Raw genomic sequence first — 115,343 nt, 5'->3', positions numbered from 1 at the left:
CAGGACGGACAATGCCTGGACGCCGGTACAGCGACGGCCTGCACCAGGCTTTGGAAGCCAAGGAGTTCGTCAAGATTCAGGCCGAAAACCAGACCTTGGCTTCCATCACCTTTCAGAACTATTTCCGGATGTACGACAAGCTGGCAGGCATGACCGGCACCGCGGATACGGAAGCCGTGGAGTTCAAGGAAATCTACAACCTGGACGTATCCGCCGTTCCCACCCACAGACCCATGGTCCGGGAAGATCACCCGGACATGATCTACAAGAGCCAGGACGACAAATACAAGGCCATCGCCCAGGATATTCACGACCTGCACGTCAAAGGGCAGCCGGTGCTTGTCGGGACCGTGTCCATCGAGAAATCGGAAATTGTCTCCAAGCTGCTCAAGCGCCACGACGTGCCGCACTCCGTGCTCAACGCCAAAAATCACGAGAAGGAGGCAGAGATCGTGGCCTCAGCCGGCCACCGCGGCCAGGTGACCATTGCCACGAACATGGCCGGCCGCGGCACGGACATCGTGCTCGGCGAGGGCGTGGTTGATCTTGGCGGTCTGCATATTATCGGCACGGAGCGCCACGAAAGCCGGCGCATCGACAACCAATTACGCGGCCGCAGCGGCCGGCAGGGCGATCCGGGCAGTTCACGGTTCTACCTGGCGCTGGACGACGATCTGTTGCGCTTGTTCGGCTCGGACAAGATTGCCGGACTGATGGGCAGGCTGGGACTCGAGGAAGGCGAGGCCATCGAAAACCGCATGGTTTCCAGGGCCATCGAGAACGCGCAGCGCAAGGTGGAAGCGCACAACTTCGAAATCCGCAAACAGCTTCTGGACTTCGACAACGTGATGAACCAGCAGCGCGAAGTCATTTACACCCAGCGCCGGGAGATCATGGCCAACAAGGAACTCGAAGAAATGGTCGAGGCCTTTGTGGAAGATCTGGTCGAAGACATCTACACGCCCCTCAAGAGCAAGGAACCGGACGAAGAGGCCCGACAGGAAGTCCGCGGCCGGCTGGGAGAGGTGTTCGGTTTGGGACGGGTCCATCCCCTGCCGGACGACAAGCTTCCGAACGAGGATGGGGCCGTGGAGCAGGTCAATGCCGTCCTGGAGCGCCTCAAGGCGGATGCCGGGCATCATTATCAGGAAATTCTCCGATACTTCCTGCTGGACAGCCTGGACCGGGACTGGAAGGAGCATCTGCTGAACATGGACGGCCTGCGCGAGGGCATCGGGCTGCGCGGTTACGGGCAGAAGGATCCCAAGCAGGAATACAAGCGCGAAGGGTTTGAGCTGTTTCAGACCATGCTGCACCTGATCAAGGAACACACCCTGCGCAATCTCTGCCATCTCAAGCTGAACATCGTCCGGGAGGAGCAGTTCCAGCACGAGGAAAAACCGCAACGGCTGCAATACTCCGGAGCCGAAAAAGAGGCCGCCCCCGCCAAACAGCCGGTGCGCCGGGATCAACCCAAGGTCGGCCGCAACGATCCCTGCCCCTGCGGCAGCGGTCGGAAGCATAAAAAATGTTGCGGTGCCGCAGGGTAGAAAGGAAACGTATAATCAGCTCATCCGAGAAAAACCGAGTGGTACCCGCCCTTCACGGGTATGACTGATTCGGAGACGGCATCGAAAACAAGTCATTCCCGCGTAGGCGGGAATCCAGGTCGGAATGAAGCGAATCCCCAGAATGTGCTGAAAGATTACAAAGGAAAAGGAGACTGGATGGGTTATGATAGTCCCATCTTGTTCACTTTGCGTAATAAAAAAGGGTGCCTTCACAGGCACCCTTTTTTTATGGGATCAGATGTCCATCATTTGTCACACCACATCAGCTGCGCAGGATTGTTTCGAGCTCCTTGATCAGGTTGTCCTGCCCGGGTTCATCGGTCACCAGTCGAATCTGATCCGGAACGGATGCTCCGAGTCCGATCTCGGCGGCGCGGGCGATCTGTTCTTGCTGAAAAACCGGGATGTTCATGATGCCGGGTGTCGAGCCCAAGTGCTTGAGAATGCTCACGCCCACCGCATCAATGGCCACCGGATCTCGTGAGCAGAGGGTCGTTCCGGCATCGACGCGCTGCCCGGTAGCCGGACCGCCGCTGGTGAACGCTTCCACCCCGTCGATGATGAACAGATCCGGACGGTAGGCCAGGTTGATTTCGGCGATCATCTTGCGCATGTCGGGGGATCCGTGCAGTTCGCGCATATAGGTGGTGCCTTCCCTGGGGATGATGCCTACGGCCAGTTTGAGGGCCATGGTGAAGACGCCGTTGAACTGATGCGTCTTCAAGCATCCGACGGCAATGATGTGATCCACGTCGTAGAGCACCTTGGGGACGAGAAAGCCGTCTTTCCAGTGCAGCCGATCATCCTGAAAATGGACCAGCTCATCCTCTTTCAAAAGGTCGAAATTGACGATCCGGACGCCCTTTTCCTCGGCAAGTTCAAAGATCCCCTTTTCCCGCATCACTTCCTGGGTTACCGGCGGCCCGCTCCGTTCGCCGATAATCACTTCCCGAGCCCCTCGCTCCCAAATTTCGTCAATCAAAGTCGCCAGCGTGTCGTTATGAGTGGACCCCGGCGCAGGATCAGCCGTATTGAAATTCGGCTTGATCAGGACTTTCTTTCCAGTCAGGTCCGGCGGGGGAGTCAGCCGGAGCGCCCGGCGAACCGCTTCCTTGCGGTCCATGGTCCTGATTACTCCTACCTCTGAGCTTTCCTCGGCAAAAAGCCTTTCCCCAGACAGCAGAGGCGACAATTTCCATCCGACCGCCAAAATGGTTGCTTTGGCCAAAAAGCTACGTCTGGTAAATCTTGAAAATCTGTTCCAGGTTTTTCTCAACACCAATCCACCTCCAGATTGAAGATAATTCTTTCCACGGACTGTAAGATGGTTGAAGCCGTCGTCAATCGCAACCGCTGGAAGATGCCTGAATCGGCTTTAAGAGATGATGGACCTGAATGAAAAGGGATACCTTTTGGTCAATCGGTAACTATTCAAAATATTCTAATCGTATACAGTGATTGGTCTCACTTGCCTTGATTTGCGGTCTCGCATGTTTGACTGAGCCAGGATTCGTTCATCGAACTATTGTCCGGCACTTAAAGCACCAAATCCTGTTTATTCATGCAATGATTCGATGCTACGAAGCCGGCGAAGAAGTTAGCGAGGCCACAAAACCAAGGCAAGCCGGGCCTCCGCTGACAACTCTACATTGAGTTGTCCAGGAACACGGGACTTGACGGAGTTTGGTTAACCCAGGCAGTTACAAAAAAAACTTGGTTGTTGACCGATGGTGATCAAATTTCTCTGCAACAGTGAATAAAACAGCACATTCGAAACAAAAGCAGGGATGCGATAAGTTGCAAACGGAGATGCCGTTTAGATTAATAACCGTAAAACTTAGACCATCCTTAGCATGACCTAAAACAGCATATTGCCACAAGACCCTGAATTACAGGCATATCGAAAACATTGGATCATTCTATATAAAAAGCCCAATTACTTTTCATTTATAACATTCATCTCTCTTTGGAGCCGTCCGTGTTCAAGCCAAAAATCCCCAATGTCGATTTCGATTTTGTTCCTGCATTTGATCTCCAGAATATTTTCGATAACGCACCCATAGGCATTTTCACCTCCACCCCCGAAGGGCGGTTACTCTCTATCAACCCGGCCATGGCTGATATGTTTGGCTATGATTCACCAGAAGAGATGATCGTATCAGTCACGAACATCAGTGAGCAGCTTTATGCTGATCCAGATGACCGCAAGGAATTAATCCGGAGGTTGGAAGAGAACGGCGAGGTGACCAACTATGAATGTCGAATGCTCCGGCGTGACGGCAGCGTGGTCTGGTTTTCCAGAAATGTCCGTGTAATCAAAGGAGAAGGTGGACGTATCGTAGCATTTCAAGGCTTCACTACTGATATCTCCGAACGCAAACTTGCGGAACAAAGAGAGCAAAAAAATGAAGATCGATTTCGGTTGATGTTCATGAACGCCCCCATGCCCTACCAGTCGCTGGACGAACAGGGAAACTTTCTGGAGGTGAATCAAACATTTCTTGATGTGCTGGGATATTCGCGAGATGAATTGATTGGCAGAAATTTCGGCGATTTTCTTCATCCGGACTGGAAAGATCATTTCAAGGAAAACTTTCCTCGGTTCAAGGCTGTTGGTGAAGTTCTCGGAGTTGAATTCGAGATGATCAAGAAGGATGGTTCAACCATTCTCGTCTACTTCACCGGCAAGATCCAACGTGATGACCTGGGTAGATTTGAAAGAACGCATTGTATTTTTCAGGACATCACTGGACGCAGACAAATTGAGCAAGCTTTGCGTGAAAGTGAGCAGAGTTTTCGAACCCTCATTGAAGGGTCGCCGGATATTATACTACGTTTTGATCGCATGGGCAGGCATTTATTTGCTTCTCCAAACATCGAATCTGTGACAGGTATGCCTTCGGCGGAGTTTATCGGTAAGACACACAAGGAACTCGGTTTTGACGAACAAATGTGCGCTTACTGGGAGGAAAAGCTTAGACAAGTTTTTGATCATGGGGAGGAAATTGAAACAGATTTCGAATATAATTTCGGGGATCGTAAAATCATCTTCAACTGGCGCCTCATTCCCGAACGGAAAGGTAAAGCTATTCACACCGTTCTCTCCATCAGTCGAGACATTACCAGAACCAAGCTGGCCGAGGAGGCCCTGCAAGAAAGCGAAGAGAAATACCATTCCCTGTTTAATTCCATGACGGAATTAGTGGTGATTCACCAAATGGTTTTTGATGAGCATGGTGAAGCAATGAATTACAAGATAATTAACTGCAATCCTGCCTTTACCGCGATAACCGGCATACAGCGTGAAGATGCCCTGGGCGGACTCGCGACGGACGTATATCGGACGGAAACCGCGCCCTACCTCAGCGAGTACACAAGGGTGGTTTTGGAAGGCGATCCATGCCGCTTCAATACATATTATGAGCCTATGGAGAAACACTTTGAAATAAAAGCGGTCAACCTGGAGAATAATTTCTTTGCCACCATTGCGAGCGATGTCACAAATCAAAAAATGGCCGAACAGGAAATCAGGGAAAAATCTTCACTGCTTGAGGGCGTGTTGGACAATATTCCGGACATCATGAGCGTCAAGCGTCCTGACTTGAGCGTGGTGCGTTACAACAAGGCAGGCTATTCACTATTGAACATGAATCAGAAACAGGTTCGCGGTAAAAAATGTTTCGAACTTATAGGCCGTAAAATGCCGTGTCAGCCATGCACGACTCTGGAGGCAATACATACTAAAAAGATTGCTGCCCTGGAGACATATTCTCCTGAAATGAACATGCATCTGAGCTGTCGAGCCAATCCGATCCTCAACGAAGACGGTGAGGTCGAATATACGGTGGAATTGCTGCAGGACATTACCAACCAAAAGCGTGCTGAAGAGGCCCTGCTTGTAGCCAAGAAGCAGGCCGAGGCGGCCAGCAAGTCCAAGTCCGAGTTTTTGGCCAATATGAGCCATGAAATCCGTACGCCCATCAACGGCATCATGGGCATGATGCAGTTATTGGACACCACCGTCCTGGATGAGGATCAACAACAATATGTCCATTTGGCCAAAATCTCCGCCGAGCGCCTGAACAGCCTGTTGTCCGACATCCTGGATCTATCCAGAGTTGAGGCCGGGATGTTGGAACTCCATGAGTCCGAGTTCAGCATGACTGAACTGCAAGAATCAATCATCGGTCTCTTCAGCGTCACAGCCAAAGAAAAAGGCTTGGCTCTGGAGTGCTTAATGGACCCGGCTCTTCCGCAACGGGTGATCGGAGATGCAGCCCGGTTGCGACAAATACTGTTCAACCTTGTTGGCAATTCCTTGAAGTACAGCGACAGCGGAACGGTTACCGTGGAAATGGAGCCGATTAAGTCTTGGCAAGAGGGGGCCTGCAGGGTTCTTTTCTCCGTAACCGACACGGGCATCGGCATCCCCGAAGACAGAGTGGGCGACCTGTTCAAGCCGTTCGTGCAGGTGGAAGGCTCGTACACTCGAAAATACCAGGGCGCGGGACTCGGGCTGGCCATTGTAAAGCGACTTGTTGACCTTATGGATGGGCGTCTGTGCATCGAAAGCCTGGAGGGCCAAGGAACCAAATTCCATATCGCTTTTTACTTCAAATTACCTTTTGCAAAAGATCCGAGTCGGTCCATTGAGGCGTCGTCTCCGTCTTCGAGATTATGCTTGAGTATCCTTTTAGTCGAAGATGAACCGTCGAATTCCTTTCCAACCCGTAAACTGCTTGAAAAACTCGGCCACAAGGTAACTCTTGCCGAGAACGGCAAACAGGCCCTGGATTTTATCGCGACGCATGACTTCGACTTTATTCTGATGGACATTCAGATGCCGGTGATGAACGGCATCGAAGCCACCATGTTCATTCGCTCATCCACCGATCTCGGTCCCAAAAAAGATATCCCCATTATCGCCCTGACAGCCTATGCCATGACAGGTGACCGGGAAAATTTTCGCAAGGCCGGGATGAACAATTATTTGGCCAAGCCAGTCATGAAGGATGATTTGGAGAGAATGCTGGAGTGGGTTGCTGTTCAATCTTTGGGATTGAAGCCTGTAGGCCCGAAATCTCCTGTTTAATGCGGTTAAGTTCACCAGTCGGGGCGGAGAGATTGTCATTTCTGCCCAACAGGAAGAGCAGGTTGTCGCCATGACGATTCAGGATAACGGCATCGGAATGAATCAAAGCATGTTGTCCGCCATTTTTTCCCTGAAGAAAGAGAATCGACAATTGGGCACGGAAGGCGAAAAAGGAATTGGTTTGGGGCTGGTCCTGTGCAAGCAGTTCATTGAGCAGCATGGTGGGCAAATCTGGGTCGAAAGTACACCGGGGCTAGGCACGGCAGTGTCCTTTACATTGCCTGTCGGCAATGGATAGCAATGACAAAATCTTTCGCATTCCCTATCATAAAAACTATCCTCGCCGCGAAAGTCAGCTTTCACTGAGCGTGTAGTGGCGGATGTGTTCATCCTTGGTGTCCGGCAATGGAGCAGGCTTTCCCGCTTAGCGGCCGACAGGATGGAACGGCGCGGCAAACACAGTTCGCACACCTTTAGGCGTAACGGTCATCATTCGTAACCAACTCATCTTCCATTGCACAGGAGGCCATATGGCCCAAAAGCAAACCTCGGAAGTACCTCCCGCTCAAGCAGACTTTCCTGACGCCAAAGACATCCTGGACCACGCACCTGTCGGCATCTTCAAGACAACACCGGAGGGACGTTTTCTCTATGCCAATCGGGCCTTTGCGGAGATGCTCGGATATGCAGCACCGCAGGACCTGATGAACTCGGTCCAGGACATTGCCGCTGAATTGCTTGCTGATCCCAAGTACGGCCTTTCTCTCTCCAACCTGTTGGCGGCTGAAGGAATAGTCAGAAACTTTGAAAGCGAGCATATTCGGAAGGACGGCACCCGTTTCTGGGCATTGATGAACATTCGAACGGTCTATGCGGAAGACGGGAGCGTTTCGCATTATCAAGGCTTTGTTAACGACGACACCGCTCGCAAAAATGCCGAGCACGCCCAAAAAAAATGTGAAAAGCAATACCGCCTGATGTTCCTGAACGCTCCAATGCCGTATCAGGCGCTGGACGAACAGGGAAACTTTTTGGAGGTGAATCAAACTTTTCTTGATGTGCTGGGATATTCGCGAGATGAATTGGTTGGCAAAAATTTCGGTGATTTTCTTCATCCGGACTGGAAAGATCATTTCAGAGAAAACTTTCCTCGATTCAAGGCTGTTGGTGAAGTCCTCGGCGTTGAATTCGAGATGATCAAGAAGGATGGCTCAACTATCCTCATTTTTCTTAATGGCAAAATCCAACATGACGAACATGGACGGTTCCTGAGAACACATTGCATTTTTCAGGACGTGACCAAGCAGAAGCAGGCCGAAAATGATTTGCGGGTGAGCGAGGAACGGTTCAGATTAAGCATGGATGCCACAAGTGATGGGGTGTGGGATTGGGATATTCAAACCGGTCAAGTCTACTATAGTCCGGGGTATGCCAGAATTCTCGGATATGATTCCACTGATATTCCTACACATGTGAATTCATGGCTCGATCTGATCCACTCCGAAGACAGGGAGGAAGCCTTTAAAAGAAACTTAGATTGCATTGAAAACCGTATTGAGTCCTTTGCCGTCGAATTTCGCATGCGATCCAGGGATGGAGCATGGAAATGGATTTTGGGACGTGGCCGTGCGGCGTCCAGGGATGCATCAGGTCGGGCAACTCGCATGATAGGCACCCATCAGGATATCACCGAACGCAAGCGAGCCGAAAAAGAAATCCGACGTATCAAGACCATGCTGGAGCGGGCCGGGAGCATGGCCTTGTTCGGCGGTTGGAGCGTGGATGTCGCGGAAGGAAGGCTTTATGTCAGCGGCCAAGCCGCTGAGATATACAGAGTGGAGCCGGGTGAAACCCTTACTCTGGAAGAGGCCATCGAACGATATGTGCCGGAGTGGCGGGAAGCCGTAGGGGAGGCTTTTACCAAATGCGTGAAGGAAGGCCTGCCTTTTGATATGGAAGTGGAAATCATCAACAAGAGAGACAACCGCATCTGGATCCGCAAGTCCGGCGAGGCAATCCGCAATGAATCCGGCGAGATCATCCGTCTTGAAGGCGCCATGCAGGACATCACGGACCGGGTCCAGGACAAGGAGGCTCTGGTTCGGAACAATCAGCAGCTGCAAAAGGCTTTGGACGAAAAGGACAAGTTCTTCTCCATCATTGCCCACGACCTGAAAAGCCCCCTGGCCGGCTTCATGGCCTTGACCAAAATGCTGACGGAGGAGTTCACCACTCTGCCTTTGAAGGATCTGCGGCAGATGATCTATGAACTGGCGCAGGCCACGGAGACCATGTTCAATCTGCTGAAAAATCTGCTGGAATGGTCACTGATGCAGCGGGGGCTGCTGACCTACAATCCCGTGATCTGCCTGCTGGCGGATCCGATTGAACACATTGTCGAGCTGTTCCAGACCACCGCGGGAAACAAGAACGTCGTCCTGCAGAGCGAGCTGGACCAGAACCTTCTTGTTTGCGCGGACATGCAGATGCTCAATACCATTATCCGCAACCTGATCTCCAATGCCATCAAGTTCAGCATGAGCGGCGGAACCATCTTCATTTCCGCTGTCAGGGACAAGGACATGGCGGTTGTCACCGTCCAGGACAACGGAGTCGGCATGGACGAGGAACACCTGTCCAATCTGTTCATTTTGACCCGGAAAAAATCCTTACGGGGCACGCAAGGCGAGCTGGGCACTGGCCTGGGACTCCTGCTGTGCAAGGATTTCGTCGCAAAGCACGGCGGTCGAATCTGGGTGGAAAGCCAACCCGGCAAGGGAAGCACGTTCTCCTTCGCGCTGCCGCTTGCGGACGGGTAAGAGCTACGTTCTGCCGGCGAAGGAAACAAACAGGGTCCCGACCCAGAGGCCGAACAGCGCTCCCCCGGCCAGGGTCAGAACCGCCGCTTCGGGCAGGGAAAGACTTGTGGCCAGGATGTAAAACCCCATGTACACGGCGATGAACAATCGGCGCTGACCTGTTTCATCTCCCGGATCGTGCTCCGGGACCGGGTGCAGCGCAGGTTTGGCCATAAAATGGAACAGATCAACAAGGGCATCCAGCGCGAAGGTTCCTTCTACTTGTTTACCTTGCGCATTGTCCCTATCTTTCCGTTTTGGATGATCAACCTGGTTATGGGACAGACCCGGCTGCGGCTGCGCGGAACTTTTTCTGAGTCTCCAGGCGGGCATGCTGCCCGGCAACACTCGTCTATGTGAACGCGGGCCGGGACTGGGCCGGATCGAGTCCATGCGCGACACTCTCTCGCCGAGGCTGATTCTTTCCTTCGTCTTGTTTGGCCTTTTTCCCCTGGTCAGCAATAAGATCATGGCTGGTACCGGGCACGTCAGAACAAGCCCACGGTCGTGGAGTAGAAGGATTGCAGCCCATTGTGCAGGCGGATGCTCATTAATTCCGTAAAAATTATCATCCAGCCACCAAAGCTTGGTCTCAAATTCTGTCCGAGCTTTCCATTTGAATGGCCAAAGACTAATCCAGACATTCCAAATGAAGCATGGAGCCGGTATGAAAAGCATGTTCATCAAAAGCCGACACGCCAAGGTCGGTGCCGCGCCGGGCACACTGGTCCACGTGGGCGAACAAAGGACGGACATGACCACGGTGCGGGTTATGGCCTATGATGCTGCTGAAGTTAAGTCCTCCGCGCTCCTCCACATCACCGAAAACATTCCCTTGCCCCCGGAAAAAGGAGTCTTGTGGATCAATGTCGACGGCCTGCACCAGATAGAGGTGATCAAAAAACTGGGCCACCATTTCGACGTGCCCGCTTTGGTTCTGGAAGATGTTCTGAACACGGACCACCGTCCTAAACTGGAGATCCACGATGATTTCCTGTTCATCGTCGTCAAGATGCTGGTGCGTGAACCAGTCAGCAGCTCTTTCCGTACCGAACAGCTCAGCTTGATCCTCGGGGATACCTTCCTGTTGTCCTTCCAGGAATTGGACGGAGACGTCTTTGACCCGGTGCGCACGCGCATCAACGACAGCAAAGGGCGCATCCGCGCCAGCGGACCTGACTATCTCGCCTACGCTCTGTTGGACGCAGTGGTGGACAATTATTTTATGGTTTTGGAAAACATCAGTACGGAACTGGAAACCCTGGAGGAATCTCTGCTCACCGATCCATCCCCGAGCGATTTGCAACGCTTCTATCGCTTGCGGCGAGAAGCGATTCTGCTGCGTCGGGTCATCTGGCCGGTGCGCGAAGCGCTTGCCGGATTGATGCGCGATGAGTCCGCTCGGATCAATCCGGAAACCCGCGTGTTTTTTCGTGATATTCATGACCACGCCGTCCAGGCCATGGACATTGTGGAGAGCCTTCGAGACCTGGCATCCAGCCTTCTGGAGCTGCATCTGTCCCGGAACAGCCAGCGAATGAACGAAACCATCAAGGTCCTCACGCTGATCGCGACCATCTTCATTCCACTGACCTTCATTGCCGGTGTTTACGGCATGAATTTTGATGTCATGCCTGAATTGCACTGGACCTGGGGCTATCCCCTGATTTTGCTGTTCATGCTCGGGGTGGCCGTATTGATGCTCTTCTATTTCAAGCGCAAAAAATGGCTGTAGCCCTTCCAGGCGTGTCGTCTTGGGAGTTGAAAAAAAATGAAACACTTTTTTCGCATTGACGAGGCTGGAAGAAAAGAACCTTGATTGTGAACCGCCCGCTTCGCTTAAGGCGCCGAGAACGCAAAGAAGAAAGAATTTGTGGCTCCTGCTGGAAAAATGCAGCCGCCACAAGGCTTCACGCCTGACGGCATTATTATCCCGACAGGGATTGAGAAACTTTTGGAAAGCAGCTCTTTCCCTGCTTTCCAAAATCTTTTCTTGGCGTCCTGAGCGAAGCGAGCGGTTCCCCATTTCTAATTTACTTGCCCCCAATGAATCCAGTGATCGAGTAAATGGTATATCGGTTACTACATGATCCCTTAGCCAACTCTTTTCCATATTATCAAGGATGATGCATGACCATGAAGCTGTCCCCGAAAGTCGCGGAAATTCTTCGCAAGTCCCAGGATTTTGAGGAGCTTGATCAGGAGGAAATCGTTTTCCTGCTGCGACTGGACCTGTGTTCCGCGGAAACCTACGCCGTGATGCATGCGGCCAATGCTCTTTCCCGGGCCACGTTCGGAACCAAGGGCGAGCGGCATTTGCATATCGGGCTGAACGTGGAGCCCTGCCGGTTCGACTGTCTGTTCTGCTCCCTGACCCGCACGGCCGGCATCTTCACCGAAGCCGTGGAGTTCAGCATCGAGCAGGTCCTGGAGTGGGCGCGCAACGGGCAGAGCAAGGGCGCGGACGGCATGAACATCATGACCACCGGCTTCTATCCCTTTGAAAAGCTTCTTGACATGGGCCGACTGCTGCGCCGGGAAGTCCGCGTGCCCCTGGTGGCCAACACCAGGGACATCAGCCACAAGGAGGGCGAGGCTCTACTGGAAGCCGGTTTCGTGGGCTGCTATCACGCCATCCGTCTGGGGGAGGGAAGGGACACGCCGTTCTCTCCGGAAAAGCGCAGGCAGACCATCCAGGTATTCAAGGACGTGGGGTTGCTGTGGATGAACTGCATCGAGCCCGTGGGGCCGGAGCACAGCCATGAGGAAATCGCTGGCCTGATGCTTCTGGCCCGCCGGATGGGGGCCACCTATTCCGGGGTGATGCGCCGGATCAATTTTCCAGGCTCGCCCATGGAGCAGCACGGGATGATCACCGAGAGGGAAATGGCCCGCATGGTCGCCGTCAGCCGGCTGGTGATGGGCAACGTGCCCCGCGCTCATTGCACCCATGAACCCCATACAGCCTCGCTGATGGCCGGCGCCAACCTCTTTTTTCCCGAGGTCGGCTCCAGCCCCCGGGACCTGCAAGCCGATTCGGCCAAGGGCCGCGGCTCCGACCTGGACGCCTGCGCCGCAATCCTGCGGGAAATGAACCTGGACCCGCTGCTGCCCTCGAACTGCTTCACCGCCGCGCCGCATGCCTTTTCCGACAAACCCGCCGGGTGCGGCGGACAGGTCGCGGAATAAGCCCCGCGCGGTTGCCCATGTCCAAACATTCGCTTCTCCTGACGATGCTTATCACCTGCACGGCACTGTTCTGCTCCGCCTCACCCGCGTCGGCCCAGCCTTGGCGGGTCGGCACCTGGAAAACCGCCCAGACCTACCAGCCGTACTTCTACGAACAATTCTCGGAAGGACAGGAGGTGCGCGTCTTTCCCTTTACCAATCCGGCGGATCAGAAGGCGGCCCTGCTGGCCGGCAGCCTGGACATGACCGGCACGACCCTGGCCCATGCCATTGCCTCGGCCTCCCGGGGCGAGCCCATAGTGATCGTGGCCGCGCTGTGCAACAAGAGTTCGGCTCTGGTTGTCGGAAAGGATTCGTCGGTTCAGGAAGTGAGGGACCTCAAGGGCTTGCGCATTGGCTATGTGCCTGGAACCATGCATGAGATTCTGCTTCGGGAAGTTCTGGCGCGCAACGGCCTGGATTCGCGCCGGGACGTTTCCCTGGTCCGGGTGGATTTTTTCGACATGGGCCTGGCTCTGGCCCGGAACGACATCGACGCCTTCCTGTCCGGCGAACCCTTTCCATCCCTGGCCGTGCATCAGGGCTATGGACGAATCCTGGCTCATCCCTATTTCGACGATTCCATCGGCCCCATCAACGCCGCAATGATCGTTGCCCGCAGGACCGTGGAGCAGCGTCCCGACCTCGTTCAGCGAATGGTCGACGTCCACGTCAGGGCCACGAAGCATCTCCTGGACAATGAGGAAGAGTGGCTGCAGGCGGCTGCCGACTTCGGGACCCCCCTGGAAGTGCTGCGCCTCGCCGCGGAGAACATCGAGCTGGCTTGGGAAATGAATGAAACCTTCATCCGTCAGGTCGCGGCCCTGGGCCGACGGATGCTGGAACTGGGGCTTATCGAGCGGGAGCCGGACTACGACCGGCTGATTGATCCGCGTTTTGTGGCTCGGTTTGCCGCGGAGTAGGACTCCGGGCCATGTCGCAACCGCCTCTATTCATCCCAGGAAGGACACCCTGTAGAGACAAGGCATGCCTTGTCTCTACTTCATCCAGCAAGGCCGGATTCTTCTGAATTTCATCCAGGACAACCCAATCATCATCACGCAACTCCCCGGTCATTGCTTCAAGGCGATGCGGATCTTTGGACAATTCCAAATGCAAGGATGCGTCCAGCAGGTCAAGGTGAAGCGCATTGTCGAACACCTGCTTGAGCCAGGTAGTCTTCCCGGCGCCTCTCGGGCCGAAAAGAAAAAAAAGAGTGGTCAGGACGTTTGAGCAATCTGGGAGTGACTCAGAATTTTCCATGCCTCATGCATTTCTCCATCAATAATGTAAAATTCCAATGCAAAGTTACATTTCCATGGAAAATGCATGAAGGGCTGGGCAAGGCAACTTGTTGCTTGGCGGAGCCAGAATCAAAAGCTTTATGCCTTCATTATGCTTGCATCTTTTCACTTTGTTGCTATCGTTTATCCATGAACAGCAAGCATCGAAAGACGCTTGAGGCGATTCGCGCCGACCCCGTCAATGGGAACATAGACTGGTCACGCATCGAGGCCTTGTTGGCGGCACTTGGGTGTCGGATCGTCGAAGGCGCGGGCTCTTCGGTTACTTTCGAGCGCGAAGGTCACAGGGCCACTTTTCATCGTCCCCATCCGGGCAGGGAAGCGTTGCGCTATCGCATCAAGGCCGTCCGGGAATACCTTGATCGTTTGGAGGTGGAATCATGATGAACGTCATGACGTATCGCGGCTACACGGCAAGCATGGACTTTGACCCTGAGGACAAAATCATTGTTGGCAGGGTTCTTGATATTTCTGATATTATTACCTTTCATGCGGAATCGGTGGGAGAATTTGAATCCATTTTTCATTCTGCCATCGATGATTACCTGGTCGCTTGCGAGCAGCTTGGCAGCTTACCGGAAAAACCGGCCAGCGGCCGACTCATGCTGCGAATCGCGCCCATGGTTCATGCCGCGGCATTGAAAGCCGCCGCCCGAAGCGGAACCAGCCTGAACAAATGGGCCGAACATGTTCTGCATTCAGCAAGCCGATCGGGGCGGGCATAACAAGTCCGTAGGTAACGAACCTTGGAAGTATAACGCGAGGAATCATTAACTCGCAGCTACTCAATAAATTGAGGCAAGCATGGGCTGGATGCCCTCCTTCGCAGGCATGACGTGATTGGGAAAAGCTTTCTCACTGAAGTCATTCCCGCGAAGGCGGGAATCCAGTTTGCTTGGGAAAATGCAGGCCGTGCCCGACATTTTTTTGAGCAGTTCATCAACTCCAAGGTGTGGCCAGACATGATATTCCCAAAGCCTGAATCCAAACAGGACATTATTCTTGTCTGAGCTTGTCAGCGTATCAGCTCCAACAACTTCGCCTTGTGAGCGACCATGCCCCGTTTTCTGCCTCTCCTCCTGCCCCTGCTGATCCTGCTGAGCTGGGCGCTTCTGAGCTATACCGGGACCGTGCCGGTCTACATGCTGCCCGCGCCGGATACGGTGGCGAAAACCTTGTGGGTCTACGTGACCGGTTACGGGGCGGGCATGTATGCCGGGAGATTTCCGGTCGATCTGGCGGCGAGCATGGTCAGAATCGGTGCGGGATTCGCGCTGGCGGCCTTGCTGGGCTTGTCCCTGGGCGTTCTCTCCGGACGAAACGCGGTCATGCGTCTGCTGCTCAAGGACTTCGTGGACGCCCTGCGTTCCGTGCCCGGAATCTGCTGGCTGCCCCTGGCCCTGGTCTGGTTCGGCATCGGCCTGAAGACGACGGTTTTCCTGATCGCCCTGGCGGCGTTCTTCCCGATCTACCTGAACACCATGTCCGCGGTGAGCGCTGTTCCGACAACCTATCTCCGGGCCGGCAGCATGCTCGGTCTGGGCCGATTCGGCATGATGCGCCATGTGGTCCTGCCCGCGAGCATGGGCCAGATTCTGAGCGGGCTGCGGCTGGGGCTGGGAATCTCCTTCGCGTACCTCGTCCTGGGTGAGCTGACCGGTGTTCCGAACGGTTTGGGAGCATTGATCATGGATGCCAGAATGGTGGGCCGCGTGGACGTGATCATCTCCGGAATCCTCCTGATCGCCCTGATCGGTTGGCTTTGCGACCAGCTTCTGGTCCGCGGGATGCGCCTGCTCTCCAGGTCGGCCCGCCGGTTATGAGCGGCAGCGGGCAGAATATGGCATACCTTCAGGTTCAGGGGCTGGGTAAAGCATACGGTGCTGGGCTGGAGCGGCGGGAGGTGCTGCGGGATGTTTCCTTCGAGGTCCGAAGCGGCGAGATCCTCGCCCTGTTGGGCGCCAGCGGATGCGGCAAGACCACGCTCCTGAACATCGTTGCCGGATTTCTGGAGCCTGATGCGGGAGCCATCAAGGTCCAAGGCGTTCCTTCCCGTAATCCCGGGCCGGACAAGGCGGTCATCTTTCAGGATGACGCTCTGTTTCCCTGGCTGACCGTGGAGGAAAATGTCAGCTTCGGCCTCCGGGTGAACAGCGTCTCGGGAAACCGGCGTCGGGACATCGCTCGTCGCATGCTGGAACTGGTCGGGTTGGCCGGACGAGAGAAACATCTGCCCGGCCAGTTGTCCGGCGGCATGCGTCAGCGGGTGGCTTTGGCTCGAGTCCTGGCCCTGGAACCCAGGCTTCTGCTGATGGACGAGCCCTTTGCCGCCCTGGACGCATTGACCCGGGAGGAAATGCACGACCTGCTGCTGGCCCTGCATGCCGATTTCCAGCCGGCGGTGGTCTTTGTTACGCACGATGTAGTCGAGGCGGTGAAGCTGGCGGATCAGGTCCTGGTCATGGGCGGGAACTCCATTCATGATCGCGAGCGGATAAACTTGGAGCGGCCCCGGGAAACGGAAGCGGAACCGTTTCTGGAATATGTACGCAAACTGCGCGGTGCTCTGCGGCAAGTATTCGAACATGATCAGGATAACGGACATTCCAAGGAGAAGACATGGCCGCATACGACTACGACTTCGCCGTGATCGGCGCGGGCGCTGCGGGATTGACCGTTGCAGCGGAGCTGCCCAGGCCGCCACAATAAATGGAGGCGTTGATCATGCCGCTTTCTTCTGCTTCATTCACAACCTCCGCATTTACGTCAACATGTGTGCACGGATAACGCGTGTAGTAATGTCGTGTTACGAAAATAAGGTAACTGCTCAAAAACTCCGGGCAGTCCTCCTCATGGTAGGGCAGGCATCTTGCCTGCCCCAATGAATTGCCCAGTGAAAAGCTTCCATTTGGCCAATGTGTAGATGCCCATAAACCCTGAACGAACAGGCAAGATGCCTGTTCCACCATCTGTTGTCTTTGTCGTCCGAAAAGACAGAGGGTGCATCAGGCACAACGGCTGACTGAATGCCCTGCCTTTTTGAGTAGTTACGGAAAAAAGTTCGTAACTACTCAGCACTTTTCATGACTGACATGTCGTGTTCCGGCATGTCTCGATTTTTCGGCATCGCCTGTCTGACTGAGCCAGGATTCGTTCATCGAACCATTGCCTTACATTTGGGCACAAAATGATCTTTATTCAGCAATGGTTCAATGTTAGCTCAAGGGATTGCGGAGTAACGCCATCTCTTGCCGGGTTGGAGCTTCATTGCTCATGAGCCTCGATAAAAAGATAATCCCGGTGCTCCACTTGGCGATGACAACTAATGCACATCTCAATCTTCCCGGCGTTCTCGACTTGCTTGTCCGCGGTGTGGACAATCCAGAACCAGTCACCGGCTTCGGGATTGAACCCTTCCTTTTTGTACATGGTGGTGACATTTATAAGCTCTTCTTCAGCGGAATAATTCTCCTTCACTATAATGGAGCCGTCCGGCATGCCTTCTTCCAGCATGCCTTCCTCGATTCCCTTCAGGGCCTTTTCATTGACGTACGTCGTAAGCCGAACACCATGTGGTTCAGAACCTTCATACATTTTCTCAGTACCCGGCCACAGCTCCCAATCATGATATGGATTGACCTCTGTGATGTACGATAGAAAGTCCTTGCCTTCAGCTTGGGGCATTTCTTTTGATTTTTCCGTGGCCCAGACCAGTGCGGGAATCAGGAAAAAAGCCAGCATCAATCCAATTGCCAACCTGTACCCGTTAATCGCTTTCATGGTTCCTCCTACTGTTCGAGGTGATAAAAATCAGTTGTCCTGTTCCTTTCTTCGTCCGGCAAGAGATGGCTTTATTCCTCTCCGTTACATTGACGGCGATAGATTCTACCGCGTGGTATTTTCCCTCAATTCCGCCATTTCCAGCCCCCTGAGAGCGTTGCGACGGTTGGGGGTGCGCTGGAGGGATGCCTCGAAAGCGGCTTTCGCCTGCTCGAAACGCTCCTCCTTGAGCAGCAAATCCGCGTATAGTTCGCGGACGGGCAGCACCTCGCCCGGCGTGGTCGGGTGCTTGTCCATGGAGTCCTCGAGATCGGCCCCTTCTCTCATGAGCGAAAGCGCCTGCTCAGTTTCGCCCTGTTCATAGAGAATCCAGGCTTCCACTGCTTTGCCGAGTGCTTCCGTCATGGACGCCCAATACGCATCATCTTCATCCCGCAAGGTATGAATTCGCTCCTGAAGCCGCTCGCGGTCCATTTTGGCCTGGTTCAGGTCTCCGGATCGCGCTGCGCCGATACCTCGGCCATAATAAAAAATGGCTTCAGCCGCGGGGAATTGTTCCCAGGGAAGTACGTCCGGCATCGCCGGTTCGAGCTCTGCCGCCTGTTGCCATTGTTGCTGTTCCAGGAAATGACGGACCTGAAGCGCCGCCAAATTGTAAGCGGCAAAGGGTACCGGATGCACCTTGTCGAGTGTTCGAGCCCGCTCAAGTGTTTTTCGGGCATTCTCTGTGTCGCCGAGCTGGAGATACGCGTACATCACATAGTCCAGGGAATGGACATAATGAGCACTGGCGTGGGGATCGTCCTCCATACCGTCGCGTGCCGCCTTGGCCGCCCGCTTGTCCCGATCGACCGTCTCCTCCCAGAGGCCGAGCCGCACGAAAATATGGCTGGGCATGTGCAATGCGTGGGGCGTATTCGGAGCCAGTTTATCGTAGCCCCGGGCCGCTTCCAGTGCTTTATGGGCCAATTCGGAGCTGTCGTAGGCGTGGAGGAGGTAGTGAAAAAGGCCGGGATGCTCCGGATGGTCCTCGAAATATTCCTCGATCAAGGCTCCCGCCCTGCGTTCGCGGGTGAAGTCCCGCTCCTCGTGTGGAGAGAATTGGGTCATCGCGTAGCAGACCTCGGCCAGGGCGTAAAACGCCGCTGCATCTACGTCTTCAGGATAGGATTCATGCAGCTCGCGCTGGGCTTCCAACCAGGCCCTGACCCGTGCCTCGTGATCCCGCGCGGGGCTTTCTCTCCGAGATTCAGGGTCGGTAAAAAAAGCCTCGACTGCCGCGATGTAACCTTTCTCGCGCTCAGTGGGCGCGCCGAGTTCCCGAGCCCTTGCCAACGCCGCTTGACCACGTTCAAGTCCCTCCGGGGACGTGGGATGCCAGAGCGGCTGAAAGCTCGTCATGGCAATGCCCCAATGAGACATTGCACACGAGGGATCGACTTTCGCCGCCTCTTCAAAATGCGGGCGTGCCTGTTCGTACATCATGTGATGCAGGTGAGCCAAGCCCGTATGAAATTCCTCTTGCGCTTTTTCGTTGCAAGAGATGGGAAAGTTGACGACCCCAAGTTGAACTTCGTGTTCTGCCTTTTGCTGAGCCAAAGCGAATGTGCTCAAACCGGCACTCAGTGCGAGAAGTGCGGCACAGATTCGAAGTATGTATTTGCTGGTCATGATTACTCCTTGCCGTTGGCCATAATTAATATTCGAGTCTGAGCGCCACGAGCAAAGTAGGGCTCCTCATCACTTCCACTCAACCCTGAAGACGTTATTTTGCGGTTTTCTTGATGTGCTCGACTATTGAATCTATTTCTTTCTTGAACTTCTCCACATCGTAACCAATACCGTAGAGGTATGCGCTGGCACCGGCTACGCTTTGCACGGTCCAACCCGCTTCCTTGATCTGTTGATCGGTAAACCCGTTCAGCGCCAACTGCGCCGTGTGAAACGGAGTTCAATAGCCGCAGTGAATAGCCGAGGCAGCTCCAAAGGCGACCAGCGCCTTATCGCGCGCGGCCATTTTCGTATCAGCCAGCACCCAGCTTAAAGTAGCCCAGTATTGTTCAAGGACGGAGTCCGGCATGTCGCTCATCCAATCCGGTTCAATGCCGAAGTTCTCTTTGGCCTGACTTAGAATCTCCTGTCTGTTCATACGATACCTCCTGAGTTTGCACCTGATGTGGGCTAGGTGTATGTGGAAATATATTATATTTTCGAAGCTTACAGAACGACAAGTGGGGGTGAACAAGCTTGGTTAATGACCTTGGCGCGCGTGCGAGGCGTTTCTTGTGGGCGAGAGTGTTCGATGATGTCAAAAGCCTTTTGCGTCTCTATAATCAAGAAGCCCTTGTAGACAGCTGACCTTATGGTTAGTTGAAAATAAGAGCGGGTATGAATGAATGCCATACGGGAAATTTGGTATTTACTTCTACAGGTCTGCAGTAGTTTGATTATTCGTGGCAGTGAGAAAGGGGCGTCCACGATCGAATTTGCTCTTGTCTGTTGATTATGTTTTATCGTGCTTTAACTTCGGTTTCATATTCTTTTGACTTGGATCAGGATCCTGTAACATATCCGTTCGTTGAAAAAATCCTCTCGCAAAGTCGCTGCTCCTTGCACTTGATTTTTTGCACGGACTGTCGATGAAGTAACTTTTCAACACGCAGATGAGGAGGACGTCATGGCGAAGATCGGTTTTGGTTTGGATGCGGGAGATTTATTTCCGAAAATGCAGGTTCGGCTGACATCCGGGGAGGTGATCGACGTTCCCGACTGGTTTAAAGGAGCATACGGCCTTTTTCTCGTCTATCGAGGCCACTGGTGAATGTTCTGCCGTCAGCAGTTGGCTGACTTTCAGGCATCCTTCGCGGCATTTCAATCCGAAGGGATTTCAATCCTAGCAGCGTCGGTGGATTCCTTGGACAAGGCCAATGAGATCATGGAGAAAGCAGGAGTTACGTATCCCGTGGCCTACGGTCTGAACACGGAGGAGGTTTCCAATACTATCGGCGCTTACTTCGAACCCGAGAAGAAGTTCCTGCATGCGGCCGGCTTTATCATCGCTCCGGATAGGAAGGTCTCCTTGGGCTGTTACAGCAATGGCGCCATCGGCCGGCTGACCGCGAAGGACTCGCTGGCCCTGATCAGGTATTTCAAGAAATCCGGGTAACCGAAGACAAGAAGGTTTTTTGGAACCACTCGGCACGGCGCTGGCCTTGTCATGGACGGGGGATGATTTTCTCCCCCCGGATTTGCCGCCGGGGCCAAACTTTCCAAGGTAAACGCATCCAATCCCGCGACATTGCTTGCCGGATCGTACTCACAAAAGAGGTATTGCCATGGCCTATCAGCCTATCGACAATTACGCCCTGATCGGGAACATGCGTACCTCGGCTTTGGTCGGGGTCAACGGCTCCATCGACTGGCTCTGTTTCCCCCATTTCGATTCGCCGAGCATTTTTGCCGCCATCCTGGACGACGAGCAAGGCGGTTTTTTCCAGATCTCGCCGAGCGTCGCGGATGGAGTGACCACGAAACAGCTCTACTGGCCGGAAACCAATGTTCTGGTGACACGGTTCTTTACGACAAAAGGCGTTGCCGAACTGGTGGATTTCATGCCCGTTGTTCGTGGTGAGGGTGATGAGCGTCAACATCGTGTCGTTCGTCGGTTAACCATGGTTCGCGGAAATATGGACTTCAGTCTGGAATGTCGGCCTGCCTTTGATTACGCCCGATCACAAGGCGAAGTGGTCATCACGGGTCGAGGGGTGATCTTCCGCGGCCCAGGACTGCATATGGCCCTGAGCGGCCAACCGCCCTTCACGTCGCTTGAAGCCGGTGACGGACATGCCGCACCGGGAGCGGCGAGCGCGTTTCATCTCGAGGAAAACGAAAGTCTGACCTTTGTTCTGCATCAGATTCCGGAGGACGCCGGTTGCAGTCCGGCTGTTCCAGACCAGGAGTCCGAGGAACTTTTCCGGAGCACGGTGAACTTCTGGCGAAAATGGATCGGCAAGTCCACTTACAAGGGAAGGTGGCGGGAAATGGTCCACCGTTCCGCATTGACCCTGAAAATGCTGACCTTCGATCCCACCGGGGCCATCGTGGCCGCGCCGACCGCCGGGCTGCCGGAGGACGTGGGCGGGGAGCGAAACTGGGACTACCGCTACACTTGGATCCGCGACGCGGCCTTCACCCTCTACGCCCTGCAACGCATCGGCTTTACCGAGGAGGCCGGGTGCTTCATGCACTGGATCGAGGCCCGCACCCGCGAGCCCAATCCGGACGGCTCCCTGCAGATTATGTACGGCATCGACGGCCGGCACGACTTGACCGAGACAACCCTGGATCATCTCAAGGGATATCGCGGCTCCCGGCCGGTGCGCGTGGGCAACGGGGCCTGCAATCAGCTGCAGCTGGACATCTACGGCGAGCTGATGGACTCGGTGTACTTGTACAACAAGCATGGCGCGCCGATTTCTCATGACTTCTGGGTCCAGCTACGCAAGCTGATCAACTGGGTCGTGGACAACTGGCAACGCGAAGACAAGGGGATCTGGGAGATGCGCGGCGGCAGCCGCCATTTCACCTATTCCAAACTGATGTGCTGGGTTGCTTTGGACAGGGGCTTGCGCCTGGCGGAGAAACGTTCGTTTCCCGCTGACCGGGAGCGCTGGCTGGCTGCGCGGGATGCCGTTTACGAGGAGATTATGACCCAGGGCTGGAACCAGGATCGTGGGGCCTTTGTGCAATCCTATGGCAGCGATGCCCTGGATGCGTCCAATCTGCTCATGCCGTTGACGTTTTTTGTCGCTCCCATGGACAAGCGGATGCTCTCCACCCTGGACGAAATCCTGAAGCCCCCGCAACAAGGCGGGCTGGTTTCCAACAGTCTGACCCATCGTTACAACGTGAACACATCCGGTGACGGACTGGCCGGCGAGGAAGCAACTTTCAACATCTGCAGCTTCTGGCTTGTGGAGGCGTTGACCCGGGCCGGACGCACGGACCCGAAACGCCTGGAAGACGCGCGGTTGATGTTCGAGCGCATGCTCGGGTACGCCAACCACGTGGGCCTTTATTCCGAGGAAACCGGTCCCTGCGGCGAAGCCCTGGGCAACTTCCCACAAGCCTTCACCCACCTGGCCCTGATCAGCGCGGCCGTGAACCTGGACAAGGAACTTGAATAAGCAGCGGAAATCGATCCCATGAAGTAACTATTCAGCTTGGTCCGGGTTGCCTTGATTTTGCGGCCCCGCAAACTCCTTTCGCCGGCTTCGTAACAGCGAACCATTGCTTGTATAAACATCATTTTGTGCTCCAAGTGTCATGCAATGGTTCGATCAATGAATCCTGGCTCAGTCAAACATGCGAGACCGCAAAATCAAGACAACCCGGACCAGTTCTCGTTTTCAGCGAAAATGGCTGAATAGTTGCCCCATGAATTGCATAAAAAGGAGTTTGCCATGGACGTGATCAAAGGCAGGTTTTAAGAAGTGGCCGAAAAGGAGATTGAAACGTGATCCTTGCCGTGCACTCCAGCCCACGAAAACGAGGCAATCTGGAAAGGATGGTCATTCAGGCCGCCCAGGCTTCAGGCCATGAGTATGAATTGATCCGGCTGGCCGATTTGTCAATTTCCCCCTGTGCCGGTTGCGTAAAGTGCGCTCAGAGCAAACGCTGCGTCCAGGATGACGACATGCGATCCCTCTACCCGCGATTTGAGCAAATTGACGGTCTCATCATGGGTGGGGTCAATTACAACGGACGTATGAACTCCCTGGCGCATGTATTTTTGGAGCGTCTGTTTCCGCTGTACCATCAGGAGCCGGTCTTCAGGAACATGCCGGCGGCGATCGTGGCGGTCGGAGGCGAGGCGCCGCAAAAGGCTGCTCAGGACATGGCCGGTTACTTAAAAAATATCTACTTCTGCAACGTGATCGGGGCGGCTCTTTTCACGTCCGATACGCCTCCTTGTTTTTCCTGCGGACTGGGACCGAAATGTCCGGTCGGCATTCCGGCCTTGACCTGGAGGGAAAAGGATTTTCAATCCTTTACGCGAGTAAGCAAGGATATTTTTTTGCGGTTCGAGGACAATCCGGATGTTGTTCTGGCCGCGCGTCGTCTCGGCGAAACTCTGGCCAAAGCCATTGCCGGGGAATGGAGCAGACCGCGTTCCGGCGGAGGTTTCTATTTGCCCTCTTCCGGCTAGATTAACCGTGGCGGATGTGGGTGTTGGCGTAGTTTAAATCGAAAGTAACTATTCAGCACATATGTGCATGACCGTTCTCCAGCACTGGATTCCGGCTTTCACCGGAATGACGAATCGGAGCAAGCAGTTTCCACCTTAGTCATACCGGCGAAGGCCGGTATCCAGATCTTTTTCTGGCTCTGCTGAGTAGTTACATCGAAACAACAATGGGTCGTCAGGGCTCCTTTTAAGAGCGACAAGGAAGGGTGATGCAGTCGAAAAATTTGCTGAAGAGCGTTTTAATACTGGTCGTGGTTGCCTTGATTGGAGCGTTTTTCCTCTTTGACCTGGGGCAGTACCTTTCCCTGGACTACATCAAGGACTCTCAGCATCGCTTCCAGGCTCTGTACGCGGACAAGACGTTTACGGTCATCGCCGTGTACATGGCCGTGTACATTCTGGCCACCTCTCTGTCGTTGCCCGGAGCCGCTGTTCTGACCCTGGCCGGGGGAGCATTGTTCGGGCTGCTGGTGGGGACGGTGGTGGTATCCTTTGCAAGCACCATCGGGGCCACCCTGGCCTGCCTGGCCTCTCGCTTCGTGCTGCGGGACTGGGTGCAGCGTCGATTCGGACAGCGTCTGGCTACGGTCAACGAGGGCGTCGAGCGGGAAGGTTCCTTCTATCTGTTCACGCTCCGCCTGGTGCCGATTTTTCCGTTCTGGATAATCAACCTGGTCATGGGCCTGACCCGGATGAAACTGCGCACCTTCTTCTGGGTCTCCCAGGTCGGCATGCTGCCCGGCACTCTCGTCTACGTGAACGCCGGCCGGGAACTGGGCCGGATCGAGTCCATGGGCGACATCCTCTCGCCGGGACTGATTCTCTCGTTTGTCCTGCTGGGCATCTTTCCCCTGGCCACCAAAAAGATCATGGCCTGGTACAGGTCCAGAAAGGACATGCCGGAACGCAGCTGAGTAGTTGCGGAATAAATTCAACATGACGGAGACAAGAATATGCCGAAATACGACTATGACATCGCCGTGATCGGCGCGGGCGCGGCGGGATTGACGGTTGCCGCGGGGGCTTCCCAGGCCGGGGCGAAAACATTGCTTGTGGAGCAGGAGCCGAACCTGGGGGGAGACTGCCTGCACTACGGCTGCGTGCCCAGCAAGACCCTGATCAGGACCTCGCATGTCTATCACCAGATGAAGAACGCCGCACGGTACGGGTTGCCGGACATGGACGTTCCGGCGGTGGATTTTCGTCGGGTCCGGGAGCGCATCCAACGCGTCATCGCCACGATCCAGCCCCATGATTCGCCGGAGCGATTCTGCGGACTTGGCGTTCAGGTGAAGTTCGGTCGGGCCGTGTTTCTGGACGACCATCAGGTGCTCATCGAGACAAATGACGGCAAAGCAGAAAGAGTCTCGTCCAAGACTTGGGTTGTCGCTACAGGTTCTTCAGCAGCGGTGCCGCCGTTGGAGGGGCTTGATGCAACGCCCTACCTGACGAACCGGGAGATTTTCTCTCTGGATGCCTTGCCGTCCTCCCTGGCGATCCTCGGCGGGGGACCCATTGCCGTGGAGCTGGCTCAGGCCTTCGCCCGCCTTGGTTCCAGGGTGGAGGTGATCCAGCGCAGCGGCCAGATCCTCTCCAAGGAGGACGAGGACATGGCCGGACTGGTCCAGACCATTCTGGAGCGGGAGGGCGTGCGGTTTCATCTGAATACTGAATTGCTGCGGGTTCGGGATCTGGGTCATGAGCGGGAGATTTTTTTCAGGACCGGGAACGGGGAAGAGTCGTCGGTCAAGGCCGCGGCCCTGTTGGTGGCCCTGGGCCGCAAGGCGACGGTTCACGGGCTTGGCCTGAGCGGCGTGCGTGTGGAGCATGACCACAAGGGCATCAAGGTCGATGCGCGGCTGCGGACCTCGCAAAAGCACATCTTTGCCTGCGGCGACGTCACCGGAGCCTACCAATTCACCCACGCCGCCGGTTACGAAGGCGGGGTGGTGGTGGCCAACGCCGTCTTCCACCTGCCGCGCAAGGCTGATTACACCTGGATGCCGGCCTGCACCTACACTGACCCGGAATTTGCAAGCCTGGGGCTGAACGAGAAACAGGCCCGGCAGCAGGGTTTGGAGTATACGCTCTGGACCGAGGAATTCGCCGAGAACGACCGCAGCCTGGCCGAGGAGGAACGGGAGGGACGGATCAAGCTGCTGTTAGACAGAAAGAACAAACCCCTGGGCGTGCAGATCGTCGGTCCGCGGGCCGGAGAGCTGCTGTCCGAATGGGTGGCCGTGGTCAACGGCAAGGTCAAACTGTCAACCATGGCCGGAGCCGTGCACCCCTATCCCACCCTGGCCGAAATCAACAAACGCGTCGCTGGCAGGCACCTGAGCGAAAAGATTTTCTCGGACGGCGTGAAGAAGACGCTGAAGTTCTTTTTCGGGTTCAAGGGCCGGGCTTGCGGGAATGAGACGGGAAAGACAATGGAAAAGACAAAATGATGAATGCCGAACAGATGCCGACTGCTCATGTTTTGGGAGCGATGACCGGGAATCGGCTTGCAAGTCCCAACAACCTGATGTGGAACATGACCAGAAAGTGCAACTTTCGATGTTCCTACTGTTATTATCCGCATGATGCGTCGCCGGTGACGGACGTCTTGCCGGTTGAACCAGTTCTGAAGCTTCTGGACGAAAATCCAGTCCAATACTCAGAAATCGGCGGGGTCACCGACCAGCGCGACAGGTCGTGGGTGGTCGGCCTAACCGGCGGAGAGCCGCTGCTTTATCCCGGTTTCATCGACATCTGCCAAGCTTTGACTCGCAACCATTACATTGGCCTGGACTCCAACCTCAGCATTTCCTCCAGGGTCCGGGATTTTGTGGAAAAAATCGATCCGTCCCGTGTGTCTTATGTCTACGCCTCTCTGCACATCGAAGAGCGGGAGCGGGTCAAGGGCGTGGATTCCTTTATTTCCAATGTGGTTCTGTTCTTGCAAAAGGGATTTAACATTATCGTCAACTGCGTCCTGCATCCAACCCTGGTTGATCGTTTTCCGGAAATGCTGGACTACTTCGCTCGCCAAGGAGTGAGTATCGTCCCCAGGCCGTTCAAAGGGGAACATGCGGGAAAACGATATCCGGAAGCCTACGGCCCCGAAGTGCGGGCCATTTTCGCCGGACATCCCCAGGCCGGTGCGAAAATGGTCTACAACTTCAAGGAAGTGCCGTGCTACGGTGGCATGGCCTTCACCAGAATGGAGCCGGATGGGACGATCCTGCGTTGCTCCGGGGACAAGACACAGTTGGGCAATGTCCGGGATTCGGTTCACCTGCACAGTAGGCCGTTGCCGTGCCGGGTAAGCAAGTGTCCGTGCAGGGGGCTGGACTGGGTGGTGCTTTCACCGGAGCAGCAGGCTTTCGTGGAAGGACTGCGACTGGCCGTGACCGGTGACCGTCAGGCGGCCCGGGGAGCCTGGGAAAGATGCATTGCCCTGAACCCGGCCATGTCCAACGCCTGGAACAATCTCGGTCTGTTGGACTGGGAGGATGGCAACCCGGACTTGGCCGGGAAACGTTTTCAGAAGGCCCTGGACATTCACCCCGGACATGACCTGTACCTTCGGAACTTGCATTTGCATAAAGAATTTGCGCCCTTTCTGAGCAACGAAGTCGCCCCGCACGGTGCGGGTGTGCGAAATTCGGGAATACCAACAGAATATCCACCGTAATCAGCAAGCCGGTTACGGGAGAGTTGATGAGCGAGACCACATTCAACATCCTGATGTACTCCCACGACACCTACGGTCTGGGTCACATTCGCCGCACCATGGCCATTGCCGCCGCCCTGCAGGAAAACGGCGTCAATGTGCTCATCCTGACCGGTTCCCCCATAGCCGGCCGGTATTCCTTCCCAACGGGCATCGATTTCGTTCGCATGCCCGGAATGATCAAGCAGACCAATACCATTTACCTGCCCCATTCCATTCGCGTCGATCCCCGCCACGCCATTCATATCCGCCGTTCCATCATCGAGGCCACGGCCAAGGCCTTTGATCCGCACATCTTCATTGTGGACAAGGTTCCTCTGGGTCTGAAAGGAGAGATATCGTCCACCTTGGAGTGGTTTAAAAGGAAGCGTCCCCGGTCCAGGGTAATCCTCGGATTGCGGGACATTCTGGACGATGCGCAATCCACGCGGTCCGAATGGGCGGAAAAAGGCTATAACGATATTCTGGACAAATTGTACGACGAGATCTGGATCTACGGTCGGCAGGATCTCTACGATCCCATCGCCGAATATGCCATCCCCCGGAACATCGCGGCCAAGACGACCTTTGTGGGCTACATTCCACGTTTGACGCCGTCCTGCCTGAATGGGTCTGGGAATGGCAGCCGGCCTCCGGGCCGCAAGCAACAGGTGCTTGTCACCATCGGGGGCGGCGGTGACGGGTATGCTGTTCTGGATAACTGGCTGACCATGCTGGAAAAATGGCCGAATCCTCCTTTTTCGACCCAGATGATCACCGGTCCGTTCCTCTCGGGCGAGAGGCGTGACCAGCTCGCGGAACGGGCGAAGCGTCAGGGAGTGCGTTTCGCCGGCTTCTGCAAAAGCCTTGAAAAGAAGATCGCCTGCTCGGATTTGGTCGTGTCCATGGGTGGTTACAATACGGTCTGCGAGATCTTGTCCCTCAACAAGCCGTCGCTGTTGATCCCGAGAAACAACCCGCGCATGGAACAGCAGATCAGGGCCATGGTCATGAGCCAGCGCGGTCTTGTGGAGTATATCCCCTGGGATGCCATGACTCCGGAATTGCTGCGCCAAAAGACCGAAGTGCTGCTGGATCACCCGCAGAGCTATATTGACGCTGTGACGGCCTTTTCCATGACCGGGCTGGAGAAGATGCGCGGCCGAGTGGCGGAATTCCGTGGAGCATAGCAAGGGTTGAAATCCTGATCCGGCAGTTTCGTTTAAGATCTTGTAGTTACTCAGCACTATTGATGACAAAACTTGGAATGTTCCGGCTTGTCTCGATTTTTTGGCATCGCTGGTCTGACTGAGCCAGGATTCGTTCATGAACCATTGCCAAACGCCTGAAGCGCCAATTGAATCTTAAGTGCAAGGAAACAGTGGATTCATCATCCGGGATATACACATTCGACGATTCGGCTTTCGCGGCTAGGCCGGTCCTGGCCATGGTCCTGAAAGGTTATCCCCGCATTTCCGAGACCTTCATCTCCAATGAGATCCGGCTACTGGAGGAACTCGGCTTTCGGATCCATATTTTTTCCATGCGCCGGCCCAGGGAAAGCTTCAGCCACGCTTCGGTCAAGCAGATCCGGGCCCCTGTGACCTACCTGCCGGAAAGCCTGTTTTGGGGACTTGGCCGGCTGGCAAAGGCGAATGTCCGACTTTTTCGGACTGACCCTCAGGCCTTCCGCCGCGGCCTGGATCTGATGCGTTCACGGTACTTCGGAGCACCCAAGAAACACACATGGTTGAAGCATTTTCTGCAGGCGGGATCTCTTGTCCTTAAAATGCGGACTGATTCGGATGCGGGCAGGTTCGCGCATGTGCACGCCCATTTCGCGCATACGCCCAGTTCCGTGGCCCTGTACGCGGCCACCATGGCGGGTCTGCCCTTCAGCTTCACCGCCCATGCCAAGGACATCTACACCCAGGGCCCGGGCCGGCTTCTGGAAAAGATGCGCCGGGCTCGCTTCGTGATTACCTGCACGGATTTCAATCGACGGCATCTGGAAGGCCTGAAAGCGAATTCCGATATACAGCTGCCGGTAAGGACGCCGGTGCATACGGTCTATCACGGAATTGATCTTGCCCTGTTCACGGCCCCGCGCCGTTCTGCCCATGCGAGTGCTCCCTATTCCATACTTACGGTGGCTAGGCTTGTGGAGAAGAAGGGCTTGCCCACAATCCTCAAGGCGTTGGCCCTGCTCAAGGACAAGGGACTGGACTTCGTGCACACGCTGGTGGGCAGCGGCAGCGATCAACGCAAGGTTGAGGTGATGATCCGGGATCTGGGACTCGGCGAGAGGGTCCGTCTGGTCGGGACCATCACCCATGACGACGTGATCACGCTCTACGGTGGGGCCGATCTGTTCGTGCTGGGCTGCCGGCAAGCCCGCAACGGCGACCGGGACGGGATTCCCAACGTGGTGGCCGAAGCCATGGCCACGGGAGTACCCGTGGCTGCCACGGACATATCCGGAGTGCCGGAGCTTGTGGAGCATGAAAAGACCGGTTTGCTCTCGCCGTGCGACAACCCTGTCGCCCTGGCCGCGAACATGGAGCGGTTGCTCGTAGACCAGTCTCTGCGCGCCAGGATCATTCCCGCGGCCAGGTCCAAGGTCGAGGCGGTTTTCGATAACAGGATCCTGGCCCGGAAACTGGCTGAAATCTATCTACATGAATCCGGGTTGAAATCTCGACCTGAGTCATGGCGATCCGCCCCCTGAAGCCGAACCGGACGCGGCTGCATGCGCATTCTCTTCAATACGCCATTCAAGCCGCTGGATCATGAGCGCCTGTCCGGGGATGTGACCATAGCCCGCGACTTGTACGACTACCTTATCCGGCGCGGCCATGAGGTGAAGCCCTGTCCGCATGTTCCGGCATTGTGGATCTACTGGAAACCTTGGCTATGGCCCGCATTGGCCCTGATTCGACGCAAGGCCCTGGTTTTGGCCCGGGATTTTCAGGCCGGGATGGTGCTGACCTATCACACCTACTACAAGGCTCCGGATCTGATCGGGCCCTGCCTGCGCGAACAGGGAACGCCTTACTGCATCTTTTCCGGAGCATACGCGATCAAACGGTCCGCGAAATTAAAAACCTGGCCCGGGTATCATTTGAACCGGCGGGCGCTGCTGGCAGCGGATCACATTTTTTCCAACAAGAGTTCGGATCACCATGCTTTGCGGCGGCTGTTGCCGGATGGTTCCCACACTTATCTGCGCCAGGGGCTGCCTGTTGAACGATTCGTGTTCGATCCCCGGGCTCGGAGAGCTTATCGCCGTGACTGGCTTGGTCAGGAAATCGGTGGAGAGGAGCGGCCGGTTCTGGTGACCGCGGCGGTGCTGCGGCCGGGAGTCAAGGTCGAGGGCGTGGCCTGGGTGATCCGCTGCGTTGCCGAACTGCGTAAGGGCGGGTTGAGTCCCTTTCTGGTAGTAGCGGGCGATGGACCGGGCCGTAAGGAACTGGAAGCTCTGGCGAACGAGATGCTGCCCGGTCAGGTCCGTTTTCTCGGGCTGGTGGAGCGTGACAGACTCAAGGACGTCTTCAGTGCCGGTGATGTCTTTGTTTTTCCTGGGATCAACGAAGGACTGGGCATGGTCTACCTGGAGGCTCAGGCTTGCGGCCTGCCAGTGGTGGCCACGAGCCATGCCGGGGCCGTGGACGTGGTCCGACATGAGCGGACCGGTTTCTTGGTATCGCCCTTTGACATGACCGCATTTGCTTCTGCCTGCGCCAGGTTGTGCACCGACCACGCCCTGCGCCGGGAAATGGGACAAAACGCCGCTCGTTTCGTACGTGAACAGCATGATATTGATGTGAATTACGCAATGATGGATTCAGTCCTGCAACGAATTGTTGAGCGAAGCGGGCGGTTCCCATTCTCTGAATCGCTTCATCAGGAAAGCCGATAATCAAGGTATGTTTCCATGACTCAAAGGACCTATTTCTCTTTAATGCGCCATGCTCCCACGGACTGGAACAAGGAGAAGCGGATTCAGGGGCAGATCCAGACCGGCATCGCTCCGGAATCCCGACAGACGTGTCTTCGCTGGGGCGAGGTCTTGCTGGAGCATCAGGCCCGCTGGGGAGAGCCGGGGCCGATGACCAGGATTGTCAGCAGCGATCTGGACCGGGCGGTGCAAACGGCGAATCTTGTGAACAGAGCCCTGAAGTTGCCATTGGATAAGGATGCCGGTCTCCGGGAACAGGACTGGGGGCAGTGGTCCGGGAGACGCATTCGAGATCTGCGGGCCGAGGAAGGGGAAGAGGTCCGCAAGCAGGAGGCGCTCGGTTGGAAGTTTGCCCCGCCCGGCGGCGAGTCCCGCGTGGATGTGCGCGGAAGGGCATGGCGGTCCCTGCAACGGCTGGCCGGGGAACATCCGGGTGAACATATCCTGATCGTGACCCATCTGGGCGTGCTGAAGTGCGTGATGTACAGTCTGCTGAAGATGCGATTTCTGCCTGAGGAGGGAGATCCGCTGTTGCCTAATGCCGTGCATGGACTTGTGCTGGTTGGCGGTGAGAACTCAAGTCCGTCTGTGGAGAACAGCAGGCAATGCGAATATGCGATGAATGGGAATGAGCGCGACGGCTTCAATGGCCGGTACCGGCTTCAAATATTGGCATTGAACCAAGATGTTTTGGGTGGATAATGCATATTGTTCATTACAGTCAGCATGTCCTGGGGGTCGGGCATTTATTTCGCAGTCTGGAGATTGCCAAGGCTCTTGCTCCGCACCGGGTGGATCTGGTCACCGGGGGCGAGCACGTGCCGGTGGACCTGCCGGATCACGTCCGGCATGTGCCGTTGCCCGCACTGAGCATGGACGGCGACTTTCAAAGACTTCTGTCCACGCGTTCCGGTCACGGAGGCGATGATCCGGATCTGATCGCTTCCATCATGGATGAACGCCGCACGCGACTGCTGGAGCATGTTCGCCGTGTCAGGCCCGACATCTTTCTCGTGGAGTTGTTTCCCTTCGGCCGCAAGCGGTTCGGCTTTGAAATCCTCCCGGTTCTCAAGGTGCTTCGGGCGGGGGAATTCGGAACGTGCAGGGCGGTGTGCAGCGTCCGGGACATTCTGGTGGAGAAGAGCGATCAGGATACTTTTGAGCAGCGCGTCCTGAATCACCTGAACACGTTGTTCGATCTGGTCCTCGTCCATTCCGATCCGTCTCTGGTCCGTCTGGACGAGACGTTTTCCAGAGTCGCGGAGATTGTTCCGGAACTTAGGTATACCGGTTATGTCTCCCTTGCCGTTGATCCGGCTTCGGGCGTCGCCTTGCGCCGGGAACTGGGACTGGCTGCATCGGATCGCCTGATCGTGGCCAGCGCCGGCGGCGGAGCCGTCGGCGGAAACCTGCTGCGAGCCGTGGTGAGGGCTTCGGAACAACTGCATCAGCGACTGCCGCATCGCCTGCAGGTGTTCACCGGTCCGTTCATGGAACAGAGCGTGGCAGAGGAATTGCAATATCTTGCCCAGTCCCAGGGACATATTCGCATCGAGCGATTCACGAACCGTTTTACAGCTTGGCTGTCCGCGGCGGACCTGTCCGTTTCCATGGCTGGGTACAACACGACCATGAACCTGCTGGCCGCCGGCGCTCGAGCAATGGTGCTGCCGTTTGCTCAAAACAGGGAACAGAGCATGCGCGCCCAACGGTTGCAGCGACGAGGCGTAATGACCGTTCTCAAAGAAGATGACCTTGCGCCCTCTGTTTTTTCCGGACTTCTACACGATGCATTGAACAGAGGCCTCAACGGGCGTCGAGGCTTGGGACATCAATGCCTCGATGATGGCGTACTGCCTGTTGTGAATTTAAACGGCGCCGCGACCACGGCGGAAATCCTGGTTCGATTCGGAGTTGAACGACAAGAACATGTTGTTGAAGCAGAAGTCCATGCCGGAAAACACTCGCCTCAGCCCGATGTGGCGTAAGCCTGAATTTACGGCGGGAAGCCGGTTGACCCAGACCCTGGAGCGAGGGGTGTCCGGGAGTGTCGCAAGCTGCCCGACGATCTGGTTCCGTGCGGACGATGTGGCTGTTGCTTCAGGAAGCTTCGCGGCCATGGCGGACTGCTTTCGGCGTCACCGCATCCCGCTGGCGCCGGCAGTCGTTCCGTCCTGGCTGAGCCTTTCCCGCTGGCGGGAGATCGAAGCCGTGATGGGCAAGAACGGCAGATGGAGTTTTCATCAGCATGGGCGGCGTCATCTCAATCACGAACCCGTGGGGCGAAAAAGCGAATTCGGTCCCGCCAGGTCCGCGGAGGCTAAAAGAAGGGACATTCTGCTCGGCAGGCAGCGCCTGGAGCGGATCATGGGCGATGACTTCCTTCCCGTTTTTACAGCGCCCTGGAATCGCTTCGATGCAATCACCGGGCAATGTCTCCGCGAGTTGGGTTTTCTGGCGGCGTCCCGGAACGACAAGGCGTTCAATAGCGAACCCATTGATCTGCCGGAGATTCCGGTCAACTGCGACCTGCACACTAGGCGCGGCACGCCGAGCCAGACATGGAACGATTTCTTCGCGGAAGTGGAGAGCGGACTCCAGCGCGGACTGCTGGGCGTCATGCTCCATCACCAGCGGATGAACTCCCGGGCTTTGGAATTTCTGGACATCTTTTTGTCGGCCGTGGCCGCATCCCCGCGTCTGAGGGTGGCGTCTTTGGAGGAAATGGTGATTGAGGCAAAGTTCCTGAAGATCACCTCGACTCATGTTCGATCCACTCCGAACGGCTTTCCGATAGTGGCGCGATGAACGCATTCTGCAAGAGATGCCAAGGATGAAACGAGACCATGTCTGACGCAACGTATTCCGCTCTGCGCGATGCATCCGGCGAGCCGATGAAGAAGAACCTCGTTCGCCGGGCTGTTGTGCTTACATTTCGCAAGTCCCTGGAAATCAGCGTCAAGAATCTTCAAGTCCGTTTCCTGCGCTCCCTTATAACCATCGGCAGCCTTGTCCTGGCCACGGCGTTCCTGAGCTTCGTCCTGGTCAACCTGAACGTCGCCGCGGGATTGATGGCTCTAGGCGGCGAAGACGCAGCGGTCATGCTGACCCGGGCGGGATTCGACATCGACGAGCAGGCGCGCACCGTATCCATGAGTCCCAAGGAACGCTGGATCATCATTCTTTCCCTGCTTGTCTGCGCGGTCGGCATCGTCAATGCCCAGCTCATGGCCGTGACAGAGCGGTTTCGCGAAATCGGGATCATGAAGTGTCTGGGGGCACTGGATTCCATGATTCTGCGCCTTTTCATGCTCGAGGCGACCATGCAGGGGCTGACCGGGGCGACCCTTGGAGCGGTCTTCGGGTTTCTGTTCTCCATGGCGGTGAACTCGCTTCGCTTCGGGACCCAGGTCTGGACGACCCTGCCCTGGTCCGCGGCGGGCCTCTCCCTGCTCATAGCCGTCGGCGTGGGAGCGGTGCTCAGCCTGGTCGGAGTTCTGTACCCGGCCTATGTGGCGGCACGGATGCGGCCCGTGATGGCGCTCAAGGCGGAGCACTGACGAGCCTCATTTTCCAGCGGCGACTTTCATCTTTCGGAGAGAATCGTGACGCAACGCACAATAGTTCGAGTCATCGGGGTGACCAGAAGCTTCAGGATGGGCAAGCAGGACGTTCAGGCCCTCAAGGGCGTGGATCTGGAGATCTTCGCCGGGGAATACATATCCATCATGGGGCCGTCCGGCTCCGGAAAAAGCACCCTCTTCAACATGATCGGCGGCCTGGACAAGCCGACCGAGGGCAAGGTGTTCATCGACGAGGTGGATATCGCCCAGTTGGACGCCTACGAACTGGCATGGCTGCGCAACAGGAAGATCGGGTACATATTTCAGACCTTCAACATCATTCCCGTAATGACCGCCCTGGAAAACGTGACCCTGCCCATGACCTTCGCCGGGATGCACAGCGATGCGGCCACGGATAAGGGCATCGAACTGCTCAAGCTGGTGGGCCTGGGCGACCGTTTCCAGCACAAACCCCTGGAGCTTTCCGGCGGGCAGCAGCAGCGCGTGGCCATTGCCCGGTCCCTGGCCAACGATCCGGCCATCATTCTGGCCGATGAACCCACGGGCAACCTGGATCTGATCACTGGAGAAGAGATTATCGACCTGCTTAAAATGCTCAGCTCGGAGCGTGGCGTGACCATTATCTCCGCGACTCACGATCACAAGATGCTGGCTGTCTCGGACCGCGTGGTCTGGATTCGCGACGGTCGTGTGGACAAGATCGAGCTGCGCGAGGAGCTGAGGATTTCCGTGGGCGCGATCCATGGAATCTCCGGAAACGAAACTGATAACAACGAGAACAAGGCGACTGCCTGAAGCCTGACGAGACGCGCCATGCAACGCCGCAGATCACACCTTCGCTCCGCCTTTTCGGCCGCTGTGATCGGCTTGTTGTGGTTTGCGGCGGTGGTCTGCGCGATTCCCGCGTCCGTTGCAGCGGATGCGTTCTCTATTAGGGAACAGGGTACCGATTCCTCACTCTTTATCGCGGAATATTCAAGCGAGCCTGCCGGCGAGACGACGGCCGCGGCGGTTTCGGTCACCGACTGGGTGACCGTCTTTTCCGACCTGGGGGACCGTATTGTCGGCAGTGACGGCAATGTTCAGGCCGCGGACATCATCGAACGGGCATTTGCCGACCTGACCAGGGAAGAAGGCCGGATCATCGGACGCCAGTCCTTCGCGGTTCCGGTCCAGCAACACGTGGAAAGCTCACTCACGATGGAGGAGGACGGACGGACCATGCCCCTGCGTCCCCTGCGGCTGAACATGCTTTCCGCTCCGGCGATCACGCCGCCCGGAATCACCGCGCCGGTCATCTACGCCGGAACCGGCAGGTTCAGCGAATTCAACGGACATGTCGTCGAAGGGGCCGTGGTGCTGATGGACATGGATTCGGGCAAGAACTGGATCAATGCGTCGATGCTCGGTGCGAGCGCCCTGATCTATGTCGATCCCGGCCCGGAAGTGACCGCCGCGCCGCGCAATCTTTTCGAAGACAAGCTCGAACAGACGCCCATCGATTTTCCCCGGTTTTGGATGACCGAGACGGAGGCGGCGGATTTTTTCGGCGACCTGGACCGTCTCCGCGAACCCGGAGCGGCCACCATGGTCATCCTGAGTTCGCAAATCGCCTGGGAGAACATGGCCACGGACAACATCTACTGTCTGCTTCCGGGAACCGATCCGGAGCTGGCGGGCGAGCTGACCGTGGTGCAGGCGTTCTACGACTCCACCGGGTATGTGCCGGACAGATCTCCGGGGGCGGATGAATCCGTCTCCATCGCCACGCTGCTGTCCGTGGCCGAGGCTCTGGGCCGCGATCCTCCCCGGCGGCCGACCCTGCTTCTGGCTGCCGGCGGGCAGGCCCAGGGAGCGGCCGGAGTGCGGGAGTTCATCTGGGCCCTGGTCACAAGCGACGACAAGTTGCCGGGGATGGCCGCCGATCTGTCGCGCCGGGCCGAGCAGGCCGAAGCCGCCGTCCGGCTGCTGGACACGGACGATCCCTTCACCTCAGTCGTGCTGGCCGACCCGGACCAGAGCCACCTGCTGCGTCTGGCCTTTCAGGACGTGCTCCGGGACAGGATCGACGAACTGAGCACCAAATTGATGCGCCTGCGACTGATGCGCCACGATCCGGCCATCGACGAGCCGGAGGAGGAACTTGAACGGCGGATCCGGGACGCCGCGGCCTTGCGTCTGACGCTGATGCGGCTGCGATGGGTCGGGGCGCCCAGGGGCATGGATGTGACCATGACTCCGAGCGAACGCGATCTGCTGCTGCAGCATCGCGAACGGACATTGGTCCGACAGCGAGACATGGCCGAGGACGCCCTGGAGCAGCTCCGCCATGTCCGTAGTTCCCAGGAGCTGCGCTCCCATCTGGACGGGCTGAACATGGTGGCCTCGGCATCCCTGCATCTTTCCAGCCACGGCAACGGCGTCGGCGCCTTCGACAGGGGCTGGCTCTATGAGTTGCTGGATGTCGTCGTGCGGACCAGGCAGTTCAGCAACCTTGACGAACTGCTTCGCAACACCGGGCAACGACTCAGGGGAGCCGACGGCGCGGATCTTTCCGGGCTGTTTCACGACACGCTTCGGCCAAGCCGGATTCGTCCCTGGCAAAGCTGGCTGCCGGACCGGCCTTTCATGGGCGGCGAGCCCGTGGCTCTGGCGGCCCTTCCGGGATTCACCCTGGCCACGGTGAACGATGCCCGCGCCTTCTGGGGAACTCCCTACGACGTGCCGGAATACATGAACCTGGAGTACGTGCGCCGTCAGGCGGAGGTCGTCACCGGCCTGGTGCGCGCTCTGGTGGACGAGCCCATACCAGATCCCCGCGCCGATCCGCAGAACGGCTTTGCCGAACTCACGGCCCGGGTCAATCTGCTCCGGCAGGGAGAGCTTTTCCCGGATCAGCCCTCGGTGGGCGGCGTCTTTCTGATTTTTCAGGGGCCGGTGCGCTTCTGGACCATGGTCGACACCACCGGGCATTTTCACGTCAAGGGGCTGGCGATTCGCCGGCAAACCATCCACAAGGCCATTCTGGAAGGATTCAATTTCGATCCCCTGACCGGCCGCGCGGTGCATGCCGTGGACAAGACCAGGACCGGACTGGACAATTACCGGGTCCGAATGCGCGCCCGGGATGAAACCACGGATCTGACCATGTTTCATGTCGGGCAGTCCACGTACTTCTCCATGCTTGAACCCCGGACGTTCCACTACCTCTACGTGCCCAGACTGATCGACTCCAGAACCGAGGCCGAACCCTTGCGCAACTGGTACAGCCGACTGGACACCAGGGCTTCCACCCTGGGCACCTTTTTTCTGGAGAGGGACCTTCCCCTGAAATTGACCTTGTCCGACAATTTCATCGACACCAAGGTCGTCCTGCTGAACGCGGACCAGGAACATCCCCTGGGGCTCGGGTACCGGATCGGGGAATGGCCCATTGTTCCAATGACCGAATACATGGCCGCAAGGGACATGTGGAGCCTGCTGATGCCCCGGGTGGAAAACCTGGAAGGCAGGGGCATCGTCAACGAACGGATCCGCGAACTGCACACCAAGGGCCGCCAGGCCCTGGAGCAGGCGCAACTGGCGCGCGAAGAACTGCGCTGGGACGACTTCCAGCGCGAAGCGGGGACGTCCCTGGCCTTCGCCTCCCTGGTCTACAACGACGTGGACCGGACCCAGCGCGACGTGCTGGTCGGGGTGCTGTTCTACGTGGCCCTGTTCATCCCGTTCTCCTATTGCATGGAGCGACTGATATTCGGATTTACCGACATCCACAGGCGGATCGTCGCCTTTTTCGGATTCATGGTGCTGATCATCGGGGCGGTGTACATGGTTCATCCGGCCTTTCAGCTGACCTACAGCCCCATGGTCGTCATCCTGGCCTTTTTTATTCTCGGCCTCTCCCTGCTGGTGGCGATGATCATTTTTTCGCGGTTCGAACGGGAGGTCGAGGATCTCCAGCGGCGTTCGCGGCACCTGAAGACCATGAACATCAGCCGCGCCGGGGCGTTCACCGCGGCGTTCATTCTCGGCGTGAGCAACCTGCGCCGCCGGCCTCTGCGGACGTTGCTGACATGCATTACCCTGACCATACTGACCTTCACGATCATGAATTTCACGGCAGTGCGCAGCGTGCGCCAGGAAGGATGGTCCCAGTTCAGCGCCACGGCGTCCTATTCCGGCGCCATGATGAAGTATCTGGGATGGCAGGACATGCCCGTGGAGGCCCTGTCCATCGTGGATAATTTTTTCGAAGGTCGAGGGGTGGTCGCGCCCAGAGCCTGGTACATCACCGAAGACATGACCTCGGCGCCCATGGTTCCCATCTTCCGGGGGGAATCCTCGGACATCGCCCGGGGATTGGTGGGACTGAGCCATGCGGAACCGCTGGTCAGCGGATTGGATGCGATGCTGGTTCAGGGCCGCTGGTTCGCGGAAGGCGAGCGCAGTGCGGTGATTCTTCCCGAAGGCATGGCCCGCAGACTCGGAGTGCGGCTGGAATCTCTCGAAGAACGCATGGTCACGCTCTGGGGACAGCGGTTCGAGGTGGTGGGCGTCTTGGCCGATGACGGCCTGGACAGACGTCCGGATCTGGACGGCGAGCCCATTACTCCGGTCTTCTATCCCAGCGAAGCGGCCCAGGTGATCAGCACCGTGGAGGCGGAAGCCATCGAGACCGGCCGGGACGTGCTCATGTACCGGAGCCGCTACCAGCATGTTTCCGGGGACCAGACGGTGATCATCCCGGCCGAGACGCTGCTCTCCCTGGGCGGAGGGGCCGGTCGGCTCAAGGCCCTGGCCGTTTCGGCTCTGGAGGGCGAGGAGGACGCCGTGTTGGCCGCGGAACTCGGGGAGCGCTTCGGGTTGATGCTCTTTCGCGGCGGCAGGGACGGGACCTCGATCTTTTTCGCGGCCAACGCCATGAGCTACCAGGGTTTCGCGAACATCCTGATCCCGTTGCTCATCGCCGCGCTGATCGTTCTGAACACCATGATCGGCAGCGTGCACGAACGCAAACGCGAAATCGCCGTCTATACCTCGGTGGGACTGGCCCCTTCCCATGTCGGCTTCCTCTTTCTGGCCGAATCCCTGGCCCTGGCGGTGATCAGCGTGGTGACCGGATATCTGCTGGCTCAGGGTGCGGCGGCCTTTCTGGCCGGAACCCCGCTTTGGGCCGGGATGACCGCCAACTATTCCTCCACGGCCGGGGTCGGGGCCATGGCTCTGGTCATCGCCGTGGTCCTGGCCTCGACAATCTATCCCGCGAGAATGGCCGCGCAAATCGCCATCCCGGACGTGAACCGCTCCTGGACCATGCCCAAGGCGGACGGCGACCGGTTGGAGGTCGTGCTGCCCTTTCTGATCAAGCTGGAGGAACAGGTCTGCGCCGGAGGCTTCTTGATGGAATATTTTCGGTCTCACCAGGGCATCACTCACGGAGCGTTCTCCACGGACAACCTGTCCTGCGAGGCCGTGCAACGGGGCGATCCCTTCTTTTCCAAGGAGCATGCCGACAAGCCCCAGTACATGATGACGCTGCGCGTCTGGCTGGCGCCCTTCGACTTCGGCATCCGGCAGACGGTGAGGATCGTCTTTCGTCCGTCAAGCGCATACGAAGGCTTTCGTGAGATCCTGGTCCGCATCGACCGCGAGGCGGGCGAACACAAGGCCTGGCAGAATCAGAACAAGGTCTTTCTGAATGATTTGCGCAAGCAGTTGCTGGTGTGGCGATCTTTGGAAGAAGCCATGCAGGGCGCCTATGAGGAAAAATTCCATCAGGAGCTTGCCGATGCAGCGCCATCCCCGGGCAAGGACAGGACGCCATGACTGAGGTCGTTCGTCCCAGAGCATTCATCGTCGGACTCGTCCTGGGTCTGATCCTGTGCGTGATCACCCCGTACAACAGTGCCTATCTGCACAACACCTCCCTCGGGGGAGGGCACTTTCCCCTGGCCCCCTTTTTCATCGCGGCCTGGTTGTTCGTCTTTTCGGCCTTTACCGGCTGGCTGCGCAAGGGGCCCGGCGTCTTTTCCGGCAACGAAGTGCTCACGATGTGGGTCTTCATGGTCGTCTTTTCAGGCGTTTCCTATGCCGGACTGGCCCAGACCTTTTTTATCAACATCACGGCGCCCTTCTATTTCGCTGCGGATGGATTCCGCTGGGCCGAGTCCCTGCAGCCCCTGCTGCCGGGGGCGTGGTACCCCGACGCCGCTGAAGGCGGTGCGGGATTCGACGCCGTGCGGACCATCTATGACGGTCTGGACGGCGGGTGGGACATGTCTTGGACCGAGGTGCTCCGGAGCATCCATTGGGATGTCTGGGTCGGCCCGCTCATCACCTGGAGCGCGTTCGTGCTGCTGTGCTTCTTCGTCATGTTCTGCCTGATGGCCCTGCTGGGCAAGCAGTGGGTCGTCAACGAGCGGATCACCTTTCCCCTGCTGCGCGTTCCGCAGCTCATGGGCGAAGCCTTGGACAACCGCGGCATGGGGGCTTTTTTCCGGGACCGCTTTTTGCTGGTCGGATTGCTCTCGGCTGCTGTCCTGCATTTGCTCAACGGTCTGCACTTCTATTTTCCGCATGTTCCAGAGCTGCCGACCCTGATTCTGGCCGGCGGCTACTTTCCGAAATACGGGCTCTTCTCCGGTTTTTACAACCTGCGGATCTATATTTTTCCGGCCTTTATCGCTTTCGCCTTCCTGGCGCCGCGCCAGATTTCCTTCAGCTTCTGGTTTTTCTATCTCCTGGCCGGACTGGGCACCGGCCTGCTCTATGTCTCCGGACTGCAATTCCCGCAGGCCGCTCTGGGGGCGACATTCGGCGCCGATTTTGCCCGGCCTGAAGAGGCGCAGACCATCGGGGCCTATCTGATCTTCTTCCTGTTCATCCTCTGGCTGGCCCGTACTCATCTGCGGCAGCAGGCCGCGCTGATGTTTCGGTCGCGGAAAAGAACAGCGGAAGGGGAGGGGAGTCATGATCGGGAATCCGACCGGGACAATTGGGAAACTTCCGGATGGCCGATGTGGGGGCTGCTCGTGGGCGGGCTTTGCCTGATCTGGTGGTGCTGGTCCTTTGGGTTGCCCATGGTAGCGGCGGTGCTCGTGCCCCTGGCCTTTTTTCTGGTGCTCATCGTGTCCAGCCGGATCATCGTCCAGGGAGGGCTGCCGATCTTCCCCCTGACCGCCGCTCCCATGGACGGTCTGATCGGGACGTTCGGCAGCGGCTTCCTGGGCAACGCGGGGCTGCTGGCCACGGCCGTGATGCAGAAGGTTCTGTTTCTGAGCCTGCGGGAATCGCTGTTGCCGACGCTCTTTCACTCGGCCAAGGTTTCGGAGAATGTCCGCAATCGTCGGGTCTGGTTCGCGGTGCTTGGAGGAACCCTGGTGGTCGCCGTGGTCCTTTCCTTCGTGACCATGCTGGCTCTGAGCTACAGGTACGGCGTTCGGGACATGGACATGGACTGGGCCACAAGCTCGACCATCGCCGCCTACGAGAACGTCCAGCGGTTGTTGGACGTGCCCACCGGCCCGAACGAATGGATCGTCAGCTTTGCCGGGGTGGGCGCGCTGATCATGCTTTTTCTGGTGTTCATGTACTACAGGGTAACCTGGTGGAGCCTGCATCCCATCGGCTACCTCACCGCCTACAGCACCGGCATGCAGATGCTCTGGTTTTCGTTTTTCGTGGGCTGGCTCTGCAACCGCCTCTGCCTGCGCTACGGCGGCACGAGCCTGTTCAATCAGGTCAGGTTTTTTTTCGTCGGCCTTGTGCTCGGCGACTTTCTGATGGGCGGCATCTGGGCCCTGGTGGGTATGTTCGCCGGGACGAGCTACCAGGTCTTCCCATTGTAATACGATTTCTGAATTCAATGCTCTCGTAACCGTTACTGTAGGTTGTCGAAATCGTAATTGAAATCGGTATCGAAATCGGGTTGGAGATCGAAATAAGGTCACACTCACAAAGAAAGCATTATCAAATGTAACTGCTCAATAAAGCCGGGCGTTGAGGTTTCCTGTGCAATGTTTCCCAACTACGCGGAGTTTGGTGATCCAGCTACTGGGGCCACGCTCCAGCCGGAACTTGGTTCTGAATGCGCTACACCGCTGCCGCACTGGGGTGCGGCGCTCCCAGGATTTATCTCTTTGATTGCCGCAAGTTTTTGAGCAGTTACTATCAAATGAGAATGCAGCCCAACTGCAATGGCGTGCCCGCCTGAAGGCTTCAAATCAAGGCAATGTGACAGCCCATGCGTGAAGACAAGGAACTCAAAGAATATCGGGATCTTCTGGTCCCTCCGAAGCATTTCGAGGAGGGGTTCGACTGGAAAACCATCATCGGGGCGGTCTTCATCGGCTTCCTGATGATGCCCGGTTCCATGTATCTGCAGCTGGTTATCGGTCAGGGCATCGGGCCGGCGGCGCGCTGGGTGACCATCATCCTTTTCGCGGAAATCGCCAAGCGATCCTACACGGAACTCAAGCAGCAGGAGGTGTTCCTGCTCTATTACATGGCCGGGGCGGCCCTGGCCTCGCCGTTCCAGGGATTGATCTGGAGCCAGTACCTGGTCCAGTCCGACGCGGCCAGAATGCTGGGGCTGGTGGAATTCATCCCGGAGTGGATCGCTCCGCAACCCGAATCCGAATCCTACCTGGAACGAACATTTCTGCATCGGGATTGGCTGATTCCCATTCTCCTGCTCTTCGGCGCGCAGCTTATCCAGCGCATCGACCATTTCGGCCTGGGCTACGCCCTGTACCGGATCACTTCGGATGTAGAAAAGCTGCCCTTCCCGATGGCGCCGGTGGGCGCACTGGGCACCATGGCCCTGGCGGAATCCACCGAGGATCGCAAGACGGGGTGGAAGTGGCGGGTGTTTTCCATCGGAGGGGTGATCGGGATGCTTTTCGGTTTTTTCTACGTGCTCCTGCCCGCTCTTTCAGGTCTGCTGCTGGCCGAGCAGATCCGCCTGATCCCCATACCGTGGATCGAGTTGACCCAGCACACCGAAGGCATCCTGCCCGCGGTGGCCATGGGCCTGCAGCTGGATCTGGGGCTGGTCTTCGTGGGCATGGTCCTGCCGTTCTGGGCAGTAATCGGCGGATTCGTGGGCCTGCTGATCACGGTGATGGCCAATCCCGTGCTCTACAGCCAGGGCATCCTGCACCGCTGGCACCCAGGCATGGCCACCGTGGAAACGGTCTTTGCCAATAATTTCGACTTCTATATGAGTTTCGGCATCGGTCTGGGCCTGGCCATCGCGGTGATCGGCATCTGGTCCGTGGTCAGTTCCTTGCGTCGATCCGGGCACGGCAAGCTGGACTTCAGCCTGCTCTTCAATCCTCCCAAGGGCCGGGGGGACATCAATTTCTGGGTCTCCATCGGCATTTACGTCTTTTCCACCTGGGCCTACATCGGACTCTGCCTGCTCCTGGTGCCGACATTCCCCTGGATCTTCTTCGTGGTCTACGGTTTCGTCTACACGCCGATCATTTCCTACATCTCGGCGCGCATGGAGGGCATGGCCGGGCAGTTCGTCAGTCTGCCCCTGGTCCGGGAGGCCAGCTTCATCGCCGGAGCCCGGTTTTTCGGCTACCAGGGCATCGAGATCTGGTACGCGCCCATTCCGATGCACAACTACGGCGAGGCTACGGTGCAGTTTCGTCAGATCGAACTGACCGGGACAAGTTTGCGGGGCATCATCAAGGCCGAGATCCTGGTCTTCCCCATCGTCATCACCGCGTCGCTGATCTTTTCCCAATTCCTGTGGCGACTGGCGCCCATACCCTCGGCCGGCTATCCGTACGCCCAGGAACTCTGGCACCTGCAGGCGCTGAATTCGCTGCTCCTGCAGACGTCGACCCTGGAAGGGGATTCCCTGTTCTTTCAGGCCCTCAACATCGTGATCGTCGGCGCGGGAGCGGTTTTCGGCCTGGTCACCTACGCCATCCTGTCCCTGCTGGGGCTGCCGGTCCTGCTCATCTACGGCGTGGTCCGCGGGTTGGGGCAGAGCACGCCTCACGGCATTATCCTCGAGGTCTTCGGCGCGCTGCTGGGCAGGTATTATTTCTACAAAAAATACGGCGCATCCTGGCGACAGTACGCGCCCGTGCTCCTGGCCGGCTTTTCCTGCGGCATGGGACTGACCGGCATGATGGCCATGGGCTTCACCCTGATACTCAAGTCGCTGGGACGGCTGGCGTATTGACAGCGGTTTGAGCGGCCAACGGGAGCGGGCGGCGGTTCAATCTTTCAATCCTTAAGACTATCTGTTGATGTTCCCGAGGAACGGCAATGCAGCTGAGACCGACAACCACAAGCCGGGAAAACGTGATCCGGAGCCGTCGGCCGCGCCGCCAGAGGCGGGGCAGGATGCGTGGCCGCCGTCCGGGGGGGAGAGTGGCAAGCGCCAGAGGCAGGTTGCGGCATTTTCGGCAGGCCACGTTGCTTGCCGTGGCCATAACCAGTCTTCTCCTGCTGTTGATCGCTCCGTGGGAAGCCGGTCTCGCCATTGATGCCGGAGAACCGTCTCCGGCATCGGAAGCCGTTTCCCCGGCCCCCGCGGATCCGGACCAGGATTTGTCTCCGGAGCGGGAGGGCCAAAGTCCGGAACCCACCGAACCCATCGGCCAGGCCGCGGCCGAGGAGGCGGCCCGGACTCTGGAAACGCTCTGGTATGGATTGTACGGCAATCTGCCCAAATTTCTGGTGGTCCTGGGCGTCGTCGTCGTGGCCTGGGTTCTGGTGCGGCTCGTCCGTCCTCTTCTACGCAGGACACTCAAGCGTTGGGAAAAGGCCGATGCCGTTGTCGCGCTCATCGGCATCGTCATCTGGATCTTCGCCGCCGGCATATCACTGAGCGTTCTGGCCGGAGACATCCGGGCCCTTGTCGGCTCCCTCGGCCTGATCGGTCTGGCATTGTCCTGGGCGCTGCAGACGCCCATTGAAAGCTTCAGCGGCTGGCTGCTCAACTCGTTCAAGGGATATTACCGCGTTGGGGACCGGGTGGCGGTGGGGGACGTGTTCGGCGACGTCTACCAGATCGATTATCTCGCGACCACGGTCTGGGAAATCGGGTCTCCAAGCCGGGGAGGATTCGTCCAGGCCGAACAGCCTACCGGACGGCTGATCACTTTTCCCAACAATGAGGTGTTGGCTGGGACCGTGGTCAACCTGACCCGCGACTTTCCCTACGTATGGGACGAACTGACCGTGCCCCTGGCCAACGAATCGGACCTCGGCCTCGGGATGCGCGTCCTGACCGATGTTGCCCGGGAGCTGTTGGAACCCCACATGTCCGCGCCCGCCCACCGCTACGCCGAGATCCTGGAAAGAGCCGGCCTGGAAGTCGGAGTGGCCGAAGAACCACGGGTCTTCGTCTCCATGAATGAGTCCTGGACGGACCTGACCATCCGCTATCTGGTAAATGCCCGCGAACGTCGCAAATGGAAGAGCGAACTGACCATGCGGGTCATGGCCGAGCTGAAGAAAGAAAAACATGCCGGTCATCTGATCAGCGTCTTCCCGCGCAGACAAGTCCAGTTCATCGGACCGGACGGTCTGGCGGTCAAGCCTTCCTAAAGCCGCCGGGCATGGTCCGGCCCGGCGGGAGGGACTCCCGCACCGGGCTCTTGCCTCGGGTCCAAGCGAAGTCCTCCTGGTCAGTCGCACTTGAAAAGTGCAATCGTATCAAGCCCCAAGGCGGGCCGTGCCCGCAACCTAAACTGAAGATATTTGAACCGCCCGCTTCGCTCGAGGCACGGAGGACGCCAAGAAGAATTTTTGCCTTCCGCTGGAAAGACGCGGCAGGCATAAGGCTTCACGCCTGACGGCGAAGTGACATCACCCCGGCAGGGGTGAGACATTCTTTTGGAAAGCAGCTCTTTCCCTGCTTCCAAAATGTTTCCTTGGCGTCCCCTGCGCCTTGAGCGTAGCGGGCGGTTATCTCAAGACCGTCACCCGGGTTTGGACAATACTCCTCCTTCGGGTTCAAAACTTCTTGTTTTTTCTTGCAGGCTATCAGGAGTAAGTCACTAAAGATAGGAGATTCAAGCATGTTTTCCTCCATTATCCGTGTTCTCTCTATTCTACTCCTTTTTCTGGTACTCGGTAATATGGCGACGGTTGAGGCCGCCAACGACGAAATTGTGGCAAAGCGGCAGTGCGCGACCGAACCGGATTTGGTCAAATACCTGGAAATCGCAGCCCTGAACAATCCCGAACTGGAGGCGGCTTTCAACAGGTGGAAGGCCGCTCTGGAAAAGGCTCCCCAGGTTTCTGCCCTGCCTGATCCCCGCTTTACGTTCGCGTATTTCATCCGGGAGGTGGAAACGCGTGTGGGGCCGCAAAGCTACCGGGTCGGACTGATGCAGGCCTTTCCGTGGCTGGGTAAGCGCGGACTGATGGAAGAACAGGCCCTGAGCGAAGCCCGAGTCGCCGAGGCGCAGTTCAATGCGCTCAGATGGCGGATTCGTGCCCAAGTGAAGGAAGCATACCTGGAATATGCCTATCTTGCCGAGGCAATCCGTATCGCCGGGGATAGCGTGGAGCTTATGGAGTACCTCTCGCAGGTCGCCGTTGATCGATTCGCCGTCGGCGACGCCCAGTACGTGGATGTGGTCGAGGTGAACCTGCGCCTTGGAATTCTTCTGGATCGACACAGGACATTGCAGGATCTGCGTCGGCCGGCCGCGGCCCGCTTGAATGCCGTGATGAACAGGCCGCTGGATGCGACTCTCCCCTTTCCGGACAACGTGCCTTTGGTCCATTTGGAGTCGACTCCGAACGAGCTGCGGGCCTTGCTGCTCCACGCGAGCCCTGAGCTCGATTCCTTGGAGCACATGGCCGATGCCGCGCAAAAAGCCCAGGACGTGGCCAGGAAGGAGTATTATCCCGAAATTACCCTGGGTCTCGAAACCATACAAACAAGGGAAGCCCGGGGTCCGGTTATTCCTCCCGACAGCGGAAAGGACGCGATCGTCGCCAGCATCAGTCTGAACATTCCCATCTGGAGGGAAAGACGGGACGCTGCGGTGCGCGAGGCCGGTCTCACGAGAATCGCAGCCCTGAGAGAACATGTCTCGCAGGCCAATATGCTTGGAGCGGAATTGGAAATGCTCCACTATGAGTACCGGGATGCCGCCAGAAGGAGAGAGCTGTATCAGGACACGCTCATTCCCCAGGCCAGGCAGGCACTGGAGGTGACTCTGGAGGCGTTTGGGACGGGGAATCGTAATGCAGCCGACCTGGTGACCGCGGAAAACACCTTACTTGAATTCGAGTTGGCCCATGTGCGCGCCCAAACCGATCAGGCAGTGCGGGTCGCCAGGATGGAAAACCTGCTGGCCAGTGAAATTTCATGCGTGGACATCGAAACCGACGAAGAGTTGCTCTCATGGTCCACTTTGCCATGAATGTTTCCTGATCCGACAACCAGAAACCGTGCCTCCTGAAGGATGCTTAGCAGGAGCAATTAATGAGAAATTTAAAAAATAAAAGATTTCTTTTCCTTAGTGTATTCATGTTGATGCTGCTGTTTATTCTTGCAGCGGTTATTATCTATCGAGTTTTCCAATCGCCTGCTCCCGTGCCGCATGTTCATGAACCCGATCCCCATGCGGGTCATGTTCACGAGCCCGATCCCCATGCGGGACATGCAAATGAAATTGATGCGGAATTGGTGAGTCTCAGGCAAATCACCCTTTCTCCCCAAGCCCAAAAACTGGCGGAAGTCGTGCTTGCGCCTGTGCGACGACTTGATGCCGAGGTGGAAGTTCGCCTGACAGGCAAAGTGCAGGCTGACGAAACGCGACTTGCCTACATTACGGCCTGGGCGCCTGGCCGCATCGACGAGCTTTCGATTAATTTTACGGGGGTCGCGGTGCAAAGAGGAGAATCGACAGCTACTCTCTACAGTCCGGAGCTGATCACCGCTCAGGCTGAATTGATTCAAGCAGTGAACGCGGCGCGGCTTCAAAGCGAGCGGGGTATGCAGCAAACCAGAGTGTTGGCCGAACGGACGGAGCAAGCGGCACGGGAGAAGCTTCGACGATTGGGGATGAGCTCCCGGCAGATCGAGCAGATCATTGAACATGGCATTCCTCAGGAGCATATGGTCCTCCATGCGCCCGTTTCGGGGATCGTCACTGAAATGAACGCTCGACAGGGCATGTACGTGGACACGGGAACACGGTTGTTCACCATCGCCGATCTTTCCGTCGTCTGGGTTGTGCTGCAAGCCTTTGAATCGGACTTGCCCTGGATTCAGGTCGGGCAGCAGGTTGATTTCATGGTCGAAGCTCTACCGGGCGAGACGTTCCAGGGTGAGGTGGTCTTTATCGACCCGGTGGTGGAGCCGCGGACTCGTACAGTGGGGGTGCGGTTGAACGTGCCCAACCCGGACCAGCGTCTTAAACCGGAGATGTACGTGACAGCCGTACAGCGCTTTCAGCCGGACGAGGTACAGGAAGAAGCTCCCTTGGTGATACCTGTTTCAGCTCCATTGCTGACCGGTCGCCGGGCTGTGGTCTACGTGGCGTTGCCGGAGCGTCCGGGCGTGTACATGGGGCGGGAGGTGGTGCTTGGTTCCCGGGCCGGGAATCATTTCATCGTACTTCGCGGACTCGAGGAAGGAGAACTGGTGGTCGCCCGGGGTGCGTTCAAGATTGATTCGGCCGTGCAGGTCAATGCGCAACCCTCAATGATGACTCCGGAGCCAGGTGCCGGAGCAGCGCACGATCATGACCACGGACCGATCCCTGATCCGCGGGAGATCCCCGACGACGCCCCGACCACGGTCATGGCGGTTCCTTCGGAATTCGCCCGGCAGTTGCCGATACTGGATCAGGCGATTCATGGGATACATGCAGCCTTGGATACAGCGGACCTGGATCGAATCCGGGCAGCATTTCAAAACTTCGGTCGCCGTCTGGAGGATGTCGACGCCGCATCACTGAGAGGAACGCATGCCGCACTGGTCTGGAACGAGCTGGCCATGCTTTTGGGCAACGACGCCTATTTGGGCGGGGAAATTCGCGGATTGCGTGAAGCCGAACGCGTTATGCACACACTGGAGGAGCATCACGCAAGATTAACCGCCGTCTTCGTCTCCGAGGAAGCTCCCGAGGCGCCTCCCGTTTCCCCTCCTTTGCCTGCCCACGAGGAGGATCCTCATGCCGGCCACGAGCATTGATAATCCTAAAGGCGGGTTTCTGGGCAGAATCGTAGATTTTTGCCTGTTCAACAAGCTGGTGGTCGGAATTCTGTTCCTGTTCTTTATCAGCTGGGGGATAGCGGTCGCGCCTTTTGACTGGGAGATAGGGAACCTGCCGCGAAATCCGGTGCCCGTGGACGCGATTCCGGATATCGGCGAGAACCAACAGATCGTTTTCACGGAATGGATGGGGCGCTCGCCGCAGGATATCGAGGATCAGGTCACCTATCCCCTGACTGTTGCCCTGTTGGGCATTCCCGGAGTGGAGACGGTGCGTTCCAACTCCATGTTCGGTTTTTCCATCATTTATGTCCTCTTTTCCGAAGATGTCGAATTCTATTGGTCCCGCACCCGGGTATTGGAGAAACTGGCCAGCCTGCCGGCGGGGACCCTGCCGACAGGGGTGCAGCCCACCCTCGGACCGGACGCCACTCCTCTGGGGCAAGTCTTCTGGTACACCATTGAGGGGCGCGACGAGCAGGGAAACGTCACGGGGGGATGGGATCTCGACGAATTGCGCAGCGTTCAGGATTGGTATGTGCGGTATGCCTTGCTTTCCGCGGGAGGGGTGAGCGACGTTGGTTCCATCGGCGGATTCGTCAGGGAGTATCAGGTTGACGTCCATCCCGACGCCCTTCGCGCCTACGACGTTTCATTGGATGAAGTCGTCAATGCGGTGCGCATGTCCAACCTGGACGTGGGCGCCCGAACCATCGAGATCAACCGGGTCGAATACGTAATACGCGGCATCGGCTTCATCCGGACATTGTCCGACCTTGAAGATACGGTGATCACGGCGCGCGACGATCAGCCGGTCCTGCTCAGCGATGTGGCGCACGTGGCCCAGGGACCAGCCTTGCGCAGAGGGGTGATGGACAAGGGGGGAGCGGAAGTGGTCGGCGGAGTGGTCACGGTGCGCTACGGTGAAAATCCGCTGGAAGTCATCGGGAATATCAAGGCCAAGATCGAGGAGATCTCGCCGGGGCTGCCGAGCAAGATTTTGCCGGACGGCACGACGAGTACCCTGACCATCGTACCCTTTTACGATCGCACCGGACTGATTCTCGAAACTCTTGAAACTCTGCAGACGGCCCTGACCGAGCAGGTGCTGGTCACCGTGGCGGTGGTACTCCTCGCGATCATGCACCTGGCCAGCTCGTTGATTGTTTCCGCACTGCTGCCCATCGCCGTGCTCATGAGCTTCATCGCCATGAAACTGTTCAACGTGGACGCCAATGTGGTGGCTCTTGCAGGGATTGCCATTGCCATCGGGACCATGGTCGACATGGGCATCATCGTCAGCGAAAACATCCTCAGACATATGTCGGCGGCATCGCCGGGCGAGTCCCGAATCGTGATCATACGCCGGGCTACCGTGGAGGTCGGCGGAGCCATCACCACGGCCATGGCAACAACCATTGTCAGCTTCCTGCCCGTATTCACCATGACGGCCGCCGAGGGCAGGCTCTTCAAGCCCCTGGCCTTTACGAAAACCTTTGCGCTGGTGGCTTCCATCATCGTAGCGCTGGCCTTGATCCCTCCTCTTGCTCATCTGTTCTTCCGCCGGCGCGGCGAGGGCGGTTCCTGGTTCCTGCAGGCCTGGCTCCTGCCCCTGGTACTGGCGGTAGCCGGGGTCTTGGCGATAATCTTCGCTCCCTGGTGGCTGGGCGTGATTTTTCTGCTTTTTGCCGTCGGCAATTTTCTGCGGCACCGGCTTTCCGATCGCTGGGCGGCGGTTGTGCGGCGCATTGAGACCACGGTCCTGGCCATAGCGGTGATTCATGTTCTTGCGGCATTCTGGATGCCGCTTGGATCGGTGCCGGGGTCGGTGCGAAATTTCCTGTTCGTCGCCGTACTTATTTTTGGACTGCTCCTTATCTTCCTCTCCTTCCAATACTTCTATCCCAGGATGCTGCGTTGGTGTCTGAACCATAAGCCGCTTTTCCTCAGTTTGCCCTTGATGCTGGTCCTGCTTGGAATGATGGTCTGGCTGGGAGCAGGCACATTTGCATCGAGGCTTCCGCACCAGGTTCAGCAATGGCGGCCGGTTGCAGCTCTTGAGAATGCTTTTCCCGGTTTGGGAAGGGAATTCATGCCTCCCCTGGATGAAGGCTCATTTTTATTTATGCCCATGACCATGTCGCACGCGAGCATCGATGAAGTTCATGACGTGCTGCGAAAGCAGAATATCGCGATAACGGCCATTCCCGAGGTGGAGACGGTCGTGGGCAAGCTTGGTCGGGCTGAAACGCCGCTGGATCCCGCGCCCATATCCATGATCGAAACAATAATTAATTACCATCCGGAGTTCATGGTCGACGCACGGGGCAGGTTGCTCAGTTTTCGTCATGATCCGGACAGGTTGGATTATTTTCGAGATCCTTATGGGGAACCGGTGCCCGCGGGCGACGGCCTGCCCTATCTGGTGCGGGGCAAGTTCCTGCGAGATGATGAGGGCCGATTGGTGCCTGATGCTTCAGGCCGCCCTTTCAGGCTCTGGCGCCCGGGTCTGGACTCAGCATTGAATCCGGAGAGAGCCGCCTGGGCCGGTATTTCCAGGCCGCAGGACATCTGGGATCAGATTACAGCCCGCGCGGAAATGCCCGGGACAACCTCTGCTCCCTACCTGCAACCCATTGCCGCGCGCATCGTCATGCTCCAGTCCGGAATGCGCGCACCCATGGGAGTGAAGGTTTTCGGGCCGGATCAAGCCACCATCGAATCCGTGGGCCTGGAGATCGAGCGGTTGCTCAAGGAAGTGGATTCCATTCAGCCTGCCGCGGTCATCGCCGACCGGATCATCGGCAAACCCTATCTGGAAATCCGGATCGACCGACAGGCCCTGGCCCGCCACGGCATTATGCTCGCACAGGCTCAGAGGGTCATCGAGACGGCGGTGGGCGGCGATACCTTGACCATGACGGTGGAAGGCAGGGAACGTTATCCGGTTCGAGTTCGCTATAAGCGGGAGTTGCGGGATTCCGTGGAGGAATTGGAACGTATTCTGGTCGATGCGCCAGGGGGACGGCGGATACCGTTGAATCAGTTGGCGGACATCGTGTACGTCCGGGGTCCGCAGGTCATTCGCAGCGAGGATACGTTTCTGACGGGGTACGTGCTTTTCGACATGCGACCCGGCTTTGCCGAAGTGGAGGTGGTGGAAGCTGCCAGAGATCACCTTTTGAGCAAGATCGAGACCGGCGAATTCGTCCTTCCGGCAGGAGTGTCCTACACTTTTGCCGGTACCTATGAGAATCAGATCCGGGCCCAGCAGCGTCTGGCCGTGATTTTGCCCTTATCACTGCTGATCATCTTCATTATCCTGTTCCTGCAGTTCCGGTCGACGTTAACCACGTTCATGGTTTTTTCCGGCATCATCGTGGCTTGGGCCGGCGGATTCTTGATGATCTGGCTATACGGACAGCCGTGGTTCATGAACTTTGAGATCTTCGGCCAGAACCTGCGTCTTCTTTTTCAGATGAATCCGATCAACCTCTCCGTTGCCGTATGGGTGGGTTTTTTAGCCTTGTTCGGCATTGCCTCGGACAATGGGGTAGTTATGGCTACTTATCTGAACCAGGTCAGGGATGCACGGGACACAACAGACAAACATAAAATTCGCGAGGCCGTGATCGAAGGTGCGAGCCGTCGCATTCGACCGGCGATGATGACTTCGGCCACGACCATCCTCGCCTTGTTGCCCGTGCTCACCTCCACCGGACGAGGTTCGGACATCATGGTGCCCATGGCGATCCCTTCATTCGGAGGCATGCTCCTGGCCGTGCTCACCGTCTTCGTGGTGCCGACCCTCTACAGCCTGGTGGAGGAATCCAAGCTCAGATTTAGATGAAGGTAAATCTTACTGGGACCTAATGAGAATTCATTCTGAATCACAGATGGCCGGACAGCATTGTCATCCAAGTACCTACTGCCATTCGGGGCACATGAGTACGCGATCAGACACGGCTTGGCCGGTTCAGCTCGCGTGGAAGAATGATGGTGAAGGTCGCTCCTTTGCCCGGACCTCCGGAAACCAGGATATCTCCCCCAAGGTCGCGCAGGGATTTGCGACTGCTGGCCAGGGCGAGTCCCTGACCGCCCGGCTTGGTGGTGAAGAACGGGGTGAAGATTTTTTCCATATGTTTTTCGGCAATCCCCGGACCCTGATCACTGACTTCTATCCGGCAATCATCGGCTCCACGTTTGGTAGTCACAGTGATTTCCTTGTCCGCGGGAGTCGCTTCCAAAGCATTTTTGAGGATTTTGTTCAGAGCCCAGGCTACGGATTCCCTGTCGGTGGTGGCTGGACAACCTGAAACATCAACGTTTAGTCGGAAGCGGATTCCTCGAACCGCGGCATCCTGAGATAGGTTGTTCAGAGCTGTTTTGACAACCGCATTGAGGTCTCCGGCGTGCGTTACGGCATGGCGTTCGGGAATGAAATCCGAAAGCACGGTTGACAATGTTTCGGCGTGTTTCATTTCCGAATTGAATCGGCGTTCCAGTTCGGGGTCCTTGAAGCCGCCGGCTTTGTCGTGGATGTCCTGGATCGAATCCATGAGCCATTTCAGTTCCTGGCTCAACGTCCCGGCGGCCTGTCCCAGGGTTTCAAGTTTACCTGCCTCAATCAGTGCGGCTTGTTTACGGCGCTGGTTGTCTGAAAGCCTGCCGAGCAGGGCGGTCACGATAAGAAAGATTGCTACCTGGACACCCGCGGTCAACGGGTTCTGATGGTGAAATCCCGTGAAGACAAGACCGGCAATATAGATGGTGGAAACAGCCATGGCCACATACAATCCGCGTTTCAATCCGAACCAGAAGGCGGCAAGCAGCAGGGGGATAAAGTACAGTTCGCGGTGGATGGCGTGCAGGCCGAGGCCGCCGGCGATTTCTCCGAAATGCAGTATGGAAACGGCCAGGATTGAAGATGCCACCACCAGCCAATGTCTGAATCCGCCATGTCGCGTGTTCATGAGATGCTCCTGATAAAGTAAATGTTCGGATGAACATACTTTTTCATATATCCCGAGTTTCGCGTGTCAATGGAAACACTGTCCGCCGGGACTACACGTCCAGCCAGCTGGTTCCGGCGGAACCCGTCTGATTGGCGCCATGGGTTGCTAGGGGTCGCAATGGAATAGAGGGGGCCGTGCAGCTGTGAATGAGAGATTCCAGCTCCAACTCGGCTCATTTTTGTCTGGAGAAAGGGGGCCACTTTACCAGCTGCGTGATGCTGAACTTGTTGAAGGGCTGAAAAGGATGAAGGAGTGACGAGGAAGGGCTCCGGAAGGAAATTCATATTCCCATTGGGGTTGATAATGCAAACAGCCAGACAGGATCTCGATTCACCCAAAGACCAAAAAGTAGGTCATGGCCATCATCAGCGGGAGCAGCCTTCCTTGGGGCTGCAGACAAAGTTCTTGATCGGCACTTCCTTGATTCTTTTGTTTTTTTGTCTTGGTGGGGCTTTGGGCCTTTACGTTTACGAACGTCGTCAGCTTATGGACAAGGCCTATGCCGAGTCGGAACTGTTCATGTCCGCGGTGGAAGCCAGCAGGGCGTATGTGCGCGAGGAACTGCGGCCGGTGATGTTCGAATTGCTGGGTGACGACTATTTCCTGCGCGAGGCCATGTCCACCTCATATGTGGCGCGGGCGTTCGCGGATCGTCTTTCTCCGGCTCTGCCCCACATTGAGTATCGTCGGACTTCAATCAATGCCCGCAACCCGAAATATGAATCACGAGAATTTGAAGTGGAGATGATTGCCTACTTCCGGGAGCATCCCGGTGAACGGGAGTGGCAGGGGATAATGGATGTGGTGGAGCAGCCTGAATATCGTCGCTTCAAGCCGGTTTATTTTCGACAGGAGTGTCTGCGCTGTCATGGCGATCCGGCACACGCGCCGCCGGAACTGATTGAGACCTACGGTTCCGTGGGAGGATTTGGTCGCAGTGCCGGGGAATTGGCCGGAGTGATCTCCGTGGGCATACCCGTGGACACTGCCTTGAGCCAGTTGAAGGAGCGGGCTGTATCCGGTTTCCTTATTATTTTTGCGACCTTGTTTTTCATCTTTATTGCCCTGGGCGTTCTTTTCAACAAGCTGGTCGTTTCCTCTCTGCGGGACTTGCTGGTCTCTTTTCAGAAATCGTCGGGCCGTCAACAGGAAGAGCCGCCTCAAGATGAGTTGAGTCTGCTTGGCGTCAGCTTCAATTCGATGGTGGAAGAACTGCATGCTTCCAGAGAAAAATTACAATCATGGAATGCAACCCTTGAACTGGAGGTGGACCGGGTCAGGCAACAACTGGAAACGGCTCAGGAGCAGTTGGTTCACACGGAAAAGATGGCCGCCTTGGGCCGGATGACCACCAATGTGACCCATGCCATCAGAAATCCACTGACTGCCGCGGGAGGTTTTGCCCGGCGTCTGGAAACGGTTGCCCAAAGTGAGCAAGAACGCCGTTATGCCGGTATTATTCTGGCTGAATTGCATCGGCTGGAAAGAATGTTGAAGGAATTGCTCATTTTTGCCCGGGACAGAGCTCCTCTCTCCGCGGGCCAATCCCTGGCCGACGTGCTCCAGGGTGTCCTGGATCGTTATCGTTCCCAAATCGGTGCGCGCGGAATTGATATGCATGTGAGCATCTCGCCGCTCCCCTTGATATCGATGAATGCGGAACAGATCGCGATCGTCCTGAATCAGCTGCTGGACAACGCCCTGGAAGCATTGCCCGACGGAGGCCGGCTGAGCGTTAGTGCGCAGGCGGTTGTAAAGGAAAATCGCCGGTGGATGGAGCTTGTTGTCGCGGATAATGGGCCGGGCGTGTCGGAGGACATGGCCGACGTCCTGTTTGAGCCTTTCACCACGGGAAAAGATCTTGGCTCCGGACTGGGGCTGCCCATTTGCAAAAAAATCATCGAGGAGCATGGCGGGTTCATTCAGTTTTACAGCAAACCCGGACAGGGGGCACGCTTTCACCTCTTTTTTCCCGTGGATTCGTCGTAGTCTGGAATTGTGGGAAATCACAGCGCGAATTTCCAAAATTGTCTACGATACCAAAACTGTTCGTCCGTTTGATCAAGATCAGAATCATTCTGCGATCTGTTTGGGCATATAATCCGGGGGCCATTTGCCGCTCCCCACCTTCATGTTCTCCAAAGGTTTTCCTGTACAAACAGCCCCGTCGCTTTACTTGTACTTTTGAGGTGTCTTGCCGGCGGGTCCTTGCGATGGACCATTTGAACAATGAATAGTTACTCACAAGGAACACTGATGAGGAACGCGTTGCGAATCATTTGGGTGATGGCGTTTTTGTTTATCCTGACGGGATGCGCGAGCGTGCCCGCGGATCGTGGCGCCGGAAGCGTGGCGGCAATGGCCGTCGAGCGTCGCGGTCATCTTCCGGAGTTGTCCCCTGACGTTTTCGAACGCCCCCAACTTCAGGGTGAAACTTTGACCAGGGCCGATACCGTCCGGCTCGCCGTGACGCACAACCCGGAACTGCGCAAACTTTACGCCGACCTGGGCATCGCTTCCGCGGACGTGCTGCAGGCCGGACGGCTCAGCAATCCCAATTTTTCCGCCTCCATCATGACTTCCAGCGAATCCGGGATGGCAAATCAACTGACGTTCGGCTTGGCTCAGAATTTTGCCGATCTGCTCCTGATGCCGTCACGTCGACGGATATCCGAAGGACAGCTGGAGCGGACAAAGACGGAAGTCGCCGCCGCGATTCTGGACTTGATCGCCCGCACGGAAGCGGCCTTCTACAGACTGGCCGCCGCACGGGAGATCGCCCGGTTGCGGGAGTTACAGGAAAGGGCGTCCGGGTTGTCCTCTGAACTTGCCGGACGATTCAGGGAGGCCGGAAATATTTCAGCACTGGCGCTGCATCTGGAGCAGGCAGCGGCGTCCGAGGCCCGCCTGGCCGCGGTGGACGCCAGGATGCTGGTGGAAGAGGCGCGTTTTGAACTGAACCGCCTGATGGGATTGCATGCCTCGGAGGCTGTCTGGTCCGTGGAGCAGGGGCTGGCCCTGCCGGTGGTTGCGGAGGACGATCCCAACGAGATTTTGATACTGGCCCATGAGCAACGGCTGGAACTGGTCTCGGTGCGACGGGAATTGGATCTGCTGGCCGAGGGCGTGACCCTGGCCCGAAGGTATCGGTATATCGGAGAGGCGGAACTCGGAGTCGAATTTGAGCGCGAGACGGATCGCAGTCGCCTGTTCGGTCCGTTCATCTCCTTATCCCTGCCGTTGTTCAACCAGAATCAGGGGGCAATTTTGCGATCCGATGCACGCCTGGAGGCCGGGCTGGCAAGGCTGGACGCCCTGGAAATCGCGACCGGCAACGAGGTCTATCTGGCCCACCAGCGGGTGCTCGGCGCACGAGAAAAGGTGTTCGAATACCGGGATGTCCTGGTTCCAAGCCGGGTCGACATCGTGGAGCGGACGCAGGAGCGGGTCAATTTCATGCTGGACGATGTCTTTGACCTGATCCGCGCCAAGCAGCAGGAGTACGATGCCTATCATGGCTATGTTGAAGCCGTGCGGGACTATTGGATCGCCAGGACCGAGCTGGCGCGGCTGGTCGGAACCGAATTGCCCAGCGGGCTGCGCTTCAAGAAGGAGTTGATCCGGCTTCCGGAGTTGATCGATCCGGATGAAGCGGCGGAACACGATCACTCCGAACACGACCACGACGAGCCGGACCATGAGCACCATGCGCCGGAACCAGAAAATCACGAGCATCACCACCACGGAGGACATTAAGATGGTTTCCCGACGCAATTTTCTCGTGGGCGCGGGAGCGGGCGCTTTGGCCCATGCCCTGATCGGCGCCAAACCGGTTTCCGCTGACATGGGACATCATGAACATGATGGACACGTCATGGGTCAGACAGGGTCGCGCGGGCAGCGCAACAGGCACGCGCGCGTGCACACTCCCAACGGCTGGACCCTGCCCTTCCGGATGAACAACGGCGTCAAGGAGTTTCACCTGGTGGCCGAGAAGATCGACCACGAATTCGCTCCGGGCTGCTGGGCCCACTGCTGGGGGTACAACGGCACGACGCCCGGTCCGACCATCGAGGCGGTGGAAGGCGACCATGTGCGCATCTACGTGACCAACCTTCTTGGGGAGCCGACATCCGTGCACTGGCATGGATTCAAGCTGCCCAGCGGCATGGACGGCGTGGGCGGCCTGACTCAGCCGCACATCGAACCCGGAGAGACCTTTGCCTACGAATTCACCCTGCGGCAGCACGGTACCCAGATGTATCATCCGCATGTGGACGAGATGGTCCAAATGGCCATGGGCATGATGGGCATGTTCGTCATCCATCCCCGGGATCCCGCGGATGCTCCGGTGGATCGGGACTTTGTCCTCCTTTTGCACAACTGGGCGCTCCATCCGGGCACCTATCGCCCCGACCCCTCGGTGATGGTGGATTTCGACCTTTGGACCATCAACAGCAAGGTCTTTCCGGCAACGGCGCCCATGGTGGCCCGCACGGGAGAACGGGTGCGCATCCGGATGGGCAACCTGTCCATGTGGAACCATCCCATGCATCTGCATGGCGTGCATTTTCTGGTCACGGGCAGCGACGGCGGACGGTGGCCGCGCAATTTATGGCGCTCGGAAGCCACGGAGATCGTCGGCGTGGGCCAGACCCGGGATATTGAATTCACCGCCGTGCCCGGAGACTGGGCTTTTCATTGCCACATGGCCCATCACACCATGAATCCCATGGCCCATGAAATCGCCAACACCATTGGCGTGGATCAGAGCGGCATCGAGGAACGCATCCGTCAAATCCTGCCGGGCTACATGGCCATGGGCCGTCACGGCATGGCCGATCACCAGGATCACACCGATGCCGGGCACATGCCCGGGCCGGAAAACACCTTGCCCATGTTCATGGGCAAGGGCCCCTTCGGCAATATCGCCATGGGCGGAATGATGAGCATCATGAAGGTTCGGGATGAACTTGGCCCCGACGAATACGGCGATCCCGGCTGGTACGATCATCCGCCGGGAACGGTGGCCTACAAGGTGAGCAGCGATCCCTCCTTCGGCAACCCGGTCCGGATGAAGTCAGAGACCGGCCCCGCGAAGCCCGCGGACCAGGACCACCACGGAAATGGACACGATCACGGGGAGCACTGAGCCGCGAAGTCCCGCAGCAGCGTCACTTCAGGAAGTCCTTCGAGGCCTGAATCCGGGCGCTGCCCAACATTTCCAATAAGACCGAACCTGATCCGGGCTAAGGCGAGACATGATCGCAGCGCCTGAGCACATGATCCGCGAAATGAACCGAGGCATCCAGACTGCAGGCTTCCAGCAGTCCCCGGAAGCCGCCGAACGCGGAGACCTCGAAAATCATCGGGCCGTCCTCGGTTTCCATGATGTCCACGCAGGTAAAATCCAGCTCGAACAGATCCTGGGCCCGCCAGGCCAGATCGATGATCTCCCGGCTCGGTGCGTAGGGCTTGTATTTGCCCCCGCTGGAGGTGGAGGTGTTCCAGGCCCCGTTGCTTTGCCGGGCGTAGGTGCCGAGATATTCGCCGCCGAGAAAGACAATGCCCAGGTCCTTGCCCGGGGTGGTGAGCATCTTCTGCACGTACATCACCGGGTTGCCTCGGCTCTGGAAGCGGGAGATCCGCTCCCGACATGCGGCCCCGGCTTCGATCACCTCCATGCCCCGAGCCTTGGAGGTATAGAGCGGTTTGAACACGGCGCGTCCGAAATCCGCGACGGCCTGTTCCGCCTGTTCCGGGCTCTCGGTGATCACGGTGGGGGGCATGGGCATGTCTCCGGCACGTAGCTTCACGGTGCAACTCAACCGGTTCAGGGCCGTCAGAATCGCGCAGGGCTTTGAAAAAACCGGAGTCCCGTTTCGGTTCAGCAATTCCAACATGCTCAACCGATCCTGCATGTCCGGCGAATAGGCCGGCCCGATCTTCTTCACGGTCAGGGCGTCGAACCGGGAAAGATCCTGGCCGTCGAACCACAATGCGCCGGTTTCCAGATTCATGTGCACCCGGGACATGTCCACGACGCACCGAAATCCGGTTTTGGCCGCGAAGGCGTCCGCCAGCTTTTCCGTGGACCAGGAACCGGGATTGCCGATAACTGCAATACGTTTCATGTACCGTCCTTACGTTGGGGATGATGCCTTGGCAGTGTGTTGAAAAGCCAGATTCCACGAGTTGTTAAAAAGACCGGAACTGCAGGATCTGCACCGGGACCTGGAACCGCTCCCAGGGCCGGCCGCGATAGGCCAGGATCTTTTCCGCGAGATACACGCCCCGGGCGAACATGCCGGCCGCGAACTCCGCGTTCAGTTCAAACCGGGCGGAGGTGATGAACGAGCGGATCAGACCCAGGGCCAGCCGGATCTCGAAGGTCGCGTCATGATGTTCCTTGGCAAACTGGCGGGCGAACTGCAGGAAACGCAGCCCCACCTGATTCAAATTGTTCCGTACGGCGCCCTCGAAAATCGGGATCCGGAAGTTGGAGACCAGGAACACCGACACGTCCTGGACATAATCATCCAGCTTGGAGCGGTGTACATCGATGTAATGCACCCGTTGCTCCTTCTGATTGTAAATGATGTTGTTGATGTTGTAGTCCCCGTGGGTGAAGACCGTGAACGGCGCGGTCAGCTCCCGCTCCACCTCGGCCAGCTCGGCCAGCAGTTCCTCCGTGGCCGGCAACTCCAGACCGCAGAAATGGGTTCGGGGAGTGTTCAGTTCCGGATGGGCCACGAACACGTCCTCCAGTCTTGAAAACAATTGGCTGGTGAAAGCGCAGGGCTTGCTGCCCTTGCGCAGAGTGTTCTGCCAGATCATTGCCGCGGTTTCCTGAACCAGGAAGAAGGCGTTTTCCAACTGCTCCGGATCGTCGTTGAACACGATTTCCTGGAAAGTGCATCCGGTTAAGAATTCCAGCAGGATCGAAGCGTTGTCCATGCTCTCCTGGAAACCGAACACCTTGGGGGTCAGACCCGGAAAGATGGTTTCCCATTGCTGGATGTTCGCCTTTTCCTGAAGAATCTTCTTGAGCTTGCCCTCCTTGAAGATGACCCCGGTGGCGTTGCTTTGGGCCCCGTTGGTAACCTTGCCGATCCGACACCCGGACCGGGTGCCCCAGATGGACTCAAAGTCCACGTCGCGCATGCGCAGATCGAAGTCGAGGTTGTCCAGGGACTCGCGCAGGGCCTGGTACTGGTTGATCTTCAGTTTCTCGCCGACCACGGAAAAGATCACCGCCTCGCCGATGTTCAGCAGGGAGTCGCCCATGCGTTCCAGATAGCGGAAGATGAACAGGGTGGTGATCAGGTTGTGGGTTTCCTTGCCGGACTGCAACTGGGCGATGATTCTGTCGAATTTATGCTTGTACAGCTTGTCCAGAACGAATTCCGCCCGGCAGATGCGCAAGGCCAGGGAAAGATCGCGGTGAAACAGGGAGCGGACCACGATGTCCAGAGCCCCGAGGATCTGGCGGAAAAAAGGGCGGTACTCGAACTGATCCAGGAAGCGGTGATCGGAGATGTATCGCAGCTGCCGGGCGATATCCACGGAAAAGTCGCTGATTCGCTCCAGGTTGTTGCTGATGATGTTCACCGCCCGGATGAAGTCGATCCCGGTTTTGTCCAGATGCGCCTGACTGTGCAGCCTGGAGAAGCAGGTATTCTCGATCACGCTCTTGAAGTTGTCGATGTAGTCGTCCCGGGAGGCAATCTTCTCGATGATCGAGTTGTCGGGCCTGATCAGCACCTTGAGCGTGTCGTCCACCTGTTTGGACACTTCCAGAACCATGAACTGGATTTTCTGCTCCAGTCCCTCTAAGGAATGCATGTTGCCCTATCCTTTGGCCTGGGAATCAATAACCAGCGGCCCGTCCACAAACATGCTGCTTTCCGAGGCCTGCTCCCAGCGGAAGCGCAGGGTCATTTTTACTTCTCCGTCTGTTTTCATGGTCTCGATATCGAACTTGATCAGGCTTTGCGGCTCCAGGACCAAGCGTTTGTCTTTCCAGGAGAACTGGAGTTTGCCGTTCTGAAACCCATCGCTCAACGCGTTGAGATACTTGCCGATGGATTCCCGGTCTTGCAGGGATTCGTGCCGAAATTTTTCTTCCGCCATTGCTGTGCTCACTTCAGGTTAGGGTTCTGAAACCAGGGTCATGGCCTCAGCCGTCCAGCCGGGCCTTGTATTCCTCGATGACCCGGGCCCGGCCGGCGTTGCCCACGATCAGGCTTTTCCGGACGGAAAGATCGTCCCAGGGCGGCTGCACCCCGATGTCCCGGTAGTACTTGCCGGCTTCGGCATGGCTGGGATCCTTGATCTTCTCGCTCATGTGGGTGTCGTCGCCCATGAACACCAGCAGGGAACGCTGCCCCGCGTTGCGGGTCTTGTTCTGGCGGTGGATCACGTTGATCAGAAAATCCGTGTACTCCTGGGACTGGGGATTCCAGACCTCGTAGCCGTCCACGTCATAGTCCGCCAAAAGAATCGGCCAGAACTGCTCGGGATGCGGTACCACCACGCCGCCGCCCAAGGCCCGTGCCTCCTCGATGAACTCCGAGGTCTTGTAGAAATAGGTCAGGCTGAAGTTCTCCTTGGCCATGCTTTTCACGCTCTTCAGGAAGAGTTGCGTCCGGTGAACCAGGGATGCCGGAAAGAGATGCCGTTGGGCGTCGATGAATTCCCGGACCAGCTTGTTCTTGATCATGTCCCGGGGAATGGTCTGTTCGTGTTCCTCCAAAAGCAACTGCAGCTTCTTGGCCTGGATCCGGGCGAAGCGGACCACTTCCTCGTCCACGCCGGTTTCCTCGGAAGCCAATTGCAGGTAGTCCTCGTACTTGATGTTGGTGACCATATCCAAAAAGGCGTAGAGCTGGCTGGACCGATAGCGAAAGGTATGGTCCAGCATGGCCTTGAACACGTCCGCGGATTCCAGCCTGCTGGTCCGGAAGTGCAAGAGCAGCTGTACCTTGCGCTGGAACTCGTGGGAATAGCAGTCCACTTCCACCCCTGAATAGTCCCCGTACTCCATGAGTACGTTGTGCTGGGTGGGGATGATCAGTTCATGGACCTTGTTGGGATAGGTGGCCTCAATGCGCTGGGAGATCAGGTCCATGGGGATGAATTCCGGGTGCCAGTGAATGGCCAGCACGTCTTCCTGCCTGGGCTGGACCCGCAGCGGCGTGACCACCCGTTGGATCTGCTCCGGACTGAGGCCCTGGTTGATGATGCTTCTGAAATGTTTTTCGTCCGCTTCGGTCAACTGGGGCGGAAACTCCATTTCCTTGACCTGCGCCGCGGACTCGTCTCCCCGGACGATTTCCATGTTCCTGCCTTGAGCAGACAATATCATTCCCTCCATCTCCAGCTCCGTGTTCATCAATCCACCCACAACGCCTTCACCCGGCCGCCCCTTCATCCCTCGGAGGCGCGGCTCCAGCCTTGCAGTCCCCGCGCCGGATTCGGCACGTCAATCGTACTTCTTGTGACATTGGGTTTTCAGTGAGTTCAAGGAATGCGCGGCCTGATAGGCCGCGTCCAGGTCCCGTACGCGCACGGCTTCCTGGAATACGGCCACGGCTTCGGAATAGGCCGGATAGAACTCGTCGCCCTTGCCGGGGTAACGGACCATCAAAGCCGAATCCTGAATGAAACCGTCGATGTCGGACTGGGCCGGCCAGGTGTTATCGTGCAGCGCGTACATGATGTTCTTGAAGGACTTCCTCATCCGCTTTTTCAAGGAACCATAACTGTCGCTCGGTATTGCGGTCTCGGACAATTCTGTTTCGATCTTTGCCGGGCCATCGTCTTCTTTCCCGGGGATGACCATGCACCGTGCTCCGGAGGCGATTTTCAGCTTGACCTCGGCCATGCCCGCCGCGTTGCGGATGGCGAGGTTGATCTTCTGGACATCTTTCCAGTCAACTTCGACATTTTCCAGCCGCAGCCGTCCATGCACCATGGCGTCGGCCATGGTGCGCAGCATTTCCGCCAGTTGCTCCTGGGTGCAGGTCAAATTCAGTTTGTCTTCCCGTTCCATGCCGTCTCCTGTTGTTGCAATCATGTGCGAGAACTGCGTCACGGCCCGCGATGACGTTGAGCCTTCAATTTTTTCGAACAGTTTCAGGTCGCCAGTGTCCAACCATAAATATCATGCCGGTATTTCCGCGACAAGACGAATAAACAAGGCAGCTATTCAACACATCTCACAGTTAGAGCAACCATGCCACAAGGTGAACATCGTTAGCTGGTCCTACAGCAGCGTCACTCCCAGAAAGTCTTTCGCCTGCTGCAAATCCTGCCGGTTCGTCCTGGAAAGGAGTTCTTCCTCCCATCGGTATAGAGATCGGTAGAGCGCCTTGAAGAAGTTCGCTGAAAGATCGGGCGACTTGGATACGAGATTCAGAAAGTGCTTTTGCGGCAGTACCAGGCAGAGCGTTGGTTCGACAGCCTGCAGCGAAAAAAGGCGCTTGGTCTGGGCCACCAGGGACAAAGCACCGATGAAGGCCCCTGTTTCCAGCACTCGCAGGACGACTTGCCGTTCGTCTTCATCGCGGATGACCCGGGCGGCGCCGCTCAACAAGCAATAGGCCTGGGTGTCCAGATCTCCCTGGGTAAAAATATAGTCGTCCGGCCGATATCTGATCCGTTTGCAGAGATAGGCCAGGGCCTTCAGGGGCTGCAGGCCCAGTTCCGAGAAAAATGAGATATTGCGCAAGGCATTCAGGTTCTGATCGAATTCGGTTTCGCTGCTATTGACGACCGTGGACGAGTTCATGGAACACTCCCTTTTTCTTGATTAATTCTTCATAACTCCCCAGTTCGACCAATTTTCCGGACTTGAGGACGCCGATCCGATCGTACCCTTTGAGAATATCCAGGCGGTGAACCACGGCGATGACCGTGCTCTTTGTCTTGAACTTGCTCTCCAGCAGGTTCTGGATGCGGGTCTGGGACGCGTTGTCCAGGGCCGCGGTGGCTTCGTCCAGGATCAGGATCGGCGGATTTTTCAAAAAGACGCGGGCCAGGGCCGTTTTCTGGCGTTGTCCGCCGGAGAGACGGTCGCCCTGGCTGCCGACGTTGAATTGCAGCCCGTACTCGATGATGCGGTCCAGGACATCCTCGATGATCAACACCTGCATGATGCGTTTCTTGATCCGGTCTTCCGCGCCGGCAATTTCAGGCCTGATCACTCCGAACAGAATGTTGTCCAGGATGGATTCGGAGGCGATGTAGGAGTCCAGGCGATAAAAAGTGAATGCGCCGGGGGCGTTCTCCTCGGCCCATTTCTTAAAGGCGGCTCGGCTGCTCACGATGCGGCGCCTGAGATCCGATGAAATCCTGCCCATGGCGTTGGAGCTGGAGATAAAGCCCAGGGCAAGTTTGAGCAGCTTCGCCCGATCGTTTTCATCAAATTTGGCGAAATCATACTCCGGGACTCTGGAAACAAGCAGGGCGTACTCATCAAAATCATCGGCGGGAATCGGCGAGTCGGCAAAGAGTTCCATTCCGCCGCCCAAGGTGTTGATCACGTCCACGTTGCGGGAAGCAATGGCATGTCCCAAGGCATCCAACGGCTCAAGCAACTCCTGGGTTTTCAGGAAACGGCGAAACGACGCGTTAGCGTGCAGTGTCTCCGAAGTGAGTCCGGGAGTCGCGGAAGAGCCGAAGATCAGGTTCTGGGCCAAAGTCGCGCCGTGAACATAATGTTGCGGGTCAAAGAACTCGACGTCCTCGACCAAATCCTCCCCGGCGTTTTGCCGGAGCATCTGGCGGGCGTGCAGGATGTGGCCGGCCAGTTCCTGATCTTTTTCAGGATCAAGCGTTCCCCGGAATCCGAAGCTGAGCACATCCAGGTACAATCCTACCTGCTGAATGACTTCAATGATCCGGTCCAGGCTTGGTGTTCCGGACATCCCGGGACAGGTCTTGCCTTGCAGGCGTTGCGCTTCGCAGGAATAGAGCAGGTTGTCCTGGAGGGTGCCCTCGAAAATAAACGGATGCTGCGCGACCATGCCCATGTTAACGGCCATGTCCGCCTTGGTCAGCCGGTTCAGTTCCCGGCCGTCGATCTTCAGGGAGCCGCTGGTGTAGTTGAAGATCTGGGCCATGCACAGGGCCAGGGTCGATTTTCCCGACCCGGAAAAGCCGACCAAGGCCAGGAGTTCTCCGGGCTGGACGGAGAGGTTGATTCTGTCCAGAAGCTTGATGTTCCCGTCCACCATGTATCCGACAGCCTGGGCGTCGATTTGGCCATGCATTTCATGCAGCGACCGGTCGACCGGACTGAACAGGTATTCCGGCTCAATGTCATAGTAGCTCATGATCTGGGAATAGCGCACCGTGCTGTCCTGGTAGGTCTGGTAGTACTCCATCAGTTCCTTCCAGGGATCATAGAGCTTTTCATAGGAGGACAGGAAGGCCACCAGGGCGCCGATGTCCAGCTGACCCTGAATCGCCAGATAGCCGCCGACCAGGAAAAGAATGAACGGCCCCAGGCTTTGAAAGAAATTGTTGTAGAACTTGATGCCGTATTTGAAGGCGTACATGGTCAGAGTGTTCTTGTAGAGCAGGTCGAGTTTCTTCCCGAACTTGTCGTCCTCGAGCTTGTAGCTGGCATTGGCGTGAATTTCCTGTACGCCGCCGATGGATTCGCCGATGGTTCCGCTGACCGATTGGGTGGAGGCCATCCGGCGCCGGTTGGCCGCGTTCATTTTGCGTTGCAGCCAGGGGAGAATGATGAGTTCGGTGGGATACAGCAGCAGGCTGAGTCCGGCCAAGAGGGGATTGAGGTAGAACATGAACCCGGCAATGGCCAGAAATGTCAGGATGTTCACCAATGGCGTTGAAAAGGCCTGGCCGATGAAGTCGCCCACGGGGTTGAGTTCGGTGACCATGGAGTTGATCACCGTGCCCGGCGGGGTCTTGCGAAAGAATGGAAGCGGCAGGGAGATGATGTGGTTGAAAAGATCGCGGCGAATGGTCTTGAGGGTTTGCTGGCCGATGTAGGACTGGATCAGGTTGATGGCGTACTTGAGAATCCCCCCCAGGACCACGATGGCGATGTACAGCCCGGAATAGAACAGCAGAAGGTCCACGTCGCGCATGCCGATGGCGTCGTTGATGATGTTTTTCTGCAATTCCAGCGGCAGAACCCGGGAGGCCACGGTGATGAGGATGATCACCACCAAAAGAATTTGCAGCTTGAGATGGCGATGAAACACCCAGGAAAACAGGGTGCGTTTTGTAACCTGAAGAGGCGGTTTCATGATCCGCGATCCATGTTGTGCGGGATTGGATTCAGCGTGATGTCACGTGCATGCCGTTGATTGCCGGGAGTTCCCACCCGGAGACCTTGCGTTGAAGTCATGCCTTGCATAGGATTGCAGACAATGCAGCAAAAGGAAAGAAAGGCAATGATCCGGAGAAGCTACAAATTAACCAACTCCCAGGGCACTATGGCCGGACTGGTCGCATCGCTCCGCAATCTGGGCTCGGAACAAGGATGGTCCGACAAGTGCGTGTACCAAATTACCCTCGCCTTGGACGAAATCATCACCAATATTTTGCAGTACGGATATCAGTCGGCGGAGGGGTATGAGATCGATGTGGCGGTGGAAATAACTGGGCAACAAGCCAGGCTTGAGGTCCGTGACAATGCCCGGCCGTTCAACCCCATTGGGGACGTATCGGAGCCGGAATTGGACAAGCCCCTGCTGGAACGGAAGCGATGTGTGGGAGGCATGGGCGTGCATCTCGTCAGATCCATTATGAACTCGATAGCCTATCGATATGAAAACGGGCGGAATATCTTGACCATGGAAAAGGATCTGGGCAGCCTTTGCAATGCTGAAAAATGTCATAACCCTGTTCGGGTGCCGGAACCGCAGGGTGGAGAATAACCAATGGAAATCAAAGAAAATAGCCGACGTGAAATCGTGGTGTTCACCCTGCAGGGCAGGCTGGACGGGAATGAGGCCCAGGCTTTTGAGGAGCGAGTGCTGATAAAACTGGATCAGGGTGCGACAAAGCTGGTTTTTGATTTCCATCAGTTGGACTACATCAACAGCTCCGGATTGCGCGTGTTGGTCATGACCTACCAGCGTCTGCAGGCCGCCAACGGTCGGATCGCGATTTGCGGGCTCAAGGATTACATCCAGGAGATTTTTGATATTTCCGGATACAATGAAATCTTTGCCATGTATGCGGACTGTGATGCGGCCTTGCGGGAATTGCAGGACAAGTGAGTGATCAAGAGCCGCGGGGCATCTTACGGTTCAGCGCCTTGACCACAACCAGGGTCAGATCATCCTTCAGCTCTCCGTCACTGAATGCGGAAGCGGATTTAACCACCTCCTCGACAATTTCTTGAGCCGATCCGGCGGCGTGGGCTCGGATGATTTGCCGCAGCCGATCCTTTCCGTACAATTCCACTTCCTGGTTTGTGGTTTCCCATATTCCATCGGTGCCCATGACGATGATTTCGTCCGGCAGGAATATATCGCGGGCGGACACCGGATAGGCGCTGTCCTGCCGGATGCCCAGCGGCAGGCCTGAACTGGGCAACTCGGTGAAGCTGTCCTTTGCCGGGCTGTACAGCAGGGCCGGATCATGGCCCGCGCCGGCCCAGCGCAGGCTGAACGACGAGGTGTCGATCATCAGGCAGAACAGGGTCATGAATCTGCCGGTGCCGTAATTGTCTTCCACGGTCATCTGGTTCACGTCAGCCATGACCTCGGACAGCGATCCGGGCAGCGCCGTTCGCAGGCGGATCATGGCGCGGACAGAAGCCATGATCAGGGCCGACCCGACGCCATGCCCGCTGACGTCCCCGATCAGCACGGAGAGCTGTTTCTCGTCCCTGGTGCGGAAATAGTCGAAATAATCTCCGGTAACGGCGTCCGTGGGGATGCTGATTCCGGCAATGTCCAGCCCGGGGATTTCCGGAGCGGAAAAAGGCAGCAGGTCTGCCTGGATCTGCCGGGCGACTTCCATGCCGTGGGTCATCTCCAAATGTTCCCGCAACCCCTCCAGCATTCGGTTGGTGTGGCCGGCGATGAAGCCCAGCTCGTCATTGGTCACGGCGGGAACATACCCGCTCAGGTCGCCTTTGCTGATCTGCTCCAGGACGGTGGTTTGGTTGTCCAACAGCAGTTTCAGGTTTTTTGCATACGAGACGGTCAGGTTGATGATCAACGCGAGAAGAACGCTCATGACGAAAAGAATTTCCACGATCACCGCGCGGACCAGAAAGAAAAGGTTTTCCTGCAACATGGCGCCCAGGGTCAGCCAACGCAGGTCGTTCACAATGATCAGGATCAACACGCCGGAGATCAGAAAGGCCATCAGGATCGTCAACTGAAGAAACCGGCGCGTGAGCGGGAACAGCTTGGCCGGGGGAGCGTGTCCGTAACCCAGGGCCTTGGCCTGGAGGATGACGCTTCGCTCCCGTTCCAGGGCCAGATCCACGGACTGGAACAGGCCCAGAGTCAGAAAGCCCAGGACCAGTTTCAGGCCGCTGTGCACAAATGGAAATTGCATGACCACCGTGCTGTACAGGGCGATGGTCATCCCGACCCCGACCAGCAGGGCAAGTTCGATCTGGAACTGGCGTCTGGAACGATCCAGCGGGGGAAGCGGATTAACGAAACGTCTGTTCAGGAACAACCGCAGCACGAAGGCGGTAGACAAGGGGACCAGGATCATCAGGCCGAGCTCCCAGACCGGGAGCGAGTCGATGAACGGTCAGACCTGTCCTCCGTAGAGAGTCATGACTGTCAACGCGAAAATATAGTGGACAAAGGCCCGGATGTTGCCGGAGAATTGCTCCGCGGGAGGAGGGGCCGGGTCAGGCCGCTGGTGCGTTTGCATGTTCGTTTCCTGATATGGCTGAAGTTGCGCTCAAAAACTTGCGGCAATCAAAGGGATAAATCCTGGGAGCGCCCGCACCCCGGTGCGGCAGCGGAGTAACGCACTCAGTGCCGAGTTCGGGCTGGAGCGTGGCCCCTGTATCTGGATCACGTCTCCGCCTGGTGGGAGCCGGAATCCAGGCGAATTGCAGGGCATTTCAAATACTGATCTTTTGAGTAGATACGGAAAATCTTGCTCATGGCATTCACTGCTAGAGTGAAGTTTTTATTTGCAAGTTGCAAGGAGGTCGACATGAAGGTAACGACCCTTATCCTTTCGGCATTTCTGTTGTTCTGCCCTGTCCAGGCCGGGGCTTTCAAAACCCTGGCCGGAATCGAGCTGGGCACGGAGATGGATTCCTATTGGGATTTACTGCACCAGGATACGGCAACCGAGTTGCCGGACGTCCTGTTCATGAAGGAAGTCAAGCTCAAACCCGGCGCCATTCCGGGGGTCCGTGGCGGTTCATTGAGCTATTCGGTCTGTGGTGATCAAAAGCTGGTGGCGCGCATGAAGCTGAAGTTCGTGGATCGCGATGAGCAGTTATTCAGGGATCTGGATCGATTGTACAGAGAACGTTGGGGCAGGCCGGACCAATGGGCGGGCGACCACTTCAGGACCATCCAGGCTTGGCTGTGGTTGCTGGGCGACGAGCAGGAGACGGTCGAAGTGATTCTGATGCACAGCAAACTCGATGACATGCGACCCGGTGTTTCCATCAAGATGACCCACCTCACCCTGTGGGAGGAAGAACGGGCGTGCTGGGAGCGCCAACTGGACCGGGAGAGCCCTCCACTCGATGCGGAAGCCATGCAAATCAGGAATCTGGAAGATTTTGTTCCCCATTGAAGCGGCAACCCGCTCGGCCGGCCATGCCTGATTCCTCCTTCGAGTTCGCCGAACAACTCGTTCCCTTGCACTGGAACGGTCTGATCCTGCAGGTGCCGCCGGACTGGACGCCCGCTGTGCTGGACGGCAGGTATCTTCTGGCCGAGGCTGGGGATGTGCCCGTCATGGAGGTTAAATGGCAGCCGATCCAGGGCCGCTTTTCCGTGGCTAAAACCATTCGCAAGCTGGCCAAGGGGGTGCAGGGTGCGGAACTGTTCATTGACGAAAAGGACGCGCAGACACCGCCTGTTCCGGAACAATGGACGGAAGCCGTAACCCGGCTTGAAGAGCGTGGGTTCCATGTGAAGCCAATCTTCTGGAGAGCATCGGATCTGCACGAGGATGCGAAACAATCGCCACATATTTCTGCCGGGCGAGGCGCGGTCGTCTATGATCCTGCTTCAAACATGGCTTGGCTGATCCAGTTCTATGAGACCGGAACAGGATCCATTAAAGAGGATGCCGCCAAGGTGCTGCTCAGTCTGCGTTCTCCTGAACCGCGCCAGTGGCTTCCCTGGCAGGTCTTTGGTATCCGCTTCCAGTCGCCGCCTTGGCTGGAGTTGATGCGCCATGCCTTTAATCCCGGCAGATATCGGCTGGAATTCAAAGGCAGGGGATGGCACAACGCAACCAGACTGGTTCTGGAACGGGTCGGTCCGGCCCGGGCCGTGCTTCGCGGAGCAGGCCTGCGGGAATGGGCCGAAAGTTATTATGCCAGAGAGCTTACTTCCATGAAGCCGGTGGAGGGAAGACCCCAGGTCGCCGAGGTCCGATGGCAGCAGTTGCCGGGCAGGGTTTTGCAGCGGGGGGGCAGGGCCTGCGTGCGGCTCTCCATGGATGGGCAAATGATTCTGGCCGTGTTTCTGCTCAACGCGCGGGTCGCGGAGCTGAATGCATTTCAGGAGATAGATCAAGCATATGGGATCGTTTGACGCGAAAGAAGGGACGCAGCGCCGTTCGGAGCCGAGAACCCGCCAGGAAGCATTGTCTCTGCGTCCCGTGCGCAACAAGGACGTGCTGGAGGAGAAACAGCCCAACGGCCTCATCCGCCTGAGCTATCCCCTCACCCTCAAACCTTGGTTCGGGAAGTGGGCCCAGAAGCTGGGCAAGTGGGACGGCAGGCCCATGACCAAAAAGCTGGAACTGGATGAGATGGGGGGGCTGGCCTGGAGCATGGTCAACGGCTCGCACACGGTCCGGGACATCATCGACGCCTTCATCGCCGAATACGGGCTGCAGCCCAAGGAGGCGGAATTATCCGTGACGGCATTCATCAAGGAACTGGGTCGCCGGGGGATTATCGGCCTGCGCTGAATTCCGGGACAATGATTGCTGATGACCAAGCCCCGAAACGACTCAATCCCCGGAAATGTCATCCTGGGCGCCTATTTTGCCGGGAAACGCCATCCCCAGCACGGTCAGGCCGTAACGGCGTCGTCCTTTGATTACTTTGCGGGCTGGTATCACTCGATCTGCCGATTGGGGCTGCACGGCGTTTTGCTGCACGACCATCTCAGCGAGGCCTTTACAGCCAAATACGAGCAATGGTTCGCAACTTTGGGCGGGACTGGCCGGGGCGGGAGCTTTCGTTTCCAGCGGGTGCATCCGGGGGACTTCACCGCCGGCGATGAGCGGTTTTTTCTGTTTCGGGACTACCTGAAGGGGAATCAGGCGAACCGGACCCGGCATGTCTTTATCGTCGATGTCGCGGATGCCTGGTTCCGTGCTGATCCTTTCCGGCTCATCGAAAATCGCAGCTTTTGGAACTACCTGGACCTGACCGGACTGATCGATGCCGCGCGAGGTTCCGCCGGATGGGAGCATGATCCGTTCATGGCCCCGGAAGGGCTGCCGGGGTGGTGGCGAACCCAGCGGGAGCATCTGACGAATCGGCATGTCTACCGCCTGTTCCTGGGAGCGGAGGATACGCGGATCGAGAACAATCCATGGATGCTCAAGCACTTTGATCAGGTCTACGGCCGTCGATTTTCCGAGCTGAATGACAAGCCTGTCCTCAATTGCGGCGTCATCGGCGGAACCCGGGAAGACGTGGCGCTGCTTCTGGAACAGGTCTGCGCCGAAATGCAGTCGCTGCAGGTCCGGGCCGTTCTCAACGACATGGTGGTCTTCAACAAGATATTGCATGAACAATGGACCGGGGCTGTCTATTCCGGCGGAGCGCTCAACGCGCCCTGGAAGCGGTGGAGAAAGAAGGGCAGGCACGCGATTTTTCACAAGTGATTGCCTGATCTGGGGGCGGCTCACCGGAATGGACGCATCAGGTGACTGCCCACCCCCTGGGACCGCCGCACCCCAGTGCGGCACGAATTTTACGCAGGACGTAACTACTCAGCTTCAGAGCAGGAAATGGTTACTTTTCGAAAACTTGTGGCAAGCATGACCTGGATTCCCGCCTTCGCGGGAATGACTTGTACTTTCAATGCCGTATATAGGTCAGTCATACCCGCGAAGGCGGGTACCCAGTCTGCTTTTTCTCGGGTGAACTGAGTAGTTGCCGCCGGACAACATAAAAATCTGCGTAATCCGCGGATATTTTAAATGCTCTCAAAGCGAGGAGGGAGAAATGCCGTCATTCGATATTGTCAGCAAGGTGGATCTGCAAGAGGTGGACAACGCCGTGAACAACGTGCGCAAGGAACTGGATACCCGGTTCGATTTCCGCAACGTGAAAACGGACCTGGATTTGAACCGCAAGGACAAGGTTCTGCATGTGGTCACCGGCGACGAGATGAAGATGCGGGCCATTGAGGAGCTGCTCAAGGCGCATTTCACAAGGCGCAAGCTTGATCCGAAATGCATGGAGTTCAAGGAGCTGGAAGCTACCAGCCAGGGCCGGGTGAAGATGGACGTGCAGATCCGGGAAGGCATTTCCAAGGATACGGCCCAGAAGATCGTCAAGCTGATCAAGGCGCAAAAAATCAAGGTTCAGGCAGCCATCCAGGATGAACAGGTCCGGGTCACGGGCAAGCAGATCGACGACCTGCAGGCCGTGATCAAGCTGATGGAGGAGCAGGATTTCGATGTGCCCCTGCAGCATGTCAATATGAAGCGATAGCCGGGATGTCTCCTGCCGGAAACTGGACCATACCCAACCTGATCACCGTCGCCCGGATGATTCTGGTTCCCGTGTTCGTGATGATGTTCATCACGGAGCAATTCGGGATCGCCCTGGCCCTTTTTCTTGTCGCCGGGCTGAGCGACGCGCTGGACGGTTATTTGGCAAGAAGGCTGAACCAGGGAAGCCGGTTGGGAGCGATGCTGGACCCCATCGCGGACAAGCTGCTGTTGGTCACGGCGTATGCCTGTCTGGGCATTGTCGGCCTGATCGCGAACTGGCTGGCGGTGCTGGTCATCGCGCGCGAATTCGTCATTCTCGGCGGCATTGGCCTGCTGCAACTCAACGGCGTGGACGTGCGCAACCGTGTCCGGCCGACGGTGCTGGGCAAATTGAACACGTGCGGCCAGGTTCTCTTGGTTGTCGTCGTTCTGAGCGCCTATTCCCTCGCAATGCCTTTGGCCGGATTGGTGCAATTTCTTGTAATCGCTGTCGCGGTTGTCTCAATATTGTCCGGAATGCACTACGTGTTCATCGGAGTTGGCTATTACCGGCAAAAGCATTTCTGACCAGCGAACATCATCCATTGCGCACGATAGTATGTCACGGATGTTGGGGGCTGTCTGAAGGCAAAGCGGGAATTAAAACATTCGAGGCGGGTTCAAATTTTTGGCGAGTATAAAAATTTTTATTTTCCGTCAAAAAAATGGTTTTTTCGCTTGACAAAATCTTCCAGGCGAACGTAGAAGGATTTCCAGCCGATGAAGGGGCTCTTCATCGGCGAAGTGTGGCGATTGTGTGGAAGGAAATGTTTATTGAACCGCAAAAGGAGGAAGGTATGAAAAGATTATTGGTTCTGGCCATCATGGCCGCTTTTATCCTCGGCACCGTGGGCATGGCCCAAGCCGTGGAAATTCAGGCAAAGGGCACCTGGCGTGTACACTTCAACTACCTGAAGAACGCTGATTTCAACAATGATGTTAAAGTAGACAAGTTTCAGGCCATGCAGCGGGTGCGCACCCAGTTCGAGTTTATCGCCAGCGAAAACTTGAAGGGCGTTTTGCACCTGGAAATTGGTAACGTTGCTTGGGGAAGAACGCAAGGTGCTGAGGGTCGCGCAAACATCGGCCCCAATTCCGGCGGCGCATTGAACGCTGACGGCGTCAACATCGCCACCAAGAACGCTTTTATTCAGTTCAACGTTCCCGGTACCGCAGCTGCCGTTAAGGCAGGTATCCAGGGTTTCGCCCTGCCCAGCACCTACGGTTCCCACATCCTGTCCGCTGACGTCGCCGCCTTGGCCGCCATCGTTCCTTTTAATGAAATGATGGGCTTGACCGTTGCCTGGGCTCGTCCTTACGACGTCACCCAGGGTGAGCTCGTCGATCACAAGTGGAATGACGAAGTAGACGTGTTCGCTGCCGTTCTGCCCATCGCCATGGATGGCGTGACCTTGAACCCCTTTGCCGTGTATGCTCGTTGGGGCAAGGATTACTTGAATCATAGATTTGGAGGTGCTTCGGCTGTACCCGCTGCACCCGTTCCTGGAGTTGATAATCCCTTCAAGAATGCCAACCAGTGGTTTGGTGGCGTGAACTTCACCGTGGATATGTTGGATCCCATCGTTTTCTTTGGCGATTTCAACTATGGACGTGTTAATCTCGGCGACAACATGAAGGCTCGCGGCTTCATCGCCGACTTGGCCGTCCAGTACCGCATGCCGATGCTGACCCCCGAGTTGTTCTTCCTGTACGAGAGCGGTGAAGGTTCTGGATATACCAATGAAGACGGCAGAATCAACGGCAAACGCATGCCCACCATCGGCACCGACGGCACCTCCTGGGCTCCCACCGCTTTGGGTATGACCGGCTCCGCCTTCGGCGGCGGCACGGACGCCATCCTGCGCAGCTTCATGTTTGATCTTGCCACAGACACTATCGGTGATAATCCCGCCGCAAGAATCGACCAATACTGGGCCACTAATGGTACCTTGGGCATGTGGGCTTTGGGCGCCAAGCTCGGCGACATCAGCTTCATCGATCGGCTCAGCCACGACGTGATCTTTATGTTTGCCAAGGGCACCAACAACACCGCCAACCGCCAGCTGTTCACCAAGGATGACAAGTACTACGAAGTCACCTTTGACAGCAATTACCAGATCTATGAAAACTTGGCCGCTCGTTTGGAACTGGGTTGGGGCAAGTTGGATCTGGACAATCTGGGCACAACAACTCGTAGCAACCTGGCTAAGGACGATGCCTGGAAAGCTGCCGCTGGTTTCATCTACAGGTTCTAAATAACACTTTCCTTCCCATATCGCCGCATGGAAGCCGGGGCTCACGCCCCGGCTTTTTTTATGTGGGAAACGAGAAGTTCTCCATCACATTCCGTGCATGCCTCAATTGTTTCCTGGTGCGGCCCTCCTTCCCCCCTGGAATGTGTCGCACCCAGTGTGGCACGTTTTGGCAGGTATAAGATTTCCATGGGAGGCATGATCATCCGCATCCAGCAGGGACCGGTATGCCGGTTGATTCATGGGGCGGGGAGGTATAAAAAAACAAAAAGGGGCTGGAGGTGGGGAACCATGACAGCCATGATATTTTCAATCCGATCCGCGGGCTAATGGCGGCGGGTCATCAGATCTCAAAAGGATAGCCATGAATTTCAGCCGGTCTCTTTCAGCTCTTGTTCTCGCGGCGGGCAAGGGAACGCGGATGCATTCCGACAAGCCAAAAGTACTGCACACACTTCTGGGCGAGCCCATGCTGTGGTATGTGCTGGAGTCTGTTCGGCCTCTGGTCGGTGATGGGTTGCGGACGATCATCGGTCATCGGGCGGACATGATTCGCGATCTGTGCCCGGCAGAGACCTTTGTGCTTCAGGACCAACAACTGGGCACGGGCCATGCCGTGCTGTGCGGTTGGCCGGATGTGCTGGAGAGCGGAGCCGAATGGTGTCTGGTGGTCAACGGCGATACGCCGTTGATTGACGGCGATGTCCTTCGCAACTTTTGTGAAACCTTGGCCCAGAGCAAGGGCGATCTGGGTTTCATCACGCTGACTTTGGCTGACCCGCAATCCTACGGCCGTGTCCTGCGCGATGCTTCCGGAGTCGTCAAAGGGATCGTGGAGGCCAAGGACTTTGACGAGAAACTGCATGGTTCGCCGACGGGTGAAGTCAATGCCGGCGTCTATCTTTTGCGCGTGGCGACCATGGGGCCGCTTCTTTCACGGATATCCGCGGACAATCGCCAGCAGGAATACTACCTGACCGACCTTGTCGATCTGGCAGTTGCCGACGGCTTGCATGTCGAAACCATGGATGCCCAGGACGCTCCTGCCTTCATGGGCGTGAACAGTCCTTTGGAATTGGCTGCTTCCGAGGATGTCCAGCGTCACCGAATCGTGCAGCGACTGCTGCAATCCGGCGTGACGATTCATAACCCCAGCGCTGCCAGGATCGGACCGCGCGTCGTTGTGGAGCCGGGAGCCGAACTGTTCGGGCCGTGTGAAATTTACGGGGCATCGCATGTCGCCAAGGGTGCCGTGGTGGAGTCCAATACCTGGATCAACAACTCCCGGATCGGTTCACGAAGCGTCGTTCGGTGCTTCTCGCATCTTGAAGGCGCGACCCTGCATGAAGATTGCGTTGCCGGCCCCTTTGCCCGCCTGCGCCCGGACGCTGTTCTGGAGGATCAGTCCAGGGTCGGAAATTTTGTGGAGATGAAAAAGGCTACCCTCGGCAGGAAAGCCAAAGCCGGCCATTTGAGCTATCTCGGCGACGCCGTTGTCGGCTCAGGTGCGAATATCGGCGCCGGGACCATCACCTGCAACTATGACGGGAAGCGCAAACATACTACCGAGATCGGCCCCGGCGCATTCATCGGCAGCAATACGGCGCTGGTTGCGCCGGTGAAGGTCGGTGCAAATTCCCTGGTCGGCGCGGGATCCGTGATCACGAAAGACGTTCCGGATGACAGCCTTGCTGTTGCACGAGGCAAGCAGCAATGTTACTCTCGCAAGTCCAAGGACTAAGAAATCCACGAGTAGATGCAATGTCGAACCTGGATTCATGAACCATGAATCGGATCTCGTTTTTCCAGATAATTATCTTGATCATTTGAGACGTTCCGGGATAAGAAAAAGTCATGGACATACTCACTCAATTCGAAGAAAAAATTGAACGACTGCTGGAGCGGATTCGCAATGTGGAAGCCGAAAATGTGCGACTCCAAGAGGAACTGAATTCAGAAAAAGGTCAAAAACAGGAAGTTCTGGACCGTATTGACGGCCTCTTGAAGAAAATCCAAGAAGTGTCTATATAATTTGCGCATGCCCAGTCATACCGTATCCGTCTTGGGCCTGGAACTGGCATTTAAGGCTGATGCGGATCAGGCTCAAGTTGCAGCAGCACGAAAGGTGCTTGAAGAACGGTTTGCCGTATTGAAAACGCAGGGCAAACACATGAGCAGAGAAAAGCTCCTGGCTTTTTTGGCTTTGGGCTTAGCGGATGATTATCTCCTGACATGCATAAAATTGGGGCAGTTGGAGACAAAGCTGGAAACATTGCTTCATCGGATTGAGCGAAACGATACTGCCGAGAATGATACTGCCGGGAATATTGATAAACAATCGGAACAGTTTACCACCCTGGAAGGTTCGTGATCATCGATTACTTTTTTGAGCCAATATAGATTATTCGGGAGCCGCTTCCAACCGGATGGTGCGCAGACCCAGTTCATTCTGGGGAGCCTGAGTCCGGATAGTGGCGCCCACCTTGCTAAGCAAGGTTCAAAGAAGCTCATGACACGGCCTTCCGGGGGTTATTTCAATAAACCTCACTTTTTGTTGCTTCGATATTTCTTCAAGTAAATTCACGTATCGATTCGTCAGCCCCTCCAGTTCTCTCCCAGGCCGGAATCTATTCTGATCCGGCGTTTTTTCATGCTCCCTGATTAATATACACCGTGCGGAAGCGCATGAGGGTGGTTTTCGTCCTCGTTGATAGGTGGGGATTGCGTTTGTGCGGCCCATTCCCGTGATGGGTGACATGATTTTGGTTAAGGGGAGAATCCCATGACAATATGGTCGGTGTTGGTATTCATTTTGGGGATAGTTGTCGGAGGTGGGCTCGTGCATCTGGGCCAACGACATATCTCCGGAACGAAGCTTAAAGAGACTGAACAACTGGCGAGCAAGATCCTTGAGGAAGCCCGCAAGGAAGCTCAGGTCCAGAAAAAAGAGTATCTGCTGCAAGCCCAGGATGAAATATTCAGGCGGAAAAAGGAGCAGGAGCAGGATTACCGGGACCGTGAACATGAACTGAAAAAACAGGAGTCTCGGCTCCTGGAAAAGGAAGAACGACTGGAGCACAAGCTGGAGAAGATTTCCCAGAAGGAAAGCGAAATCGTCTATCTTGAAAAGAGCCTTATCCAGCGCGAACGGGATTTTGCAGTCCAGGAAGAACGACTCGCGGAACTTACGGAAACACAGCAAAAACGGCTGCAGGAGATTTCAGGCCTGACCGTGGAAGAAGCCAAAAAACGGTTGATGGAAGAGATCGAAAGTCAGGCCCGCCACGAGTCGGCCAAGACCATTCGGCAGATCGAGAGTGAAACCCGTGAGACCGCGGACAGAAAAGCCAAGGAGATTCTCGCCACGGCTATTCAACGGTATGCGGGCGATTTCGTGGCCGAACAGACCGTCTCTTCGGTGGCCTTGCCCAGCGACGACATGAAAGGGCGGATCATCGGCCGTGAAGGCCGCAACATCAGGGCCCTGGAAGCCGCAACCGGCGTTGACCTGATCATCGACGACACGCCGGAGACGGTGATTCTCTCGGCCTACAGTCCGTTGCGTCGTGAGATCGCCAAGCAGTCTCTGGAGCGCTTGATCAGCGATGGAAGAATCCATCCGGCCAGGATCGAGGACATCGTCAAAAAGGTCGAGCAGGAAATGGACGTCAAGCTCCGGGAATGGGGTGAACAGGCCACGTTCGACGTTGGAGTGCACGGCATCCATCCGGAGATCATCCGCCTGCTCGGGCAGCTTCGGTATCGGACCAGTTTTTCTCAGAACGTCCTGCAGCATTCCCTGGAAGTCGCCTTTGTCTGCGGCATCATGGCCGCGGAGCTGAATCTGGATGTCAAGAAGGCCAAGCGCGCCGGATTGCTGCATGACATCGGCAAGGCAGTGGACCACGAAGTCGAAGGCCCGCATGCCACCATCGGCGCGGACCTGGCCAAGAAGTACGGGGAGGGGAAGGACATCGTGCACGCCATTGCCGCGCACCATGAAGAAGTTCCGCCCAAAAGCATTCTGGCTGTTCTGGTTCAGGCCGCGGACAGCTTGTCCGGAGCGCGGCCCGGAGCGCGCAAGGAACTGCTGGAAAACTACGTCAAGCGCCTGGAGGATTTGGAAGGCATGGCCACGGACATGGAAGGCGTGTCCAAGGCATTCGCCATACAGGCCGGACGTGAGCTGCGCGTGGTTGTCGAGTCGGATATGGTGGACGACGACAAGACCTTTTTGCTTTGCACTGATCTGACCAAGAAGATTGAACAAAACCTGACCTATCCCGGACAGATTCGCGTGACCGTGATCCGCGAGCGAAGGGCCGTGGGATACGCCAAATAGGTGCAGGCCTCACGACTGCCGCTGATAGCCGGCGCGACGGTGTTCCGTTGGTATCCTTCATTCAGGGGCAGGCCTTGCGTCTGCCCCTTTCCCGGACAATTATAAGGCTAATGCAATGAATTCCACAGCAGAAACCCCCGGACGGGTTGTAACCGAGCCCGAACTGGAGCAGATCCAGCGCGGTACCGTAGAAATCATCGATCTGGAAGAGCTGAAGACCAAGATCGGTCGCGGCAGGCCCCTGCGCGTCAAAGCCGGATTTGATCCCACTGCTCCGGATATCCACCTCGGGCATACGGTCTTGATCCAGAAATTGAAGCACTTCCAGGAGCAAGGCCATGACGTCATTTTTCTGATCGGTGATTTTACGGGAATGATCGGCGATCCCTCCGGAAAGTCCGAGACCCGGAAGACTCTGACCCGGGAAGCTGTCCTGGCCAATGCCGAGACCTACAAGCGACAGGTGTTCAAGATTCTCGACCCCGAGAAGACCACCGTGGCCTTCAATTCCCACTGGATGGACACCTTCAGCTCGGCGGACTTCGTCCGCTTGTGCTCGCAGTACACCGTGGCCAGAATGCTGGAGCGGGAGGATTTCTCGAATCGCTACGCATCCGGCAAGCCCATTGCGGTCCATGAATTTTTGTACCCCCTGGTCCAGGGCTATGATTCCGTTGCCTTGCGCGCGGACGTGGAAATGGGCGGAACGGACCAGAAGTTCAATCTGCTCATGGGGCGCACCCTGCAGCGCAACTATGGCCAGGAGCCCCAGGTGATCCTGACCGTCCCGATCCTCGAGGGGCTTGACGGCGTACAGAAGATGAGCAAATCCTTGGGGAATTATATCGGGATCGAAGAGCCGCCAAGCGACATGTTCGGCAAGCTGATGTCCGTCTCGGATCAGTTGATGTGGCGGTATTACGAGCTTCTGTCGGACTTGTCCCTGGACCGCATTTCCGCTTTGCGCGAGGATGTGGATCAGGGCCGCCTGCATCCCAAACAGGCCAAGGTCGGTTTGGCCCTGGAATTGACGACCCGCTTTCACGGCGCACAGCAGGCCCGGGAGGCCCAGGAGGGGTTTGAGCGGGTGTTCGCCAAGAAGGAAAACCCGGAAGACATGGACGAGTTCCATGTTGCCAATGGCCCTGAAAGCCGACTTCTGGCAATCATGGACGCCGCCGGTCTCTGCCCGTCCCGCGCCGAGGCCAAACGCCTGTGCCGCCAGGGCGCATGTACCGTCAACGGCGAAAAGATCCATGACCCGGAGCAGACGCTGGAAGCGGGAGAGCATGTGCTCAAGGTCGGAAAGAAGCGCTTTTTGCGGGTTGTCGTCCAGTGACGGGAATGGGCTATGCCTGAGCAAACTGAATCATATGCCGAATAAACCCCATGACTGATTTTCGCGAACGAACACGTCTTGTCTTGAACATGGTCAAGATCGAGCACTCGATTTTTGCCCTGCCCTTCGCCTATACCGGTGTTTTTCTGGCCGCCGGCGGATGGCCGGGGTGGCGGGTGTTTTTGCTGCTGACCCTGGCCATGGTCATGATCCGATCCTTTGCCATGGCCATGAATCGGATTTTGGATCTGCGGTTTGACCGCTTGAATCCGCGGACCCAGTCCCGCCCTTTGGTGACCGGGGAGCTGAGCGTCCGCTTCACCGTTGTTTTCTGTCTGGTCACGGCGGTGCTGTTCGTGCTGGCCTGCGCCGGCTTGAACACCTTGTGCCTGATCCTGTCCGGACCGGCCCTGATCTGGTCCGCGGCCTACAGTCTGACCAAGCGATTCACCTGGCTCTGTCATTATTTTCTTGGCTCCGTGCTTGGTTTGGCGCCTATTGCCGGCTGGATCGCCTTTGATCCCCAGTTCACCTTGCCGGCATTCCTCCTGTTCTTCGGCGTTCTGTTCTGGGTGGCCGGGTTCGACATCCTGTACGCGGCCCAGGATGCCGAGTTCGACAAGTCCCATGCCTTGCACTCCGTACCGGCCGCCTTCGGGCTGGAAACAGCTTTTGTCCTTTCCCGGTTCAGCCATGTCCAGGCAGCCTTGTTCTTTCTTCTGGCCGGATTCGCGGCATCCCTGGGGTGGATCTATTTCCTGGCCTGGGCCGTGGTCGGCACGGTGCTCTACATGGAACACCGCATTGTTTCGCCCGGAGACCTGAGTCGCCTGAACATGTCGTTTTTCACCCTCAACGGCGCTGTTGCCGCTTTGTTGTTCGTCGGCGTTTTACTGGATCTGGCGCTTTGAATCGGCTCTCGGCGAGCTGAATATTCCCCATAATTGACTGGAAAAAGGAGAATTCCATGAACATCAATGCACAGGATTGCATTCTGTACAGCGGCGGGGCCACGGGGGCCGAGACGGAATTCGGAGCATTGGCTGAAAAGTACGGCGTTGCCGAAGTCAACTTCACCTTCGAAGGACATCAGATTGTTCGAACCAGGGGGATACGGGTCTTGACTCAGGAGGAACTGCGCCGCGGCGACGTGAGCATGACGTATGTTTCCCGCCTGCTGAACAGGACCTATTCCAATGCGCCCATCATGCGCCAAGTGCTTCAGACCATCTGGTATCAGGTCAATAGCGGCATGGAGATTTATGTCGTCGGCACGATCCAGGACGACAACACCGTCAAGGGCGGCACGGGATGGGGAGCGGAGTTCGCGAAGATCTGCAACAAGCCGCTGTTTGTCTACGATCAGGACAAAAATGGCTGGTTTCGTTGGGAGCAGGCGGAATGGCAGCCCCAGGACGCTCCGGTCATCGGCCACAAGCACTTCACCGGAACCGGAACCCGGTTTCTGGAAGACAATGGCAGAAAGGCCATTGCGGACTTGTTTGTTCGCTCATTTGTTTAACGGCGTTTGAAGACACAAGCCGTGGCATCTGCTCAATAACGTCGGGCCGGTACGAACACTCCCTGGCCTCCTGGATTCCCGCCTTCGTGGGGGATGATTCAATTAGTACGCTTGCCAAAGCGCGACATGCCCGCGAAGCCTGTCCTCGTGCAGACGGGGAGCGGGCATCCAGGCCATGGTTGCCACGGGTTTTTGAGCAATTATATGCTGTGTCTTCGTAACTACTCAGCCAATGTCCGGCTTGCCTTGATTTTGCAGCCTCGCAAACTCCTTCGCCGGCTTCGTAACATCGAACCATTGCGTGAATAAACAGCATTTTGTGCTTCAGGAGTCCGGCAATGGTTCGATGAACGAATCCTGGCTCAGTCAAACAATGCGAGACTGCAAAATCAAGGCAAGCCGGACCGAGTCCTGGCTCGCAAGGGGTGCTGAATAGATACGTGTCTTCAACGTATTCTTTAAACACATTTTCACTCCAAGGCCCTTACCGGGCCTTTTTCATTTCATTATGGCTGAATCAGTAATTCACATCGAAGGCGCCCGGCACCACAACCTGAAGAACCTTTCCCTGGATATTCCAAGGGACAAGCTGGTGGTGGTCTGTGGGCCTTCCGGGTCGGGCAAGTCCACCTTGGCGTTCGACATCATTTATGCCGAGGGGCAGCGGCGTTATGTGGAGTCGCTGTCCGCCTACGCCCGCCAGTTTCTGCCGCAACTGGACAAGCCCCAGGTGGACAAGATCGATGGCTTGTCCCCGGCCATCTCCCTGGAACAGCAGACGTTGACCCGCAATCCCCGATCCACCGTCGGAACGGTGACCGAGGTCTACGACTACTTGCGGGTCTTCTACGCCCGGCTGGGCCGGATGAGTTGCCCCAAGTGCGGGCAGGCCATTGAAGCCCGGAGTCAGGATGAGATCATCGATTCCGTGCTGTCGCTGCCGGAAAAGACGCGCTTTCTGCTCCTGGCGCCTCTGGTGGAAAACCAGAAGGGCACGCAGCAGGACTTGATGCGCAAGCTGAAGGGCCAGGGCTTTGTCCGGGTTCGGGTGGATGGGACGGTGACGCCCCTGGACCCGTTGCCGGAGATAACCAAGAACCAGCGCCACACCCTGGAACTCGTCGTGGACCGGCTGGTTGCCGGGCCGGATATTCGCAACAGACTGGCCGATTCCCTGGAACTGGCCCTCAAGCACGGCAAGGGCCGGATTTCCATTCAGATCGTGGACGGCCCGGAAATGGTCTTCAGCACCACTTCCGTCTGCACGCAATGCGACATCAGTCTGCCGCCGCTCACGCCCCAGCTGTTTTCCTTCAACAGTCCCCAGGGCGCCTGCCCGACCTGTTCAGGGATCGGCAGCGTGGAATATTTCGAGCCCGACCTGCTGGCTCCGAACAAGGGGCTCAGTCTGCGTCAAGGTGGCGTCATCCCTTGGCGCAAGCCCGCTGCTCTGGCGCGATACGAGGAAAGTCTGCACCAATTGGGCAAACAGCATGGATTCACCCTGGACACTCCCCTGGCCGAATTGTCGCCTGCGGCATGGGATGCGTTGTTTCAAGGGGATGTGAAAGCCTCGTGGGAAGGAGTCGTGCCGCTTCTGGATCGTGGGCATCAGGTTCTCGGCCCGGTATGGCGCGATGAGCTGTCCCGTTTTCGCCAAAATCGCCCCTGTCCAACCTGCGAGGGGGCGCGGTTGAAGCCCGAGGCGCTTGCGGCCCGGGTCGGCAATTTGAATATTTTTGAATTCTGCAGCCTGCCCGTGGTCAGGGCCCTGGAGTGGCTTCGCGAGCAGAGTTTTGCCGGGCAGCAGGAATTCATCGCCGGCCCGCTGCTCAAGGAGTTGACCCACCGCCTGGATTTCCTGGTCCGGGTCGGCCTGGATTATCTGAGTTTGGCCCGGACAATGTCGACCTTGTCCGGCGGTGAAGCCCAGCGCATCCGGCTGGCCGGCCAATTGGGCTCCGGTCTGGTGGGGGTGACCTATGTCCTGGATGAGCCGAGCATCGGACTGCACCCGCGCGACAACGCCCGGCTGCTGGCCTCGTTGCGGGATCTGCAGAGCCGGGGGAATACCGTGCTGGTTGTTGAACATGATGAAGCCACCATCCGGGCCGCGGATCACGTCCTGGAACTTGGACCGGGATCCGGAGCCCTGGGAGGGCATCTTGTTTTTGGCGGCAAGGTGGAAGGAATGCTCGGGCATCCGGATTCCCTGACCGGGAAGTATCTCCGGGGCGATCTGGTCATTCATCCTCCGGAAAGGCGTCGACCGGCCGAGAACGTGCTCGTTCTGCGCGGCGTGCGCACCAATAATTTGCAGAATCTGGATTGCACCATCCCCTTGAAGAGCCTGGTCTGCGTGACCGGGGTCTCCGGTTCCGGCAAGAGCTCCCTGGTGGTGGATTCGTTGTACAAGCACATCGCGCTGGCCCAGGGCATCAAGGTAGACTCGCCGGGCAAGATCAGCGGCATCGAAGGGCTGGAACTGGTGGAAAAGATCATCGCCATCGACCAGACGCCCATCGGCCGCACCCCCCGTTCCAATCCGGCCACATACACCAAGGTGTTCGACGAAATCCGCAAGATTTTCGCCACGACCATCGAGTCCCGCAAACGCGGCTACACGCCGGGACGTTTCAGTTTCAACGTTTCCGGAGGCCGGTGCGAGGCCTGCCAGGGCGACGGCCAGATCCGCGTGGAAATGCATTTTCTGCCGGACGTGTTCGTGACCTGCGAAGTCTGCAACGGGCAGCGCTACAACAGGGAGACCCTGGGCATCGAGTACAAGGGGTTGAACATCGCCCAGGTCCTGGATCTGACCGTGGCCGAGGCGCGGCAGTTCTTCACCAACTACACGGCCCTGGAGCGCCGTCTGGAAGTGCTCCAGGAAGTCGGCCTGGAATACCTGCGCCTGGGCCAGCCGGCCACCACCTTGTCCGGCGGCGAAGCGCAGCGGATCAAAATTTCCCGCGAACTCGGCAAGCGCAGCCTGCCCGGCGCCCTGTACATTCTGGACGAACCCACCACCGGGCTGCACATGCATGAAACCGGCAAACTGATCCAGGTGCTGCAGAAGCTGGTGGACAAAGGCGCCTCCGTGGTGGTCATCGAACACAATCTGGATGTCGTCCGCGCCGCGGATTACGTCATCGACCTGGGCCCCGGAGGAGGCGAGGCCGGAGGCCGGATCGTGGCCATGGGCACTCCCGAAGAGATCCAGGCAAACCCGAAATCCGCCACCGGAAGGTTTTTAAGAGAATCACATTAATCCAGTTTTCTTTGTAACTCCTCAGCTTCAGACCAGGAAAAGGTTAGCTTTTCAATAAAATGTGGCAAGCATGACCTGGATTCCCGCCTTCGCGGGAATGACTTGCATTTTCAATGCCGTCTCCGGATCAGTCATACCCGCGAAGGCGGGTATCCAGTCCGCTTTTACTGGGGTGAGCTGAGTAGTTCCTTTCTTTTTTGAAAATCTTGTTTCGAAATCCACCTTCCGCATATCGGGAGGTGGATATTTTTTTGCCATTCCTCTCTGATAATTTTCCATGAGTATTTGGTGCTCGGATGCATCCTGTTTGTTCAAAGTAGGAGCAAAATACGTATAAGACTTTTTCCGCGTACATATCCCTCATCCGCGGGATAGGGAATTTACCCGATGTATGGCGAACCTTCTTTGAATGACACTTACGCAGTGTCATCAACCATCTACTACGGGCGATCCCAAATATGGAGGTTTGTCATGAGTTTCAATCCATTGCAGGAAAAAGGAATACCTCTCGAGAAGCAGCTTCGGAACTGGTCTGAATTGAATGTGAAGCCCTACGACAAGAACAGCGTGCATCCGTACAGTCGGACCCGGGGCATATTCATGAACGGAATCGAGGTGGAAGGCGTCATCTTCAGCCATCAGTTTTCACGTCATTCCCCGGACATGGCCGTGAATCAGATGCTGGCCATGACCCGGCGCGTGGAGCAGCAGCAGCAAAAGGCCATCAACTGGCTGATTCCCGGTAATGAAAGCGTGTTGGAGGTAACCATCGGATATGAGCAGGTTGCCGTGGATCTGACGGCGTTTCTGGCTCGTACCGAACCCGATCCCTATGTCAAGGCAGCCCTGGATTTCGCCTTGCTTGAGGATTTCGACCATCTGTATCGATACGCAAATCTTCTGAATATGGTGCAAGGCAAGGCCGCCGAGGAGATAACCGGTAAATACACGGAAATTACCGTCGGCCGGCCCACCATGCTGGAGCATCGTCATCCCGGCGACGACGTGCGCAAGCATTACGACGCCAAAACAGCCGATCCTTTGACCAAGCTGCATGTGCTGACAATTACCGCGGCGGAGCAGCAGACCATGAATTTCTACATGAACGTCGGCAACCGGCCGGAAGAAATGCTGGGCCGCGGGCTCTATCTGGAAATCGGTATGATCGAGGAGCAGCATGTGACCCATTACGCTTCCCTGGCGGATCCCCGGGAAAGCTGGTTCGAAAAGCTGGTGATGCACGAATACAACGAATGTTGGCTCTATCATTCCATGATGGAGCAGGAACCTGATCCTCAGGTCAAGAAGATATGGGAGCTGCATCTGGCCATGGAAATCGAGCATCTTCGGCTGGCCTGCGAGCTGATGAAGAAAATGATGCGCATGGACCCGGAATCCATGCTGCCAAAGCAGTTGCCGGCCCCGCTGATCTTCGAGTCGAACATTGACTATGTCCGCAGTATTCTGGCGGAACAAGCTGATTTCAATGCTCAGGGAACGGAATTCGTCCCCGGCGACCAGGTTCCGAAGAACTCGAATTATCATATGTACCAGGAAGTTGTGAATGCGGGAGGTGTGCCGAGCGAAGAAGTGATCGAAAAGCATGTTCAGGGCAAAGGCAAGGATTACCGACAAGAACTGAAGGGTCCCCATCCTGTGGAACGTTTCCGAAGTTGAGCATTTGAGGAGATCATGAATCCATTCATCCCAAAGGAGGTTGTCCATGTTACCCAAATCCGCAACTCGCGTCGCCGAACACACACCCGAATACATCAATCAACAGATTCGCGAACAGACAGTGAAAAACATTAGCGAATGCGTCATCAACGGTCCATTGTCCATTGATCAACGCCTTGAAGAATTGGACGAGGAATGGGATATCGAAAGAACTCTTCAGGCCAATGCGTCATCGCTGATCCTGCTGGGAATGGGGCTCGGAGCCCTGTCAAGCCGGAAATGGTTTGCTCTGCCGGTCATGGTATCCGGTTTTCTGCTGCAGCATGCCTTGCAGGGCTGGTGCCCGCCTTTGTCGGTTTTTCGGCGGATGGGAGTCCGGACGAAGGGAGAGATCGATGTCGAGAGATATGCGCTCAAGGCGCTGCGTGGTGATTTTCAGGAATTTTGCGAGAAAACCGCCCACGATACAGGCGCTTCCCGTGAAGCGATCATTACGGCGAGTCGATGAACATGTGGAAAGACGGAGCCTGTTGGATCAGCGATCCAACAGGCTCTAGTTGAGAAGGTACGAACTCTGCTTAGCGGGGCCATTTCCTGTCGTGACAATAATTTCTGGATGTATGTCACGCATCACGGGTTCAAAGTGGAACTTGAAGATGTGTTTTCCATACCTTCCCAGGTTCGTTTATCAAGGGTTCTCGCAATGTAGTCTATGTGAATGCGCTCGTCATTGAAGCCTTTCGTCACGATGGCCTTTGCCGATTCCGGCAGCGACCAGGTCATAGCTTCATCATAGTTCTTGTTGGTCATCTTTTCATTGGAATGCATGGCCTTCAAAGCGCCCTCCGTGCCGGTTGAACTCCTGAGTGAAGTGAATCCGGAGATCAGATATCCTTTAAAATCCTTAGAGAATTCCGGCGGTGTTCCACCCAGGGCGGTAATCTCCGGGGAAAGCTCGTCGACATGTCGTTTGTGATCATCCCGGAATTTGAGCAACTGATCCTTGATTGCCGGTACATCAATGTTCTTGATCGCCTGATCGTACGCATGCACGGCATCAATATCCAATTGTACAAGATGGATTAAATTTTTAAATGCTTGATCCTTGTCCATTTTGCAGCTCCTGTTGAAGATGTTTACGGTTCATGATTTCCGCTCATGAGGTTTACGAAGAGCGGACGCCGTAATTCCAGAAAAGTCTACTTAATATCATATGATTTTTTCTCTTCGACATAAGCGGACATCGCCTTATCCAGTTCATCAGTTTCGAGTACTTCTTGCGCGGCATCGAACACGTTGTCCTCTTCCTCCTGGATGTGGTGTCTAAGTATTTCCGCGAAAACAGCGAATTTCGCATCCCAGTTTTCCTCGCTCGTGGGAAGCTGGTCCAGTTCCTTGAGCAGCATTTCCGCGGCGTGGTGTTCTTCCATGGCTTCCATTCCAACCTGTTTTCCGGCTTTCTTGTTCATCAGGAGAGGATAGAAATGTTTTTCCTCACCTTTCATGTGCGGGATCAGTTCCCGTTTCAGCTTCATGAACAGATCATCTTTTGTTTTGACGGCTCTTGCCGACTTGTTTTCGATTTTATGGAGCAATTCTTTGATATTCAGATGCTCTTTCTCAATTGTCTGCAACAATTCATGGGGCATCGTAGTTCTCCTTGGTGATGTTGATTTCCTTGGCGGTATTTCTTGAACCAAGTCTAATATGAATGATTACCTTGCAAATACTGGATATTACGTAATCCAATCACAAGGATTCGGTAGAATTCAGATGAGAATTGAGAATTCACGGAAAAACCTACAAGAATTTGGCCATCAATCTAAGTAGTCTGCTTTATTGGGAAGCATGCAATCCAGACATATATTCGTCATGAACAGGAACCTTTTATCAATTGGGGGGGGGCGTGATGATGAAGATTGCTGCTATTTTAACGGATTATTTCGAGGATGTGGAATACACTGAGCCTGTGAAGGCGTTTCGTGAAAAAGGTCATGAGGTGATTAACGTTGGGCTTGAGGCAGGCAAGACGGTCAAGGGGAAATCAAAGCAGACCCCTGTGGAAATCGACAAGGCAGTTGCCGATGTCAGTCCGGATGACTTTGATGCGTTGTTGATACCTGGGGGATTTTCACCCGATATGTTGCGCGCCCATGAAGCACCTGTCCACTTCGTGAGAATGTTCATGAATTCGGGCAAGCCGGTCTTCTCGATTTGCCACGGCCCGCAACTGCTGATCACGGCGGATGTCCTGCAAGGACGCCAAGTCACCGGCTACAAGTCCATTGTTCAGGACATCAAGAACGCCGGGGCAAAATTTCAGGACAGCGAGGTGGTGGTGGACGGCAATCTGGTATCCAGCCGAAATCCGGACGACATCCCGGCATTCATCCGGGAATCCGTTCGGCTCCTTGAATGAGGTTCAATGATGTTTGACAAAGACCGAGTGGGTTGCACTCTCACGGCTCACCCGGTTTTTCCAGATGCGATCGTAAAGTAATTGCTCAATAAATTGCGGCAAGCATGGCCTGGATGCCCTGCCTTCGCGGGCATGACGCGCTTGGAAAAGCTTGCTCATTGAAGTCATTCCCGCGAAGGCGGGAATCCAGTTTGCCCGGGAACACGCAGGACGGTTCCGACCTTTTTGAGCAGTTGCCTCGTGCTCTTATCGGCAGTTCAGTTCGGGGAGTCGCTTATGGCTGAAACAGGAAGAAAACGGCGCGGCAGGGCTTTCCGGTGGACCAGAAACGTGATCGTTGTTCTGGTTTTGCTGTTCATGGTTTCGCTGCTGATTCAATTCGAATACGCCTACATGCCGCCAATGGACAAGGTGTTGAATCCGGAACGGATCAACACGGATATTGCCTATGACTACTGGGGTCGTTCCATAACCAGGCAAGAGGCCGATGAACTGCTCCAAACCGAAGAAGGAGCGCGGTTGCTGACGCCCGCACACGGGGCGGTGGAGATTGACCCTGAGTTTCTCCAGTTGGGGAGGGAGGCCTTCTATAAGGAGACCTTCGGGAATGAAATTTTCTCCACCGACGTGATCGGCTTCATGGACGGGCCATTGACCATGTGGTCGTTCATCCGGGCAATCATTGCCAATCGGGGCCAAGGTACGGACAACCTGCAGGTTCGAGTCGCCCGGGACGCCATTATCGGGGGGCGCGAATATTCGCGCGGGGACATGGTGAACACCGGACTGGACATCGTGCCCGGCAGCCTGAGCGTTTTGGGAATGAAGGTCCGCTATTCCCACGGCAGGATTCGAGGAGGCATCACCTGCGCCGCGTGTCACAGCGCCGTGGACATGGAGAGCGGCAAAGTGGTGGAAGGCGCGCCCAACCTGAACCTGAACATCGGCAAGCTGATCGCCTTTGCGCCGAATTCAGCGGGAATTTTCGCCAACGCGGAGATTGGATCGCTTGACGATCTCGTCAGCGATGCAAGCCGCACGGTCACGACCTCCGACGGGCGTACGGTTGCGCTGCCCGATCCCGAATTGCTGGAAGATGCCGTGGACAGGGTCTTCATGAGTTGGCCCCCGGGCTCCTTCGATTCCACCATCGATCTGGTGGCCAACCCGTCCCAGATCCCGGATTCCTTCACCTGGCAGGACCATCCTTATGGGTGGACCGGGTTCGCCGGAGCCGGTCCCTTCATGGGGTTGTCAGTGCTGAACAACAACGTCCACGCGCTGAATTCCGACGGGATTTCGCAAGCAGAGGCCTCGATGGATCTCTTCGGTTTCGACAAGGAACTGACCTACGCCATGGTGCTCCAGAATTCCTCCCGCGGCCGGTATCGCTGGAATCCGGAAAGTGGAGTCCAGCCTTCGGAATTCTTCCAGCGCAATAATCCGACCCCGCCGACCATGGGTTTCAATGAGATGGTCCATACCCCCTCTTTTCCAAAAGGGTCGCTGATTTCTCCCGATGGACTCTTCATCAGCAAGAACGGCTCCCTGGTCTGGTTCGAGAACAACGCCATGTCCGCGTTCCAGAATACCCTCGCGCCGCCGCCTCCACCCATCGAGCATGTGGAGGAACTACGATCCCTGGGCCGGGATGTCTTCCAGACCGCCGGATGCGGCGACTGCCACAGCGGACCGGCATACACCAACAACAGGGTTCTCCCGGCGCGTGAAGTCGGGGCCAGCCCTTCAAGAGCGCGGGCCAACGCCAACAACTGGGAAGCCATGATCTTTCCGCCCACGACCTGGTCCTGGGACACCCCCGTGCCTGTGCCCCTCAATGCGCGGATGCTCGAAGTGCCCTTGGATCTTCTGGATATGGATGAAGTTCGAATGTCCTATGCTCAGGACGAGCGGGGAGAGGGCGGGTTCAAGGTGAAGGGCTTGATCGGGCTCTGGTGGTCGCCACCATATCTGCATGACGGGAGCATTGCCGTTGGACCTGATGCCCGGACCCAGGTCGGCATTCCCGGAACATTCCACGCCGGAGTGCGGCCTGATCCGGTGAACAGCCTGCGCGCCCTGGTGGACAGAGAACTGCGCAAACGGTTGATCGAGGTCACGGCGAATTCCGAAGAGCTTCAATTGGTAAAGGTCACCGGAACCGGCCATGAACACTGGGTGGATGAAGGGGCCGGATACTCGCGGCAGGAGCAGGATGCTCTGATCCATTATCTGCTTTTCCTGGAGTTTCAGGAGGATCGTTGATTAAGGGGAAATTTCTCTAAAAAAAGCGGTAATCAAAGGGATAAAACCTGGGAGCACCGCACCCCGGTGCGGCAGCGGTGTAGCGCATTCAGGGAAAATAGAAAAAATCAAGTGTACTCAGTCAAATAAGACGAAGGACGCTTCATGGATTGGATCATTTATACCCTGGGCGCACTTCTGGTCTTGTGCGCCGCGGTGGATGTCTTCCTGACAGTCCTGTACGCCCGGAGCGGCATCGGACTGCTCTCACCTGGCGTGAACCGAAGTGTCTGGTTCCTGTTCAGAAAAACAGCCGGCTTCGTTCCCAGCCGTAAACACTTGATTCTGTCCTTCTGCGGCCCGACCATCATCGTTGTCCTGACGCTCCTCTGGGTCGTATTGCTTGTCACTGGGTTCGCCCTGATCATCTGGCCGCAACTGGGAATCAATGTTGTCTCTGACAATGGCCGAACACCGACTCACTTCATGGCCGCCATGTACTACAGCGGGTATTCATTTTCGACACTGGGGACCGGGAACATCATTCCGGAGAACGACTTCTACCGCATCCTGATGGTCGCTCAGTCCGTAATCGGTTTCTCCTTTTTCACACTGATCATCACTTATTTTCTGAGTCTGTTCGATGCGTTGCGCCAACGGAACACATTTGCCGTTTCTTTGCATGGAAAGACATTGAATTCAGGTGATCCTTCAGAGTACGTTTCGCGTCTGGCCGTAGATCAGGAGCTGATCTACGCACAGCAGCAATTCGCGGAAATATCCGTCCAATTGTCAAATATTTTGGAATCGCATCATTTTTATCCCATTCTGCAATATTTTCGGTTCCCACAAGCCCAGTACAGCATTCCCCGAATCCTGTTCGTCACCTTGGATACGGTCAGCCTCTTGAAGACAACGCTGGACGAGAAGCGGTTCGCCCCTCAGATCCGGGGGGCCGCGGTGGAGGAGATGTGGAGCGGCGGCATGTCTTTGCTTTCGTATTTTACCGAGGCGATGCTGTCTGAACAATCAAGAACAGCATTGCCCGAGCCACGGAAAAGTCCGGAATCAGTGCAATGGACGGATCATTATCACAAGGCAAGAACGCAAATGCACAAATGGGGCGTACCGGTACGAGAAAATGCGGAAGCGGGACTGAGAGAATATAACGCATATCGCTTGCAGTGGGAGCATGGGATCATCGCTCTGGGCGATTTGATGCTTTTCGAAAAGGATGAGACGTTCCCAAAGCGTGACTAAAAGATGCAAAGTGAATCTTCATTCAGCGAAGCATGGAGGCATTCGTTGAATAGGCGAAATAATGGCGCATGAACTGGAGAACATTGAAGAGATGCTGGACAGGATCTCCGAGATCGAGGGGGAGAACGACAGGGTTTCCCTCGGCGCCATCATCGAGGCCGTGGGCAGCCGATCCTTCGGCCCGTTGATGCTCACGGTTGGTTTCTTCATGGTGTCGCCTCTGAGCGGGGTGCCGGGGATGCCGACAACCATGGCCACCATGGTGCTTCTGATCGCCCTGCAGATGATCATCGGCAGAGATCATTTCTGGTTGCCGGCTTGGCTGCTGAAGCGTTCCGTGACCAGAAAAAGGCTGGACAAGGCGATGTCCTGGATGAAAATGCCGGCGAGACATATCGACCTTCTGCTCAAACCGCGTCTTGCGATTCTGGTTCGCTCCGTCGGCACCTACGCCATCGCCGTCTCCTGTGTGACCATTGCCGCGGGCATGCCGATCATGGAGCTGGTCCCTTTTTCCGCTTCCGCCGCTGGCGTCGCCGTGGGCGCCTTCGGTCTGGCCCTGGTTGCCCGCGACGGCCTTGTCGCCCTGTTTGCCTATCTCTGGACGGGCGTCAGCGTCGTGCTGATCATGAGGTACATTTTCTAGCATTCCAACGCATGACATCAAAACAACATTGCGGGATGGGAGACAAGGCATGCCTTGTCTCTACGCGTTTGGGGCATCCAGAGTTTAGGGCATCCAGAGCGAGCCAACGAAACTTTAGCGATCCTTGTTCCGTTCCAACCCCGTCAGGCTGTTGGCAGACTGAACGAACCGCTGGGTATCTCTGAACTTGTATATGATCTTCTTCTTGACAGAAATCAGCGGCCCACATATGAGACAAAACAAGTCCTATTTGTCCTGTATGGAGGTGATATTCATGATGCTGACCAAGGCCGGGGAATACGCGGTCCGGTGCATGCTGTTCCTGGCCGGGGAGCGGGAACGGGACGTAGTCCTGAAAAAGGACGTTTCCGAAGCCATGAAAATCCCCGGATCGTTTCTGGCCAAGATCGCCCAGAATCTTGCCAAGGCCGGATTGATCCAGATCGTGCAGGGGCCGCGGGGCGGGTACCGCATGCTCAAGTCCGCGGAAGAGGTGACCCTGCTGGAGGTCATCGAGGCCGTGGAGGGCGAGATATTTCTGAACGAATGTCTTTTTCGTCCGGATAGTTGTCATCGCAGCCTGTTTTGCGGCGTGCATCAGGTATGGGAAAAAGCCCGGGAAGGGTTGCGCGAGACCCTGAGCGTTCCGCTTTCCGATCTGCTTTGCATGGAAAATTCCCGCCGTTCCCTGGACGGTGGAGAAGATAGCGGCTCTCAATCAGATTCTTAAGGAGGTAAGGCAGTGGACGTTCTCTTGTTGTCTCGTTTGCAATTCGCTTTCACCACGTTTGTACACTTCATTTTCGTGCCGTTGACTCTCGGGCTTTCCATTCTGGTGGCATACATGGAATTCAAGTGGGTGCGCACGGGAGAGCTGGTTTACAAACGGATGGCCAAGTTCTGGGGGAAACTGTTTCTGATCAATTTCGCTCTGGGCGTGGTCACGGGAATTGCCCTGGAATTCCAGTTCGGGACGAACTGGTCCCGCTATTCGGCGTACGTCGGCGACATTTTCGGGTCGCTGCTGGCCATTGAAGCCACTTTGGCCTTTTTTCTGGAATCAACCTTTCTGGCGGTCTGGGTTTTCGGCTGGGACCGCATCTCCCCGAAATTGCACAACGCCAGCATCTGGCTCGTGGCCCTGGCCGCCAGCGTCTCGGCCTTCTGGATCCTGATGGCCAACGGCTGGATGCAGAATCCATCCGGTTACATCATCAACGGCAATCGTGCCGAACTGGAAAGCTTCGCAGCCTTGGTTACCAACCCCTTTGCCTGGCAGCAGTTCCTGCATGTGATTTTCTCCGCCTACGTGCTCAGCGGATTCTTCGTCCTGGGCATTTCGGCCTGGCACCTCGCCCGGAAAAGCAATGTGGATTTTTTCCAGCGCTCGTTCCGGATCGCCGCGCCCTTCACCCTGGTCTTCGCCCTGGCCCTGGTGGTACAGGGACACCATCACGGATCAACAGTGGCCAAGTATCAGCCCGCCAAGCTGGCGGCCATGGAGTCGCACTGGGATACCATGACCAGAGCGCCCCAGTATCTGTTTGCGATTCCCGATCCGGCCAATGAGCGGAACCTGGTTGAACTGCTGCCGGTTCCCGGCGGCCTGTCCATGCTCGCCTATCACTCCTTCGACTCCGAGGTCCGGGGACTGAAGGACTTTCCCAAAGAGGACCGTCCGCCCGTGATGATGACGTTCATCTCCTTCCGGACCATGGTCGGCCTTGGATTTCTTTTTCCCGCCTTGGCGGCCTGGGTTTGGATCCGGCGCAAGGATCCGCAATCCTCGCCGCTCCTGCTGCGTATTCTGCCCTGGATCATCCCCTTGCCGTACATTGCCATCCAGTTGGGCTGGATCGTGGCCGAGATGGGTCGGCAGCCATGGATCGTGAACGGCCTGATGCGCACCGAAGATGCATTTTCAGCAGGTATTTCCGTCGGTCAGGTTGCCTTTTCCCTGACGCTCTTCGTCATGATCTACGCTCTCCTGGTGGCGCTGAACGTCTTTCTGCTGTCGTACCATGGACGCAAGGGACCGAAATCGCAGAAAGACAAGAGCGACGACATCCAGGCTGAGGCCGTGGGTTTGCGAACGGATGCGATTCCGGCCTAGTCCGAATCGATTCAGGAATCTTTCCATTGCAGCAATGAAAGGAGTGACGATATGTTGGAAACGACCTGGTTTATCCTGTGGGGAGTGCTTTGGGCGGTGTATTTCGCCCTGGACGGCTACGATCTCGGCCTGGGAACCCTGATGCCGTTTCTGGCCAGGGATGATCGGGACCGGCGCATCATGTACAATGCGGCCGGACCGTTCTGGGACGGGAATCAGGTCTGGCTGATCACCGCCGGCGGGGTGACCTTCGCCGCTTTTCCGGCCACCTACGCCGCTTTGTTCAGCGGAATGTACACGGCCCTGATGCTGCTGCTCTTCGCCCTGATTCTGCGCGGGATTTCCTTCGAATTCCGACGGAAGGTGGACAGCGACGCGTGGCGCAGGGTCTTTGACGGATTCCATATCGTGGGCAGTTTCCTGCCGGCCCTGCTGCTGGGCGTGGCCTTTGCAAACATTTTTCAGGGAATTCCCTTGAACGCCGATGGCGTGAACGAAGGCGGGATACTCAACCTGCTCAATCCTTACGGATTGCTTGGGGGCGTGCTTTTCGTGCTGATGTTCACGTTGCACGGGGCGTTGTGGCTGGGCGTCAAGGCCGAGGGGCCCATCGCGGACCGAGCCGCGGCCATGGCCGAGAAGCTGTGGATGGTCCTGGTATTCACGGTGATTCTGTTCCTGGTGATGACCGCCTTTGCCACGAACCTGTTCGTCAACTACGTCAACAATCCCGTCTTGTTCGTAATCCTGCTTGTGGCCGTGGGCGGCCTGCTCTCGGCCCGCGCGGCCCTGGGCAAGCGATCCATGGTCAAGGCCTGGGCTTCATCGGCCGTGGCCATTATCAGCGTGACTCTGTTCGGCGTGGTGGGGTTGTTTCCGGCTCTCTTGCCATCCACCATCGATCCAGCCTACAGCATGACCATCGCCAATTCGGCATCCAGCCCCCTGACCCTGAAAATCATGCTCGGCGTGACCCTGGTCTTCATTCCTCTGGTCATCGTCTACCAGAGTTGGCTGCACGTGACCTTCGGGCACAAGATCAAGGATGAGCACCTGGAATACGAAGAGGCGTATTGACGGCTGAACCTGTCGCGGACGCCGATATGAATCTTCATTACAGGAAGGCGGCTGTTTGCCGGCCGCCTTCTTGCTTGGACGATACTCGTTTCGGTCATCCGGTTGGAGCGTCGTTTTTAGTAGATTGAACCGCCCGCTTCGCTTAAGGCGCAGAGGACGCCAAGAAGAAAGATTTTCGTCTTCCGCTGGAAAGATGCGGAAGCCAAAAGGCTCTCCGTCTAGCGGCGATGCACCTCGTCATCCCGTCAGGGATGAGGCAACTCTTTTGGAAAGCAGCTCTTTCCCTGCTTTCCAAAATGTTTTCCTTGGCGTCCTCTGCGCCTTGAGCGAAGTGGGCGGTTTTCATGTGATCATACCTATTCAGGGCCACGTCCGATTGACCGGATACCCCCTCTTTTCACTCCTTCCACCATGACCAAATTGCTCCAGCAACTTCCCTCAGCCCCGGAAAAATGGCTCCGCGCAGCGGCCCGGCAGGTGCAGGGCTTGTTGCTGGTCGCGGTTTCGTTGGGCTTTGTCGCCGGGATCGTGCTGATCGTGCAGGCCGGGATTCTGGCCTGGGTGGTGCATGAGGTTCTTTTTGAGGGACGGCGACTGGCTGATCTGCTCGTGCCTATAATTGCACTGCCCGGCCTGATGCTGTTGCGGGCCGGTCTGGTCTGGGGCGGGGAGCAGCTTGGCTTTCAGGCCGCGGCCCAGGTCAAAAGCCGGATTCGGATGCAGCTCTACGATCATCTCCAAGCCCTGGGGCCGGATCGTCTGCGCGCCCGTTCCAGCGGTGATCTGGCTCATTACGTGGCGGACGGCGCGGAGGGGCTGGAAGCCTACTATTCCCGATACCTGCCCCAGGCCGCTGCCGCGGCCCTGATCCCCCTGGCCGTGCTGGCATTTGTTTTTCCCCTGGACCTGGTCAGCGGTCTGATCCTGCTGTTCACCGCGCCGTTCATTCCCCTGTTCATGATTCTCATCGGCAAGCGGGCCGAACGGATCAACCAGCGCCAATGGCGGCGGCTGGCCTCGCTCAGCGCCCGTTTTCTGGACAGTCTCCAGGGCCTGACCACACTGAAGCTGTTCAACGCCACCCGCCGGGAAGCGGAGATTATCGCCCGGATCACCGACAACTACCGGGAAACCACGGTATCCGTGCTGCGCGTCGCCTTCCTCTCCGCCCTGGTGCTGGAATTTCTGTCCACGGTCAGCGTGGCCGTGGTGGCCGTGATCATCGGCTTCAAGCTGCTTTCCGGAACAATGCTCTTTCAGACGGGGTTCTTCATTCTGCTCCTGGCCCCGGAATTTTACCTGCCCCTGCGGTCCCTGGGGACCCATTACCATTCCCGGCTTTCCGCCATGGCCGCGGCCGAAGGTCTGCTGGCCCTGTTGGCGGAGCAGCCCGGTCCGGAGAAGCAAGGCGGCAGGCTTCGTCCGGAATGGTCGTCCGTCCGGCTGGAACTGGAGGCGGTCAGCTTTCGCCATGGCGACGGCCCCATGGTTCTCCACCAGGTCAGCCGGAGCATCCCGGCCGGGTCGTTCGCCGTTCTGGCCGGTCCCAGCGGCGCGGGCAAGACGACATTGCTCCGGATCCTGCTGGGCACAGTTGCGCCAAGCGGCGGCCGGGTCCTGGTCAACAATGCGGACCTGGCCGAAGTGGACCAGGACGCCTGGCTGCGTCACGTGTCCTGGATGCCCCAGAATCCCTTCATCCTGCCGGGAACCATATGGGAAAACATCCTCCTGAATCTTTCCGGCGAGCCGTCGGCGGATGACTGGAAAAAACTGGATGCCATGGCGACTTTGACGGGGCTGGACGAGGATCTGGCCGCCCTGCCTGACGGCTGGTGGAGCCTTGTGGAGGAAGGGGGCGGCGGGCTGTCCGGCGGGCAACGGCAACGTCTGACCCTGAACAGGGCGCTGTGCAAGCCGGCGCCGGTTCTGCTGCTGGACGAGCCCACGGCCCATCTGGACGAAGGCGGGAAGGCGACGGTTTTGGCGGCACTGCGTACCATGGCCGGAGAGCGGACCCTGGTGGTGGCCTCGCACGACGAGCAGGTCCGGAATCTGGCGGACGTGGTTCTGGAACTCGGGACATTGGAGGGAAGTTCATGAACGGACCTGGAGCGGGCAATGCCAGGGAATTCCGGATGCTGCTCTCCATGGCCCGCGCAAAATGGCCGTGGCTGCTGCTGGGCATGGCCTGTTCCGTGGTCACCGTGCTGGCCAACATGGCCCTGCTAACCGTGGCGGCCTGGTTTCTGGCCTCCATGGCGTTGGCCGGGGCTTCCGGCACGCTGTTCAACTACTTTCTGCCCGCGGCGACCATCCGCAGTCTGGCCATCGTGCGCACCATCGGCCGCTATGCCGAGCGGCTGCTGACCCATGACGCCACCCTGCGCCTGCTGGCCGATCTCCGGGTCCGCTTTTTCGAGCGTCTCGCGCCCCTGGTTCCGGCGGGACTGGGAAAAATGCACAGCGCGGACCTCTTCAGCCGGTTGCGCGCGGATATCGACCTGCTGGACAACTTCTACCTGCGTCTGCTGCTTCCGGCCGGAGCCGCGATCTGCGTGGCGGCCTGCGGGTTTGTCTTTCTCCTGGCCTTCGACCTCGGGCTGGCCCTGGGCGTGGCCGGATTGTGGCTGTCGGCCGGCGCACTTCTGCCATGGATCTGCCTGCGTCTGGGAGATGAACCCGGAGCCGGGCAGGTCCGAGCCGCGTCCCGGATGCGTTGTCTGGTTGTTGACGGGTTGCGGGGCATGGAAGAGTTGATGGTCTACGGCGGCCAAGCCCGTCACCGGGCACTGGTCCAGGAGGAGAATGACCGGCTGATTGGACACCAGCGCCGCTCCGCCCGGCTGGAGAGTTTCGCTCAGGGTGCGGTGGGCTTGGCGTCGGGATTGGCCATGTGGCTGGTGTTGGTGATCGGCATGCCGTTGATTGCCGACGGCGCATGGTCGCCGGCCTCCCTGCCCATGCTGGCGGTGCTGGCCCTGGTCAGCTTCGAGGCGATCCAGCCGTTGCCGGGCGCCTGGCGGATGTGGGGCCAGATCCGCGTCGCGGCGGCAAGAATACTGGACATTACCGAAGCCCGGCCCCCGGTGCGCGAGCCGGTTGATCCGGCAATCATGGGCCGGGAAAGCGATCTGGAAATCCGGAACCTGGCCTTCACCTATCCGGGCCGCACGGAAACAGTGCTGCGAAACGTCCATTTACGTCTGCCCCAGGGCCGCAGAGCGGGCATTGTCGGAGCCGCGGGCTCGGGCAAGACGACCCTGCAGCAAATCCTGCTGCGATTCTGGGAATACGATCAGGGCGAAATTTTTCTGGGTGGACGGGAACTGCGCACCTGTGCCGGAGAGGATGTCCGGGCCAGAATGGCCGTGGTTTCCCAGCACGTCTTTCTGTTCAATGCGAGCATTGCCGACAATCTGCGCCTGGGCAATCCCCGAGCCTCGGACGCCCAGCTGCTGGAAGCAGCCCGCACGGCCCGCCTGGAGGAATTCATCGTTTCGCTGCCGGAAGGTTTGCAGAGCCAGGTCGGGCAGTTCGGCGCCCGGCTTTCCGGCGGCCAGGCCCGGCGGTTGAGCGTGGCCCGGGCCCTGCTCAAGGATGCGCCCATCCTGATCCTGGACGAGCCCACGGAAGGCCTGGACGCGGCCACGGAATCCGCGTTCTGGCAAGCCCTGGAGCCGGTGATGCGGGGACGCACCGTACTGCTGATCACCCACAGACCGGCCGGACTGGAATACATGGACGTGGTCCACCGATTGGACCAGGGTGAATTGTTGCCGGCGGGCGCTCCATTGCATCATCTTTGAACAATCGCTTCATATGACCCTGGTTGCATTTCTTGACAGTTCTCGTAGTTGAGGAATAGGTGAGCATGCTGCTGGTGCTGAACAGAGTGGATCCAGGATCCACTTTTTTTGTTTGCGGACCGTTATTAAGTTGCGAATAGGATTGGAGAATCATTATGCTTGTTATTCTGGTAAGCTTCGCGTTTGCCTTCGGCCTGGCACTGACCCGAATCGGCCTGCCGCCCATGGTCGGGTTCCTGGTGGCCGGTTTCGCTTACCACATGATCGGGCTGGAAACCCCGCAGGGATTGGATTTCGTGGCCGATCTGGGCATCAAGCTCCTGCTTTTTTCCATCGGCCTGAAGCTCGACGTGCGGGGTTTGCTCAAGGCGGAGATCTGGGCCAGTTCAATGGTTCAGATGCTCGTCACGACCGCATTCATGTGCGGCGTCTTGCTGCTCGGGCAATACTTGTTTCAATCTTCACTCATGGACATGTCCTGGCAGACGGTTCTGGTTCTGGGTTTTGCTTTGGCCTTTTCCAGCACGGTCTTTGCGGTCAAGGTGCTTGAGGAAAAGGGCGATTTGACCGCGTTCTACGGCAGAATAGCCATTGGAATCCTGATCATGCAGGATTTGTTCGCGGTGCTGTTTCTGAGCGCATCCGCGGGCAAGCTCCCGAGTATCTGGGCCTTGAGCGTGCTTGCTCTGCCGCTGTTGCGACCCGTGCTGTACAAATTGATGGACATGGCGGGCAGGGGAGAGTTGTTCATTCTCTGCGGGCTGTTCATTGCGCTGGGCGTCGGGGCTGAAGGCTTTTCCCTGGTCGGACTCAAGCCTGATCTGGGGGCGTTGGTGCTGGGGGTGCTCATTGCCGGACATCCCAGGGCGTCGGAACTGTCCAAGGCCTTGTTCGGCTTCAAGGAACTGATGCTGGTGGGTTTTTTCCTGTCCATCGGCATGACGGGGCTGCCGACTCTGGAAATGCTCGTGGCCGCGGTCCTGCTCTGCCTGCTTCTGCCCTTCAAGACGGGCATTTATCACTTCATCGTCAGTCAATTCGGGCTGCGGGCTCGATCCAGTCTGTTCGCCTCCCTGAGCCTGACCAACTATTCCGAGTTCGGGCTGATCGTGGCTGCCATTGCCGTGGGGCAGGGTCTCTTGACCCCGGACTGGCTCCTGGTGATGGCCATGACCGTGAGCATCAGCTTTGCGGTGTCTTCACCTCTGAGCACCCATTCCGAATATGTCTACCGGAAAATCTTCGGCTGGCTCTGCCGCTTTGAGCGCAGCTATTGTCATCCTCATGACGCCCCCATAGATTTAGGCGATGTGAAGGCCGTGGTTCTGGGAATGGGGCGCATAGGGTCCGGCGCGTACGATGAACTGCAAAAAACGTATGGCAAGGAAATCTGCGGCGTGGAGCATGCCCCGGACCGGGTGGACTTCAATCGGAGCCAGGGGCGCAACGTCATCCTGGGAGATGCCTGCGATACCGAATTCTGGTTGAAACTCCGCAAGGATCTGCGGTTGGAGCTGGTCATTCTCGCCATGCCCAACCACTACGGCAATATGTACGCGGCGCAACAACTTCGTAATTTCGGTTTCGAGTGCCAGGTCGCGGCAATTGCCCGTTTTCCCGAGGAAGTGGAGGAGCTTTCGGCAATCGGCGTCTGCACGGCCTACAACATGTACGAACAAGCCGGGGCGGGACTAGTGCGAAGCGCTCTGGAAGGATGTCGCCTTTCGGGCTGAGATCGTCGAGTCGACAAGGAGGGACCGCTCATGCGCATCGTGATCATCGGAGCAGGCGAGATCGGGTTCAGGGTCGCCCAGCGGCTGTCCACGGAAAACAAGGACGTGGTGATCATCGACAAGAATCCGGACGCCATCAAGCGGATCAACGATCACCTGGACGTGCAGACGATCCTGGGATCGGGCAGCAGCCCCGTGCTGCTGGAACAGGCCGGTTTGCAGAAGGCCGAACTTTTTCTGGCGGTGACGGACAGCGACGAGACCAATCTCACGGCTTGTCTCTTTGCCCGCGCTCTGGCTCCGAACATCACCAAGCTGGCCCGGATTCGCAATCAGGAATACATGCACTTTAAGTCCGCCCTGACCCGGGAAATCGTGAACATCGCGCACGTCATCAACCCGGATCAGGAGGTCGTCCATTCCCTGGAACGGATGGTGGAGGTTCCCGGAGCCCTGGAGGTCAATCAGTTTGCCGCTGGTCGAGTCAGTCTGGTGGGCGTCCGGGTCTGTCCGGAGAGTCCGCTGCTGGGGATCCGGTTGATGGACGTCCCGGAACGCTACCGGGATGACCGGTTTATCGTAGCCGCGCTTATCCGCGGGGAAAAACTTGTGATCCCGACGGGTAAAGACGACATCCATGAGGAGGACATCATCTATTTCATCTGCGAGAGCGAACAGGTGAACAATGTCATGCCGTTGTTCAATCCCTGCACCAAGAAAATTCGCCAGATAATGATCATTGGAGGAGGCAGCGTCGGGTTGCTGGCCGCGCGAAGGCTGGAGAAAAAAGGCCTTTCCGTCAAACTTGTGGACATGGACCTGGAGCGATGCCGTTTTCTGGCCGGAGAACTGGATCAAACCGTGGTGCTGCACGGCGACGGTTCGGAAGTGGACCTGCTGCAGGAGGAGAACATTCAGGACATGGACGCTTTGCTCGCCCTGACCAGCAGCGAGGAGACCAACATCCTGATCTCGCTCCTGGCAAAAAGTCTCGGCGTGGACAAGACGATCACGCGAATCAACAAGTTCACCTACGTCCCCCTGGCCAGGGCCATCGGTCTGGAGAACGTGATCAGCCAGCGGATTGCCGCCGTCAGCACCATCCTGCGCCATGTCCGCCGCGGCAAGGTCATTTCCTCGGTGCCCATCAAGGGCGAGGAGGCGGAGGCCTTGGAGGCCGTGGCCCTGGAGAATTCCAGCATCGTGAACAAGCCCATCAAGGATCTGCATTTTCCCAAGGGCGCTCTGATTCTCTGCGTGATCCGGGGCGAGGACGTGCATATCCCGACCGGTGAAACCATTATCCTGCCCCAGGATCGCATCATCATCCTCTCCACTCGCCGAACCATCGAGCGGGTGGAGCGTTCCCTGGCCGTGAAGCTGAAGTATTTCTAGCATGCATTGGCGAGGCGTCTTTTCCTTTACCGGCGCGATCATTGCCGCGGTGGGGCTGTTCATGTTCCCGGCCCTGCTCTGTTCCCTGTACTATCAGGACTCCGGAACCAGTGCGCTGCTGGGGTCCATGATTTGCGTGACCGCGCTGGGACTGGCGCTCTTTTTGGGGTGGCGCAAGCATGCTCCGGAGACCGTGACCAGCAGGGAAGCCATCTTGATTGTGGCCCTGTGCTGGATCAGCGCCGGTTTTTTCGGGGCTATGCCCTTCTATTTCGGCGGCGTCTTCGACACCTTCTCCGATGCTTTTTTTGAATCCGTTTCCGGAATGACAACGACAGGCTCTTCCGTGCTCACGGACATTGAGGCCGTGGCGCCGGGTCTGCTTTTCTGGCGCAGCATGACCCAATGGCTGGGCGGCATGGGCATTATCGTGCTTTCGGTGGCTGTCTTGCCGATTCTGGGCGTGGGAGGAATGCACCTCTACCGGACGGAATTCTCCGGAGGCAGGCAGGACCGGATCAAGCCTCGCGTCCGGGCCGCGGCCCTGACGTTATGGAAGGTGTACCTGCTCTTTACCGTGGTGCTGGCGATCTTGCTGTTTCTGGGCGGGATGACGGTTTTCGACGCATTGTGCCACACCTTCACCACCATCGCCACCGGCGGCTACTCCACCAAGAATCTGTCCATGGGCCACTATCAGAGCGCATACCTGCATCTCGTGGTCACGGTGTTCATGTTTCTCGGGGCGATGAGCTTTGCGCTGCATTACCAGGCATTGCGCGGAAAACCTCTGGCGCTCTGGCGCAACTCCGAAGCCAGGTTCTTTTTCTTTCTCATCCTCGCGACCGTGGCGATCATCGCGCTGCACCTCTGGCTCGTCCAGGCGTATGCCTCGCCGGTGGACGCCCTGCTGGCCAGCGCCTTCAATCTGGTCTCGATCATCACCACCACCGGATTCGCCACGGCGGACTTTGAAACCTGGCCGCCTCTGGCCAAGGGCATCCTCTTCCTGGCCATGTTCGTCGGCGGTTGTGCGGGCTCCACATCCGGCGGCGTGAAATGCATGCGCATTCAGTTGATGTTCAAGCACATCTTCCGGGAGTGCTTTCGGATCATCCACCCGCACGCCGTTGTCCAGGTCAAAATGGACCGCAAGGTGGTCGAGGAGAACGTGCTGGCCGGCGTCTGGGGATTTTTAGGGCTCTTCGCGGTGCTGTACATTGCGGCGTCCCTGCTCCTGACCGCCATGGGACTGGACATGACCACCGCCTTCACGGCGTCCATCGCGGCCATGGGCAATATCGGTCCGGGTTTCGGCAGCGTCGGTCCCGCTGAAAACTTCGCCCATCTTCCTACAGCCGCCAAATGGCTGCTCTCCTGGTGCATGCTCCTCGGCAGACTCGAACTCTACGCCATGATCATCTTTCTGGTTCCGGCGTTCTGGAAGCGCTGAAACCTAGAGCGTTCGGTAAAAACAGGGATCAGAAAGGGAAGTATGATTTTGCTTGGGATTGTGTAGTACCCGACATGCCATTTGCTCGATCACTGATTCATTGGTGCAAGTAAACCAGAAATAGGGAACCGCTCGCTTCGCTCAGGACGCCAAGGACGCCAAGGAAAGATTTTGGAAAGCAGGGAAAGAGCTGCTTTCCAAAAGATTCTCGATCCCTGTCGGGATAAAAATGCCATCAGGCTTGAAGCCTTGTGGCGGCTGCATTTTCAAGCAGAAGCCACAAATTCTTTTTCTTTGCCTCGGCGCCTTGAGCGAAGCGGGCGGTTCACATTCAAGGTTCTTTTCTTCCAGCCCCGTGCGAAAAAGTTGTTCCAGTATCATTCAAATCCCTTAGAAGAGCCGGGGCGTTCGCCTATTCCAAAGTCGCAAGATAGAGTTCTTGATTGTAGAGAAACGGATAGAGCTTTGTCTCACGTGCGGTGTTGTTGCGTAATGAATTAAGGGATATACCGTCCAGGTCCGATTGGCATTTTTTTTGAAAAATAAGTTTCGGCAAGAAGTCTTGGGTTTCGGACTTGAAACTTCTTTCCCGAAGGTCGTCCGCGACCCTGATGTGCCGATCGGCTGGATTCAGGGCGGATTCGGCTTTTGTCGCGTCGTATGGGAGCTGATCATTCACCAAAATGCAACCCCGGAGGATTCACCATGATCGATAAAAGCCCGTATATCAAAGCGTTGAAGGAAAGTCTGCCGGACGTGGTCACGGATGACGACATTGCGGAAAACATGCTGGACATTGTTTTCCATGTTCCCGTGAAGGCCCTGGAGAACGGAGATTCCGTCGAGCTTCCAAAATTGGGACACATTGATATCGACCGTTCCGCGGGAGAGAATTGTCTTTGCTTCAAGCCTTCCGATGAACTGATGCAAAGCCTTGGACGTTAGGGGGACGAACCCGCGGCTGAAGACTCAGCCGCGCCGCACGCCATCGGATGACAATGAGTTGACGACGATTGTCGACATGGCAAACGACAGGAGACTTAAGATGATAGAGAAAAGAACATATATCAACGCGTTGAAGGATGGTCTTTCCGAAGTGGTCAAAGACGACGCCACAGCGGAAAAAATCGTGGACGCCATTTTTTCCGTGCCCGCCAAGACGCTGAAAGACGGCAATGCCGTGGATCTTCCGCAGCTGGGCTCGTTGAGCATCGATAAAGGCCAGGGTGATGATTTCCTGACCTATCATCCGGAAAATGCTCTGGTGAAATGCGTATTGAAACAATAGGTTCGGATATGAAAATTCTATCCAAGACCCGCTTCTTGCTGGAAGCGGGTTTTTTTGCGGCCGTAATTTGTATCGAGAAGCAATTTGATGTTCGCGGGTGCGGCAGCCTCACGTAATGGGACTGCGCGGCGAAGCAAGGCATACTCAGTGTTTATGGGGCAGGCAGTGGGGAATCAGGGAGTGGGGTTTTTCCTGGCCGTGAGCCGTCATCAGGTCTTCATCGGCCATGATTTCCAGAGCAGGGCCGTCTGCGACGATGCGGCCCTGATCCATGAGCACGACACGTTCGCAAACTTCCAGGACCAATTCCAGGTCGTGGGAGGCAATGAGCAAGGTCTGGTCGCCCTGTTTGAGCAAGGTGATCAGCCGGCGTCTGGCGCGGATGTCCAGGCCTGCGCTGGGCTCGTCGTAGATGAGCACCCGCGGCTGCATGGCCAGGGCTCCGGCAATGGAGACGATGCGTTTTTCGCCTTCCGAGAGGTGATGGACGGGACGCTGGGCCAGATCCATGGCGCCCACGGTGTTGAGCGCCTCCCGGACCCGCTGGTTCACCTCTTCGCCGGACAAGCCCATGTTCTCGGGCCCAAACGCCACATCCTCCCAGACCGAAGGGCAAAACAGCTGATCGTCGGATTTCTGAAAAACCAGAGCCACTTGCGGGTTGAAGCTGCCGCTGGTCACGGGCTCGCCCTGGACCAGGACCCGGCCGGACGTCGGCTTGAGAATGCCGCAGATGCTCATGAACAAGGTCGTCTTCCCCGCTCCGTTCGGGCCGATCAGCCCGACCCGCTGCCCCGGAGGGATGACGAGGTTGAGGTCTCGGAGTACGTCGGGGTTGTCCGGATAGGAGAAGCAGAGATCGTGCAGCGCGATTGCGGAGGAAGGTTCTTGGGACATTTCAGATATCGAACTCTCGTGTTCTTGTGGTTGCCGGTTCGGAGAGGTGGTTTCGGAGGCCGCAAAGGGATTTATGCCGGATGCGCGTGGTTGGCAATAAAATGAAATGGAAAGTTGCGAAGTCGGCGAGGATGATGCGGAACGGACGTAGCGGCGAATGGGGGCCGGAGGGTGTATGCGAAAACAACACTACTGATTTAACCTGGCACTATCCCCTCTGCAAAAGAAAGGGAAGCCGGATGGCTTCCCTTTACTGAATTCGATATTTCGGATTGGCTTGAGTCAGTTGTCCTTGAACACCTCATCAACGCTCTTGGCGTCCAGGATTCGTTCAGCCCAGAGGTCAAGCTGTTCCGGCGTGGCTTTACGCAGGCGCTCCTGGAACTGAATGTCCAGGATGTTCTGGCCGAAGCGTTTGGCGACGAGGCGTTGAAGAATGGCTTGGCGGCCTTCGATACGGCCTTCAACACGGCCTTCAACACGGCCTTCCATACGCCCATCTTGTTTCCATTGCTCAGCTATCGTCATAATCTTTCCCTCCATGTCCAGGGGAATGTACTCTTTGACCAGATCATGCACTACGCCCCGGTCGATGTCCATGCCCTGAGAGAGGTAGCGGAATATCTTTTGAATCCAGTGCATGGAGGTGACGTCACCGGGGAGTTGCGCCAAGAGGATCAGAATCTGAATCAGAATTTTTCGTGATTTCGGGATGTTTTTGGCTCTGAGGCAGAGCAGGAACAGTCGCAGGTAGATATCGCCCTTGATGGATTCGTCGGCGGCGGGGGAGAAATCGTAGAAGGCGGTGTCGAAGGTTGGGACGTAGCAGGCCAGGTCCGGGTGGGGCAGGTCGATGAGGTCAACCAGACGAATGGTTTTGCCCTTGGGTTTGCCGTGGTAGACGATGACCGGGATGATCAGGGGCAGTTTCTTGGCATTTGGGAACTGCTTGCGGACTAGTTGCCAGTTCTCCGAGAGGTAGCCCAGCAGTTGAAGATCGGTAAATTCGTCTGGATAGCTTTTATGCTCGAACAGGAAGTAGATGAGCCCAAGCCGGTTGCCGGTGAATGTAACGTGGTAGAGCAGGTCCGAGTAGTGTTCGGCCAGTTTCTCGTTCACGAAGGAGTCCTTCGTGATGGTCAGCGTATCCAGGCGGATATGCTTGAGCACCTTCGCCGGAAGGTAGTTGGCCAGGAAATCGGCGGCGACCTCCTTGTGGCTCATGGTTTCCCGGAAGAACGTGTCATGGATGCTGTTGATTTCGCTCATGAAGGTGGAACGTAGAGGAACAGAGACGACAAGACAAGGATTCTCGCGTTTGGTGTAGTACTTGGAAACTTGTACGCGCCGAATCGCGGCTCAGAGTCAGCCCTGGTTGCATCCATGCCCAGCGTGGTCTAAGTGATTTCGAATATTGCAATCGGCTAGCGCTGTTCAAGACACCTCACGGTTACGCAATGTCAAAAGTGAGTCGCCCCTGTTCCCAAGGCATTATCAATGACCTTTATTGTATCATTCCGTGAATTCCTTTAATTACCAAACATTTATACAGCCAAAAGCTATGCTTCTTCGTCGTTCCGCTTTCGGTTGTCGGTTCTGGACGGCGTTATGCGCATGGAAAAAGGATTGAGTGCTGATGGCAAACAATAATGGTAGAGGCAAATCCCTCGAATCCTGGATATGGGATGCGGCCTGTTCCATCCGTGGCGCCAAGGATGCACCGAAATATAAGGATTTCATTCTGCCGCTGATCTTTACCAAGCGGCTGTGCGATGTCTTCGATGACGAGGTCAACCGGATAGCGGCCGAGGTCGGTTCGCGCAAAAAGGCCTTCCAGCTGGTCAAGGCCGATCACAAGCTGGTGCGCTTCTATCTGCCCCTGCTGCCGGAAGACCCGGAGGAACCGGTCTGGTCGATCATCCGCAAACTCTCCGACAAGATCGGCGAAAGCGTCACCACCCACATGCGGGCCATCGCCAAGGAAAATCCTCGCTTGCAGGGCATCATCGACCGCGTTGACTTCAACGCCACCACCCACGGCCAGCGGGATATCGACGACGACCGGCTCTCCAACCTGATCGAAGCGATCAGCACCAAACGCCTCGGGCTCGAGGACGTCGAGGCCGACATCATCGGCAAGAGCTACGAATACCTGATCCGCAAGTTCGCCGAGGGCGGCGGCCAGAGCGCCGGCGAGTTCTACACCCCGCCGGAAGTCGGCGCTATTATGTCCAAGGTGCTTCAGCCGGAGCCCGGCATGGAAATCTACGATCCCACCTGCGGTTCCGGCGGCCTGCTCATCAAGTGCGAGATCGCCATGGAAGAGGCGGCCAGGGGTAGGAAGCGCACCGTCGCCCCGCTCAAGCTCTATGGCCAGGAGTACACCGCCGACACCTGGGCCATGGCCAACATGAACATGATCATCCATGATATGGAAGGCGAGATCGAGATCGGCGACACCTTCAAGAATCCCAAATTCCGCAACAAGCAGGGCAAGCTCCGCACCTTCGACCGCGTCGTCGCCAATCCCATGTGGAACCAGGACTGGTTCACCGAGGCCGATTACGACAACGACGAACTCGACCGCTTTCCCGCCGGGGCCGGCTTTCCCGGCAAGTCCTCCGCCGACTGGGGCTGGGTCCAGCACATGCATGCCAGCCTGAATGAGAAAGGCCGCGCCGCCGTGGTCCTCGACACCGGCGCGGCATCCCGCGGCTCGGGCAATGCCGGCGCCAACAAGGAAAAGACCGTCCGCCAGTGGTTCGTCGACCACGACCTCATCGAGAGCGTGCTCTACTTGCCGGAAAACCTCTTCTACAACACCACCGCCCCGGGCATCGTGCTGTTCCTGAACAAGGCCAAGCCCAAGGAGCGCCAGGGCAAGGTCTTTCTGGTCAATGCATCCCAGGTCTTCCAAAAGGGCGACCCCAAGAACTTCATTCCTGATGAGGGCATTCAGCGTATCGCCGACACCCTCATCGGGTGGCAGGAAGAGGATAAGCTCAGCCGCATCGTCGATCACGCCGAGCTGAAGAAGAACGATTACAACATCTCCCCCAGCCGCTACATTCACACCTCGGATGCCGAAACCTACCGGCCCATCGCCGAGATCGTCGCGGAACTCAGGGTCATCGAAGCCGAGGCAAAAGAGACCGACAAGGCTCTTGATGCCATCCTCAGGCAACTCGGAGTCGGCGCGTGAAGATCTTTATCAGCAGCGTGCAAAAGGAATTCGCCGCTGAGCGCAAGGCCCTGGCCGCATACCTTTCCGGGGATCCGATGCTGCGGCGCTTTTTCGAATACTTTCTGTTTGAAGAACAGCCGGCGGCCGATCAGCGGGCCGATCAGTGCTACCTCGACCAGGTGGATCGCTGTGATATCTATCTGGGCATCTTCGGCAAGGAGTATGGCCGGGAAGATGGCGAGGGGCTTTCGCCGACCCACCGTGAGTTCAATCGGGCCACGGAAAAGGGAAAGATCCGGCTGATCTTCGTCAAGGGAGTCGATGACAGCGTTCGGCATCCGAAAATGCGAGCCTTGATTGATCAGGTCACAGACAGCTTGATCCGGCGGCGGATCAATTCCGCCGAGGAGCTGATCGCCGCGGTTTATGCAAGTCTGATCAGGATTCTTGAAGAGCGGGAACTGATCCGTTTCGGCCCGTTTGATGCCACGTTCTGTCGAAACGCAACGTATGATGATCTTGCCGAAGACAAGATTACCCGTTTTCTTGTGCTTTCCCGGCGCGGCCACAATTTTCCCTTACCGGGAGATACGCCGCCGCATGAGGTCCTGGAGCATCTCAATTTGCTCGACAAGGGACGACCGACTCATGCCGCCATTTTGTTGTTCGGCAAACAGCCTCAGCGGTTCTTGATCACTTCCGAGGTGAAATGCGCCCATTTCCACGGCTATGAAGTGGAAAAACCCATTCCTTCCTATCAGGTTTACAAAGGCACGGTTTTCGATCTGGTGGATCAGGCCAAGGATTTCGTACTTTCCAAGATCGATCTTTGGGTGGGAACGCGAGCCGAAAGCACCCAGGCCCCGACAAAATACGAAATACCCCAGGAAGTTGTCGCCGAAGCCATCGTCAACGCCGTAGTGCATCGCGACTACACCAGCAATGGCAGCGTCCAGGTCATGCTCTTCAAAGACCGGCTGGAAGTCTGGAACCCCGGCACCCTGCCGCCGACCCTGACCCTGGAAAAACTGCGCGGCCCACATGCCTCGGTCCCGCACAATCCGCTTATTGCCGAGCCCATGTACCTGACCAAGTACATCGAACGTATGGGAACCGGTATCCGCGACATGATCCGGCGATGCAAAAAGGCTGGGCTTGTTGAACCGGAAATCAGGCTTGACGGCGGTTTTTTCGTGTTGACGATCCGGAGGAAAATGCCTGAGCCGGGGGCCAAGTCTAGACTGGGTCGGGACCAAGTCACCCCGCAAGTCACCGGACAAGTCACCGACCCAGTCGGCTCACAGCTAGAGTCACGGCTAAAGTCGCGGCTAGAGTCACGGCTAGAGTCGGCCTTGGCTGCGAAGGTAGTGTTGGCCATTCGGGAGGAGCCACTAGGCAAGGCAAGTCTGGCTCCGATTCTCGGTCATAAGACCGTTTCCGGAGAACTGCACAAACAGATCAAACGACTTGTGGATTCCGGTATCATCGAACCCACCATCCCCGAAAAGCCAACCAGCCGCTTTCAGAAATACCGGCTCACGGAAAAGGGGCGGGCCGTGCTGGAGCTTTTGGCAAAAAACGGGGGGGGCGAATGAGCGGTATCGTGAGCAGCGGACATAAAAATCGGACAAGTCGTCCAGAGCGACGCCGGACTCGTGGCCGACGTGCGCTCCATGATCGAGCAAACCCGCGAGACTATCGCCCGCACAGTCAATGCTGAAATGACGTTCTTTACTGGCGTATAGGCAAGCGTATCCAGACGGAAGTCCTTGGAAGTCAGCGCGCTGAATACGGAAAAGAGATTGTGCAATCACTGAGTGCACAATTGACGAGGGAGTTTGGACGAGGTTTTGGGCGGCGCAACCTTTTCAGCATGATCCGCTTCGCCGATGTATTTCCGATCCTCAAATTGTGCACGCACTGAGTGCCCCAGTCAAAGGCGGATGGTGACACTGAG

95 protein-coding genes, 1 other RNA gene and 1 pseudogene (1 of these 97 only partly in view) are annotated in these 115,343 nt (G+C 57.0%); 74 read left to right on the top strand and 23 right to left on the bottom strand.

Going from position 1 to position 115,343, the window contains the following annotated elements; genetic code table 11:
* Window positions 1-1,550, top strand: the 3' portion of a protein-coding gene (gene secA / locus BLP93_RS02255; RefSeq protein WP_092116978.1) for a preprotein translocase subunit SecA. It extends 964 nt beyond the left edge of the window; 1,550 of the gene's 2,514 nt are visible here — the last part of the coding sequence; the start codon falls outside the window, past its left edge; its stop codon occupies window positions 1,548-1,550.
* 283 nt (window positions 1,551-1,833) lie between these two features.
* Here the strand turns inward: secA and BLP93_RS02250 are convergent, their stop codons facing one another.
* On the bottom strand, window positions 1,834-2,694 hold the full coding sequence (locus BLP93_RS02250; protein ID WP_092116779.1) for a DUF362 domain-containing protein: 861 nt from the start codon (window positions 2,692-2,694) through the stop codon (window positions 1,834-1,836).
* Between the two features lie 855 nt (window positions 2,695-3,549).
* Here BLP93_RS02250 and BLP93_RS02245 point away from each other — a divergent pair.
* From BLP93_RS02245 to BLP93_RS02235, 3 genes are all read left to right on the top strand, one after another.
* Window positions 3,550-6,663: a PAS domain S-box protein gene (locus BLP93_RS02245; protein ID WP_139162892.1), complete on the top strand. Its 3,114-nt coding sequence runs from the start codon at window positions 3,550-3,552 to the stop codon at window positions 6,661-6,663.
* Window positions 6,656-6,961: a sensor histidine kinase gene (locus tag BLP93_RS02240; protein WP_092116775.1), complete on the top strand. Its 306-nt coding sequence runs from the start codon at window positions 6,656-6,658 to the stop codon at window positions 6,959-6,961. Before BLP93_RS02245 ends, BLP93_RS02240 begins: the two co-directional genes overlap by 8 nt.
* Window positions 6,962-7,193: 232 nt before the next feature.
* Window positions 7,194-9,482 carry a PAS domain-containing sensor histidine kinase gene (locus BLP93_RS02235; RefSeq protein WP_092116773.1) on the top strand — a complete coding sequence of 763 codons (2,289 nt, stop codon included), beginning with the start codon at window positions 7,194-7,196 and terminating at the stop codon, window positions 9,480-9,482.
* 3 nt (window positions 9,483-9,485) lie between these two features.
* Here BLP93_RS02235 and BLP93_RS17515 read toward each other — a convergent pair whose 3' ends face one another.
* The gene (locus BLP93_RS17515; protein WP_208596546.1) at window positions 9,486-9,695 is read right to left on the bottom strand and encodes a TVP38/TMEM64 family protein; all 210 of its coding nucleotides are present in this window, start codon (window positions 9,693-9,695) and stop codon (window positions 9,486-9,488) included.
* A 3-nt stretch (window positions 9,696-9,698) separates the two neighbouring features.
* Here BLP93_RS17515 and BLP93_RS17645 point away from each other — a divergent pair, with 3 nt between their 5' ends.
* The 4 genes from BLP93_RS17645 to BLP93_RS02215 all read left to right on the top strand — a co-directional run bounded on the left by BLP93_RS17645 (window position 9,699) and on the right by BLP93_RS02215 (window position 13,672).
* On the top strand, window positions 9,699-9,881 hold the full coding sequence (locus tag BLP93_RS17645) for a TVP38/TMEM64 family protein (protein WP_425248210.1): 183 nt from the start codon (window positions 9,699-9,701) through the stop codon (window positions 9,879-9,881).
* 307 nt (window positions 9,882-10,188) lie between these two features.
* The gene (corA, locus tag BLP93_RS02225; RefSeq protein ID WP_092116769.1) at window positions 10,189-11,256 is read left to right on the top strand and encodes a magnesium/cobalt transporter CorA; all 1,068 of its coding nucleotides are present in this window, start codon (window positions 10,189-10,191) and stop codon (window positions 11,254-11,256) included.
* A 395-nt stretch (window positions 11,257-11,651) separates the two neighbouring features.
* Window positions 11,652-12,710, top strand: a complete 1,059-nt coding sequence (locus BLP93_RS02220) for a biotin synthase BioB (RefSeq protein ID WP_208596545.1) — start codon at window positions 11,652-11,654, stop codon at window positions 12,708-12,710.
* Window positions 12,711-12,727: 17 nt separating this feature from the next.
* On the top strand, window positions 12,728-13,672 hold the full coding sequence (locus BLP93_RS02215; RefSeq protein ID WP_092116767.1) for an ABC transporter substrate-binding protein: 945 nt from the start codon (window positions 12,728-12,730) through the stop codon (window positions 13,670-13,672).
* Here BLP93_RS02215 and BLP93_RS17640 read toward each other — a convergent pair.
* Window positions 13,602-14,012: an AAA family ATPase gene (locus BLP93_RS17640; RefSeq protein ID WP_092116764.1), complete on the bottom strand. Its 411-nt coding sequence runs from the start codon at window positions 14,010-14,012 to the stop codon at window positions 13,602-13,604. The two genes, BLP93_RS02215 and BLP93_RS17640, sit on opposite strands and share 71 nt — an antisense overlap.
* A gap of 170 nt (window positions 14,013-14,182) precedes the next feature.
* Between BLP93_RS17640 and BLP93_RS02205 the strand changes: the two genes are divergently transcribed.
* From BLP93_RS02205 to BLP93_RS02190, 4 genes are all read left to right on the top strand, one after another.
* Complete coding sequence (locus tag BLP93_RS02205) at window positions 14,183-14,437, top strand: type II toxin-antitoxin system HicA family toxin (protein ID WP_092116762.1); 255 nt, start codon at window positions 14,183-14,185, stop codon at window positions 14,435-14,437.
* The gene (locus BLP93_RS02200; RefSeq protein ID WP_244148619.1) at window positions 14,434-14,778 is read left to right on the top strand and encodes a type II toxin-antitoxin system HicB family antitoxin; all 345 of its coding nucleotides are present in this window, start codon (window positions 14,434-14,436) and stop codon (window positions 14,776-14,778) included. The genes BLP93_RS02205 and BLP93_RS02200 overlap by 4 nt, the downstream gene beginning before the upstream one ends.
* A 330-nt stretch (window positions 14,779-15,108) precedes the next feature.
* Window positions 15,109-15,876, top strand: coding sequence for an ABC transporter permease (locus BLP93_RS02195; RefSeq protein WP_092116760.1), 768 nt, complete (start codon window positions 15,109-15,111; stop codon window positions 15,874-15,876).
* 17 nt (window positions 15,877-15,893) lie between these two features.
* The gene (locus BLP93_RS02190) at window positions 15,894-16,703 is read left to right on the top strand and encodes an ABC transporter ATP-binding protein (protein ID WP_092116974.1); all 810 of its coding nucleotides are present in this window, start codon (window positions 15,894-15,896) and stop codon (window positions 16,701-16,703) included.
* A gap of 614 nt (window positions 16,704-17,317) precedes the next feature.
* Here BLP93_RS02190 and BLP93_RS02185 read toward each other — a convergent pair.
* The 3 genes from BLP93_RS02185 to BLP93_RS02175 all read right to left on the bottom strand — a co-directional run bounded on the left by BLP93_RS02185 (window position 17,318) and on the right by BLP93_RS02175 (window position 19,982).
* Window positions 17,318-17,833, bottom strand: coding sequence for a cytochrome P460 family protein (locus tag BLP93_RS02185; protein WP_092116758.1), 516 nt, complete (start codon window positions 17,831-17,833; stop codon window positions 17,318-17,320).
* 105 nt (window positions 17,834-17,938) lie between these two features.
* Window positions 17,939-19,234 (bottom strand): hypothetical protein, encoded by a 1,296-nt coding sequence (locus BLP93_RS02180; protein ID WP_161946166.1) that lies wholly within the window; start codon window positions 19,232-19,234, stop codon window positions 17,939-17,941.
* A 550-nt stretch (window positions 19,235-19,784) separates the two neighbouring features.
* Complete coding sequence (locus BLP93_RS02175; protein ID WP_092116754.1) at window positions 19,785-19,982, bottom strand: hypothetical protein; 198 nt, start codon at window positions 19,980-19,982, stop codon at window positions 19,785-19,787.
* 528 nt (window positions 19,983-20,510) lie between these two features.
* On the opposite strand from BLP93_RS02175, the gene BLP93_RS16875 reads away from it, so the two are divergent.
* From BLP93_RS16875 to BLP93_RS02085, 19 genes are all read left to right on the top strand, one after another.
* Window positions 20,511-20,654 (top strand): hypothetical protein, encoded by a 144-nt coding sequence (locus BLP93_RS16875; protein ID WP_153304274.1) that lies wholly within the window; start codon window positions 20,511-20,513, stop codon window positions 20,652-20,654.
* Window positions 20,655-20,999, top strand: a complete 345-nt coding sequence (locus BLP93_RS02170; RefSeq protein WP_092116752.1) for a peroxiredoxin family protein — start codon at window positions 20,655-20,657, stop codon at window positions 20,997-20,999. It abuts the gene before it with no gap.
* A 169-nt stretch (window positions 21,000-21,168) separates the two neighbouring features.
* Window positions 21,169-23,019 carry a glycoside hydrolase family 15 protein gene (locus BLP93_RS02165; RefSeq protein WP_092116750.1) on the top strand — a complete coding sequence of 617 codons (1,851 nt, stop codon included), beginning with the start codon at window positions 21,169-21,171 and terminating at the stop codon, window positions 23,017-23,019.
* Window positions 23,020-23,348: 329 nt separating this feature from the next.
* A complete protein-coding gene (locus BLP93_RS02160; protein ID WP_092116748.1) occupies window positions 23,349-24,041 on the top strand; it encodes a flavodoxin family protein in 693 nt (230 codons plus the stop codon).
* Window positions 24,042-24,289: 248 nt separating this feature from the next.
* Window positions 24,290-24,994, top strand: coding sequence for a TVP38/TMEM64 family protein (locus BLP93_RS02155; RefSeq protein ID WP_092116746.1), 705 nt, complete (start codon window positions 24,290-24,292; stop codon window positions 24,992-24,994).
* A gap of 39 nt (window positions 24,995-25,033) precedes the next feature.
* Window positions 25,034-26,530: a dihydrolipoyl dehydrogenase family protein gene (locus BLP93_RS02150; RefSeq protein WP_092116745.1), complete on the top strand. Its 1,497-nt coding sequence runs from the start codon at window positions 25,034-25,036 to the stop codon at window positions 26,528-26,530.
* Window positions 26,527-27,759 carry a radical SAM protein gene (locus tag BLP93_RS02145; protein WP_092116743.1) on the top strand — a complete coding sequence of 411 codons (1,233 nt, stop codon included), beginning with the start codon at window positions 26,527-26,529 and terminating at the stop codon, window positions 27,757-27,759. The genes BLP93_RS02150 and BLP93_RS02145 overlap by 4 nt, the downstream gene beginning before the upstream one ends.
* A gap of 26 nt (window positions 27,760-27,785) precedes the next feature.
* On the top strand, window positions 27,786-28,967 hold the full coding sequence (locus BLP93_RS02140) for a glycosyltransferase family protein (protein ID WP_092116741.1): 1,182 nt from the start codon (window positions 27,786-27,788) through the stop codon (window positions 28,965-28,967).
* 257 nt (window positions 28,968-29,224) lie between these two features.
* On the top strand, window positions 29,225-30,505 hold the full coding sequence (locus tag BLP93_RS02135; RefSeq protein WP_092116972.1) for a glycosyltransferase family 4 protein: 1,281 nt from the start codon (window positions 29,225-29,227) through the stop codon (window positions 30,503-30,505).
* 21 nt (window positions 30,506-30,526) lie between these two features.
* Window positions 30,527-31,696 (top strand): glycosyltransferase family 4 protein, encoded by a 1,170-nt coding sequence (locus BLP93_RS02130; RefSeq protein ID WP_092116739.1) that lies wholly within the window; start codon window positions 30,527-30,529, stop codon window positions 31,694-31,696.
* A 15-nt stretch (window positions 31,697-31,711) separates the two neighbouring features.
* The gene (locus tag BLP93_RS02125) at window positions 31,712-32,437 is read left to right on the top strand and encodes a histidine phosphatase family protein (protein ID WP_092116737.1); all 726 of its coding nucleotides are present in this window, start codon (window positions 31,712-31,714) and stop codon (window positions 32,435-32,437) included.
* A complete protein-coding gene (locus tag BLP93_RS02120) occupies window positions 32,437-33,723 on the top strand; it encodes a glycosyltransferase family protein (protein ID WP_092116735.1) in 1,287 nt (428 codons plus the stop codon). The genes BLP93_RS02125 and BLP93_RS02120 overlap by 1 nt, the downstream gene beginning before the upstream one ends.
* Window positions 33,686-34,543 carry a polysaccharide deacetylase family protein gene (locus tag BLP93_RS02115; RefSeq protein WP_161946165.1) on the top strand — a complete coding sequence of 286 codons (858 nt, stop codon included), beginning with the start codon at window positions 33,686-33,688 and terminating at the stop codon, window positions 34,541-34,543. Before BLP93_RS02120 ends, BLP93_RS02115 begins: the two co-directional genes overlap by 38 nt.
* Window positions 34,544-34,629: 86 nt before the next feature.
* Window positions 34,630-35,295 carry an ABC transporter permease gene (locus BLP93_RS02110; protein WP_092116969.1) on the top strand — a complete coding sequence of 222 codons (666 nt, stop codon included), beginning with the start codon at window positions 34,630-34,632 and terminating at the stop codon, window positions 35,293-35,295.
* Window positions 35,296-35,391: 96 nt separating this feature from the next.
* Window positions 35,392-36,114 (top strand): ABC transporter ATP-binding protein, encoded by a 723-nt coding sequence (locus BLP93_RS02105; RefSeq protein WP_425248211.1) that lies wholly within the window; start codon window positions 35,392-35,394, stop codon window positions 36,112-36,114.
* Between the two features lie 18 nt (window positions 36,115-36,132).
* Window positions 36,133-41,145, top strand: a complete 5,013-nt coding sequence (locus BLP93_RS02100; protein WP_092116729.1) for an ABC transporter permease — start codon at window positions 36,133-36,135, stop codon at window positions 41,143-41,145.
* The gene (locus BLP93_RS02095) at window positions 41,142-43,166 is read left to right on the top strand and encodes a DUF6785 family protein (protein WP_092116727.1); all 2,025 of its coding nucleotides are present in this window, start codon (window positions 41,142-41,144) and stop codon (window positions 43,164-43,166) included. The genes BLP93_RS02100 and BLP93_RS02095 overlap by 4 nt, the downstream gene beginning before the upstream one ends.
* A 395-nt stretch (window positions 43,167-43,561) precedes the next feature.
* Window positions 43,562-45,520, top strand: a complete 1,959-nt coding sequence (locus BLP93_RS02090) for a peptide transporter (protein ID WP_092116725.1) — start codon at window positions 43,562-43,564, stop codon at window positions 45,518-45,520.
* Window positions 45,521-45,606: 86 nt separating this feature from the next.
* A complete protein-coding gene (locus tag BLP93_RS02085; RefSeq protein WP_208596544.1) occupies window positions 45,607-46,893 on the top strand; it encodes a mechanosensitive ion channel family protein in 1,287 nt (428 codons plus the stop codon).
* Between the two features lie 238 nt (window positions 46,894-47,131).
* Here the strand turns inward: BLP93_RS02085 and BLP93_RS02080 are convergent, their stop codons facing one another.
* On the bottom strand, window positions 47,132-47,368 hold the full coding sequence (locus tag BLP93_RS02080) for a hypothetical protein (RefSeq protein ID WP_139162891.1): 237 nt from the start codon (window positions 47,366-47,368) through the stop codon (window positions 47,132-47,134).
* Here BLP93_RS02080 and BLP93_RS02075 point away from each other — a divergent pair.
* The 3 genes from BLP93_RS02075 (at window position 47,367) to BLP93_RS02065 (ending at window position 54,374) form a co-directional block, all read left to right on the top strand.
* Entirely contained in the window at window positions 47,367-48,725 is a 1,359-nt protein-coding gene (locus BLP93_RS02075; protein ID WP_092116721.1) for a TolC family protein, read from the top strand. The two genes, BLP93_RS02080 and BLP93_RS02075, sit on opposite strands and share 2 nt — an antisense overlap.
* A gap of 266 nt (window positions 48,726-48,991) precedes the next feature.
* Window positions 48,992-50,503 carry an efflux RND transporter periplasmic adaptor subunit gene (locus tag BLP93_RS02070; RefSeq protein ID WP_161946164.1) on the top strand — a complete coding sequence of 504 codons (1,512 nt, stop codon included), beginning with the start codon at window positions 48,992-48,994 and terminating at the stop codon, window positions 50,501-50,503.
* Window positions 50,484-54,374, top strand: coding sequence for an efflux RND transporter permease subunit (locus BLP93_RS02065; protein WP_092116717.1), 3,891 nt, complete (start codon window positions 50,484-50,486; stop codon window positions 54,372-54,374). The genes BLP93_RS02070 and BLP93_RS02065 overlap by 20 nt, the downstream gene beginning before the upstream one ends.
* A gap of 106 nt (window positions 54,375-54,480) precedes the next feature.
* Here the strand turns inward: BLP93_RS02065 and BLP93_RS02060 are convergent, their stop codons facing one another.
* A complete protein-coding gene (locus tag BLP93_RS02060; RefSeq protein WP_092116715.1) occupies window positions 54,481-55,497 on the bottom strand; it encodes a sensor histidine kinase in 1,017 nt (338 codons plus the stop codon).
* A 345-nt stretch (window positions 55,498-55,842) separates the two neighbouring features.
* Here BLP93_RS02060 and BLP93_RS02055 point away from each other — a divergent pair, with 345 nt between their 5' ends.
* From BLP93_RS02055 to BLP93_RS02045, 3 genes are all read left to right on the top strand, one after another.
* The gene (locus BLP93_RS02055) at window positions 55,843-57,528 is read left to right on the top strand and encodes an ATP-binding protein (protein ID WP_092116713.1); all 1,686 of its coding nucleotides are present in this window, start codon (window positions 55,843-55,845) and stop codon (window positions 57,526-57,528) included.
* A 333-nt stretch (window positions 57,529-57,861) separates the two neighbouring features.
* Window positions 57,862-59,295: a TolC family protein gene (locus tag BLP93_RS02050; protein ID WP_161946163.1), complete on the top strand. Its 1,434-nt coding sequence runs from the start codon at window positions 57,862-57,864 to the stop codon at window positions 59,293-59,295.
* The gene (locus BLP93_RS02045; protein ID WP_208596543.1) at window positions 59,237-60,691 is read left to right on the top strand and encodes a multicopper oxidase family protein; all 1,455 of its coding nucleotides are present in this window, start codon (window positions 59,237-59,239) and stop codon (window positions 60,689-60,691) included. The genes BLP93_RS02050 and BLP93_RS02045 overlap by 59 nt, the downstream gene beginning before the upstream one ends.
* Before the next feature lie 97 nt (window positions 60,692-60,788).
* Here the strand turns inward: BLP93_RS02045 and BLP93_RS02040 are convergent, their stop codons facing one another.
* From BLP93_RS02040 to BLP93_RS02010, 7 genes are all read right to left on the bottom strand, one after another.
* Entirely contained in the window at window positions 60,789-61,673 is an 885-nt protein-coding gene (locus BLP93_RS02040; RefSeq protein ID WP_092116709.1) for a GAK system ATP-grasp enzyme, read from the bottom strand.
* 64 nt (window positions 61,674-61,737) lie between these two features.
* Complete coding sequence (locus BLP93_RS02035) at window positions 61,738-63,384, bottom strand: phosphate signaling complex PhoU family protein (RefSeq protein ID WP_092116708.1); 1,647 nt, start codon at window positions 63,382-63,384, stop codon at window positions 61,738-61,740.
* Window positions 63,385-63,390: 6 nt separating this feature from the next.
* Window positions 63,391-63,672: an amphi-Trp domain-containing protein gene (locus BLP93_RS02030; protein ID WP_092116706.1), complete on the bottom strand. Its 282-nt coding sequence runs from the start codon at window positions 63,670-63,672 to the stop codon at window positions 63,391-63,393.
* A 46-nt stretch (window positions 63,673-63,718) separates the two neighbouring features.
* Complete coding sequence (locus BLP93_RS02025; protein ID WP_244148618.1) at window positions 63,719-64,933, bottom strand: hypothetical protein; 1,215 nt, start codon at window positions 64,931-64,933, stop codon at window positions 63,719-63,721.
* Between the two features lie 90 nt (window positions 64,934-65,023).
* The gene (locus tag BLP93_RS02020) at window positions 65,024-65,593 is read right to left on the bottom strand and encodes a GAK system XXXCH domain-containing protein (RefSeq protein WP_161946162.1); all 570 of its coding nucleotides are present in this window, start codon (window positions 65,591-65,593) and stop codon (window positions 65,024-65,026) included.
* A 213-nt stretch (window positions 65,594-65,806) separates the two neighbouring features.
* Window positions 65,807-66,331 (bottom strand): Crp/Fnr family transcriptional regulator, encoded by a 525-nt coding sequence (locus BLP93_RS02015; protein WP_092116702.1) that lies wholly within the window; start codon window positions 66,329-66,331, stop codon window positions 65,807-65,809.
* Window positions 66,306-68,822: an ABC transporter ATP-binding protein/permease gene (locus BLP93_RS02010; RefSeq protein WP_092116700.1), complete on the bottom strand. Its 2,517-nt coding sequence runs from the start codon at window positions 68,820-68,822 to the stop codon at window positions 66,306-66,308. The genes BLP93_RS02015 and BLP93_RS02010 overlap by 26 nt, the downstream gene beginning before the upstream one ends.
* A gap of 123 nt (window positions 68,823-68,945) precedes the next feature.
* On the opposite strand from BLP93_RS02010, the gene BLP93_RS02005 reads away from it, so the two are divergent.
* Together BLP93_RS02005 and BLP93_RS02000 are read left to right on the top strand one after the other, a co-directional pair.
* Window positions 68,946-69,455: an ATP-binding protein gene (locus tag BLP93_RS02005; RefSeq protein ID WP_161946161.1), complete on the top strand. Its 510-nt coding sequence runs from the start codon at window positions 68,946-68,948 to the stop codon at window positions 69,453-69,455.
* A gap of 3 nt (window positions 69,456-69,458) precedes the next feature.
* A complete protein-coding gene (locus BLP93_RS02000; RefSeq protein ID WP_092116697.1) occupies window positions 69,459-69,800 on the top strand; it encodes an STAS domain-containing protein in 342 nt (113 codons plus the stop codon).
* 4 nt (window positions 69,801-69,804) lie between these two features.
* Here the strand turns inward: BLP93_RS02000 and BLP93_RS01995 are convergent, their stop codons facing one another.
* Window positions 69,805-71,292, bottom strand: coding sequence for a PP2C family protein-serine/threonine phosphatase (locus tag BLP93_RS01995; RefSeq protein WP_341844730.1), 1,488 nt, complete (start codon window positions 71,290-71,292; stop codon window positions 69,805-69,807).
* Between the two features lie 6 nt (window positions 71,293-71,298).
* Window positions 71,299-71,424, bottom strand: a complete 126-nt coding sequence (locus BLP93_RS17510; protein WP_279615049.1) for a hypothetical protein — start codon at window positions 71,422-71,424, stop codon at window positions 71,299-71,301.
* Between the two features lie 291 nt (window positions 71,425-71,715).
* On the opposite strand from BLP93_RS17510, the gene BLP93_RS01990 reads away from it, so the two are divergent.
* The 16 genes and pseudogenes from BLP93_RS01990 to uvrA all read left to right on the top strand — a co-directional run bounded on the left by BLP93_RS01990 (window position 71,716) and on the right by uvrA (window position 88,191).
* Window positions 71,716-72,312 (top strand): hypothetical protein, encoded by a 597-nt coding sequence (locus tag BLP93_RS01990; RefSeq protein ID WP_092116693.1) that lies wholly within the window; start codon window positions 71,716-71,718, stop codon window positions 72,310-72,312.
* A gap of 23 nt (window positions 72,313-72,335) precedes the next feature.
* The gene (locus tag BLP93_RS01985) at window positions 72,336-73,283 is read left to right on the top strand and encodes a hypothetical protein (RefSeq protein ID WP_139162889.1); all 948 of its coding nucleotides are present in this window, start codon (window positions 72,336-72,338) and stop codon (window positions 73,281-73,283) included.
* A complete protein-coding gene (locus BLP93_RS01980; protein WP_092116689.1) occupies window positions 73,270-73,665 on the top strand; it encodes a PqqD family protein in 396 nt (131 codons plus the stop codon). The genes BLP93_RS01985 and BLP93_RS01980 overlap by 14 nt, the downstream gene beginning before the upstream one ends.
* Window positions 73,666-73,686: 21 nt before the next feature.
* Entirely contained in the window at window positions 73,687-74,592 is a 906-nt protein-coding gene (locus BLP93_RS01975) for a hypothetical protein (protein WP_092116687.1), read from the top strand.
* Between the two features lie 343 nt (window positions 74,593-74,935).
* Window positions 74,936-75,427: a YajQ family cyclic di-GMP-binding protein gene (locus tag BLP93_RS01970; protein ID WP_092116685.1), complete on the top strand. Its 492-nt coding sequence runs from the start codon at window positions 74,936-74,938 to the stop codon at window positions 75,425-75,427.
* A 5-nt stretch (window positions 75,428-75,432) separates the two neighbouring features.
* Window positions 75,433-75,996 (top strand): CDP-diacylglycerol--glycerol-3-phosphate 3-phosphatidyltransferase, encoded by a 564-nt coding sequence (gene pgsA / locus BLP93_RS01965; RefSeq protein WP_092116683.1) that lies wholly within the window; start codon window positions 75,433-75,435, stop codon window positions 75,994-75,996.
* A 269-nt stretch (window positions 75,997-76,265) separates the two neighbouring features.
* Entirely contained in the window at window positions 76,266-77,723 is a 1,458-nt protein-coding gene (locus BLP93_RS01960; protein ID WP_092116681.1) for an outer membrane homotrimeric porin, read from the top strand.
* Window positions 77,724-78,084: 361 nt separating this feature from the next.
* A complete protein-coding gene (gene glmU / locus BLP93_RS01955; RefSeq protein WP_092116679.1) occupies window positions 78,085-79,461 on the top strand; it encodes a bifunctional UDP-N-acetylglucosamine diphosphorylase/glucosamine-1-phosphate N-acetyltransferase GlmU in 1,377 nt (458 codons plus the stop codon).
* Window positions 79,462-79,574: 113 nt separating this feature from the next.
* A complete protein-coding gene (locus BLP93_RS16870; RefSeq protein WP_153304272.1) occupies window positions 79,575-79,751 on the top strand; it encodes a hypothetical protein in 177 nt (58 codons plus the stop codon).
* Window positions 79,752-79,758: 7 nt separating this feature from the next.
* Window positions 79,759-80,001: pseudogene (gene zapA, locus BLP93_RS01950) on the top strand (cell division protein ZapA); the annotation flags it as partial.
* 69 nt (window positions 80,002-80,070) lie between these two features.
* A non-coding RNA gene (gene ssrS / locus BLP93_RS01945) (6S RNA) lies at window positions 80,071-80,253 on the top strand.
* 249 nt (window positions 80,254-80,502) lie between these two features.
* Entirely contained in the window at window positions 80,503-82,062 is a 1,560-nt protein-coding gene (rny, locus tag BLP93_RS01940; protein WP_092116677.1) for a ribonuclease Y, read from the top strand.
* Between the two features lie 115 nt (window positions 82,063-82,177).
* Window positions 82,178-83,401, top strand: a complete 1,224-nt coding sequence (gene tyrS, locus BLP93_RS01935; RefSeq protein WP_092116675.1) for a tyrosine--tRNA ligase — start codon at window positions 82,178-82,180, stop codon at window positions 83,399-83,401.
* Between the two features lie 50 nt (window positions 83,402-83,451).
* Window positions 83,452-84,312, top strand: coding sequence for a 4-hydroxybenzoate octaprenyltransferase (locus BLP93_RS01930; protein ID WP_092116673.1), 861 nt, complete (start codon window positions 83,452-83,454; stop codon window positions 84,310-84,312).
* Window positions 84,313-84,368: 56 nt separating this feature from the next.
* A complete protein-coding gene (locus BLP93_RS01925; RefSeq protein ID WP_092116671.1) occupies window positions 84,369-84,923 on the top strand; it encodes a hypothetical protein in 555 nt (184 codons plus the stop codon).
* Window positions 84,924-85,431: 508 nt separating this feature from the next.
* Window positions 85,432-88,191: an excinuclease ABC subunit UvrA gene (gene uvrA, locus BLP93_RS01920; protein ID WP_092116669.1), complete on the top strand. Its 2,760-nt coding sequence runs from the start codon at window positions 85,432-85,434 to the stop codon at window positions 88,189-88,191.
* 51 nt (window positions 88,192-88,242) lie between these two features.
* Here uvrA and BLP93_RS01915 read toward each other — a convergent pair whose 3' ends face one another.
* Window positions 88,243-88,470 (bottom strand): hypothetical protein, encoded by a 228-nt coding sequence (locus BLP93_RS01915; RefSeq protein WP_092116667.1) that lies wholly within the window; start codon window positions 88,468-88,470, stop codon window positions 88,243-88,245.
* A gap of 192 nt (window positions 88,471-88,662) precedes the next feature.
* On the opposite strand from BLP93_RS01915, the gene BLP93_RS01910 reads away from it, so the two are divergent.
* Together BLP93_RS01910 and BLP93_RS01905 are read left to right on the top strand one after the other, a co-directional pair.
* Complete coding sequence (locus BLP93_RS01910) at window positions 88,663-89,868, top strand: hypothetical protein (protein WP_092116666.1); 1,206 nt, start codon at window positions 88,663-88,665, stop codon at window positions 89,866-89,868.
* 46 nt (window positions 89,869-89,914) lie between these two features.
* A complete protein-coding gene (locus BLP93_RS01905; RefSeq protein ID WP_139162888.1) occupies window positions 89,915-90,376 on the top strand; it encodes a DUF2892 domain-containing protein in 462 nt (153 codons plus the stop codon).
* A 122-nt stretch (window positions 90,377-90,498) separates the two neighbouring features.
* Here the strand turns inward: BLP93_RS01905 and BLP93_RS01900 are convergent, their stop codons facing one another.
* Together BLP93_RS01900 and BLP93_RS01895 are read right to left on the bottom strand one after the other, a co-directional pair.
* Window positions 90,499-90,981 carry a DUF2383 domain-containing protein gene (locus BLP93_RS01900; protein ID WP_092116664.1) on the bottom strand — a complete coding sequence of 161 codons (483 nt, stop codon included), beginning with the start codon at window positions 90,979-90,981 and terminating at the stop codon, window positions 90,499-90,501.
* An 86-nt stretch (window positions 90,982-91,067) separates the two neighbouring features.
* On the bottom strand, window positions 91,068-91,517 hold the full coding sequence (locus BLP93_RS01895) for a hemerythrin domain-containing protein (protein ID WP_092116662.1): 450 nt from the start codon (window positions 91,515-91,517) through the stop codon (window positions 91,068-91,070).
* Window positions 91,518-91,777: 260 nt separating this feature from the next.
* Between BLP93_RS01895 and BLP93_RS01890 the strand changes: the two genes are divergently transcribed.
* The 12 genes from BLP93_RS01890 to BLP93_RS01830 all read left to right on the top strand — a co-directional run bounded on the left by BLP93_RS01890 (window position 91,778) and on the right by BLP93_RS01830 (window position 108,017).
* Window positions 91,778-92,287 (top strand): type 1 glutamine amidotransferase domain-containing protein, encoded by a 510-nt coding sequence (locus BLP93_RS01890; protein WP_279615048.1) that lies wholly within the window; start codon window positions 91,778-91,780, stop codon window positions 92,285-92,287.
* A gap of 276 nt (window positions 92,288-92,563) precedes the next feature.
* Window positions 92,564-94,552, top strand: coding sequence for a hypothetical protein (locus BLP93_RS01885; RefSeq protein WP_092116660.1), 1,989 nt, complete (start codon window positions 92,564-92,566; stop codon window positions 94,550-94,552).
* A gap of 144 nt (window positions 94,553-94,696) precedes the next feature.
* Window positions 94,697-95,791, top strand: coding sequence for a potassium channel family protein (locus tag BLP93_RS01880; protein WP_092116658.1), 1,095 nt, complete (start codon window positions 94,697-94,699; stop codon window positions 95,789-95,791).
* Window positions 95,792-95,852: 61 nt separating this feature from the next.
* Window positions 95,853-96,437, top strand: a complete 585-nt coding sequence (locus BLP93_RS01875) for an exopolysaccharide biosynthesis protein (protein ID WP_092116656.1) — start codon at window positions 95,853-95,855, stop codon at window positions 96,435-96,437.
* Between the two features lie 274 nt (window positions 96,438-96,711).
* Complete coding sequence (locus BLP93_RS01870) at window positions 96,712-97,167, top strand: RrF2 family transcriptional regulator (RefSeq protein WP_092116959.1); 456 nt, start codon at window positions 96,712-96,714, stop codon at window positions 97,165-97,167.
* 12 nt (window positions 97,168-97,179) lie between these two features.
* A complete protein-coding gene (locus tag BLP93_RS01865; protein ID WP_092116654.1) occupies window positions 97,180-98,550 on the top strand; it encodes a cytochrome ubiquinol oxidase subunit I in 1,371 nt (456 codons plus the stop codon).
* A 51-nt stretch (window positions 98,551-98,601) separates the two neighbouring features.
* Window positions 98,602-99,627: a cytochrome d ubiquinol oxidase subunit II gene (gene cydB, locus BLP93_RS01860; protein WP_092116652.1), complete on the top strand. Its 1,026-nt coding sequence runs from the start codon at window positions 98,602-98,604 to the stop codon at window positions 99,625-99,627.
* 411 nt (window positions 99,628-100,038) lie between these two features.
* Entirely contained in the window at window positions 100,039-101,730 is a 1,692-nt protein-coding gene (cydD, locus tag BLP93_RS01850; RefSeq protein WP_092116648.1) for a thiol reductant ABC exporter subunit CydD, read from the top strand.
* Window positions 101,727-103,436 (top strand): thiol reductant ABC exporter subunit CydC, encoded by a 1,710-nt coding sequence (cydC, locus tag BLP93_RS01845; protein ID WP_244148617.1) that lies wholly within the window; start codon window positions 101,727-101,729, stop codon window positions 103,434-103,436. Before cydD ends, cydC begins: the two co-directional genes overlap by 4 nt.
* A gap of 155 nt (window positions 103,437-103,591) precedes the next feature.
* Window positions 103,592-105,169 (top strand): cation:proton antiporter family protein, encoded by a 1,578-nt coding sequence (locus tag BLP93_RS01840; RefSeq protein WP_092116646.1) that lies wholly within the window; start codon window positions 103,592-103,594, stop codon window positions 105,167-105,169.
* Window positions 105,170-105,199: 30 nt separating this feature from the next.
* A complete protein-coding gene (gene trkA / locus BLP93_RS01835; RefSeq protein WP_092116644.1) occupies window positions 105,200-106,564 on the top strand; it encodes a Trk system potassium transporter TrkA in 1,365 nt (454 codons plus the stop codon).
* Between the two features lies 1 nt (window position 106,565).
* Window positions 106,566-108,017, top strand: coding sequence for a TrkH family potassium uptake protein (locus BLP93_RS01830; RefSeq protein ID WP_092116642.1), 1,452 nt, complete (start codon window positions 106,566-106,568; stop codon window positions 108,015-108,017).
* Between the two features lie 141 nt (window positions 108,018-108,158).
* On the opposite strand, the gene BLP93_RS01825 is transcribed toward BLP93_RS01830, so the two are convergent.
* Window positions 108,159-108,398 (bottom strand): hypothetical protein, encoded by a 240-nt coding sequence (locus tag BLP93_RS01825; protein ID WP_092116640.1) that lies wholly within the window; start codon window positions 108,396-108,398, stop codon window positions 108,159-108,161.
* A gap of 324 nt (window positions 108,399-108,722) precedes the next feature.
* Between BLP93_RS01825 and BLP93_RS01815 the strand changes: the two genes are divergently transcribed.
* The gene (locus BLP93_RS01815) at window positions 108,723-108,962 is read left to right on the top strand and encodes a hypothetical protein (RefSeq protein ID WP_092116636.1); all 240 of its coding nucleotides are present in this window, start codon (window positions 108,723-108,725) and stop codon (window positions 108,960-108,962) included.
* Between the two features lie 100 nt (window positions 108,963-109,062).
* A complete protein-coding gene (locus tag BLP93_RS01810; RefSeq protein WP_092116634.1) occupies window positions 109,063-109,305 on the top strand; it encodes an HU family DNA-binding protein in 243 nt (80 codons plus the stop codon).
* 144 nt (window positions 109,306-109,449) lie between these two features.
* Here BLP93_RS01810 and BLP93_RS01805 read toward each other — a convergent pair whose 3' ends face one another.
* On the bottom strand, window positions 109,450-110,202 hold the full coding sequence (locus BLP93_RS01805; RefSeq protein ID WP_092116632.1) for an energy-coupling factor ABC transporter ATP-binding protein: 753 nt from the start codon (window positions 110,200-110,202) through the stop codon (window positions 109,450-109,452).
* A gap of 282 nt (window positions 110,203-110,484) precedes the next feature.
* Window positions 110,485-111,471 carry an Rpn family recombination-promoting nuclease/putative transposase gene (locus BLP93_RS01800; protein ID WP_092116630.1) on the bottom strand — a complete coding sequence of 329 codons (987 nt, stop codon included), beginning with the start codon at window positions 111,469-111,471 and terminating at the stop codon, window positions 110,485-110,487.
* A gap of 367 nt (window positions 111,472-111,838) precedes the next feature.
* Between BLP93_RS01800 and BLP93_RS01795 the strand changes: the two genes are divergently transcribed.
* From BLP93_RS01795 to BLP93_RS17635, 3 genes are all read left to right on the top strand, one after another.
* On the top strand, window positions 111,839-113,404 hold the full coding sequence (locus BLP93_RS01795; RefSeq protein ID WP_092116628.1) for a type I restriction-modification system subunit M: 1,566 nt from the start codon (window positions 111,839-111,841) through the stop codon (window positions 113,402-113,404).
* Complete coding sequence (locus tag BLP93_RS01790) at window positions 113,401-114,981, top strand: ATP-binding protein (protein WP_092116626.1); 1,581 nt, start codon at window positions 113,401-113,403, stop codon at window positions 114,979-114,981. Before BLP93_RS01795 ends, BLP93_RS01790 begins: the two co-directional genes overlap by 4 nt.
* A 146-nt stretch (window positions 114,982-115,127) precedes the next feature.
* Window positions 115,128-115,310, top strand: coding sequence for a DUF1016 N-terminal domain-containing protein (locus BLP93_RS17635; RefSeq protein WP_092116624.1), 183 nt, complete (start codon window positions 115,128-115,130; stop codon window positions 115,308-115,310).
* The last annotated feature ends 33 nt before the right edge of the window (window positions 115,311-115,343 follow it).

Source organism: Desulfonatronum thiosulfatophilum (assembly GCF_900104215.1).
GTDB classification, from domain to species: Bacteria; Desulfobacterota; Desulfovibrionia; order Desulfovibrionales; family Desulfonatronaceae; genus Desulfonatronum; species Desulfonatronum thiosulfatophilum.
Note: the sequence above shows the minus strand (reverse complement) of the source record. Positions and strands in the feature narration are given on the sequence as shown.

What these genes read in the sequence shown, in the direction of transcription:
- BLP93_RS01800 (WP_092116630.1), bottom strand. Translation starts at nt 111,471, where the DNA reads ATGAGCGAAATCAACAGCATCCATGACACGTTCTTCCGGGAAACCATG.
- BLP93_RS02055 (WP_092116713.1), top strand. Translation starts at nt 55,843, where the DNA reads ATGCAAACAGCCAGACAGGATCTCGATTCACCCAAAGACCAAAAAGTA.
- BLP93_RS02105 (WP_425248211.1), top strand. Translation starts at nt 35,392, where the DNA reads ATGGGCAAGCAGGACGTTCAGGCCCTCAAGGGCGTGGATCTGGAGATC.
- BLP93_RS01960 (WP_092116681.1), top strand. Translation starts at nt 76,266, where the DNA reads ATGAAAAGATTATTGGTTCTGGCCATCATGGCCGCTTTTATCCTCGGC.
- BLP93_RS16870 (WP_153304272.1), top strand. Translation starts at nt 79,575, where the DNA reads ATGGACATACTCACTCAATTCGAAGAAAAAATTGAACGACTGCTGGAG.
- BLP93_RS02195 (WP_092116760.1), top strand. Translation starts at nt 15,109, where the DNA reads ATGCCCCGTTTTCTGCCTCTCCTCCTGCCCCTGCTGATCCTGCTGAGC.
- BLP93_RS02095 (WP_092116727.1), top strand. Translation starts at nt 41,142, where the DNA reads ATGACTGAGGTCGTTCGTCCCAGAGCATTCATCGTCGGACTCGTCCTG.
- tyrS (WP_092116675.1), top strand. Translation starts at nt 82,178, where the DNA reads ATGAATTCCACAGCAGAAACCCCCGGACGGGTTGTAACCGAGCCCGAA.
- BLP93_RS02250 (WP_092116779.1), bottom strand. Translation starts at nt 2,694, where the DNA reads ATGGACCGCAAGGAAGCGGTTCGCCGGGCGCTCCGGCTGACTCCCCCG.
- BLP93_RS02150 (WP_092116745.1), top strand. Translation starts at nt 25,034, where the DNA reads ATGCCGAAATACGACTATGACATCGCCGTGATCGGCGCGGGCGCGGCG.
- BLP93_RS02130 (WP_092116739.1), top strand. Translation starts at nt 30,527, where the DNA reads ATGCGCATTCTCTTCAATACGCCATTCAAGCCGCTGGATCATGAGCGC.
- BLP93_RS02145 (WP_092116743.1), top strand. Translation starts at nt 26,527, where the DNA reads ATGATGAATGCCGAACAGATGCCGACTGCTCATGTTTTGGGAGCGATG.
- BLP93_RS02000 (WP_092116697.1), top strand. Translation starts at nt 69,459, where the DNA reads ATGGAAATCAAAGAAAATAGCCGACGTGAAATCGTGGTGTTCACCCTG.
- BLP93_RS01975 (WP_092116687.1), top strand. Translation starts at nt 73,687, where the DNA reads ATGACCAAGCCCCGAAACGACTCAATCCCCGGAAATGTCATCCTGGGC.
- BLP93_RS02115 (WP_161946165.1), top strand. Translation starts at nt 33,686, where the DNA reads ATGCCGGAAAACACTCGCCTCAGCCCGATGTGGCGTAAGCCTGAATTT.
- BLP93_RS02065 (WP_092116717.1), top strand. Translation starts at nt 50,484, where the DNA reads ATGCCGGCCACGAGCATTGATAATCCTAAAGGCGGGTTTCTGGGCAGA.
- uvrA (WP_092116669.1), top strand. Translation starts at nt 85,432, where the DNA reads ATGGCTGAATCAGTAATTCACATCGAAGGCGCCCGGCACCACAACCTG.
- BLP93_RS02170 (WP_092116752.1), top strand. Translation starts at nt 20,655, where the DNA reads ATGTTCTGCCGTCAGCAGTTGGCTGACTTTCAGGCATCCTTCGCGGCA.
- BLP93_RS01985 (WP_139162889.1), top strand. Translation starts at nt 72,336, where the DNA reads ATGCCTGATTCCTCCTTCGAGTTCGCCGAACAACTCGTTCCCTTGCAC.
- BLP93_RS02220 (WP_208596545.1), top strand. Translation starts at nt 11,652, where the DNA reads ATGACCATGAAGCTGTCCCCGAAAGTCGCGGAAATTCTTCGCAAGTCC.
- BLP93_RS02045 (WP_208596543.1), top strand. Translation starts at nt 59,237, where the DNA reads ATGAGCACCATGCGCCGGAACCAGAAAATCACGAGCATCACCACCACG.
- pgsA (WP_092116683.1), top strand. Translation starts at nt 75,433, where the DNA reads ATGTCTCCTGCCGGAAACTGGACCATACCCAACCTGATCACCGTCGCC.
- BLP93_RS01795 (WP_092116628.1), top strand. Translation starts at nt 111,839, where the DNA reads ATGGCAAACAATAATGGTAGAGGCAAATCCCTCGAATCCTGGATATGG.
- BLP93_RS02125 (WP_092116737.1), top strand. Translation starts at nt 31,712, where the DNA reads ATGACTCAAAGGACCTATTTCTCTTTAATGCGCCATGCTCCCACGGAC.
- BLP93_RS02025 (WP_244148618.1), bottom strand. Translation starts at nt 64,933, where the DNA reads ATGAACACGGAGCTGGAGATGGAGGGAATGATATTGTCTGCTCAAGGC.
- BLP93_RS01870 (WP_092116959.1), top strand. Translation starts at nt 96,712, where the DNA reads ATGATGCTGACCAAGGCCGGGGAATACGCGGTCCGGTGCATGCTGTTC.
- BLP93_RS01805 (WP_092116632.1), bottom strand. Translation starts at nt 110,202, where the DNA reads ATGTCCCAAGAACCTTCCTCCGCAATCGCGCTGCACGATCTCTGCTTC.
- BLP93_RS01970 (WP_092116685.1), top strand. Translation starts at nt 74,936, where the DNA reads ATGCCGTCATTCGATATTGTCAGCAAGGTGGATCTGCAAGAGGTGGAC.
- cydD (WP_092116648.1), top strand. Translation starts at nt 100,039, where the DNA reads ATGACCAAATTGCTCCAGCAACTTCCCTCAGCCCCGGAAAAATGGCTC.
- rny (WP_092116677.1), top strand. Translation starts at nt 80,503, where the DNA reads ATGACAATATGGTCGGTGTTGGTATTCATTTTGGGGATAGTTGTCGGA.
- BLP93_RS02110 (WP_092116969.1), top strand. Translation starts at nt 34,630, where the DNA reads ATGAAGAAGAACCTCGTTCGCCGGGCTGTTGTGCTTACATTTCGCAAG.
- BLP93_RS01830 (WP_092116642.1), top strand. Translation starts at nt 106,566, where the DNA reads ATGCATTGGCGAGGCGTCTTTTCCTTTACCGGCGCGATCATTGCCGCG.
- BLP93_RS02140 (WP_092116741.1), top strand. Translation starts at nt 27,786, where the DNA reads ATGAGCGAGACCACATTCAACATCCTGATGTACTCCCACGACACCTAC.
- BLP93_RS02205 (WP_092116762.1), top strand. Translation starts at nt 14,183, where the DNA reads ATGAACAGCAAGCATCGAAAGACGCTTGAGGCGATTCGCGCCGACCCC.
- BLP93_RS02040 (WP_092116709.1), bottom strand. Translation starts at nt 61,673, where the DNA reads ATGAAACGTATTGCAGTTATCGGCAATCCCGGTTCCTGGTCCACGGAA.
- BLP93_RS02085 (WP_208596544.1), top strand. Translation starts at nt 45,607, where the DNA reads ATGCAGCTGAGACCGACAACCACAAGCCGGGAAAACGTGATCCGGAGC.
- BLP93_RS16875 (WP_153304274.1), top strand. Translation starts at nt 20,511, where the DNA reads ATGGCGAAGATCGGTTTTGGTTTGGATGCGGGAGATTTATTTCCGAAA.
- BLP93_RS02120 (WP_092116735.1), top strand. Translation starts at nt 32,437, where the DNA reads ATGCATATTGTTCATTACAGTCAGCATGTCCTGGGGGTCGGGCATTTA.
- BLP93_RS02035 (WP_092116708.1), bottom strand. Translation starts at nt 63,384, where the DNA reads ATGCATTCCTTAGAGGGACTGGAGCAGAAAATCCAGTTCATGGTTCTG.
- BLP93_RS01890 (WP_279615048.1), top strand. Translation starts at nt 91,778, where the DNA reads ATGATGAAGATTGCTGCTATTTTAACGGATTATTTCGAGGATGTGGAA.
- BLP93_RS02060 (WP_092116715.1), bottom strand. Translation starts at nt 55,497, where the DNA reads ATGAACACGCGACATGGCGGATTCAGACATTGGCTGGTGGTGGCATCT.
- BLP93_RS17515 (WP_208596546.1), bottom strand. Translation starts at nt 9,695, where the DNA reads ATGGCCAAACCTGCGCTGCACCCGGTCCCGGAGCACGATCCGGGAGAT.
- BLP93_RS02200 (WP_244148619.1), top strand. Translation starts at nt 14,434, where the DNA reads ATGATGAACGTCATGACGTATCGCGGCTACACGGCAAGCATGGACTTT.
- corA (WP_092116769.1), top strand. Translation starts at nt 10,189, where the DNA reads ATGAAAAGCATGTTCATCAAAAGCCGACACGCCAAGGTCGGTGCCGCG.
- BLP93_RS01815 (WP_092116636.1), top strand. Translation starts at nt 108,723, where the DNA reads ATGATCGATAAAAGCCCGTATATCAAAGCGTTGAAGGAAAGTCTGCCG.
- BLP93_RS02185 (WP_092116758.1), bottom strand. Translation starts at nt 17,833, where the DNA reads ATGAAAGCGATTAACGGGTACAGGTTGGCAATTGGATTGATGCTGGCT.
- BLP93_RS01880 (WP_092116658.1), top strand. Translation starts at nt 94,697, where the DNA reads ATGGATTGGATCATTTATACCCTGGGCGCACTTCTGGTCTTGTGCGCC.
- BLP93_RS02235 (WP_092116773.1), top strand. Translation starts at nt 7,194, where the DNA reads ATGGCCCAAAAGCAAACCTCGGAAGTACCTCCCGCTCAAGCAGACTTT.
- BLP93_RS02215 (WP_092116767.1), top strand. Translation starts at nt 12,728, where the DNA reads ATGTCCAAACATTCGCTTCTCCTGACGATGCTTATCACCTGCACGGCA.
- BLP93_RS02090 (WP_092116725.1), top strand. Translation starts at nt 43,562, where the DNA reads ATGCGTGAAGACAAGGAACTCAAAGAATATCGGGATCTTCTGGTCCCT.
- BLP93_RS02075 (WP_092116721.1), top strand. Translation starts at nt 47,367, where the DNA reads ATGTTTTCCTCCATTATCCGTGTTCTCTCTATTCTACTCCTTTTTCTG.
- BLP93_RS02155 (WP_092116746.1), top strand. Translation starts at nt 24,290, where the DNA reads ATGCAGTCGAAAAATTTGCTGAAGAGCGTTTTAATACTGGTCGTGGTT.
- BLP93_RS02010 (WP_092116700.1), bottom strand. Translation starts at nt 68,822, where the DNA reads ATGAAACCGCCTCTTCAGGTTACAAAACGCACCCTGTTTTCCTGGGTG.
- BLP93_RS17510 (WP_279615049.1), bottom strand. Translation starts at nt 71,424, where the DNA reads ATGCAAACGCACCAGCGGCCTGACCCGGCCCCTCCTCCCGCGGAGCAA.
- BLP93_RS01810 (WP_092116634.1), top strand. Translation starts at nt 109,063, where the DNA reads ATGATAGAGAAAAGAACATATATCAACGCGTTGAAGGATGGTCTTTCC.
- BLP93_RS01925 (WP_092116671.1), top strand. Translation starts at nt 84,369, where the DNA reads ATGAACATCAATGCACAGGATTGCATTCTGTACAGCGGCGGGGCCACG.
- BLP93_RS02100 (WP_092116729.1), top strand. Translation starts at nt 36,133, where the DNA reads ATGCAACGCCGCAGATCACACCTTCGCTCCGCCTTTTCGGCCGCTGTG.
- BLP93_RS02165 (WP_092116750.1), top strand. Translation starts at nt 21,169, where the DNA reads ATGGCCTATCAGCCTATCGACAATTACGCCCTGATCGGGAACATGCGT.
- BLP93_RS01885 (WP_092116660.1), top strand. Translation starts at nt 92,564, where the DNA reads ATGGCTGAAACAGGAAGAAAACGGCGCGGCAGGGCTTTCCGGTGGACC.
- cydC (WP_244148617.1), top strand. Translation starts at nt 101,727, where the DNA reads ATGAACGGACCTGGAGCGGGCAATGCCAGGGAATTCCGGATGCTGCTC.
- BLP93_RS02080 (WP_139162891.1), bottom strand. Translation starts at nt 47,368, where the DNA reads ATGCTTGAATCTCCTATCTTTAGTGACTTACTCCTGATAGCCTGCAAG.
- BLP93_RS01990 (WP_092116693.1), top strand. Translation starts at nt 71,716, where the DNA reads ATGAAGGTAACGACCCTTATCCTTTCGGCATTTCTGTTGTTCTGCCCT.
- BLP93_RS01915 (WP_092116667.1), bottom strand. Translation starts at nt 88,470, where the DNA reads ATGGAAAATTATCAGAGAGGAATGGCAAAAAAATATCCACCTCCCGAT.
- BLP93_RS02135 (WP_092116972.1), top strand. Translation starts at nt 29,225, where the DNA reads ATGGTCCTGAAAGGTTATCCCCGCATTTCCGAGACCTTCATCTCCAAT.
- BLP93_RS02015 (WP_092116702.1), bottom strand. Translation starts at nt 66,331, where the DNA reads ATGAACTCGTCCACGGTCGTCAATAGCAGCGAAACCGAATTCGATCAG.
- BLP93_RS01910 (WP_092116666.1), top strand. Translation starts at nt 88,663, where the DNA reads ATGAGTTTCAATCCATTGCAGGAAAAAGGAATACCTCTCGAGAAGCAG.
- BLP93_RS01930 (WP_092116673.1), top strand. Translation starts at nt 83,452, where the DNA reads ATGACTGATTTTCGCGAACGAACACGTCTTGTCTTGAACATGGTCAAG.
- glmU (WP_092116679.1), top strand. Translation starts at nt 78,085, where the DNA reads ATGAATTTCAGCCGGTCTCTTTCAGCTCTTGTTCTCGCGGCGGGCAAG.
- BLP93_RS02030 (WP_092116706.1), bottom strand. Translation starts at nt 63,672, where the DNA reads ATGGCGGAAGAAAAATTTCGGCACGAATCCCTGCAAGACCGGGAATCC.
- BLP93_RS01900 (WP_092116664.1), bottom strand. Translation starts at nt 90,981, where the DNA reads ATGGACAAGGATCAAGCATTTAAAAATTTAATCCATCTTGTACAATTG.
- BLP93_RS01980 (WP_092116689.1), top strand. Translation starts at nt 73,270, where the DNA reads ATGGGATCGTTTGACGCGAAAGAAGGGACGCAGCGCCGTTCGGAGCCG.
- BLP93_RS01895 (WP_092116662.1), bottom strand. Translation starts at nt 91,517, where the DNA reads ATGCCCCATGAATTGTTGCAGACAATTGAGAAAGAGCATCTGAATATC.
- BLP93_RS17640 (WP_092116764.1), bottom strand. Translation starts at nt 14,012, where the DNA reads ATGGAAAATTCTGAGTCACTCCCAGATTGCTCAAACGTCCTGACCACT.
- BLP93_RS02180 (WP_161946166.1), bottom strand. Translation starts at nt 19,234, where the DNA reads ATGACGAGCTTTCAGCCGCTCTGGCATCCCACGTCCCCGGAGGGACTT.
- cydB (WP_092116652.1), top strand. Translation starts at nt 98,602, where the DNA reads ATGTTGGAAACGACCTGGTTTATCCTGTGGGGAGTGCTTTGGGCGGTG.
- BLP93_RS01905 (WP_139162888.1), top strand. Translation starts at nt 89,915, where the DNA reads ATGTTACCCAAATCCGCAACTCGCGTCGCCGAACACACACCCGAATAC.
- trkA (WP_092116644.1), top strand. Translation starts at nt 105,200, where the DNA reads ATGCGCATCGTGATCATCGGAGCAGGCGAGATCGGGTTCAGGGTCGCC.
- BLP93_RS01875 (WP_092116656.1), top strand. Translation starts at nt 95,853, where the DNA reads ATGGCGCATGAACTGGAGAACATTGAAGAGATGCTGGACAGGATCTCC.
- BLP93_RS01840 (WP_092116646.1), top strand. Translation starts at nt 103,592, where the DNA reads ATGCTTGTTATTCTGGTAAGCTTCGCGTTTGCCTTCGGCCTGGCACTG.
- BLP93_RS02020 (WP_161946162.1), bottom strand. Translation starts at nt 65,593, where the DNA reads ATGGAACGGGAAGACAAACTGAATTTGACCTGCACCCAGGAGCAACTG.
- BLP93_RS02175 (WP_092116754.1), bottom strand. Translation starts at nt 19,982, where the DNA reads ATGAACAGACAGGAGATTCTAAGTCAGGCCAAAGAGAACTTCGGCATT.
- BLP93_RS02005 (WP_161946161.1), top strand. Translation starts at nt 68,946, where the DNA reads ATGCAGCAAAAGGAAAGAAAGGCAATGATCCGGAGAAGCTACAAATTA.
- BLP93_RS01825 (WP_092116640.1), bottom strand. Translation starts at nt 108,398, where the DNA reads ATGATACTGGAACAACTTTTTCGCACGGGGCTGGAAGAAAAGAACCTT.
- BLP93_RS17645 (WP_425248210.1), top strand. Translation starts at nt 9,699, where the DNA reads ATGGAACAGATCAACAAGGGCATCCAGCGCGAAGGTTCCTTCTACTTG.
- BLP93_RS02190 (WP_092116974.1), top strand. Translation starts at nt 15,894, where the DNA reads ATGGCATACCTTCAGGTTCAGGGGCTGGGTAAAGCATACGGTGCTGGG.